Annotated in this window: 103 protein-coding genes and 2 tRNA genes (1 of these 105 running past the window's edge); 75 read left to right on the top strand and 30 right to left on the bottom strand. The window is 55.6% G+C overall.

From position 1 onward, the window contains the following. The 22 genes from infB to HMPREF2854_RS00425 all read left to right on the top strand — a co-directional run. Positions 1-498: the end of a translation initiation factor IF-2 gene (infB, locus tag HMPREF2854_RS00530; protein ID WP_186822462.1), read on the top strand. The gene continues 2340 nt to the left of window position 1, outside the view; 498 of the gene's 2838 nt are visible here — the last part of the coding sequence; its start codon lies off the left edge, out of view; its stop codon occupies positions 496-498. 94 nt (positions 499-592) lie between these two features. Then, entirely contained in the window at positions 593-1018 is a 426-nt protein-coding gene (rbfA, locus tag HMPREF2854_RS00525; protein ID WP_070617588.1) for a 30S ribosome-binding factor RbfA, read from the top strand. After that, positions 1015-1986, top strand: a complete 972-nt coding sequence (truB, locus tag HMPREF2854_RS00520; protein ID WP_083309294.1) for a tRNA pseudouridine(55) synthase TruB — start codon at positions 1015-1017, stop codon at positions 1984-1986. Before rbfA ends, truB begins: the two co-directional genes overlap by 4 nt. Before the next feature lie 20 nt (positions 1987-2006). After that, on the top strand, positions 2007-2222 hold the full coding sequence (locus tag HMPREF2854_RS08465) for a hypothetical protein (RefSeq protein WP_083309293.1): 216 nt from the start codon (positions 2007-2009) through the stop codon (positions 2220-2222). A 45-nt stretch (positions 2223-2267) separates the two neighbouring features. After that, positions 2268-3254 (top strand): bifunctional riboflavin kinase/FAD synthetase, encoded by a 987-nt coding sequence (locus HMPREF2854_RS00510; protein ID WP_070617778.1) that lies wholly within the window; start codon positions 2268-2270, stop codon positions 3252-3254. A gap of 162 nt (positions 3255-3416) precedes the next feature. After that, the gene (gene rpsO / locus HMPREF2854_RS00505; protein ID WP_070617583.1) at positions 3417-3686 is read left to right on the top strand and encodes a 30S ribosomal protein S15; all 270 of its coding nucleotides are present in this window, start codon (positions 3417-3419) and stop codon (positions 3684-3686) included. Positions 3687-3888: 202 nt separating this feature from the next. Beyond that, positions 3889-6204 (top strand): polyribonucleotide nucleotidyltransferase, encoded by a 2316-nt coding sequence (locus HMPREF2854_RS00500; protein WP_070617580.1) that lies wholly within the window; start codon positions 3889-3891, stop codon positions 6202-6204. Between the two features lie 107 nt (positions 6205-6311). Next, positions 6312-6950 carry a hypothetical protein gene (locus HMPREF2854_RS00495; RefSeq protein ID WP_070617577.1) on the top strand — a complete coding sequence of 213 codons (639 nt, stop codon included), beginning with the start codon at positions 6312-6314 and terminating at the stop codon, positions 6948-6950. Between the two features lie 24 nt (positions 6951-6974). After that, positions 6975-8315 (top strand): M16 family metallopeptidase, encoded by a 1341-nt coding sequence (locus HMPREF2854_RS00490; RefSeq protein ID WP_261666626.1) that lies wholly within the window; start codon positions 6975-6977, stop codon positions 8313-8315. Between the two features lie 46 nt (positions 8316-8361). Then, positions 8362-9105, top strand: a complete 744-nt coding sequence (gene dapB, locus HMPREF2854_RS00485; RefSeq protein ID WP_070617571.1) for a 4-hydroxy-tetrahydrodipicolinate reductase — start codon at positions 8362-8364, stop codon at positions 9103-9105. A gap of 14 nt (positions 9106-9119) precedes the next feature. Further along, positions 9120-9695, top strand: a complete 576-nt coding sequence (locus HMPREF2854_RS00480) for a GNAT family N-acetyltransferase (RefSeq protein WP_070617569.1) — start codon at positions 9120-9122, stop codon at positions 9693-9695. Positions 9696-9769: 74 nt separating this feature from the next. After that, positions 9770-10663, top strand: coding sequence for a 4-hydroxy-tetrahydrodipicolinate synthase (gene dapA / locus HMPREF2854_RS00475; protein WP_070617565.1), 894 nt, complete (start codon positions 9770-9772; stop codon positions 10661-10663). 40 nt (positions 10664-10703) lie between these two features. Further along, positions 10704-12395: a ribonuclease J gene (locus HMPREF2854_RS00470; RefSeq protein ID WP_070617562.1), complete on the top strand. Its 1692-nt coding sequence runs from the start codon at positions 10704-10706 to the stop codon at positions 12393-12395. An 8-nt stretch (positions 12396-12403) separates the two neighbouring features. Beyond that, complete coding sequence (locus HMPREF2854_RS00465; protein WP_070617559.1) at positions 12404-13351, top strand: PfkB family carbohydrate kinase; 948 nt, start codon at positions 12404-12406, stop codon at positions 13349-13351. A 33-nt stretch (positions 13352-13384) separates the two neighbouring features. After that, positions 13385-15811, top strand: coding sequence for an FtsK/SpoIIIE family DNA translocase (locus tag HMPREF2854_RS00460; RefSeq protein ID WP_070617556.1), 2427 nt, complete (start codon positions 13385-13387; stop codon positions 15809-15811). A gap of 8 nt (positions 15812-15819) precedes the next feature. After that, on the top strand, positions 15820-16437 hold the full coding sequence (gene pgsA, locus HMPREF2854_RS00455; RefSeq protein ID WP_083309292.1) for a CDP-diacylglycerol--glycerol-3-phosphate 3-phosphatidyltransferase: 618 nt from the start codon (positions 15820-15822) through the stop codon (positions 16435-16437). A 196-nt stretch (positions 16438-16633) separates the two neighbouring features. Then, a complete protein-coding gene (locus tag HMPREF2854_RS00450; RefSeq protein WP_034508007.1) occupies positions 16634-16966 on the top strand; it encodes a helix-turn-helix domain-containing protein in 333 nt (110 codons plus the stop codon). Between the two features lie 4 nt (positions 16967-16970). Next, a complete protein-coding gene (locus HMPREF2854_RS00445; RefSeq protein WP_034508004.1) occupies positions 16971-17192 on the top strand; it encodes a DUF3046 domain-containing protein in 222 nt (73 codons plus the stop codon). 32 nt (positions 17193-17224) lie between these two features. Continuing rightward, positions 17225-18247, top strand: coding sequence for a diacylglycerol/lipid kinase family protein (locus HMPREF2854_RS00440; RefSeq protein WP_070617553.1), 1023 nt, complete (start codon positions 17225-17227; stop codon positions 18245-18247). Between the two features lie 283 nt (positions 18248-18530). Further along, complete coding sequence (gene recA / locus HMPREF2854_RS00435) at positions 18531-19634, top strand: recombinase RecA (protein ID WP_070617550.1); 1104 nt, start codon at positions 18531-18533, stop codon at positions 19632-19634. After that, a complete protein-coding gene (locus tag HMPREF2854_RS00430) occupies positions 19634-20227 on the top strand; it encodes a regulatory protein RecX (RefSeq protein ID WP_070617546.1) in 594 nt (197 codons plus the stop codon). Before recA ends, HMPREF2854_RS00430 begins: the two co-directional genes overlap by 1 nt. Beyond that, on the top strand, positions 20214-20807 hold the full coding sequence (locus HMPREF2854_RS00425; protein WP_370870602.1) for a CinA family protein: 594 nt from the start codon (positions 20214-20216) through the stop codon (positions 20805-20807). Before HMPREF2854_RS00430 ends, HMPREF2854_RS00425 begins: the two co-directional genes overlap by 14 nt. Here HMPREF2854_RS00425 and HMPREF2854_RS00420 read toward each other — a convergent pair. Beyond that, the gene (locus HMPREF2854_RS00420) at positions 20804-22210 is read right to left on the bottom strand and encodes a carboxylesterase/lipase family protein (RefSeq protein WP_070617544.1); all 1407 of its coding nucleotides are present in this window, start codon (positions 22208-22210) and stop codon (positions 20804-20806) included. The genes HMPREF2854_RS00425 and HMPREF2854_RS00420 overlap by 4 nt on opposite strands. Before the next feature lie 122 nt (positions 22211-22332). Here HMPREF2854_RS00420 and miaB point away from each other — a divergent pair, with 122 nt between their 5' ends. Then, the gene (gene miaB, locus HMPREF2854_RS00415; protein ID WP_070617541.1) at positions 22333-23835 is read left to right on the top strand and encodes a tRNA (N6-isopentenyl adenosine(37)-C2)-methylthiotransferase MiaB; all 1503 of its coding nucleotides are present in this window, start codon (positions 22333-22335) and stop codon (positions 23833-23835) included. 9 nt (positions 23836-23844) lie between these two features. Next, complete coding sequence (miaA, locus tag HMPREF2854_RS00410) at positions 23845-24744, top strand: tRNA (adenosine(37)-N6)-dimethylallyltransferase MiaA (RefSeq protein WP_070617535.1); 900 nt, start codon at positions 23845-23847, stop codon at positions 24742-24744. Here miaA and HMPREF2854_RS00405 read toward each other — a convergent pair. Beyond that, a complete protein-coding gene (locus HMPREF2854_RS00405; RefSeq protein WP_070617532.1) occupies positions 24741-25349 on the bottom strand; it encodes a class I SAM-dependent methyltransferase in 609 nt (202 codons plus the stop codon). The genes miaA and HMPREF2854_RS00405 overlap by 4 nt on opposite strands. Positions 25350-25417: 68 nt before the next feature. Here HMPREF2854_RS00405 and hflX point away from each other — a divergent pair, with 68 nt between their 5' ends. From hflX to HMPREF2854_RS00390, 3 genes are all read left to right on the top strand, one after another. Continuing rightward, positions 25418-26971 (top strand): GTPase HflX, encoded by a 1554-nt coding sequence (hflX, locus tag HMPREF2854_RS00400; protein ID WP_070617529.1) that lies wholly within the window; start codon positions 25418-25420, stop codon positions 26969-26971. Continuing rightward, positions 26968-28860 (top strand): ATP-dependent DNA helicase, encoded by a 1893-nt coding sequence (locus HMPREF2854_RS00395; protein WP_070617526.1) that lies wholly within the window; start codon positions 26968-26970, stop codon positions 28858-28860. Before hflX ends, HMPREF2854_RS00395 begins: the two co-directional genes overlap by 4 nt. A 126-nt stretch (positions 28861-28986) precedes the next feature. After that, a complete protein-coding gene (locus tag HMPREF2854_RS00390) occupies positions 28987-29976 on the top strand; it encodes an L-lactate dehydrogenase (protein ID WP_070617523.1) in 990 nt (329 codons plus the stop codon). Positions 29977-30065: 89 nt separating this feature from the next. On the opposite strand, the gene lexA is transcribed toward HMPREF2854_RS00390, so the two are convergent. Next, the gene (gene lexA, locus HMPREF2854_RS00385; RefSeq protein ID WP_070617521.1) at positions 30066-30746 is read right to left on the bottom strand and encodes a transcriptional repressor LexA; all 681 of its coding nucleotides are present in this window, start codon (positions 30744-30746) and stop codon (positions 30066-30068) included. A 172-nt stretch (positions 30747-30918) separates the two neighbouring features. Here lexA and HMPREF2854_RS00380 point away from each other — a divergent pair, with 172 nt between their 5' ends. Further along, on the top strand, positions 30919-31383 hold the full coding sequence (locus HMPREF2854_RS00380) for a lytic transglycosylase (protein WP_158237779.1): 465 nt from the start codon (positions 30919-30921) through the stop codon (positions 31381-31383). A gap of 110 nt (positions 31384-31493) precedes the next feature. Continuing rightward, positions 31494-31943, top strand: coding sequence for a transcriptional regulator NrdR (gene nrdR, locus HMPREF2854_RS00375; protein ID WP_070617516.1), 450 nt, complete (start codon positions 31494-31496; stop codon positions 31941-31943). Between the two features lie 87 nt (positions 31944-32030). Here the strand turns inward: nrdR and HMPREF2854_RS00370 are convergent, their stop codons facing one another. The 3 genes from HMPREF2854_RS00370 to HMPREF2854_RS00360 form a co-directional block, all read right to left on the bottom strand. Next, positions 32031-33920 carry an AMP-binding protein gene (locus HMPREF2854_RS00370; protein WP_070617513.1) on the bottom strand — a complete coding sequence of 630 codons (1890 nt, stop codon included), beginning with the start codon at positions 33918-33920 and terminating at the stop codon, positions 32031-32033. A 125-nt stretch (positions 33921-34045) separates the two neighbouring features. Next, positions 34046-35284 carry a phosphoglycerate dehydrogenase gene (serA, locus tag HMPREF2854_RS00365; RefSeq protein ID WP_070617510.1) on the bottom strand — a complete coding sequence of 413 codons (1239 nt, stop codon included), beginning with the start codon at positions 35282-35284 and terminating at the stop codon, positions 34046-34048. 56 nt (positions 35285-35340) lie between these two features. Further along, positions 35341-37533 carry a HelD family protein gene (locus HMPREF2854_RS00360; protein ID WP_083309290.1) on the bottom strand — a complete coding sequence of 731 codons (2193 nt, stop codon included), beginning with the start codon at positions 37531-37533 and terminating at the stop codon, positions 35341-35343. Positions 37534-37771: 238 nt separating this feature from the next. On the opposite strand from HMPREF2854_RS00360, the gene HMPREF2854_RS00355 reads away from it, so the two are divergent. Then, positions 37772-38803, top strand: coding sequence for a PAC2 family protein (locus HMPREF2854_RS00355; protein WP_070617506.1), 1032 nt, complete (start codon positions 37772-37774; stop codon positions 38801-38803). 67 nt (positions 38804-38870) lie between these two features. On the opposite strand, the gene HMPREF2854_RS00350 is transcribed toward HMPREF2854_RS00355, so the two are convergent. After that, positions 38871-39719: a spermidine synthase gene (locus tag HMPREF2854_RS00350; RefSeq protein WP_083309289.1), complete on the bottom strand. Its 849-nt coding sequence runs from the start codon at positions 39717-39719 to the stop codon at positions 38871-38873. Positions 39720-39752: 33 nt separating this feature from the next. Between HMPREF2854_RS00350 and dinB the strand changes: the two genes are divergently transcribed. After that, positions 39753-41006: a DNA polymerase IV gene (gene dinB, locus HMPREF2854_RS00345; protein ID WP_070617503.1), complete on the top strand. Its 1254-nt coding sequence runs from the start codon at positions 39753-39755 to the stop codon at positions 41004-41006. 104 nt (positions 41007-41110) lie between these two features. Beyond that, entirely contained in the window at positions 41111-41494 is a 384-nt protein-coding gene (locus tag HMPREF2854_RS00340) for a DUF3040 domain-containing protein (RefSeq protein ID WP_070617500.1), read from the top strand. Positions 41495-41607: 113 nt separating this feature from the next. On the opposite strand, the gene glgC is transcribed toward HMPREF2854_RS00340, so the two are convergent. Further along, positions 41608-42846, bottom strand: coding sequence for a glucose-1-phosphate adenylyltransferase (gene glgC / locus HMPREF2854_RS00335; protein ID WP_070617497.1), 1239 nt, complete (start codon positions 42844-42846; stop codon positions 41608-41610). 108 nt (positions 42847-42954) lie between these two features. Between glgC and glgA the strand changes: the two genes are divergently transcribed. The 5 genes from glgA to HMPREF2854_RS00310 all read left to right on the top strand — a co-directional run bounded on the left by glgA (position 42955) and on the right by HMPREF2854_RS00310 (position 47145). Further along, a complete protein-coding gene (gene glgA, locus HMPREF2854_RS00330) occupies positions 42955-44181 on the top strand; it encodes a glycogen synthase (protein WP_070617763.1) in 1227 nt (408 codons plus the stop codon). A gap of 90 nt (positions 44182-44271) precedes the next feature. Further along, positions 44272-45072, top strand: coding sequence for an ABC transporter ATP-binding protein (locus HMPREF2854_RS00325; RefSeq protein WP_070617760.1), 801 nt, complete (start codon positions 44272-44274; stop codon positions 45070-45072). 17 nt (positions 45073-45089) lie between these two features. Then, on the top strand, positions 45090-45515 hold the full coding sequence (locus HMPREF2854_RS00320; RefSeq protein WP_070617494.1) for an NfeD family protein: 426 nt from the start codon (positions 45090-45092) through the stop codon (positions 45513-45515). Between the two features lie 17 nt (positions 45516-45532). Continuing rightward, on the top strand, positions 45533-46399 hold the full coding sequence (locus HMPREF2854_RS00315) for an SPFH domain-containing protein (protein ID WP_070617492.1): 867 nt from the start codon (positions 45533-45535) through the stop codon (positions 46397-46399). Between the two features lie 32 nt (positions 46400-46431). Further along, on the top strand, positions 46432-47145 hold the full coding sequence (locus HMPREF2854_RS00310; RefSeq protein WP_070617490.1) for a histidine phosphatase family protein: 714 nt from the start codon (positions 46432-46434) through the stop codon (positions 47143-47145). Positions 47146-47206: 61 nt separating this feature from the next. On the opposite strand, the gene HMPREF2854_RS00305 is transcribed toward HMPREF2854_RS00310, so the two are convergent. The 5 genes from HMPREF2854_RS00305 to HMPREF2854_RS00285 all read right to left on the bottom strand — a co-directional run bounded on the left by HMPREF2854_RS00305 (position 47207) and on the right by HMPREF2854_RS00285 (position 51958). Next, positions 47207-47980, bottom strand: a complete 774-nt coding sequence (locus HMPREF2854_RS00305; RefSeq protein ID WP_070617487.1) for an amino acid ABC transporter ATP-binding protein — start codon at positions 47978-47980, stop codon at positions 47207-47209. Next, positions 47977-48912, bottom strand: a complete 936-nt coding sequence (locus tag HMPREF2854_RS00300) for an amino acid ABC transporter permease (RefSeq protein WP_070617484.1) — start codon at positions 48910-48912, stop codon at positions 47977-47979. The genes HMPREF2854_RS00305 and HMPREF2854_RS00300 overlap by 4 nt, the downstream gene beginning before the upstream one ends. A gap of 3 nt (positions 48913-48915) precedes the next feature. After that, the gene (locus HMPREF2854_RS00295) at positions 48916-49839 is read right to left on the bottom strand and encodes an ABC transporter substrate-binding protein (RefSeq protein WP_370870600.1); all 924 of its coding nucleotides are present in this window, start codon (positions 49837-49839) and stop codon (positions 48916-48918) included. A 169-nt stretch (positions 49840-50008) separates the two neighbouring features. Beyond that, a complete protein-coding gene (locus HMPREF2854_RS00290) occupies positions 50009-50737 on the bottom strand; it encodes a DUF4191 domain-containing protein (protein WP_070617480.1) in 729 nt (242 codons plus the stop codon). A gap of 12 nt (positions 50738-50749) precedes the next feature. After that, positions 50750-51958: an MFS transporter gene (locus HMPREF2854_RS00285; RefSeq protein WP_070617477.1), complete on the bottom strand. Its 1209-nt coding sequence runs from the start codon at positions 51956-51958 to the stop codon at positions 50750-50752. A gap of 188 nt (positions 51959-52146) precedes the next feature. On the opposite strand from HMPREF2854_RS00285, the gene HMPREF2854_RS00280 reads away from it, so the two are divergent. Further along, complete coding sequence (locus tag HMPREF2854_RS00280; RefSeq protein ID WP_148130860.1) at positions 52147-53460, top strand: protein kinase family protein; 1314 nt, start codon at positions 52147-52149, stop codon at positions 53458-53460. A 112-nt stretch (positions 53461-53572) separates the two neighbouring features. Here the strand turns inward: HMPREF2854_RS00280 and sucB are convergent, their stop codons facing one another. The 3 genes from sucB to HMPREF2854_RS00265 all read right to left on the bottom strand — a co-directional run bounded on the left by sucB (position 53573) and on the right by HMPREF2854_RS00265 (position 58382). Beyond that, entirely contained in the window at positions 53573-55294 is a 1722-nt protein-coding gene (gene sucB / locus HMPREF2854_RS00275; protein WP_070617471.1) for a 2-oxoglutarate dehydrogenase, E2 component, dihydrolipoamide succinyltransferase, read from the bottom strand. 27 nt (positions 55295-55321) lie between these two features. Further along, a complete protein-coding gene (gene lpdA, locus HMPREF2854_RS00270) occupies positions 55322-56695 on the bottom strand; it encodes a dihydrolipoyl dehydrogenase (protein WP_186822461.1) in 1374 nt (457 codons plus the stop codon). A gap of 223 nt (positions 56696-56918) precedes the next feature. Continuing rightward, positions 56919-58382, bottom strand: coding sequence for a leucyl aminopeptidase (locus tag HMPREF2854_RS00265; RefSeq protein ID WP_070617468.1), 1464 nt, complete (start codon positions 58380-58382; stop codon positions 56919-56921). A gap of 79 nt (positions 58383-58461) precedes the next feature. On the opposite strand from HMPREF2854_RS00265, the gene HMPREF2854_RS00260 reads away from it, so the two are divergent. Further along, positions 58462-58938 carry a hypothetical protein gene (locus tag HMPREF2854_RS00260; protein WP_070617465.1) on the top strand — a complete coding sequence of 159 codons (477 nt, stop codon included), beginning with the start codon at positions 58462-58464 and terminating at the stop codon, positions 58936-58938. A gap of 54 nt (positions 58939-58992) precedes the next feature. Here the strand turns inward: HMPREF2854_RS00260 and HMPREF2854_RS00255 are convergent, their stop codons facing one another. Both HMPREF2854_RS00255 and HMPREF2854_RS00250 read right to left on the bottom strand, forming a co-directional pair. Continuing rightward, positions 58993-59451, bottom strand: a complete 459-nt coding sequence (locus tag HMPREF2854_RS00255; RefSeq protein WP_070617751.1) for a tRNA (cytidine(34)-2'-O)-methyltransferase — start codon at positions 59449-59451, stop codon at positions 58993-58995. A 47-nt stretch (positions 59452-59498) separates the two neighbouring features. After that, positions 59499-60029: a YbhB/YbcL family Raf kinase inhibitor-like protein gene (locus HMPREF2854_RS00250; RefSeq protein ID WP_034507865.1), complete on the bottom strand. Its 531-nt coding sequence runs from the start codon at positions 60027-60029 to the stop codon at positions 59499-59501. Positions 60030-60041: 12 nt separating this feature from the next. Here HMPREF2854_RS00250 and HMPREF2854_RS00245 point away from each other — a divergent pair, with 12 nt between their 5' ends. From HMPREF2854_RS00245 to HMPREF2854_RS00230, 4 genes are read left to right on the top strand one after another with little or no spacing between them, the layout of a single operon-like run. Continuing rightward, positions 60042-60734 carry a hypothetical protein gene (locus HMPREF2854_RS00245; protein WP_148130859.1) on the top strand — a complete coding sequence of 231 codons (693 nt, stop codon included), beginning with the start codon at positions 60042-60044 and terminating at the stop codon, positions 60732-60734. After that, positions 60731-62395, top strand: coding sequence for a Y-family DNA polymerase (locus tag HMPREF2854_RS00240; protein WP_070617458.1), 1665 nt, complete (start codon positions 60731-60733; stop codon positions 62393-62395). The genes HMPREF2854_RS00245 and HMPREF2854_RS00240 overlap by 4 nt, the downstream gene beginning before the upstream one ends. A 30-nt stretch (positions 62396-62425) precedes the next feature. Continuing rightward, a complete protein-coding gene (locus HMPREF2854_RS00235) occupies positions 62426-63058 on the top strand; it encodes a thymidine kinase (protein ID WP_070617749.1) in 633 nt (210 codons plus the stop codon). A 47-nt stretch (positions 63059-63105) separates the two neighbouring features. Then, on the top strand, positions 63106-66213 hold the full coding sequence (locus tag HMPREF2854_RS00230; RefSeq protein WP_070617455.1) for an error-prone DNA polymerase: 3108 nt from the start codon (positions 63106-63108) through the stop codon (positions 66211-66213). A gap of 21 nt (positions 66214-66234) precedes the next feature. Here HMPREF2854_RS00230 and HMPREF2854_RS00225 read toward each other — a convergent pair whose 3' ends face one another. Beyond that, positions 66235-67578: an AI-2E family transporter gene (locus HMPREF2854_RS00225; protein WP_070617452.1), complete on the bottom strand. Its 1344-nt coding sequence runs from the start codon at positions 67576-67578 to the stop codon at positions 66235-66237. 26 nt (positions 67579-67604) lie between these two features. After that, positions 67605-68264 carry an HAD hydrolase-like protein gene (locus HMPREF2854_RS00220; RefSeq protein ID WP_070617449.1) on the bottom strand — a complete coding sequence of 220 codons (660 nt, stop codon included), beginning with the start codon at positions 68262-68264 and terminating at the stop codon, positions 67605-67607. A 145-nt stretch (positions 68265-68409) separates the two neighbouring features. Between HMPREF2854_RS00220 and HMPREF2854_RS00215 the strand changes: the two genes are divergently transcribed. Both HMPREF2854_RS00215 and HMPREF2854_RS00210 read left to right on the top strand, forming a co-directional pair. Beyond that, positions 68410-68497 (top strand) — tRNA-Leu (locus tag HMPREF2854_RS00215). A gap of 289 nt (positions 68498-68786) precedes the next feature. Then, the gene (locus HMPREF2854_RS00210; protein ID WP_070617445.1) at positions 68787-71237 is read left to right on the top strand and encodes a coiled-coil domain-containing protein; all 2451 of its coding nucleotides are present in this window, start codon (positions 68787-68789) and stop codon (positions 71235-71237) included. Positions 71238-71396: 159 nt separating this feature from the next. On the opposite strand, the gene HMPREF2854_RS00205 is transcribed toward HMPREF2854_RS00210, so the two are convergent. After that, complete coding sequence (locus tag HMPREF2854_RS00205) at positions 71397-71579, bottom strand: hypothetical protein (RefSeq protein ID WP_070617443.1); 183 nt, start codon at positions 71577-71579, stop codon at positions 71397-71399. Between the two features lie 565 nt (positions 71580-72144). Between HMPREF2854_RS00205 and HMPREF2854_RS00200 the strand changes: the two genes are divergently transcribed. The 7 genes from HMPREF2854_RS00200 to HMPREF2854_RS00170 all read left to right on the top strand — a co-directional run bounded on the left by HMPREF2854_RS00200 (position 72145) and on the right by HMPREF2854_RS00170 (position 79324). After that, the gene (locus HMPREF2854_RS00200) at positions 72145-72933 is read left to right on the top strand and encodes a (Fe-S)-binding protein (RefSeq protein WP_070617440.1); all 789 of its coding nucleotides are present in this window, start codon (positions 72145-72147) and stop codon (positions 72931-72933) included. Next, positions 72934-74499, top strand: a complete 1566-nt coding sequence (locus HMPREF2854_RS00195; protein WP_070617437.1) for a LutB/LldF family L-lactate oxidation iron-sulfur protein — start codon at positions 72934-72936, stop codon at positions 74497-74499. After that, positions 74496-75122, top strand: a complete 627-nt coding sequence (locus HMPREF2854_RS00190) for a LutC/YkgG family protein (protein WP_070617434.1) — start codon at positions 74496-74498, stop codon at positions 75120-75122. Before HMPREF2854_RS00195 ends, HMPREF2854_RS00190 begins: the two co-directional genes overlap by 4 nt. Before the next feature lie 211 nt (positions 75123-75333). Further along, positions 75334-76026: a DsbA family oxidoreductase gene (locus HMPREF2854_RS00185; RefSeq protein ID WP_070617431.1), complete on the top strand. Its 693-nt coding sequence runs from the start codon at positions 75334-75336 to the stop codon at positions 76024-76026. 2 nt (positions 76027-76028) lie between these two features. Beyond that, a complete protein-coding gene (locus HMPREF2854_RS00180) occupies positions 76029-77093 on the top strand; it encodes a GNAT family N-acetyltransferase (RefSeq protein WP_070617428.1) in 1065 nt (354 codons plus the stop codon). Further along, on the top strand, positions 77090-79006 hold the full coding sequence (locus HMPREF2854_RS00175; protein ID WP_070617426.1) for a M3 family metallopeptidase: 1917 nt from the start codon (positions 77090-77092) through the stop codon (positions 79004-79006). The genes HMPREF2854_RS00180 and HMPREF2854_RS00175 overlap by 4 nt, the downstream gene beginning before the upstream one ends. 9 nt (positions 79007-79015) lie before the next feature. Next, positions 79016-79324, top strand: coding sequence for a hypothetical protein (locus HMPREF2854_RS00170; RefSeq protein WP_070617422.1), 309 nt, complete (start codon positions 79016-79018; stop codon positions 79322-79324). Here the strand turns inward: HMPREF2854_RS00170 and HMPREF2854_RS00165 are convergent. Next, entirely contained in the window at positions 79321-80292 is a 972-nt protein-coding gene (locus HMPREF2854_RS00165) for an aldo/keto reductase (RefSeq protein WP_070617420.1), read from the bottom strand. The genes HMPREF2854_RS00170 and HMPREF2854_RS00165 overlap by 4 nt on opposite strands. Before the next feature lie 45 nt (positions 80293-80337). Here HMPREF2854_RS00165 and HMPREF2854_RS00160 point away from each other — a divergent pair, with 45 nt between their 5' ends. After that, positions 80338-81192 carry an undecaprenyl-diphosphate phosphatase gene (locus HMPREF2854_RS00160; protein ID WP_070617416.1) on the top strand — a complete coding sequence of 285 codons (855 nt, stop codon included), beginning with the start codon at positions 80338-80340 and terminating at the stop codon, positions 81190-81192. 120 nt (positions 81193-81312) lie between these two features. Here HMPREF2854_RS00160 and HMPREF2854_RS00155 read toward each other — a convergent pair whose 3' ends face one another. Beyond that, positions 81313-82146, bottom strand: a complete 834-nt coding sequence (locus HMPREF2854_RS00155; protein ID WP_070617414.1) for a RecB family exonuclease — start codon at positions 82144-82146, stop codon at positions 81313-81315. Between the two features lie 155 nt (positions 82147-82301). Between HMPREF2854_RS00155 and HMPREF2854_RS00150 the strand changes: the two genes are divergently transcribed. The 12 genes from HMPREF2854_RS00150 (at position 82302) to HMPREF2854_RS00095 (ending at position 93922) form a co-directional block, all read left to right on the top strand. Then, complete coding sequence (locus HMPREF2854_RS00150; protein ID WP_070617412.1) at positions 82302-83306, top strand: tRNA (adenine-N1)-methyltransferase; 1005 nt, start codon at positions 82302-82304, stop codon at positions 83304-83306. After that, positions 83306-84853: a proteasome ATPase gene (arc, locus tag HMPREF2854_RS00145; RefSeq protein WP_070617405.1), complete on the top strand. Its 1548-nt coding sequence runs from the start codon at positions 83306-83308 to the stop codon at positions 84851-84853. Before HMPREF2854_RS00150 ends, arc begins: the two co-directional genes overlap by 1 nt. Next, positions 84846-86402, top strand: a complete 1557-nt coding sequence (dop, locus tag HMPREF2854_RS00140; protein WP_070617402.1) for a depupylase/deamidase Dop — start codon at positions 84846-84848, stop codon at positions 86400-86402. The genes arc and dop overlap by 8 nt, the downstream gene beginning before the upstream one ends. 2 nt (positions 86403-86404) lie before the next feature. Beyond that, complete coding sequence (locus tag HMPREF2854_RS00135) at positions 86405-86578, top strand: ubiquitin-like protein Pup (RefSeq protein ID WP_070617400.1); 174 nt, start codon at positions 86405-86407, stop codon at positions 86576-86578. Between the two features lie 21 nt (positions 86579-86599). Next, a complete protein-coding gene (locus tag HMPREF2854_RS00130; RefSeq protein ID WP_070617397.1) occupies positions 86600-87988 on the top strand; it encodes a proteasome accessory factor PafA2 family protein in 1389 nt (462 codons plus the stop codon). After that, positions 87985-88989: an FKBP-type peptidyl-prolyl cis-trans isomerase gene (locus HMPREF2854_RS00125; RefSeq protein WP_070617393.1), complete on the top strand. Its 1005-nt coding sequence runs from the start codon at positions 87985-87987 to the stop codon at positions 88987-88989. Before HMPREF2854_RS00130 ends, HMPREF2854_RS00125 begins: the two co-directional genes overlap by 4 nt. Further along, positions 88986-89765, top strand: a complete 780-nt coding sequence (gene hisF, locus HMPREF2854_RS00120; protein ID WP_070617390.1) for an imidazole glycerol phosphate synthase subunit HisF — start codon at positions 88986-88988, stop codon at positions 89763-89765. Before HMPREF2854_RS00125 ends, hisF begins: the two co-directional genes overlap by 4 nt. Positions 89766-89771: 6 nt before the next feature. Further along, positions 89772-90140 (top strand): phosphoribosyl-AMP cyclohydrolase, encoded by a 369-nt coding sequence (hisI, locus tag HMPREF2854_RS00115; protein WP_070617387.1) that lies wholly within the window; start codon positions 89772-89774, stop codon positions 90138-90140. Positions 90141-90273: 133 nt separating this feature from the next. Next, positions 90274-91140 carry an indole-3-glycerol phosphate synthase TrpC gene (trpC, locus tag HMPREF2854_RS00110; RefSeq protein WP_070617384.1) on the top strand — a complete coding sequence of 289 codons (867 nt, stop codon included), beginning with the start codon at positions 90274-90276 and terminating at the stop codon, positions 91138-91140. A gap of 46 nt (positions 91141-91186) precedes the next feature. After that, positions 91187-92044, top strand: a complete 858-nt coding sequence (gene lgt, locus HMPREF2854_RS00105) for a prolipoprotein diacylglyceryl transferase (protein WP_070617382.1) — start codon at positions 91187-91189, stop codon at positions 92042-92044. Between the two features lie 4 nt (positions 92045-92048). Then, entirely contained in the window at positions 92049-93488 is a 1440-nt protein-coding gene (gene pyk / locus HMPREF2854_RS00100; RefSeq protein ID WP_034507801.1) for a pyruvate kinase, read from the top strand. A 230-nt stretch (positions 93489-93718) separates the two neighbouring features. Further along, on the top strand, positions 93719-93922 hold the full coding sequence (locus tag HMPREF2854_RS00095; protein WP_034507798.1) for a hypothetical protein: 204 nt from the start codon (positions 93719-93721) through the stop codon (positions 93920-93922). Positions 93923-94054: 132 nt separating this feature from the next. Here HMPREF2854_RS00095 and HMPREF2854_RS00090 read toward each other — a convergent pair. Beyond that, positions 94055-94128 (bottom strand) — tRNA-Leu (locus HMPREF2854_RS00090). Positions 94129-94201: 73 nt separating this feature from the next. On the opposite strand from HMPREF2854_RS00090, the gene HMPREF2854_RS00085 reads away from it, so the two are divergent. Then, positions 94202-94792, top strand: coding sequence for an ANTAR domain-containing response regulator (locus HMPREF2854_RS00085; protein WP_070617380.1), 591 nt, complete (start codon positions 94202-94204; stop codon positions 94790-94792). Positions 94793-94795: 3 nt separating this feature from the next. Here HMPREF2854_RS00085 and HMPREF2854_RS00080 read toward each other — a convergent pair whose 3' ends face one another. Then, positions 94796-95188 carry a PaaI family thioesterase gene (locus HMPREF2854_RS00080; protein ID WP_083309286.1) on the bottom strand — a complete coding sequence of 131 codons (393 nt, stop codon included), beginning with the start codon at positions 95186-95188 and terminating at the stop codon, positions 94796-94798. A gap of 145 nt (positions 95189-95333) precedes the next feature. Here HMPREF2854_RS00080 and polA point away from each other — a divergent pair, with 145 nt between their 5' ends. The 6 genes from polA (at position 95334) to HMPREF2854_RS00045 (ending at position 106202) form a co-directional block, all read left to right on the top strand. Further along, on the top strand, positions 95334-97979 hold the full coding sequence (gene polA / locus HMPREF2854_RS00075) for a DNA polymerase I (protein ID WP_083309285.1): 2646 nt from the start codon (positions 95334-95336) through the stop codon (positions 97977-97979). 207 nt (positions 97980-98186) lie between these two features. Next, positions 98187-99632: a 30S ribosomal protein S1 gene (rpsA, locus tag HMPREF2854_RS00070; protein ID WP_070617374.1), complete on the top strand. Its 1446-nt coding sequence runs from the start codon at positions 98187-98189 to the stop codon at positions 99630-99632. Positions 99633-99778: 146 nt separating this feature from the next. After that, positions 99779-100477: a dephospho-CoA kinase gene (gene coaE / locus HMPREF2854_RS00065; protein WP_083309284.1), complete on the top strand. Its 699-nt coding sequence runs from the start codon at positions 99779-99781 to the stop codon at positions 100475-100477. A 10-nt stretch (positions 100478-100487) separates the two neighbouring features. After that, positions 100488-102572 carry an excinuclease ABC subunit UvrB gene (uvrB, locus tag HMPREF2854_RS00060; protein ID WP_070617371.1) on the top strand — a complete coding sequence of 695 codons (2085 nt, stop codon included), beginning with the start codon at positions 100488-100490 and terminating at the stop codon, positions 102570-102572. Positions 102573-102757: 185 nt separating this feature from the next. Further along, on the top strand, positions 102758-103747 hold the full coding sequence (locus HMPREF2854_RS00050) for a TerC/Alx family metal homeostasis membrane protein (protein WP_070617365.1): 990 nt from the start codon (positions 102758-102760) through the stop codon (positions 103745-103747). 58 nt (positions 103748-103805) lie between these two features. Next, positions 103806-106202 carry a cation-translocating P-type ATPase gene (locus tag HMPREF2854_RS00045; protein ID WP_070617362.1) on the top strand — a complete coding sequence of 799 codons (2397 nt, stop codon included), beginning with the start codon at positions 103806-103808 and terminating at the stop codon, positions 106200-106202. A 21-nt stretch (positions 106203-106223) separates the two neighbouring features. Here HMPREF2854_RS00045 and HMPREF2854_RS00040 read toward each other — a convergent pair whose 3' ends face one another. After that, a complete protein-coding gene (locus tag HMPREF2854_RS00040) occupies positions 106224-107222 on the bottom strand; it encodes a bile acid:sodium symporter family protein (RefSeq protein WP_070617349.1) in 999 nt (332 codons plus the stop codon). Between the two features lie 28 nt (positions 107223-107250). Between HMPREF2854_RS00040 and HMPREF2854_RS00035 the strand changes: the two genes are divergently transcribed. Then, a complete protein-coding gene (locus HMPREF2854_RS00035) occupies positions 107251-108036 on the top strand; it encodes an alpha/beta fold hydrolase (protein WP_070617346.1) in 786 nt (261 codons plus the stop codon). A 76-nt stretch (positions 108037-108112) separates the two neighbouring features. Here HMPREF2854_RS00035 and HMPREF2854_RS00030 read toward each other — a convergent pair whose 3' ends face one another. Further along, complete coding sequence (locus HMPREF2854_RS00030) at positions 108113-108442, bottom strand: YciI family protein (RefSeq protein ID WP_052038826.1); 330 nt, start codon at positions 108440-108442, stop codon at positions 108113-108115. Between the two features lie 169 nt (positions 108443-108611). Here HMPREF2854_RS00030 and uvrA point away from each other — a divergent pair, with 169 nt between their 5' ends. After that, positions 108612-111449: an excinuclease ABC subunit UvrA gene (gene uvrA, locus HMPREF2854_RS00025; protein ID WP_070617343.1), complete on the top strand. Its 2838-nt coding sequence runs from the start codon at positions 108612-108614 to the stop codon at positions 111447-111449. A gap of 75 nt (positions 111450-111524) precedes the next feature. Here the strand turns inward: uvrA and HMPREF2854_RS00020 are convergent, their stop codons facing one another. Next, positions 111525-112208, bottom strand: coding sequence for an SDR family oxidoreductase (locus tag HMPREF2854_RS00020; protein WP_070617341.1), 684 nt, complete (start codon positions 112206-112208; stop codon positions 111525-111527). Beyond that, on the bottom strand, positions 112174-114051 hold the full coding sequence (locus HMPREF2854_RS00015; RefSeq protein WP_261666624.1) for an AMP-dependent synthetase/ligase: 1878 nt from the start codon (positions 114049-114051) through the stop codon (positions 112174-112176). Before HMPREF2854_RS00015 ends, HMPREF2854_RS00020 begins: the two co-directional genes overlap by 35 nt. A 180-nt stretch (positions 114052-114231) precedes the next feature. Here HMPREF2854_RS00015 and HMPREF2854_RS00010 point away from each other — a divergent pair, with 180 nt between their 5' ends. Next, positions 114232-114762 (top strand): methylated-DNA--[protein]-cysteine S-methyltransferase, encoded by a 531-nt coding sequence (locus tag HMPREF2854_RS00010; RefSeq protein WP_222563154.1) that lies wholly within the window; start codon positions 114232-114234, stop codon positions 114760-114762. 190 nt (positions 114763-114952) lie between these two features. Here the strand turns inward: HMPREF2854_RS00010 and HMPREF2854_RS08700 are convergent. Further along, a partial coding sequence (locus HMPREF2854_RS08700) for a hypothetical protein (protein ID WP_395994404.1) occupies positions 114953-115343 on the bottom strand: 391 nt, incomplete at its 5' end.

Below are 115343 nucleotides of genomic sequence, written 5' to 3'. Positions count from 1 at the left end.
GGTGTTGGTGCGATTACGCAGAACGACGTTAACCTCGCGACGGTTGATGACGCTGTCATTATTGGCTTCAACGTTCGTCCGAATGAGCAGGTTGCAAGCCTGGCTGATGAAGAGGGCGTGGAGATCAAGTACTACACAGTCATCTACCAGGCGCTTGAAGAGATCGAGGCGGCGCTTAAGGGCATGCTGAAGCCGATTTACGAAGAGGTCCAGCTTGGTACTGCCGAGATCTTGCAGGTGTTCAAGTCCGGTAAGTTCGGCAATATTGCCGGCTCGATCGTTCGCAAGGGAATCATCAAGCGCAACACGAACGCACGGCTTGTCCGTGACGGTGTTGTGGTTGCAGAAGACCTCAAGATCGAATCGCTTCGCCGCGAGAAGGATGACGTCACCGAGGTTCGCGAGGGTTACGAGTGTGGTATCACGCTTGGCCACAAGGACATTCAGGTTGGCGACACCATCGAAACCTGGGAGATGCGCGAGAAACCACGCGACTAGCGCCATTTCCAAGTAGTGCCGGCTCCCGCCTAAAAGGTGGGAGCCGGTTTATTTTGCTAAATTTGAGGCCGGTTCTATTTTTGAGGAGGCCGCAGTGGCTGATATTAATCGCCAGCGTAAGGTGGAGGATCGGATTCAGCAGACGGTAGCTCGTTTGCTTGAACGCCGGATTAAGGATCCGCGTTTGGGTTTTGTGACGGTAACTGATGTTCGAGTGACGGGCGATTTGCAGCACGCCACGATTTTTTACACGGTGCTCGGTTCGGCGGACGAGGCGGCGAAGAGCGCAAAGGCACTGGAGTCCGCTAAGGGGCTGATCCGTTCGGAGGTTGGCAAGGCCCTCGGTATCCGCCTCACTCCAACTATTGATTTTCAGGCTGATAGTTTGCCGCAGGCCGCAGCCGATATTGAAGAGGCCCTACTTAGGGCGCGCAAGGCGGACGAAGAGCTTGCCCAAACCGCTAAGAACGCCAAATACGCTGGCGAAGAGGATCCGTACAAGAGCGCTGAGGAAGAGTGAAACCGCGGCTGGATATGCCTCGCGCCCAGGTAAGCGCGGCTGATGGGCTCCTCATCGTGGACAAGCCCCGGGGCGTAACAAGTCACGACGTGGTTGGGGCGGTGCGCCGCTTGGCAGCAACGCGCAAGGTCGGGCACGCTGGCACTCTTGATCCGATGGCCACGGGCGTCCTCGTACTTGGAATTGGGAAGGCAACCCGTTTACTGACGTTCATTACCGGGGCAGACAAGCAGTATCGCGCGCGCGTGTTGCTTGGCGCAGCAACTGATTCTGATGACGCTGACGGACAGATTATTTCTGCGCAGGGGGCTCGCGATCTGAGCGCCGAGAGGGTTGACGAGGCGCTTGCCTCCATGCGTGGCGAGGTCATGCAGGTGCCGGCTAAGGTATCGGCGATCAAGGTTGGCGGCAAGCGTGCTCACGCTCTGCATCGCGAGGGCAAAACTGTGAAACTACAGGCGCGCCCGGTTGTGATTTCGTGCCTGCAACGCACTTCGGATTTGATGCCAACCCGGCTTAGTGACGGCACACCCGCTTTGGAGTTCGATCTGGTGGTTGAATGTTCGAGCGGCACTTATGTGCGGGCGATTGCCCGGGACCTCGGAGAAATACTTGGAACCGGAGCGCATCTAACCGTGCTTAGACGCACCAGGGTGGGGAAGTGGACGCTCGATGATGCTGTCACGTTAGATCGGCTCGCCAGCTTTGTCTCCAACCAGTGCGAAGAGGACCCGCATCCGATTGACGTGCTTTCTTTGACAAAAGCAGCAAGTCAGCAGTTTGAGAGCATCGAACTTACCGAATCCGAGGCCGAGGCGATGCGCCACGGTAACGCGACAAAGGTCGAAGTGCGCACTCCGGACGGGCAGATAACTGCTTGCACGTGGAAGGGAGAAGTGCGGGCACTTTTGAAGAGAAGTGGAAAGAAGTATCAACCTGTGCTTGTATTTTCCACGGACCCACTGTGAAAACCGATGGAGGTAAACCCATGGATAATCCGATGAACGAGTTGGGGCTACGCGACATCTCTGCCGCGGGCCAAGAGAAGAAGACCTGCGGATGCGGTGGTAAGGGCCACGGTGGTGGTGGCTGCGGATGCGGTGGTAAAGGTCGCGGTCATGGGCATGGCCACGGTGGTGGACACGGTCATGGTGGCGGTGGTTGCGGATGCGGACGTCGCAAGCAACCAGAACAGGCAAAGTAGTCTAGTTTTCCTACCATTTTGGGGAGTTGGCTTTAACTCATGGTGATGAGTGTGTGGCGTGGTCTTGCACAAGTACCCGAAGGATTGCGCACGGTTGTAACGATCGGAAATTTTGATGGAGTTCATCGCGGCCATCAACAGCTGATTCGCATGTGTGCGGATCTGGCAGGCAAGAAGGACGCGCTCGCAGTGGCTATCACCTTCTTCCCACATCCGGTGCAGGTACACTGTCCGGGGCGTAATCTGAAGCTCATCACTACGCTGGTAGACCGCCTTGACGCGCTTGCCGGGTACGGTATTGATGCAACGCTGGTGCTCGACTACAACGAGGCTCTCTATTCACAAACCCCGCGTGAGTTCATCTCGAACATAAGCAAGGCTCTGGGTGTGCAGGGCATTGTGGTTGGCGAGGATATGAAGTTCGGTGCCGGTAATTCCGGCAGCATCTCAACCCTGCGAAGTCTGAGCGAAGAGTTTGGCTTCGACGTGATAGGGCTTCCCGACATCGTCGATGAGAACGGCACACGCTGGTCTTCATCCTGGGTGCGTGAGCTGTTGCAGGAGGGCGAGGTGGCCGAGGCCGCTCGGGTTCTCGGGCGTCCGCATAGAATTCGAGGCGTTGTGAAGCATGGGCATAAGCGAGGCCGCGAGCTGGGTTTTCCAACTGCAAATCTGGAGGAAGACTGCGATGGCGTGATCCCGGCAGATGGGGTGTATGCTGGCTGGCTTACTCGTCAGGTGGCGGATGCGCCCGCAGGCGTGTTCTTGCCGGCGGCTATCTCGGTGGGCACGAATCCCCAGTTTGATGGGGTTCATCGCACCGTTGAAGCGCATGTGCTAGGCCGTTCGGATTTGAACCTGTATGGCGAGAAGATCGCGGTTTCGTTTGTTAAGCGTTTGCGCGGCATGAAGAAGTTCGATTCGGTTGAAGAACTCCTTGAGCAAATGGATGAGGACATTCGCGAATCCGCATCCGTTTTGGGTGTAGCGGTTGCGGGCCGGGTGGATCCAAGCGCTGTTACGGCCGGTTAGGTGTCTAATATCACGGCGTAAAAGACACAGAACCTGAGGCCAACTCCAGATGTTGACCAGGCGCATGGTATCGTAAAGGTTGCCGTGAATCGGCCACGGACGCGTTATGCCCGGGTGAACAGGCCCCGGAGCGCCGTGCAACGAGATTATTAAGGAGAACCCATGGCCCTTTCTAAGGATGTCAAGGAACAGATCATCAAAGAGTACGCAACTCACGAGGGCGACACGGGTTCGCCCGAGGTTCAGATTGCGCTCTTGACGCAGCGTATTCGTGACCTCACTGAGCACTTTAAGACGCACAAGCACGATCACCACTCCCGCCGCGGACTTATGCTACTGGTTGGTAAGCGTCGTCGTCTGCTCAGCTACCTAGCCGATGTTGATATTGAGCGTTACCGCGCGCTGATTGCCCGTTTGGGTCTGCGTCGATAGCGTTTGGTGGCCCGACTCCCGCTGGGAGCCGGGCCATATTTTCCGTATCAGGATGTTTTGGCGCGCCTAGCGCCCTACAGTTTGAAGATGGTTGGACTGCCGCTTGGAGCGCGGTCCTCGGTAGTGGCTTCCGGAGATTGTTTTCCGTGGGTCTCAATCGAAGGCCGGTCCGGGGCAGTCTCTAATGAAAAGGAGATTTCCCATGATGGAGGGAGATGACATCACCGCAGTCGAAACCGTGATTGATAACGGTAAGTTCGGCAAGCGCGTGATTCGTTTTGAAACGGGTCGTTTGGCTCGCCAGGCCGCAGGCTCCGCGCTTGCGTACTTGGATGATGAGACCACGATTCTTTCGGCCACGACGGTTGGTAAGCACCCGCGTGACCAGTTTGATTTCTTTCCGTTGACGGTTGACGTGGAGGAGCGCCAGTACGCGGTTGGTCGTATCCCGGGTGGTTTCTTCCGCCGCGAGGGTCGCCCGGGCGAGGAGGCCATTTTGGCTTGTCGTCTGATTGACCGTCCGCTTCGCCCCGCGTTTGTGAAGGGCCTGCGTAACGAGGTTCAGGTTGTAGGTACCGTGCTGGCTGTGAACCCGCAGGATCCGTACGACGTCCTCGCGATCAACGCCGCTTCGCTGTCCACGCAGATTTCGGGTCTACCGTTTTCTGGCCCGATCGGTGGTACGCGCCTGGCTTTGATTGATGGCCAGTGGGTTGCGTTCCCGCGCTATTCCGAGATGGAACGTTCCACTTTCAACATTGTGGTTGCAGGCCGCGTTGTTGACGGCGATGTTGCGATCATGATGGTTGAGGCCGGTGGCGGCGACTCGATGATCGACCTCATCGAAAATGGTGGCACTACTCCGACGGAAGATGTTGTTGCTGACGGCCTTGAGGCCGCGAAGCCAGTCATCCGCCAGCTGTGTGAGGCCCAGCTTGAGATCGCGCAGAAGGTCGGTAAGGAAACCGTTGAGTTCCCGCTGTTCCTCGACTATCAGGATGAGCACTACGATGCTGTGAAGGCCGCTGTTGAGTCTGATCTGTCCGAGGCTCTCACGATTGCAGAAAAGCTTAAGCGCGAGGATCGCATCGACGAGATCCAGCAGAAGATGCTTGAGGACCTTGCAGAGAAGTTCGAAGAAGAGGAAGAGAAGGATCTAAAGGCTGCCTTCCGCGCGATTGAGAAGGAGCTCATGCGTGACCGCGTGCTCCGTCACGGTCAGCGTATTGATGGACGTACTCCAACGGAGATTCGTTCGCTCGCAGCCGAGGTGGAGGTGCTTCCGCGCGTTCACGGTTCGGCTCTGTTCCAGCGCGGTGAAACCCAGATTATGGGCGTTACCACGTTGAACATGCTCCGCATGGAGCAACAACTGGACAACCTGTCACCGCTACAGTCCAAGCGCTACATTCACCACTACAACTTCCCGCCGTACTCCACGGGTGAGACAGGCCGTGTGGGCTCACCGAAGCGCCGCGAGATCGGTCACGGTGCGCTTGCGGAGCGCGCCCTCGTTCCGGTTATTCCAAAGCGTGAAGATTTCCCGTACGCGATCCGTCAGGTGTCGGAGGCGCTCGGCTCGAACGGTTCGACCTCGATGGGTTCGGTTTGCGCGTCCACGCTGTCGCTCCTGCAGGCCGGCGTGCCGTTGCGTGCCCCGGTTGCGGGTATCGCAATGGGCCTCATTACCGGTGAGGTAGATGGTGAGCAGAAGGCCGTTACGCTAACCGACATCCTCGGTATTGAGGATGGCTTTGGCGACATGGACTTCAAGGTCACTGGTACTCGCGACTACATCACGGCTCTGCAGCTTGACACGAAGCTTGATGGCATAGATTCGCAGGTGCTCAAGGAAGCATTGGCGCAGGCTCGTGAGGCCCGCTTCGTGATTCTTGATCTCATCAACCAGGCTATTTCTGAGCCGGATGAGATGTCACCGTTCGCACCACGCATTATTTCGGTTCAGGTTCCGGTTGAGAAGATCGGCGAGGTCATTGGCCCGAAGGGCAAGATGATTAACCAGATTCAGGAAGACACCGGTGCGGACCTCACCATTGAGGACGACGGCACGGTTTACATTGGCGCCGAGACCGGCGAGGCTGCAAATGCGGCTCGTGACATGGTCAATGCCATTGCAAACCCGCAGCTTCCAGAAGTTGGCGAGCGTTACGTTGGCACGGTCGTTAAGACTACTTCGTTTGGTGCGTTCGTTTCGCTCACCCCGGGCAAGGACGGCCTGCTCCACATCAGCCAGGTTCGTCGCCTCGTAGGTGGCAAGCGCATTGACTCGGTTGATGACGTACTTTCGGTTGGCCAGCAGATTGAGGTTGAGATCGCTGAGGTTGATGATCGCGGCAAGCTTTCGCTACACGCGGTTATTGAAGGCGAAGCGGCCGAGGCTGCTAATGAGTCCGAGGAAGATGGCGAACAGCGCGAAGAGAAGCGCTCGGAGCGCCGCCGTTCGAACAACAACCGTCGTCGCCCACGCACGCGTACGCGTAAGGGCCAGGACGACTAATAGCGTCTAGCGAAGCGCGGGGAGTGCTGTTGCATTTCCCGCGCTTTGTTTATACCTCTTTTTATTCCCTATATGATTGGGTTTGTTGTCTTGATTGGGAGGGCGAAATGCGCCGCTATACAGATTTGTTCGTGATGCTTGCACTGCTGGTGCTCGATTTCTTGATTGCGGTGATCATGTGGAACACCGTGGATGATGCGTTGAATCCTAGTTCGACATCGCTGGCGTACATGATCATGAGCCTTACGCTGATTGCGATTCCAGGTATAGCAATGGCCGCTGGGCTAGCTCTTGGAAGGGCCACGTGGAATTTGGCGCCACGCTCGTTCTATCTGGTGGTGCTGGTGGGCGCGGGTCTTGCAGCAGGCCTAACCTGGGTCGCCTCGTTGGCACTGGCAGGCGCAGATGTGGTGGTTTCTCTTGGCAACGCAGTTTTTGCGATGGTAGTACTGGCGGTCGCATCTTTGGTTGGCTTGATTTTGGGGCTAACGGGGGCAGTTCCAACCGCGAAGGTGCTGGGCGCGTCGCTGAAAGAGTCCGCTAAGAGTAACGGGACTGCGAGCTCGGTTGCGAAAACGCCTGCAGCTTCCCCGAATCACGAGGTCGATGACCCGGCAGGTCCAAATGAGGGCGGCGCCGCGCAGCGCATGCAAACTCCGGGAACAGCTGCGAGCGCCTCGCCGCGCAAGGTGATTGGCGGGGATGACGAGGCCGTCGATCCAGGTGAGGACAATCCGGGCCTGTAGACGTTGAAGTAGTAGTTGTAATAGTTGGATAGGATTTCGCGGGTGCTTGAGGTTTCTGATCTTCCGCTGGTTTCTTCTGCTGATGAGCGCGCAGCGATCACGTTGCTTGATGATGAAACTTTGATTCAGCGAACTATATTGCCTGGCGGTGTTCGGGTTTTGTCGCAGCGCGTGCCGGCGCAGCGTTCCGTTTCGCTGTCGGCATGGTGTCCGGTGGGCTCTCGGGATGAAGAGCCTGCGCAGGCTGGTTCTACGCATTTCTTGGAGCACCTGCTATTCAAGGGTACCCCCACGCGCTCGGCGCAGGATATTGCGAACGCGTTTGATGAGGTAGGTGGAGAGTCCAACGCGGCGACAACGAAGGAATACACGTACTACTGGGCGCGGACACTGGCTGAGGATTTGCCGATGTCTGTGGCAGTGCTGATGGACATGATGTCCTCATCATTGCTGGACGAGGCCGAGTTTGAGCGCGAGCGGGGCGTGATTCTAGACGAACTCGCGATGGGTAACGATGACCCGGTCGAGATCGTGCATGAGAATTTTGCCAAGGCGATTTATGGAGATCACCCTCTGGGCCGTCCCATAGGTGGTTCGATTGAGACGGTTTCGGCTGCCCAGCGTGATGCCGTGGTGGGTTATTACCACCAGAAGTATAGGCCGTCCTCACTTGTGATCGTTGCAGCGGGAGCTGTGGACCACGCGGAGCTGTGCGAACTGGTTGGCGCGGCGCTAGCGGGGACGGGCTGGGATTTGGATCCGGCCGCGGTGCCGCTATCTACGCGCATTGGCAATCAGCCGACTCCGGTTTTTGATGTTCGTGAGGTCCAAAAAGAAAAGCCGGGGGAGCAGGCTCATATTCTTCTGGGAGGCCGCTCGATTACCGCTAATGACGATCGACGCCCGGCGATGGCTGTGCTATTGAGCATTTTGGGCGGATCGATGTCCAGCCGATTGTTCCAAGAGATCCGCGAGCGTCGCGGACTTGCTTACACCACGTATGCGTTTGACACGGCGTACGTCGATTACGGCCATTTTGGGATGTATGCGGGATGCGCGCCAAAAAATGTGGACTTAGTGGAACAGCTGATGCGTGATCAGCTGGTGGATCTTGCCACTGTCGGCCCAACTGATGCAGAGCTTGCCCGAGTGAAGGGCCAGTTGCGCGGGGCTATGGCACTTGGATTGGAAGACTCCGGTGCTCGCATGGCGCGTTTGGGGCGCGCAGAGGTGGTTCACGGCAGGTTCATTCCGCTGGAGCTTACTCTGTCGCGTATTAATGCGATTACGGGCGCTGATGTGGCTGATCTTGCTCAGTTCTTGCTTGATCAGCCCGCGTGCCGATCCGTTGTGATGCCCATTTAGTGACCTGTGGTCGAGGAAGTTTGGGGCGCAAAGATAGGGTGTTGTCATGGTTAAAGTTGCGGTAATTGGTGCAAAGGGCCGGATGGGCTCCACTGTGTGTGCGGCGGTTCAGGCTGCCTCCGATTTGGAAGTTGTTGCCCGGCTTGATGCGGGTGATGCGATAAATGAGCAGTCGTTGGCTGGTGCCAGTGTCGCCGTTGTGTTTACGGTTCCGAGCGTGAAGTTGCAAAACGTTCTTGACTTGTTGGCTGCGGGTGTCCACGCGGTGGTGGGCACGTCTGGTTGGGCCGATGACGAGCTGGACCAGGTGCGTGCGGCTCAGAAGAAGAAGAGTAGCGCAAACGTGTTTATTGCCCCGAACTTCGCATTGTCGGCGGTGCTGGCGATGGAGTTTGCCGCCAAGGCAGCGCCCCTGTTTGAGTCCATTGAGATTGTGGAGATGCACCACCCGAATAAGGTAGACGCTCCCTCTGGTACTGCGGTTGCAACCGCGCAGAAGATTTCGCAGGCGAGGAAGCAGGCGGGCTGTGAGCCAATGCCAGATGCAACGGAAGCTGACCCGCAGGGTGCGCGCGGCTCGCGATATGCAGGAGTGCCGGTGCACGCTTTGCGTTTGCGAGGAATGACCGCAACAGAAGAGGTCCTGCTGGGCAATCCCGGTGAGGTGCTTACGATCAGAACCGACTCGTTCGACCGTGAGTCGTTCATGCCGGGCGTGTTGTTGGCGGTGCGCAAGATTGCTGATACTCCGGGCGTAACGGTTGGCCTGGAACACTTGCTTGAACTGTAGATTGGGCACGAATTTTGGATAGGTTTCACCACAAGAGTGCGCTAAACGCGGATCGGTCGGTGCGTCCAAGCACGGTGGAAGACGCCCCTGCGATTGCACGCATCCAGGCTGAAGGGATGTTGGAGTCGCTGGCGCAAGGCATTGAGGGAAAGCTCGATCCTCGGGTTGCGGCCGCGCTGGACGAGGACGCCATGGCGGTCTCGTGGCAGGAGTCGATCGCGTCTCCTCCCGCGTCCGGATTTAGGATCCTCACAGCGCTGGATTCCCACCTCGTCGCTGGTTTTGCAGGGGCTGTACCTGCCGAGCCTGTGCCGGGTGTAGAGGGCTTGGATGAGCCGGGTACAGAGATCATAGCGCTGGAGGTGGATCCTGAGCATGGGGGAGAAGGCCATAGGTCGAGGCTCCTGGCGGCGCTTTCAGATTTGGCACAAGACGATGGTGCGAAGAATATCCGCGTGTGGATTGTGGCGGGAGATGGCCGGAAGATCCGATTCTTCCAGGAGGCCGGTTTTGGCCCGGCCGGAATTTTGCGCAAGCTGGAGGTTGGCCCACACCGCGTGGTTGAACACCTGTGGTGGGCAAAGTTTTAACCAAAAGATGTAATCTTTGGTTCAAGTAGCGGACACCTGCTGGCTTTCGAAACCACGATAGCTAGCATGGCATCATGAGCGAAGTTAAGCACCCGATTGGTCAGCAGTCCGTAGCGATGGTTACGCCGTTCCACGAGGACGGCTCTTTGGATATAGAATCCACGCAGCGCCTGGCAAAGCACCTGGTTGATTCGGGCACCGACTGTGTTCTCATTTCCGGTACTACCGGCGAGGCCCCCACAACCTATCAGCCGGAGAAAAATGAGCTGACTGACGCGGTTGTTGAGGCTGTGGGTGAGCGCGCATTTGTGCTTGCGGGTGCGGGCTCAAATGATACGGCTCACGCGGTGCGTATGGCGGTGAACGCACAGGAACACGGTGCGGATGGACTGTTGGTAGTTTCCCCGTACTACAACCGTCCGTCGCAGAGGGGTTTGCGCGCACACGTTGATGCAATCCTTAGCGAAACCACGCTGCCCGTGGTCCTCTATGACATTCCGGGACGCACAGGCCTCGCGTTTTCAGATGAAACGCTGGACTACTTTGCAGGCAATGAACGTATCGTCGCGGTGAAGGATGCCACCGGTAAGCCGGAGCAAGCGATTAGGCGGATGAACCGCACTGGGATCGCCTACTATTCGGGTGATGACGGCTTGAACTGCATGCTGATGGCACAGGGCGCTTCGGGCATTATTTCGGTGGTTGGCCACGTTGCAGGTGCTTTCTTTAGACAACAGATTGATGCAATTAACGAGGGCGATATTGATACGGCAAGGAATATTCAACGCTTGCTGACGCCGCTCATTGATTCGATCATGGGTGGAGGTCAGGGAGCCGTGATGGCGAAGGCCGCGGTGCACATGATGGGAATCATTGAAAGCGATCGCCTGCGTTTGCCGCTCGTCCCAGCCTCGGATGAAGAGCTGGACCGCATGCGTTGCGCTATGGAGGACCTGGAGCTTTTGTGAGTAGATAGCCGCCTCGGCTAACTCGTGGCACAATTGAAGCATGATGTCTTTATACGATGCTCTTCCGAAGCCACCGAATCTCGAACCTGATACTTTGCGCGTTGTTCCTTTGGGAGGGCTAAAGGACATCGGCCGTAACATGACGGTTTTTGAGCTGAACGGACAGCTTCTGATTGTTGATTGCGGCGTGCTGTTTCCCGAAGAGCTCCAGCCGGGCGTGGACTTAATTTTGCCGGACTTTAGCTACATTGAGGATCGCCTAGATGACGTTGTGGGGATGGTGCTAACTCACGGGCATGAGGACCATATTGGAGCGGTTCCGTACCTGCTGAAATTGCGTAGCGATATTCCGATTTATGGTTCTGAACTCACCCTTGCTTTTGTGCAGCCTAAGTTGGATGAGCATCGCATTGAGGGCTTTGATTTGAATGTGGTTGCTGAGGGCGATCGCGTGCAGCTCGGCGGATTCGATCTTGAGTTCGTGTCGGTTACGCACTCGATTCCAGACGCCCTCGCGGTGTTTATCCGTACGGCGGCTGGTACTGCGTTGATTACCGGCGATTTCAAGATGGATCAGCTACCTCTCGATGGTCGTTTGACGGATTTGCGTGCATTCGCCCGATTTGGCGAGGAAGGCGTGGACCTGTTCCTGGTTGATTCAACCAACGCGGAGGTTCCTGGTTTTGTAACTCCCGAGCGTGAGATTGGCCCGGTTTTAGAAGATGTATTTCTGCACGCCACGGGGCAGATCGTGGTGGCCTCGTTTGCGTCCCACGTGCACCGCGTACAGCAGGTGTTTGATGCTGCTGTGATGACGGGCCGCAAGGTCGCGCTGATTGGGCGCAGCATGGAACGCAACATGCGGATCGCCTCCGAACTTGGGTTCTTGGATATTCCTGATGATGTGATCGTCACCAGCAAGCAGATTGCGCAGCTTGAACCCGAACAGCGGGTGTACATGGCTACCGGTTCGCAGGGTGAGCCGATGGCAGCCCTGGGGCGGATTGCGCGTGGCACGCACCGGTTTGTTGAGGTAGGTCCTGGCGATACGGTGGTTTTCGCCTCCTCGCTTATTCCGGGCAATGAGAATTCCGTTTACCGCGTGATCAATGGGCTTACCAGGTTGGGAGCTAAGGTGGTACACCAGGCAAATGCGAAGGTGCACGTGTCGGGCCACGCTGCTGCAGGTGAGCTCCTGTACTGCTACAACATCATTCAACCGAAGAACGTTATGCCGATCCACGGCGAGGTTCGTCACCTCGTTGCCAATGGGGCACTAGCGGTGAAAACCGGTGTGCCGGCCGGCAACGTGATGCTGGCCGAGGATGGCGTGGTGGTTGACCTGAAAGATGAGGAAGCCAGCGTGGTTGGAGCTATCCCTTGCTCCTACATTTACGTGGATGGGCGTAGCGTGGGCGACCTGGATGAGTCCGAGCTACAAGATCGCCGCGTCCTCGGTTCTGAAGGTTTCATTTCAATCTACGCGGTTGTGGATCTGGAACACGAAATGATTTTGTCTGGCCCAACTATTAAGTCGGTGGGCATGGCCGAAGAAGATTCCGTGTTTGAGGAGATCGAACAGGACGTTAGGGGTGCGCTGGCTCGGGCGCTCGAAGATCCTGAGGCGGACACGTACTCGTGCCAGCAGGCAATGCGCCGCGTGATTGGCCGCTGGGTGGGTCGCAAGTTGCGTAGGCGTCCAATGATTGTCCCCGTCGTAGTAGAACAGTAGGAGGGGAGTTGGCGCGCTTTTTATCAACTGAGCCGGTGGTTTTGAACCTGCCGATTGCTATTGAGAAGCTCCCTGAACGCGGCTCCATGATCCCCGCGCGTTCCGTACTCTCCAGTCCAGGTGGAGGCTACCTGGGCATGGTTGCGGTGGCGAACATGGGAGTTACTACAGGCATGTTGTCTATGCTTGGCACAGGCCCGAACTCCTACATGATCCGTAAAGATCTTGAAGAAAATGGGGTTCAGATTCTGACCAGCGAGGTGATGGGCGACATTGGCGTGTCAATCCAGCTGGTTGAGGATGAGGGCGACAATACCGTTATAGTCTCCGCAGGCGTTGAATCTGACTTGCTGCTGGACCAGATTGAGCAGATCGAGCTGGAAGATGGGGACGTCCTTCTAGTGCACGGATCGGCGATCAGCAGTGGCGAGACCGGACGGCGTTTTGCAAACTGGGTGAACAGTATTGATCCGAAGGCAAAAGTGGTGCTGGCGCCCTCACCAATGATCGATACGATTGAGCCGCATTTGTGGCAGCCGTTGCTTCAGCGAGCTGACGTTTTGACTATGAACTTGCGCGAATCTGGCCTCCTGCCACTTATCTTGAAGCAAGTTGATCCTGCGCGCATGCTGGAAGACTACTTGAAGCCGGATTGTGTTCAAGTCACGCGAATGGGATCGCTCGGTTGTCAATATCGCGAGGGCGTGACTGGTCAGCTGAAACAGGTACCGGCATACGCAACGCAGGCGGTGGATACCTCTGGTGTTGGTAACGTGCACATCTCGGTGATGTGCGGCGGCCTGGCACGCGGCCAGGACGTGTATCACGCACTATCAATGGCTAACGCCGCTGGTGCCGTGATGGTTTCGCACGCTTACGCATTCCCTGTGCCAACAATGCGTGAGATTGCCGATGTTATGACGTTTGGTGGCGAAGACGGCGGCGAGTCGTTATAGCAAAAACCGTCGTTGCGATAGCGTGGAATTACTATGCCTAAGAGTCCAGCATCAAATCGCGGGGGTAGTTCCGCGCGCAAAACAAGTAAGGCTACGAAGTCAACGGCTTCGAGTCGTTCGCCTCTGATGGAAATGTTCGTTTCGATGGGGCGAGGTGTGGCGAACGCGTGGCGCGGCTTCTTGTCTATTGATGCACAGTTGCGCCGCGATGGTCTTGCGTTCGTGCTACTTGCTTTGGCTGCGGTTTTCGCCCTTCGCGAGTGGTTCCACATTTCCGGTAGTGCGGGCGCCTTCCTCCACCACGTGGCGGCGGGTGCCGTCGGTATTTTCTCGGTGGTAGTGCCGATTGCGCTCGTGTGGTGGGCTGTTGAGCTCTTCCGCGCCCGCACGCATAACCGCTTGCCGCACCGGTTTGCAGGAAGTTTAGGAATATCGATTGCTCTAACCGGCCTCGTGCATGTAACTAGTGGAAATCCGCGGATACAAGATTTTGGTTTGATTGAAGAGGCCGGCGGCGTGCTCGGCTGGTTCATGGGTTATCCGCTGGCAACACTGCTGTCTGCCTGGGGCGGGGCAATCATGTTGCTGTTGCTGTTTGCCTATTCGATCTTGGTTTATACGCAAACGCCGGTGAAGGAAGTTCCGCAGCGGATCCAGGCCCTCTTCGACCGGATTTCGCGCCGGAGCGAAGGTAACAAAAAGAACGGCCGAATCGACTCTTACGACGCGGATGAGCCGTTTGTTAGCCCCAACGTTTCTTCGCCGGACCTTGAAGCATTTGAGGAACCGCAAGAATCTGACTTCTACGAGGAGTCCCCGTCTTACGAGACGCAGCTCATCGAACCGCAGGCCTACGAGAGCGCAGATGAAACGACCCTCATGCCAGCTGGCTCCAGTGATCTTCCCACCACAACTGCGATGGAGCTGGAAGACGGTGCGGTTTATAACCTTCCCCCTGATGATCTATTGATTAAAGGCCCACCGCACAAGAAGCGTTCGGCTGCGAACGATTGGGTTGTGGGCGCTCTGCAAAGCACGCTGGACGAGTTTGGCGTGGACGCGAAGGTCACCGGTTTTTCGCGCGGTCCAACGGTTACTAGGTATGAGGTGACACTGGGCGCGGGCGTGAAGGTGGAGCGCATCACGCAGCTGGAGAAGAACATTCGCTACGCGGTTGCTTCCTCGGAAGTACGCATTCTGTCGCCTATCCCCGGTAAGTCAGCGATTGGCGTGGAGATTCCAAACACGGATCGCGAGACCGTGGCGCTTGGTGACGTTCTCCGGTCTGGCGCGGCCCGTAGTGATGATCATCCGCTGGTTGTTGGCGTTGGTAAAGACGTCGAGGGCGGATACGTGGTCACCAACATTGCCAAGACTCCGCACCTACTGGTGGCAGGTGCTACTGGTTCGGGTAAGTCTTCGTTTGTTAACTCCATGATCACGTCGATCATGATGCGTGCAACTCCTGCGCAGGTGCGCATGATTTTGGTTGATCCTAAGCGCGTGGAGCTCACTATTTACGAGGGTATTCCGCACCTCATAACTCCCGTGATCACCAACCCGAAGAAGGCTGCCGAAGCCCTCGAATGGGTGGTGAAAGAGATGGATCACCGCTACGACGATCTGGAAAAGTTCGGATTTAAGCACGTCGATGACTTCAACAAAGCAATATTGGCCGGTCAGGTGGAGCTTCCCCCAGGTTCAGAGCGCAAACTCGCGCCCTACCCGTACCTGCTTGTTGTAGTGGATGAGCTCGCCGACCTCATGATGGTCGCCCCGCGCGACGTTGAGGCCTCCATTCAACGAATAACACAGCTGGCACGCGCCGCGGGTATCCACCTTGTTCTGGCTACGCAAAGGCCGTCCGTGGATGTCGTTACTGGCCTTATCAAGTCGAACATTCCGTCACGCCTCGCGTTCGCCACGTCCTCAATGCAGGATTCGCGCGTTATTTTAGACCAGGGTGGCGCCGAGAAACTGATCGGCAAGGGTGACGCCCTCTATCTTCCGCAAGGGGCGGGCAAGCCAAAGCGCGTGCAGGGTGCGTGGGTGACTGAATCGGAGATTCGCGACGTTGTTGAACACGTCAAGGAGCAGATGAAGCCTGTCTACCGCGAGGACGTGATTGTTCCGGCGAAGAAACGCCAGATTGCGGACGACATTGGCGACGACCTCGAGGATTTGTTGCAGGCGGCAGAACTGGTGATCTCGACTCAGCTTGGTTCTACTTCGATGTTGCAACGCAAGTTGCGGATTGGCTTTGCACGCGCTGGCCGTCTGATGGATTTACTGGAGTCGCGCGAAATTGTGGGGCCTTCAGAGGGGTCAAAGGCGCGTGAGGTGCTGGTACCCCCAGAAGAGTTGCCTCGAGTGTTGGCCATGCTACGCGGCGAGGACGTTCCTACCGATACTATTGAAGAAGAATCAGAGGATGCCTGGGAATTGACAGGTAGAGCGTAGGAGTCACGATGGATAGGGCGCAGATGGATGACAACGTCTCGCGTGTACACGAGGGCGAGAACATTTGGAATCTGCCAAATGTTTTGACAATGGTTCGTCTCGTTTTGGTGCCGATTTTTATCATTCTGGTTCTGAACGGCTCGGTTGGCGCCATGTGGGCGGCCCTGGTGGTGTTCGTCGTTGCTGCATTTACCGACCTGTATGACGGCAAGATTGCGCGCGAGCGCGGCATCGTGACTGATTGGGGCAAGATTTGGGATCCGATTGCCGATAAAGCGCTTACACTCGGCGCTTTCGTGGTTTTGTCAATCGCTGGTCTTGTTCCTTGGTGGTTCACGGTTGTAGTGGCGGCGCGTGAGCTTGGGATTACATGGATGCGTTCCAGGTTGTTGAAGCGCGGCATAGTGGTTGCCGCGAATTCGGGCGGTAAGGCCAAGACCGTGTCGCAAATGTTCCTGATTGTGTTTCTTGTGTTCCCTTGGGATTCCGTATGGGGGGTTAGCAACGCCCTATTTGATGTGACGGGTCTTGCGGTGGTGCGCTGGGTTTTGATCGCTATTGCTCTGTTCCTAACCGTCTGGTCAGGCCTACAGTATGTGGTTGCTACGGCAAAGATGAAGAAGTAACTCGCGTTTCAAACTGCAAAGAGGTATACGCCACTTTTAGGTTCGGAATATATTTTCGCGCCATCTGGTTTACCTTGATATGACGGTAAATAGTCGCTTTTTGCATTCGATGCTTGGAGGTAGTGTGGGCAGTACCGCATCCACAATGAGGGATCCCTTACTGCGGGAGGGGGATGAAGCAAGGTACGGTACAGGTATGCAGAACAAAAGTGATACCAAGCCGCTCCTGAGGGAGCAGATTGGTGACGTTTTGCGCCAAATTCGCCGCACCCAAGGACGCACCCTTCGGGAGGTTTCCGCGGATGCGAAAGTCTCACTCGGATACCTGTCAGAGGTTGAGAGGGGCCAGAAGGAAGCCTCTTCGGAACTCCTGATTGCGATTTGCGGGGCTCTTGGCGTACCACTTGCACTGGTGTTGCGCGAGGTTGCCAGCCGTATTGCTGCCCTGGAGTTCGTAGACGTTCCAACGGCTACTCCGGCTGCGTTGGTGGATGGTAGCTTGAGTGACCGGATCACGTTGTTGAGTTGATTACATGACTGTCTCGGAGTTTTGGAAGAGCATCGAAGCCGTCTTTGGATCCTGCTACGGCAGGTCTATCGTTGGTGACCTTTTCCTGCCAAAACTGGGTGGTACTGCCGAGCAGGCGCTGATGAGCGGTTTGGATCCTGAAGTTATTTGGGATGAGTTGATCAGAGAAACTGACATGGGCGACGAAGCCCGCTGGGTACACAGGCGTGAGAAGGTCCTAAGGTAACTAGCCCGAGCTGTACTCGAAAGGGTCCATAGTTGCACGCTCCACAAAACAGGTCGTGGAACCGCATTGAGTTTATTTACAATCCGCAGGCCGGCAATCGGCTAATTCGGCGCAATGTTGGCGTTGTTGCTAGTAAGCTTGCTGAGATTTTCCCGTACTCACATGTTCGTATAAACCCAACTACTGGACCGGGAGATGCAACGGATCTTGCGCGCGCGGCAGCAAAAGAGAGCGGAAGTGACGTTCTCGTTGTGGTTGCGGGTGGCGATGGCTCCGTATCTGAGGCCGCTAATGGCCTGATCGGCTCCACGGCGTCCATGTTGGTCTTGCCTTTCGGATCCGGAAATGACCTCGCCCGCACGCTTTATGGCAGGCGGACGGTGACGCCAACTATGATCCTGGATGCGTTCAAACAAGAAGGTGCGTTTTCGGCTCCAATGGACGCCCTGCACGTTTCGGGAAGCGTGAGGGATAGCCGCGGGGCGCAGGTGCCTAAATTTTCTTACTTCAGCGTGAATGTGATTTCGATAGGGCTGGATTCTAAAGTTGCAATAACAGCGGATAAGATCCAGCGAAAGATCCCGAACACTTTGGGCATGAGTTACATGATCGGGGTTGTGAACGCGCTTTCTTCTGACCGTTCTTGGCGCATGCGGGCCACAATGGAACGGGATGGAAAGCTAGATACGGTAGAGCGTGATTACGTTCTGTGCGCTGTCGGCAATGCGCGGTATTACGGCGGCGGGTTCTTGCCGCACCCGGGTGCAAAGATAAATGACGGCCTTGCGAATATCCTGACTGCGCGTCCGTTAAAGGTTCTTGAGATAGCGAAGTTGCTGGGTAAGTTCCGGCGTGGAGAAACGATCCCCGCAGACATCGCCACGTACGAGCAGGCTTCGTCTGTCTCGATCGAGGCTGTGGATAGCGAACTGGTGCTAACGCTGGATGGGGAAGGCTACTTTGCGGACAGTGTTCGTGTAGACACTGTGCCAAATGTGCTGTCTGTCGCGCTGCCATGTAGCTGGGGACTCCCACCGGCTTTTCAAGCAAACTGAAGCAGTTTTGGCTGGAGGAATCCTGCAACGCAGCCACGCGTCGGGGTTATGAAATAGTGGGATAGATCCCAGCGCCATCTCGCGCGTCGAAGTGTCGAACACGTGTTCGGCGGTTAAGCTTGTGCACAGGTCATGTTCGCTTGGATGCATCCACATCCAGGTGCCTTTCAAAAAGGATGTCCGTGGTCGGCCATAGCATGATTTACGTACCCGGAGAGGGAATACGTTTTTTCGACCAGCCCGGTAAAACGCGCGGAGAGCGCAGGATCTTGAAGGAGCTTAAATGGCCGTTGCACCCGATCGAAATAAGGCATTGGAACTTGCCCTGAGCCAGATTGATAGGCAGTTTGGTAAGGGTTCAGTTATGCGACTGGGGGACGATAATCGTCCGGCAGTCAAAGTTATCCCTACGGGTTCGTTGGCGCTCGACGTGGCGCTTGGTGTTGGCGGTCTTCCGCGGGGCCGTGTAATCGAGATTTACGGTCCGGAATCGTCTGGTAAGACCACGGTGGCGCTACACGCGGTTGCTTCTGCGCAGAAGGCCGGTGGAAACGCCGCGTTTATTGACGCGGAGCATGCTCTGGATCCCGAATATGCCAAGAAGCTTGGAGTAGATACCGATGCGCTCCTAGTGTCGCAACCGGATACTGGCGAACAGGCGTTGGAAATCGCTGACATGCTGATCCGTTCGGGCGGTATTGACATCATCGTTATTGACTCTGTTGCCGCTTTGGTCCCGAAGGCAGAGATCGAGGGCGAGATGGGTGACTCGCACGTGGGCTTGCAGGCTCGCCTCATGTCGCAGGCGCTACGCAAGATTACGGGTGCGCTATCTGCCACGGGAACCACAGCTATCTTTATCAACCAGCTGCGCGAGAAGATTGGCGTATTCTTCGGGTCGCCAGAAACCACTACAGGTGGCAAGGCGCTTAAGTTCTATGCGTCGGTGCGGATCGATGTGCGTCGTATCGAGACACTCAAAGAGAAGGGCAACCCGGTTGGTAACCGTACGCGCGCAAAGATCGTGAAGAACAAGATGGCGCCGCCATTCAAGCAGGCGGAGTTCGACATCCTCTACGGCCTCGGTATTTCGCGTGAAGGTTCCATCATTGATATGGGTGTGGAGACCGGCATTGTTAAGAAGTCGGGCTCTTGGTTCACATACGGTTCGGATCAGCTTGGACAGGGTAAGGAGAACGTTCGTACGTTCTTGAAAGATAATCCGGAACTTGCTGACGAAATTGAGCATCGCATCCTTGTGGAGCTCGGTATCAGGCAAGAGGAAGTCCCCGCATCTTCAGATGCTCAGTCTGATGACGCGCAGGCTGATAAAGGTGGTAAGAAGGCCAGCGCAAAAATCGATCCAGCTGAAGACGCCGGATTCTAATGGTCTCTTTTTACGATCCGGATGAGGGTCGCAAGAAGAAGCATGTGGACCGGGAAGCGGCCCGGAAGCGTCGCGAGAAGCGACGTGAATGGGCCGCGAACCTGGAAGGCGAGCATGCTATTTCGGCGGCAAAAGAGGCCGCGCTAAAGCAATTGGATAGGCAGGATCGCTCTCGAGGAGAACTGGTCAGCAAACTTAAAGAACGCGGTTTTCCACTTGAAGCCATAGAAGTTGCTATAGACCGGCTGGAAGAGGCCGGTTTGGTGGATGACGAACGTTACGCGAGGATGCTGGTACGCACCCGGTTCAATGAGCGTGGCCTCGTTGGCAGAGCTCTTATTGAGCAGCTACGCAAGAAACAGATCCCGCCTGCGATTATCGATGCTGCGCTGGAAGAAGTTGAGCACGTTTCACTAGAAGAATCAGCACGTGAGATAGCTGCTCGTCGCGCCCGGGCGATGTTAGGTTTAGAAAAACAAAAACAGGTGCGTCGCCTCACTTCCATGTTGGCGCGTAAAGGCTACCCATTGAATGTGTGCTACTCCGTAGTGAATCAGGTTTTGCAGGAGCTGAATGCAGATGGCGATGAATAACGCAGAACTCCACAAGGGCGACGCAAGTACCCTTGCAGAGCCAGATCTACTAGATGTAAGTGCGATTAGTGGTACGGATGGCGTTCTCGCGGACCTATCAGGTGATCACCTAGACAGTATGGCGTTTGCCTCTCAGATAGTTGAAAAGCTCACCTCGAAAGGCCATTCGGTAGCTACTGCCGAGTCACTAACAGCGGGACTGGTTAGCGCGGCGATTGCAGATATACCAGGCGCGTCCAATTGTTTGAGTGGGGGCGTAACCACCTACCAGACGCATACTAAGGCAAGCGTTCTTGGTGTTGATGAGGGCCGGTTGCAGACTAGCGGCCCGGTAGATCCGGATGTTGCACTCCAAATGGCAGCTGGAGTAGCGCGCCTCTTCGGCTCCACCTACGGCGTAGCAACAACCGGTGTTGCCGGCCCCGGGCCTGCGGAAGGGCACCCGGCCGGAACCGTGTACGTCGCGGTGTGGTCACCCGCCCGGTCTAACGCAGTCTTGTATCACTTCGAGGGAGATCGAGCGAGCGTAAGAGCCCAGGCCGCAGAGGCCGCTCTAGCAGAGCTTTTGAAGCTCCTTTAGTCTGACGTTCCGGGTACGTCCTTTCCCTTAATGAAAGCAAGCCACTGACCGTGGAAATCATCGGCCAGGTTCTGCCGGGGAGTAGTTCCTACCAGCGGCGTAGCCATCGGCTCCTCTAACAGGTCGAACGCGAAGGCCATATCAATGCAGTGCCTAGACCACTGCTGCACCTGATCCACACTTGGATCGTCTAAGGCGGGGCACCAGTCAAAAAGGTATAGGGCGGTATGGGCCGCGCCGGTCTCCTTACGGCGTTGCAAAATGCTTTGCGCTGGCCAAACAAAAATTGCGTCGCTAACCAACTGGCCCATGATGAGCGACGTGGTGTTTGCCCGTGGGTGTTCCCGTAGGTAGTTACGAGCGTCTTCCAGTCCGCCTTCGACAAGCACATCAGTTGCGTTTAGAGGGTTAAGCTCGCTGGCCATGGGGGCCAAAATGTCAGTAAATTCCTCGCTTGTCACTGTGAGAAGTAGCGGCTTGTCTGCGCCCACTCCACGATCCACACCTTCGTCGATCGTGTACGGCAGTACAGTTTCTTCTTGCCAGGGTGTAAAAGGCAGGTCCGACATAGGCTTGCCGGCCAGACGGGCGGCAACAAACTGAGCCGCCCCTGGCCACTGTTCGTAGATTCGACGCTCAGCTTCTATCTCAGCTTCAACAAGTCGGTCCTTGGCGCTTGTAATCCCTGCGATAGTTGGCTCGACGCCCAGGTAGTCGGTAACAAGCTTGGTACGATCTTGCGCCATCGCTTCGCTCATCGGGGGAAGCACACCGGACTCGCTGATTGCACGGTCGAAAAATGCCTGTGATGACGGGGCCGTCAGATGGGCAAGAACAGATCCACCGCCCGCGCTTTGTCCCGCAATGGTTACCCGGCTGGGATCTCCACCAAACGCGGATATGTTCTCGCGGACCCATTTCAATGCAGCTTGTTGATCCAAGAAACCGCGGTTAGGGACAGCGTCTTTCAGCCAACCAAATCCTTCGAATCCGAGTCGATAAGAGATCGAGACTACAACTACTCCTCGCGCAGCAAACTTTCGTCCATCCGTTATCGGCGAAGCGGCAACGCCAGATTTGAACCCGCCCCCGTGAATCCACACCAGAACCGGGAGATTGCGCGCGTTTTTAGGAGTGAAAATGTTGAGGTTCAAAATCTCGTCGCCCGCGATAGATGGGTCAATCAAAATTGCGTCGGCGGAGTAGGGCCGCTTTTGCGGTGTAGGGGGAAGCGCGGTGCAGTCCCGTACGCCATCCCAGCCTGGGTGAGGCGCGGGAGCCTGAAGGTAGAGATCGCCAACAGGCGCTGCCGCATATGGAATGCCTAAAAACCGGTATACATTTTCATCAAGTGGATGCGGGCTACCAGCAACCTTGCCGTATACAGTTTGAACCGAGTGCATGTCTCTCCTTTATGATTCGAACCAATCCTATCGGTATTCTCGTGTATCTCTGGGCGACTTTGAGGCCAATCACGCAGGCCTCGGTTCGTTACTTTCATGCTGATTAACTACAATCTTGAACGATGAATACTACGCCACGCACTTATTTGATTCGTACACTCGGATGCCAGATGAATGTCCATGACTCAGAGCGTATGGCCGGCCTGCTTGAAACCGAAGGGTACGTTCCAGTTGAGACCGTTCCGCAGGCGGCGGCGCGCGCCACTGAAGCGGGTGATGGGGGAGCCGATGTTGTTGTGATTAACACCTGCTCAGTTCGTGAAAATGCGTCTAACCGGCTGTTTGGTAATCTCGGTCAGCTTGCGCAGGTTAAGCGCGAGCGCCCCGACATGCAGATTGCTGTGGGTGGATGTTTGGCGCAGCAAATGCGCGAAAAGGTAGTTGAGCGCGCTCCGTGGGTGGACGTGGTGTTTGGCACGCACAATATTGACGTGCTTCCTGCGTTGCTGCGCCGCGCTGAACATAACCGCAAGGCTGCGGTGGAGATTGAAGAATCGCTCAAGGTGTTTCCATCCACACTGCCCACTAAACGCGAATCGGTTTATTCAGCATGGGTTTCGATCTCGGTGGGTTGTAACAACACCTGTACTTTCTGCATCGTGCCGCATTTGCGCGGCAAGGAGCGTGACCGCAGGCCGGGGGAGATTTTGGCGGAGGTCGAGGCGGTAGTAGCCCAGGGCGCGGTTGAGGTAACGCTTTTGGGACAGAATGTGAACTCTTACGGCGTTAGCTTTGGTGAGCGCGGTGCGTTTGCTGATCTGTTGCGTGCAGTTGGGCGCGTTGAGGGATTGGAGCGCGTGCGCTTCACAAGCCCGCACCCTGCGGCATTCTCTGACGATGTGATTGCGGCTATGGCGGAAACTCCGACGGTTATGCCGAGCTTGCATATGCCGTTGCAGTCCGGATCAGACCGTGTGCTGCGAATGATGCGTCGCTCGTATCGACGCGCAAAGTTTGAGGGAATTTTGGAGCACGTGCGTGAGGCCATTCCTGACGCGGCGATCACTACGGACATCATCGTGGGTTTCCCCGGCGAGACGGAAGATGACTTCCAGCAGACTCTAGAGGTGGTTGAAAAGGCGCGGTTCAGCTCGGCCTTCACCTTCCTTTACTCGCCGCGCCCCGGCACTCCGGCAGCCGATATGGAGGATCAGGTGCCTCACGACGTGATGCAGGACCGTTACGAGCGCCTGGTGGCGCTACAGGAGCGAATCACAACCGAGGACTCGAAGAAGTTTGAGGGCCGCGAAGTTGAGGTATTGATCGTAGAGGATGGCGGCCGTAAGGATGGGGTGCGTAATCGCGTGTCGGGTCGCGCCCGCGATAACCGTCTTGTCCACCTATCGCTTCCAGATGGCATTAAGTACGGCAGGGAGCTACGTCCGGGAGATATGGTGCGCGCAGTGGTGACGCACGCGGCTCCACACCATTTGGTTGCAGATTCGGGCGTACAAGGTGGCATGTTTGAGATCATTCCAACTCGTGCGGGTCAAGTGTGGCATGAGCGGCAAGAGAACCCGGACATGGCTAATCGGGTAAGCCTGGGCATTCCTATGTTGCGATAGGGCGAGGCTGTGCTGATAGGAATTGTGGGCGCTACGGCGTCGGGCAAATCTGGTTTGGCGCTGGACCTTGCTCGCGAGCTGGGAAGAGCGGAGATCGTGTCAATGGATGCATTTTCGCTCTACAAAGGCATGGATATTGGCACCGCGAAGCCTTCAACTGTGGAGCGGGCCGAGATCCCGCATCACCAGATCGATGTGCTAGACATTCACCAGGAAGCCTCGGTGGCGCAATATCAGGTCTGCGCGCGTGAGGACGTGCACGCGATCGAACAGCGAGGTAATAGGGCAATCGCAGTGGGTGGTTCCGCGCTCTACATCCACGCCCTTTTTGACAAGATGAAATTTCCAGGAACGGACCCCGTGGTGCGCGCACGAGTGGAGGAGAGCCTGGAGGAGCACGGGCAGGCGGCGCTATACCGCAAGCTGCGCGAACTTGACCCGAAGGCAACCGAATCGATCCACCCGAACGATCAGCGCCGTACAGTGCGCGCGTTAGAGGTAATTGAACTGACCGGTAGGCCGTTCTCCGCAACCATGCCCAAGCGTGAGTTTGTGCGCCCTTCGATTTTGTTGGGAGTGCGTAGGAGTCTGGAGGAACTCGACGCGCGTATCGCCACAAGAACAGAAGAGATGCTCGAGGCTGGTTTCGTGAGCGAGGTCGAAGAACTAATGCGTCAAGGCCTTGCGAATACGCCAACCGCGGTGAAGGCAACCGGGTACCAGCCGATTATGCGCCACCTGGCCGGCGAGATAACGCTGGATGAGGCGCGCGAGGCAATTGAGCTCTCAACCCGCCAGTTGGTGCGAAAACAAATGAAATGGTTCCGCAGGGATGAGCGGATTCAATGGATCGAGGGTAGTTCTGGTGAGCTCCTTGAGCAGGTGCTGGATGTAGCGCAGGAGGGTTAGCGGCATACGCGAATGATGCGGTAGCCCTTTTTCGAGTGAGCCTTCTCGGCTTGCCAACCCTGCTCGCTAAGCCACTTGATAAGTGAGTCGGCGCCCAAGTTGCGTGCCACTACCAGCCAGGCCTCGCCCTCATCGGACAGCAGGCCAAGCCATTTGGTGAGCATTTCTTGAAGCGCGGGCTTGCCAATCCTGATGGGCGGGTTTGACCAGATGAGGTCAAACTTAATGCCGTCACTGGTTGCTTTCTCAAACGCTTTATCAGCGAGCTCGGTATGTATCTTGACGTGGTTGCGCCCCGCGTTCTTACGGGTGAGGTCAAGGGCCCGTTGGTTAATGTCTACGGCCCAGATGGTGGCCTTTGGACTAAGCTTTCCAAGCGTTACGCCAATGGGTCCCCACCCGCATCCAAGGTCAAGGAAAGTGCCGGTTTCGGGCGGCTCTGGAGCTTCGAGCAGTAGCGCTTTGGTGCCCAGGTCCAGCTTGTGTGAAGAGAACACCGCATCTGAGAGGACCATGTCAAGGTGTATGCCGCGCACGTCCAGGGTCAAGGGGCGCAACTCATCGACGGTTGCTTCGGGGCTGTTCGAAAAATAATGCTTAGTCACGCTTATAGCGTAAGGGACGGGGGTGCCTTGTGGAAACTGCGTAGCATATTGGCGGGCGTAATGGGAAAATGGCGGTGAGGCTAACGGGAGAACATGTGAAAGAACGCGATCAAGATCTGGATGTGCAGCGCGCCGAAGACATTGTGGCGAGGGTGCTGGCGCGCAGTAAGCGGCGTCCGGAGATACAACGGGTTGAGGGCACGAGTCTCGCGGAGCGGGCAACATCGCTGCAATCCACGCGGGGCCAGGCAGAAAGCAGTGCTGGCTCCTTAGAGCGTGAGGCGAGGGCAGGCACGCGTAGGGTGGCGTCTTTGTCCACGGAACTTGAGGACGTTTCTGAGGTTGAGTACCGCCAGTTGCGTCTGGAGCGTGTGGTACTAATAGGTATTTTTGATTTTGATGCGGGTGAGGCGGAAAACTCTTTGCATGAGCTTGCTGCACTTGCGCAAACAGCGGGATCGACGGTGCTTGATGGCGTGCTTCAGCGCAGGGCAACTCCGGATCCGGCAACCTATTTGGGCTCTGGTAAGGCTAAAGAGTTGGCTCGGATAGTGGAGTCGGTGGGTGCAGATACGGTGATTGTTGACGGCGAACTTGCCCCGTCTCAACGCCGCGCTCTGGAAGATGTGGTGAAGGTCAAGGTGGTTGACCGCACGGCGTTGATTCTCGATATCTTTGCCCAGCACGCCAAGTCCCGGGAGGGTAAGGCCCAGGTTGAGCTCGCTCAGCTGGAGTATTTGCTTCCGCGTTTGCGCGGTTGGGGCGAGTCGATGTCTCGCCAGGCTGGTGGACGCGTTGCCGGCGGTGAGGGAATTGGCTCGCGCGGTCCGGGTGAGACGAAGATCGAGCTCGATAGGCGTCGTATTCGCACGCGCATGGCAAAGCTGCGTCGCGAGATCAAAGAGATGAAGCCATCTCGTGAGACTCAGCGCCATTCGCGCCGCGCAGGCGGGGTTCCTTCGGTTGCGATCGTGGGCTACACGAATGCCGGCAAGTCGACGCTGCTAAATCGCATTACGGGCGCTGACGTGATGGTCCAAGATGCCCTGTTTGCCACTTTGGATCCAACCGTGCGGCAAGCGATCACCCCGGATAATCGCGTTTATACGCTAGTGGACACGGTTGGTTTTGTGCGTAATCTTCCCACCCAGTTGGTTGAGGCGTTTCGGTCAACGCTTGAGGAGGTCGCTGAGGCGGACGTGATATTGCACGTGGTGGATGCGGCGCACCCCGATCCGATTGGTCAGGTTCATACCGTTATGGAAGTCCTTAGCCAGATCGAGGGAGCTAGTGACATCCCGCAGGTTTTAGCCTTGAATAAGGCGGATCTTGCAAGCCCGGAACAGGTTGCAGTTTTGCGTTCAAAGTTTGCAAACTCCGTTGCAGTCTCCGCCAAAACTGGCGCTGGCATTACGGAGCTTGAACAACTCATTTCTGCCACCTTGCCGCGCCCAAGCAAATACGTGGACGTGGTTGTGCCATATGCCGATGGTGACCTCGTGAATCGTTTCCATGAGATGGGCGAGATCGAAAAAGAGGAGTATCTACCTGGCGGCACTCATCTGGTTGGACGCGTAGATGCGGATCTTGCGTATGAGCTTTCTCTTGTTGATGTGTCGTGAAACAAGATATTGAGCTCCTGTCTCGCGTCATCGAATCGTTTGGCGGCGACGTTCGCGAGGGGCAAAGAACCATGGTCGAAGCCGTCGCAGATGCCCTGCAAGATGATGCAACTTTGCTAATCCAGGCGGGCACGGGAACGGGTAAATCGTTGGGCTACCTGGTTCCCGCAATGCGGCGTGGGCGGGAGAATGATGAGCACATCCTGGTATCCACGGCAACTCTTGCGCTTCAACGCCAGATTCTTACAAAAGATGCTCCGCAGGTAAATGGTCAGTTGGACGGTGAGGTTCGCGTTGCGGTGCTGAAGGGGTGGCGCAACTACCTGTGCTTACAAAAGGCGCAGGGCGGTTACCCCGATGAAGGGTTGTTTGACGAGGCTGACGTGGCTTCTGATACCGGGGCCGAGGTGGTGCGGTTGCGCGCGTGGGCGGAAGAGACCGAAACGGGTGACCGTGACGACCTTGTTCCGGGCGTGTCTGATAGGGCGTGGCAGCAGGTTTCTGTGGATACCCTCGAATGCTTGGGACAAACCTGTCCGATGCGCGAGGAGTGCTTCGCGGCGCGTGCTCGCGCGCAGGCTGAAGAAGCGCACGTCGTGGTAACAAACCACTCGATGCTGGGCATTCACGCGGCCACGGAGAACCTGGTGTGCGGCGAGTTTGATGCGCTAATCATTGATGAGGCCCACGACCTCGCGCGCATTATTAGGGGGCAGGCAACTCTTTCATTGTCGGGCGCTATGGTGAATTATCGAGCTCGTAGAGCAGCGCGGTACGCCCAGATTGATACGGGACGGTTGGAAGAGGCCGCGCACAGTCTCGAGGCAGTACTGGATGGCCTTGACGAGGGGCTGATTCGTGCTCGTCCAGAGCAGTTGCTTGAGACTATGCGGGTGTTGGACTCGGGGATTCGCGGCGCACTGTCGGATTTAGAACAGTCAACGGTTACGGGAGCTGAACGCAAGCTGGCGCTGGCCGCACTGAATGACTTGTCGCAGTTTATGGACCGTTGGGACATGGATCCGCAGGCGGTTATTACATGGATTTCGAGAAATGATGACGCGCGCACGTTCTTGAACTGTGCGCCCTTGGACGTAGCCGGTCCAATCGCAAGTCGGTTGCTTAGTGAGAAACCCGCGATTCTCACTTCGGCTACGTTGGAGCTGGGAGGATCTTTCGACGGCATTGCGTATGAGACGGGCGCGGCATTTGCGGGCGGGGATCTGCGTAGCGAAAACGTTGGAAGTCCTTTCGATCCAGCGAACCAGGGAATCTTGTATGTTGCCGCGCACTTGCCACCGCCTTCGCGAGGTGGAGTGAATAGTGAGGTTTTGGACGAGCTGGTGGATCTGGTAAAGGCGTCCGGGGGAGGGGCGCTCGCCCTGTTCTCGTCGCGCGGGGCCGCGATTGAGGGTGCGCGCGTGCTACGCGAACAAATCGACCAGGAGGTGTTTTTGCAGGGTGAGGACCAGCTGGGCACTCTCTTGCAGAAGTTCTCGCACGATGTTGATTCTTGTTTGGTAGGCACGCTATCGCTGTGGCAGGGCATTGATGTTCGGGGACGTGCTTGCAGGCTCGTCACGATTGATCGGATTCCCTTCCCGGTTCCTTCAGATCCGGTTGTTCAGGCAAGAACTGCACATGTGGCGAAGGCGGGTCGAAATGCGTTTCGCGAGGTTTCGTTGAACCATGCGGCACTGTTGCTTAGCCAGGGCGCCGGCCGGCTGTTGCGTTCTGCTGATGATAGGGGAATGGTGGCAATCCTCGATTCGCGTATTGCAACGCGCTCGTATGGCAGCTATCTGATGCGATCCTTGCCGCAGATGTGGCCTACCCGCGATGGGGAGATAGCGCGAAAGAGTTTAGAGAATCTTCGAACATGCCAATAGGTTTTACGCCCAATAAAGGGTGAGAACTTGTGTGCCGTTAGGCTCACTCTTATTGGTTCTTCTATCAGGTTTGAATTAACTGTGTTTGAATATTGGCTAAGAAGAGCTTTAAAGGAAGGTACTACCTTGAACGCAGCGGTTGAATCCCTTTACCCCACTTCAGGTGGCGGGCGTCCTTCGAAGATCGCGATTATTGGTGCCGGCGCGGTGGGCACCGCGGTTGCGTACGCTTGTGCGATGCGTGGCGATGCGCGCGATATCGTCCTGTATGACATTGATAAGGCGAGGGCGGAAGCCGAGGCGCTGGACATTGCGCATGGTATTCAGTTCACGCCTGCCGGATCGGTTGAGGGCTCGAATGATATTGAGATCATTCACGGCTCTGACCTCGTCATCGTAACTGCCGGGGCAAAACAGAAGCCGGGCCAGACCAGGATTGATTTGGCTGAGTCCACGGTTAACCTCATGCACACAATCGTTCCGCAAATCCTTGAGGCCGCCCCGGATGCGTACCACATGTACATCACCAACCCGGTGGATATCGTGACTTACGCGGCTTTGAAGATTTCTGGTCTGCCGCGCAATCGTGTGTTCGGTTCGGGGACAGTGCTTGATACTTCCAGGCTTCGCTACTTGGTGTCTAGGCGCACGGGCGTGGCCATTAAGAATATCCACGCTTATGTTGCTGGTGAGCATGGCGATTCTGAGGTCGCTCTGTGGTCCTCTGCAGAGATCGGCAACGTACCTCTTCGTCATTGGGGGCCAACCGTGGACGGTAGCCTGTTTGATGCTGATCTGCGCGATGAGATCGCCCATGAGGTCGTTAACTCCGCGTACCGCATTATCGAGGGTAAGGGCGCAACGAACTACGCGATTGGTCTTGCTGCTTCGAATATTGCTACTGCGTTCTTGCGTGATGAGAACCGGGTTTTGACGATCTGTTCACTACTTGAGGATTGGCACGGTATCTCTGATGTTGTGATGGCCGCCCCAACGCTGGTTGATCGCAATGGTGCTGGCCGCGTGCTTGAGCCGCCGCTAACACTTCGGGAGCGTGACGGGCTGACGGCGTCTGCAGAGCAGCTTCGTTCGGTAGCCAAGAGCTTGGGACTCTAGCTTGATGTTGCGTTGCATGTGCGGCGATAACGAATGAAAGTGGGCGGATCTAAATGATCCGCCCACTTTTCGTAGTCCGTACTTGTTCGCTAGATGGCGCGAATGACTGTTACTACCTTGCCCAGGATTGTGGCACCGTTGCCCGGGATCGGATCAAAGTCTTTATTTCGAGGTAGCAGCCAAACATTAGATTTGTCGTGAGACAGCACTTTAACGGTGGCCTCACCGTCGATCATCGCCGCAACGATTTCGCCATCTTCCGCCGAAGGCTGCCTGCGCACCACCACGAAGTCGCCGTCACAAATAGCGGCCTCTACCATCGAGTCGCCGGATACCTCAAGGGCAAAAAGTTCACCGCGTCCGGTTAGTCGTTCCGGCAGAGTGAAGATGTCGTCCACGCTCTGTTCGGCGGTGATTGGGGCGCCTGCTGCGATGCGTCCAACCAGGGGAGCGGTTGTAGTGTCGCCATCGGTTGATTCGGAAATCGGGATGAACAAGGTGTCCGCATTCGTTGGCGTAGCATCGTCGTCTTCGTCGGTGATGATTTCGATCGCACGAGGCAGTCCGGGGGTGCGGCGAATGAATCCGAGCTTTTCAAGTGCGTCTAGCTGGTGCTTTGCAGATGAGGGGGCCGATAGGCCAACCAGTTCAGCAATTTCGCGTACCGAAGGCGGGTAGCCTCGCGTAGCTATGGACTCTTTTAGCACCTCAAGAACCTGACGCTGACGATCCGTAATAGCCCTTGATTTGCGGGTGTTCTCGCTAGTCATGGTTCTCCTGTTCAAAATAAATGTCCGTGCCGCCTGTTCGAATACTTGTAGACAGTTTAAACAAAAAATAACGATTTTGAAACATATGTTCGAGCGCGTCTCGACACCGCTCTTGTTTTGCGGTATCGTACAAGTGTTCGACGAACAGATGTTCGAATGGAAGGTTAGTGACATGAGCGCATTGCAGATCCAGCCCGAGCCGATTCTCGGTACTGAGGCCCCAAAGCGGCCTCACCTATACGTTGTGCCAGATCTTCCTCAAGAATCTGTCCAGTCTTTTGATAGTGGTGTTGAATCTTCCGCTAGGCCCGGGGCAATGCGATCCCCCAAGGCAAGCGCCACGGGTCTAGCGGACACTCGTTCGGTGGGTGTCATTAAGGCAGCAGCGTATTTTGCTGTAGCTACGTTGCTCGCAGGAATAGGTGCGGGTGTTGGGGTCCTGTTTCAACCGTCGGTTGATCCTGCAGACACTCGGGTCGCTGCGGTTCAGCAGGGTGATTCGCTTTGGTCTATTGCGGGCGGGCTGGGCATTTCCGATCGCTCAGTTGAAGATGTGGTCACCGACATTCGCATGTTGAACGGTCTTGAGACAAATGTGGTAGTTCCAGGGCAGATGCTAACCGTACCAACCAAATGATGGCGCGCGGGGTGGTGCGTCTCCAAAGATGAGCGGCTGAGCGTTTACACTTGCGTGTTATATGATCAGGGGCAAGTAGTTCTACTGGTCTAGCTGATAGGAACACGCCTATGCACTGCCCGCTGTGTCACCATGACGACACTCGAGTGGTTGATACTCGCGTCTCAGAGGACGGTGCTTCGATCCGTAGGCGCCGGGAATGCCAGCAGTGTAAACACAGATTCTCAACTCTTGAAACATCCAGCTTTCTGGTGGAAAAGCGGTCTGGCGTAGTTGAGCCTTTTTCTAGAGAGAAGGTTATCGTTGGGGTTCGTAAGGCTTGCCAGGGGCGCCCGGTAGATAGTGACGCACTTGCTCTTCTTGCGCAAAGGGTTGAGGAGCAGCTTCGCGAATCGGGTCGAGCCACGGTTAAAGCATCGGAGGTTGGCAAAGCAATCCTGCCGTTCTTACGGGAGCTCGATGTTGTTGCCTACCTGCGTTTCGCGTCGGTTTACTCGGGGTATCAGTCCCTAGATGACTTCCAGGAAGCTATTGATTCTCTTCGCGCTGAGGGTAAGTAGGGATTACGCCGTCATCTTAGGTAAACGGATCTGATACTTGCTGCTTCTTCATGTTGCTGGAGTCCTAGGCCGCCAGCAACAACTGTATTAGTCTCGCTTAGTTTCCTTGGTTTCGCCCTCTGTTTTTGCTTTAGGCTCATCGGTGGATGGAGAAGTCAGGTTCTCAACGCGTTCACGCAGGCGATCCGCGGCTTCTTTAGTTTGGGACTCCAAACGTTCTGAGAGGGCCTTCAGCTCCGTTGAGGCAACGGCGGCGCCCTCCCGTAGTTGTCCAACTAGATCCTGGCTGGGAAAGTCGAGTTTTTCGCCTGCTTCTTCAAGGTATTCGCGAACTTTGCGACGCATGACCTTGCCGATTTGCGAGCGGGGTAGCTCGCTCATTACTACGATGCGACGGGGGAGCGCGTAGTGCGCTAGTGATTTTTCTGCCCATTTGCGCACGTCGTCGAGCGTGACGGTGGCGCCGGCTTCAAGAATGAGCGCGGCAACTACTTCCTCGCCGCGTTGAGCTTCTGGCAATCCCACAACGGCAACGTCATCAACGCCTGGCATTCCCCGCACCGCATCTTCTACTTGGGATGGGAATACGTTGAAGCCGCCGGAAATAATGAGTTCTTTTTTGCGATCGGACATGACAATGAAGCCGTCTTCAACGCGGACCAGGTCCCCGGTGCGTAGCCAACCGTTATGGAAAGCAGTTTCGGTTTCTTCTGGGTTGTTCCAATAGCCTTTGAACACTTGCGGTCCGCGGATGAGCAGCTCGCCAATTTCGCCTTCAGCAACGTCGACGTCGAGATTGTCTTGGTCCGCGATTCGCACCTGCGTCGAGGGGAAAGGCAGGCCGAGCGTGCCGGGACGGCGCGCTGAAGAGAGTGGGGAGCCTACGGCTACGGGTGATGATTCGGTCATACCGTAGCCTTCAATCATGTAGCCACCGGTGGCCTGCTCCCACTGCGCTGCAAGTTCCTTCGATAAGGGCATGGCTCCAGAGAGCGTGAATTGGATGGAGGTTAGGTCAGCATTAGTTTGTTCTGCTTTGGCAAGAAGCCTTGAAAACATGGGTGCAACGCCAACGAAGAACGTACAAGGAAGGCGCTTTTGGGCGTCTAAAACCATATCCACGTCAAATTTGGGGAAGAGTGCAAGGGTCGCGCCGAGTAGTATTCCCGAGCACATCGCAATGGTGAATCCGTAGGCGTGGAATAGGGGGAGAATAACGTAGAAAACTTCGGAGCCGTCGTGCAGAGGGGTGACCCATGCTCGTGATTGCATCATGTTGGAAACGATCGAGCGCTCCGTGAGCATTGAGGCTTTCGGTACGCCCGTTGTGCCTCCGGTGTGCATGAGGACAGCGACGTCGTCGATCTGAGCTGCAGGAGCTGAACGGAGCGGAACGACATTGTTAACAGTAGCGTCGAAATCTTTGGTCCAGCTTGGGGTCTTAGCGCTCATTTGTGCTCTCTTACGCTTGGCGGCGGCGATCGGCATGTTGATTAGCATGCGCGGCCCAAAAGGTAGTGCTTTGGTTAGGTTGACGGTGAATACGTGGTGGGGAGCAACACTTTCTATGTCGATGGACTTGAGAGAGTTCTCCCAAATCACCAACACGTCGCATCCGGCGTCGCGAAGTTGGCGAGATAGCTCCGCTTTGGGGGCAAGTGGGTTGGTCTCCACAACGATCGCGCCAATGGTGAGGGCGCCAAATACTGCTATGACATGCTGCGGGCAGTTTGGAAGGGTGATGCCTACACGGTCGTTGCGCCTCACGCCGCTACGGGTGAATACCCGTGCGGCCTGGCGCACTTTACGAGCCAATTGAGCATAGGTCATTGTGGCACCGAGGAAGTCGAGGGCAATCCGGTTCGGGTATCGCTCGGCCGTGGCAAACAATACCTCGGGCAAAGTTTGGGTCGCTTCGGGTACGGTGTAGGCGACGCCTGCCGGGTACCGTTTACGTAGCTGTTCAGTCAGATTCATTATTGCTCAACTTCCTTGCCAGCACTGTCTCTACTTACGTTACCGTAACTTTGGGTTGAGCTTGAGATGAAACGAGCAAAAGAACAGCGGGGCGGGAGAATAATCCTGCCCCGCTGGTTTGTCTTCTATGCGTTTGCCGCAGGTGCTACATCTTGCGTTGGCCTCCGCAACACCCGCATGCGGATTGTGTCGTCCATTTCGTCGATAGATCGAACAGCTTCGATTGGAAGTTCGGAGGAAATGTCGGTAATCGCGTAGCCGATGCCAGCGTTGGTGCCGAGAATCTGACCGTTGATGTTCGCTCCGTGCTCGGCAAATGTTTGGTTCACCAGGGCAAGCACGCCCGGCGTGTTTCGGTGAATGAGTGCAACACGGTAGCGGGAGGACTGCGATGGAGACAGGACGAGGTTCGGCATGTTTACCGACATGTCGGTGGATGCAGACCTCACGTAGTCCACGATCTTGTTGGCAACAAAGCGGCCAATGTCTAGCTGTGCCTCTTCTGTAGATCCGCCCACGTGCGGCGTGAGGATAACGTTATCCATGCCTACAAGCGGGCTTGAGAACGGGTCACCGTTCTTTTTGGGCTCAGCCGGGAATACGTCCACTGCGGCTCCGGCAAGATGGCCGCTTTCCAGGGCCTCTACAAGGTCGTCAATATCGGATACGAAACCGCGCGACAGGTTGATGAACAGGGATCCTGGCTTCATCATGTCGAATTCGCGTTTGCCAAACATAGCGGTGTTTTGCGGCGAACCATCCACGTGCAGCGAGACGATATCGGCTTCGCGAAGCACCGCTTCCATAGTGGCCATAGGTTGGGCGTTGCCAAGGGCAAGCCTTTCTGCGATGTCGTAGAAAATGACTTTCATGCCCAGAGCCTCAGCAAGTACCGAAAGCTGCGTGCCGATGTTTCCGTAGCCAATAATGCCGAGCGTGCGGCCGCGAATCTCGTGGGATCCCGTGGCTGACTTATCCCAAACTCCCTTGTGAAGCAGAGAGTTGCGAACGGTTAGTCGGCGCGTGAGGGCAATGATTTCCGCGATGGCTAGTTCAACTACCGACCGCGTGTTTGAATAGGGCGCGTTGAAAATGGTGACGCCCTGTGCAGACGCTTGCTTGACATCTATTTGGTTAGTGCCGATGCAAAATGCGCCGATTGTGCACAGCTGCGGGTTTGCTTTCAGCACCTTTTCAGTGACGTTGGTTTTGGAACGGATGCCCAGGATTTCGAAGTCTTTGAGTGCGGATGCGAGTTCGTCCTCATCCATGGCTCCGGTGTGGAAAACAGCTTCAATGTCGTGGGCCGCAAGAATTTCTTTGGCCACCGCATGGGGGTTTTCAAGTAGAAGTGCGCGTCTCATGTTCCTATCTTGACACTTTAAGAAACCGGTTGACAGAAAGTGCCGAAAGATGGACGTTATACAAGTGCATTTGGAAGTGGCGAGGATGAGACTGCGTGCAACCGGTAGGTTGGGCGCGTGAGGGCCACATAGATGTCTCCGGGGGAATCAGCGATGATCTCGTTTGGTTCCCACAGGATCACGGTGTCGAACTCCAGGCCTTTGGACTCAACCGGGGTGATTAGGCAGATGCGCTCATCCAGGCTCGAGCCCCATCCACAGGCTTCGCGCAGATGGCGAATACTGGTAGGGGAGGCAATGACTGCAATCCGACCGTTTCCTGCGCCTACCCGTTTGCTAAGCATCGCGTCCTCGGCCTTGACAACGGCTTGGAGTTCTTGGACGCTACCTCCGGTCGTTGTTTTCGCGTACGCGTCAACCACGTCTCTTGCAGCCACGAGGGGATAGTGCGCAGGCGTGCCAAGCTCATCCATTAACGCATTGGCGCGGTCGAGGATTGCGGCCGGAGTGCGGTAAGACACCGTGAGGATCTCTTCGCCCTGGTATGCACGCATGGCGGGGCCAAGGACGTCGCTCCAAGACTTTGCGCGGCCTGCGGAGGATCGCTGGTCGAGGTCTCCGGTCACGGTAAAAGAACGTGAAGGACAGCGACGCAGGAGTGAGTTCCACGCTAGCGGGCTTAACTCTTGGGCTTCGTCTACGATCACGTGGCCATAGGCCCACGTGCGGTCACGTAGGGCGCGTTGGCTGAGCGTAAGGTCGGAGCCTTCGCCGGCTGCACGTTCGGCAAGCATGGAGGCAGACACCATCCCGTGGCCAAGTCCCATGGCGGCGATGGCTTCACCGGCCGCATCGATTTCTCGCTTGCGTGCCTGTTCGCGGGCGTTCGCACTCGCGGAGGCTGACGGCAGTGCTCCAAGCAATTCTTCTAGCTCGTCGAGGATGGGAATGTCGCTTTCGGTTAGCGCTGATCCTCGAAGGCGACGAATCGTGGCTCGCTCACTTTCGGTCAGCTCCGGTGCCATTTGTTCAAGGAATGTTTCGTTCGCGTACAGCTTTTCTAACACTTGAAGGGCGGAGACGGGGAGCCAGGCAAGGTTGATTGCGCGGCGCGCTTCCTTGGATCCGCGAATGTAGTCGTGATACCACGAGAGGTGCTCGCTCGCACCCACCTGCTCGTTCATCTGGCGGGCAAGATCATCCATCAGTTCGAGTGCAAAGCCCTCCCACGCCTCGTTGTGGGGTTTACCTGATCGGCGGGCAGATGCGCGGGCGGCTTTAACAGTTTCGGATCGCAGGGTCACGCGGTAGGAAGCAATGCTAAGCGGAGTGTCGTTAGGGACGCGCTCAAAGCTACGCACCGCGCGTTTTGCGATGTCCACCCACGCCATGCGTCCCTTGATCTCGCGCGCTTGAGCGGATTCGTGAGCTCGCGGGGAATAACCGGGCAGGAGACGTCCGATAGTGGTGGACACAACGCCATTTTCGCCAAGAGAGGGCAGTACCTGGTCTATGTAGCGCAAGAAAATGTTGGAGGGGCCTACGATGAGCACGCCGGAGCTTTCTAGACGGGCGCGCTCAGCGTAGAGCAGGTACGCTGCGCGGTGTAGCGCGACGGCGGTTTTGCCCGTGCCCGGGCCGCCTTGGATCACGAGCAGGCCGTCTGATCCTCGCCTAATGATGGCGTCTTGCTCGGCCTGAATGGTGGATACAATGTCGGACATTTGTCCATCTCGCGCTTCAGATAGCGCTTGCATGAGGGCGCCTTCGCCTTGAAAAACTAGCTTGCCATCGGGTTTGGAATCTGTGTTTAACAGTTCATCTTCAACGCCTATCACGGCGCGGCCACGGGTGCGGATGTGACGGCGCCGTACCACGTCCTGCGGGTTAGCGCCGGTGGCTTGATAGAAGGGACGCGAGGCTGGGGCACGCCAGTCGATAAGAATTTGGTCCCCGCCCTGGTCACGTAGCCCGATGCGTCCAATGTAGTGAGTGGAATCATCGGTGTTGTCGATGCGTCCAAAAACGAGTCCGTCTACGATGGATTCGAGGCGGCTGGCTTCGTCTCCCCAGTGCGCGGCAAATGCGTCGCGTTCGGTAAGGGCTTGTGGCGTGTTACGCCATTTTGAGGCTTCTGCAGTGCGCTGGTGTTCGCGGTAGCGTTTGCGCAGTTCGTCGAGAACTTCGTAGGCGGTGTCTACGAAGTCTTGTTCTTTGCGAAGTTCCTCGTTCAAGGCATCAGATTGCAACGCGATGTCCTTACCTGGTGCTGATTTGGGCGTTAGATAATTATCACTCAATTTGGAGCTATTTTCGACTTAATTCCCTCTGTTGAGGCGTGGGCTTCGTCATTTACGCGTTTAGCTAAACTTGTGTGTCAGTTATCGGGGAATATTCGCGGGCGAAACGCGTTAGTAGTTTGTGGAAACGATTTTTGGTGGCAGTTGCTAGGCTTAGGTCTAGGGTCGTCAAGAAGGAAGGAGGGCAATGTTGGGTAATAGGGATTTTGAGTTGCTGAATTTTGAGCCGGATGTGAATTTCCATGCTCCGATTTTGCTCAGCCACCTTGTTGGCTCAACGGATGCTGGGGATGCCGGCGGTCTGGTGGTTTCTCAGATGCTTGCGTCTTTGCCGGTTACGCGCGTTGCTACGTTTGATGCGGACAGCTTGCTGGATTACCGCTCTACCCGTCCGACGGTGACTATAGACAATTGGCATGTTAGCGCTGTCGACGTGCCCCAGATCGCCATTGACCTTGTGCAAGATGACAAGGGAACGCCCATTTTGCTGCTGCACGGGCCGGAGCCTGACACGAAGTGGCAGGCGTTTGCGGGTGAGGTCGCAGAGTTTGCGCGCGAGGCCGGGGTGGAGATTTTGGTTTCGCTAACGGGCATGCCGGCGGCGGTGCCACACACCCGCCCAACTATGGTGCACCTGCAGTCTACGGATGCTGATTTGGTTGGAGGGCAGCCAAAGCTTGCGGGCGGACCGATGCAGTTCCGGTCGTCGATAAACACGTTCTTGCAGCATTCTTTGTCTCAAGAGGGGATCGAGGGCGTGTCGTTCCTCGCAGCTGTGCCTTACTACATGGCGAACATGGAGTACCCGCAGGCTTCCCTGGCTTTGCTTGAACGCATGTCGTCAGTGTTTGGTCTCACGCTGCCTACCGGCAATATTGAAGCTAGTACCCAGGTCGTGAATGACCAGCTCGCTAATCTCGTAGTAGAAAGCGAGGAAGTAGTTGGCTTGGTAGGTCAGCTAGAGCAGCAATATGACGAGGAGATTGACGACTCGGTGAAGAAGATCGGCAGTCTCCCTACGCCGTCTGACTTTGTGTTTGGCTCTGGCGAGTCGGTCACGGATTCTGACCAGGTTGTAGATGCAGACGCATTAGCGGCCACTATCGAACAGTTTTTGGCGCGCACCGAGAACATTGATGCGCCCGTGCAGGTAGAGGAAGATACGTCGGCTCCAAAGCCGCGGCATCGCGCCCCGAAACCGTGGGAGAAAGAAGCGTAGTTTTCGCGGCCTGTAGCCTGCGTGCGAAACGCGATGTTTATTTTGATAGTTGCGGTAGGGCTGGGCCCTACCGCAACTTTAGTATTGGCGCGTTGCGGGCCCAGTGCGCGCTGTCTTTCTTGCTGAAGTAGCGCGGGGTGAGGGGGAGTCGGCGGATGAGGCGCTGTAGTTCGCTCCATTTCAAGGCGACGTCCTCGTCCGGATCCGCGGGTTTGTAGGCAACGATGACTACGTTTCCACGCCTGCCTCCGGTGAAGATGCGCCCTTCGGTGATGGTAGAGACGTGGCTGAAAACTGCGAGCGCTGCGGAAAGGTCGTTGCGCGCATCATCTCCACCGCCCCCGTGCACGCAGTTGACAAGAAGGAGACCGCCGGGCCGAAGTACCTCGTGGGCTTTTTGATAGAACTCTAGTGTGCGTAAAGGCGTGGGGGTATGCGCGCCGGTGAAAACGTCGCGCACGAGGACGTCGAAGCGTTCGGGGCGCATGGTTTGAAGTTCTTGGAAGGCTTCACCCTCGCGAATTTTGAGGTGCGGGGCGCGCGGAAGGTCAAAAAGTTCACGCATAGCGGTAGAGAGCTGCTCGTTTAGTTCCACCACGGTTTGTTTTGATCCGGGTCGCAGGTGATGCCATGCGAGTGGAAGGGCGCATGCGGCGCCTCCCAGATGGAGGGCTTCGAGAGGGCGGCCGGGCAAAAATGCGTCGATGGCCGCGGTCATTTGCTGCATGTATTCGAACTCAAGCAGTGTTGGATCGAGTAGGTTGATAGAAGAAGATTCGTAGGTGTCCAGGTAGACGGTTGCGAGTTGTTGGTCGACAACGATTTCAACTTCGGTTCCGCCAGCCTCGAAAGTTAGTCCATTCTTGAGAGTGAGCTTTTCGGCCTCATGGTTTTGGACGCCGCGTTTTTTCGCCATGCTGTAGACGTTACAACATTTTGAGGGAGGGCCATGTCGAAGGCGCCACGTTCCGCCGCTGCGAAGCGGGACTGGGGTAGTGATGATACTGGTTGCAATATTTTGCACGTTGACATGGATTCCTTTTTCGCACTGGTGGAGGTATTGGAAGATCCCGCCTTGCGGGGCAAGCCACTCATTGTCGGAGGTCGGGGTAATCGAGGCGTCGTTACCTCCGCAACGTATGATGTGCGAGCTCTTGGGGTGCATGCGGGAATGCCGATGGCGCAGGCGCGTCGCCGGGCGCCCGGGGCGGTTGTGGTGCCCGGCCGCAGGGAAGTGTATTCGCAGTATTCGGCTCGGGTTATGAAGATTTTGCGTTCCGTCACTCCGGCTGTGGAGCAGATTAGTATTGACGAGGCGTTTCTTGATGTCTCCGGGTCGGTTCGCCGGTTAGGAAGACCAACAATGATCGCGGAGCTGATTCGCGAGCGCGTTCGAGGCGAGATCGGTCTGGTAGCTTCCGTAGGTATTTCCAATATCAAGTCGGTTGCAAAAATTGCGTCGAGTCATGCTAAGCCCGATGGTGTTTTGCTCATTCCGCAAGATCGAACGGTTGACTTCTTGCACGAGCTACCAGTTGGCGCCCTGTGGGGTGTGGGAGGGCGAACTCAGCAGGTGCTTTCCCTAAACGGCATAGACACGGTGGCTGACCTTGCGAATTATTCCCTCACGCGTTTGGATAAGCTTCTCGGTGTAGCTTCATCGAGGCGGCTACATGACCTCGCGTGGGGGATCGACCCGCGCAAGGTGCACGTGCACCGCCCAGAAAAGTCGATAGGTACAGAAACCACCTTTGGGGAAGATATTTCAGATCCTGAGATCTTAGAGCAGATTCTCCTCGAACAATCTCACGACAATGCGAGGCGTTTGCGCGCAGCCAAAATGGTTGCGTGGACTGTGGCTATCAAGGTGCGCGCAGCTGACTTCCACACGGCCACGAGGTCACAAACTTTATCGAGTCCAACAGATGTAGGCATGGACATAGCGAAGGCAGCACGCAACCTATTTCGCGCCTACGGGCTGCCAAATGGAGGCGTGCGCCTGATCGGAGTGCGTACCGAAAACCTGCAGGAGAGGGCGCAGGGAGTCGCGGTCACACTAGACGATGATGGCAAGGCCAGAACAGCGGAGCGAACCATGGATGCGGTTAAGGAGAAGTTTGGAATCGATGCGTTGCGCCCCGCCACTTTGATTGAAAAACGACCTCGCGGAGATGATACTGGCGGCCCTAAAACCGAACCGTGAATAATCGTTGCCCGCAACTTCAGTTAGTAAATGCCGCGGTCACACTTTAGTATTGGACTAGACAATCAGAGCTGATCGTTTTAGCGATGACACGGAGGTGAAAAATGGCACTTTCAGACCAGGAACGTCAGATCCTCGAGCAAATGGAACGCGAGCTTCGCATCCAAGATCCAGATCTCGCATCGACCATGTCTTCGCAGTCAGCGCCTAAGGCTATTCGAGTACGTAAAACGTATTCTCCTCGCCGAGTTGCTACGGGCATAGTTTTAGCCATGGTTGGATTGATCCTTCCGTTGGTAGGCATCTCGGTTGGTCCCACGTGGCTAGCCGTTTTGCTTGGCGTAGTTGGCTTTGCCCTGATGCTTTTCGGCGTACTCATGATCGCCATTCCTACTGAAGCAGGTGGCGCATCACCGGGCGAAGCAGTGAAGTCAAAATCCAATTTTATGGATCGCCAGCAAGAAAAGTGGGATCAGCGCAAAAAGTAGCCGGTCCTATCTGATAGGACGATCCACATAGCAGCGGCTGGACCCTCATAGGCGGCCCGCATATCAAGACATAAAAGTGGTGGAGAGCATTTCGCTCTCCACCACTTTTACGCTCACGCCTTCTTCTTGATCACATAGCCCTTAGGCACCACGGTGATACCAGACTCTGTAACTGTTAGGCCGCGCTCGCGGTCATAGTCCAGATCGACGCCCACTTCGGCTCCATCTTCGACGATCACGTTCTTATCCAAGATCGCTTTCGAAACGATAGCGTTGCGGCCGATGCGACATCCATCCATCACCACGGAGTCCAGGATTCTGGCCCAAGAGTGTACGTATACGCCGGGGGAGAGAATTGAGTGAACAACCTCGCCGCCCGAGATGATTACGCCCGGCGAAATGAACGAGTCGAGGGCATGGCCGAGGCGGCTGGTCTCGGAGTACACAAACTTGGCCGGGGGAAGGTGGCCCTGGATTTGCGTCAGGGTTGGCCACTCGAGGTTGTAGAGGTTGAATATCGGGTGAACCGAAATCAGATCCATGTTCGCGTCATAGAACGCGTCGAGAGTACCAACGTCTCGCCAGTAGTCACAGTCACGTTCAGTGGATCCGGGAACCACATTGTCGATGAAGTCATAAACGCCGCAACCGCCGTTGTTCACGAACCAGGGGACGAGGTCACCGCCCATATCATGGTTGGAGTCGGGGTTCTGCGCATCCTCGCGCAAGGCTTTCACCAGCGCTTCGGTGGTGAACACGTAGTTGCCCATGGAGGCCAGGAAGCTGTTCGGGTCATCCGGTAGGCCCTCGGTGGTCTCAGGCTTTTCCAAGAACTCGGTTACGCGACCATTTTCGGATTTGATTACGCCGAAAGAGGGAGAGAGTTCGAGCGGCTGGCGAATACCTGCAACGGTGCACGGAAGGCCAGACGCAATATGGTGATCCACCATCTGGGAGAAGTCCATGCGGTAAATGTTGTCCGCACCAACGATCACCACATAGTCGGGGCGTTCGTCTTCGATGGTGTTGAGGGACTGGTAGATGGCGTCAGCCGATCCCTGGTACCAGTGCTCGCCACGTCGCTGTTGGGCGGGGACGGGTGCCACGTAGTTGCCAAGAAGAGTGGACATGCGCCACGTTTTGGTTATGTGACGGTCCAAGGAGTGAGACTTGTACTGAGTTAGAACCACGATCCGCAAGTAACCGGAGTTCACAATATTCGACAGTGCGAAGTCAATGAGGCGGAAATGTCCGCCAAAAGGTACGGCCGGCTTTGCGCGGTCGTCGGTGAGGGGGCGAAGTCTGCTGCCTGCGCCGCCAGCAAGAACAATTGCAAGTACGTGTTTAGCCATGTCTTAAGGGTATCCGTGACGAACCGCTCTCGTCAGCACATTCGCTTCGATATTGTGGGGATAGCGAATGTTGTTCACTCGTTTCGTTAAATCTAAGGGATGGTTAATATGCGCGTTGATTTGCTTACCCGCGAGTATCCGCCAAATATTTACGGTGGTGCTGGTGTGCACGTGAATGAGCTAGCTCGAGTGCTAAGGCCGATGGTGGATTTGCGTGTCCACACGTTTGACGGCCCGCGCACTCCCGGCGAGCCTGGTGGTGAGGATGGCGTTACCGGTTACAGCTACCTTCCTGAGTTAGAGGGCGCGAACAGCGCGCTTCGAACGTTTGGCGTAGACCTGCAAATGGCCAGCGGTGTGGAGGGTACTGATCTGGTGCATTCGCATACGTGGTATGCCAATCTTGGCGGTCACCTCGGCAAACTCTTGCACGAAGTCCCGCACGTGATCTCAGCGCACTCGCTTGAGCCGCTCCGTCCGTGGAAAGCAGAGCAACTTGGCGGTGGATACAACCTGTCGTCCTGGGCAGAAAAGACCGCGTATGAGGCTGCCGATGGCATCATTGCGGTTTCGAACGGTATGCGAGCAGATATTTTGAGGTCTTACCCGAACATTGATCCCGATCGCGTGCACGTAATTCACAACGGCATTGATTTGGGCGAGTGGGCAAAACCGAAGACGGAAGAAGAAAAGGAGGCGGCTCGCCAGACGCTTGAGCGCCTGGGCATTGATCCGTCAATTCCTACCGTGGTATTCGTGGGCCGTATTACGAGGCAGAAGGGTCTTCCGCACCTGCTTCGTGCACTACGCGACATTCCTAAGGATGCACAGATTGTGCTCTGCGCTGGAGCGCCTGACACTCCGGAAATCATGAATGAGGTCACCGGTTTGGTAGATGAACTACGGGCAGAACGCGATCGAGTATTCTTCATTACGGATATGCTCCCGCGTGCTGAACTCGTAGCGATTCTCGATGCCGCAACAGTTTTTGTGACTCCCTCGATTTATGAGCCGCTTGGCATTGTGAACCTGGAGGCCATGGCTGTGAACCTCCCCGTGGTGGGTACCGCTACCGGAGGCATTCCAGACGTGATTGTTGATGGTGAGACGGGATACCTCGTGCCAATAGAGCAAAAGCAGGACGGTACGGGAACCCCGCTCAATCCGAAGCAATTCCACGCTGATCTGGCTGAGCGGCTAACGAAGCTACTGGAAAACCCGGAGCTGGCCGCAAAAATGGGGCAGGCCGGTAGGCGCCGGGCAGAGGAACAGTTTGCTTGGACAACCATCGGTGAGCGCACCGTTGAGTTGTACAAGAAGATTTTGCAGGGCTAGCTTCTAAGCCCTTTTGCCCGGACCGAACGCTGTATCGGTCCGGGCAATCTCGTGCCGCGCGCAGAACCTTTGCAAGGTAAGATTTATTACATGGAACACGTTGTAGATTTGCATAATGTCGAAGTGCGTCGCGATAACAATCCGATTTTGAAGGATGTCACGTGGACGGTTAATGCCGGTGAGAACTGGGTGATTTTAGGCCCTAACGGCGCTGGCAAAACGACGCTTGTGAATCTACTTACCGGTCGGGTATTCCCTTCCATTTCGCCAGATTCTGAGTACACTGCGAAGGTGCTTGACTACCGGCTTGGCCGCGTGGATCTGAAGGATCTTCGTACGATCGTGGGGATGGCGAGCTCGGGGGAAGAACACCTTGTGGGTAGCAAGCTCGCAGTTATAGACCTGTTGCTTTCCGCGCTTTACGGCAAGATTTTCCGTGGTCGAGAAGAGTACGAGGAACAGGATCTGAGCCGCGCTTCGGATCTGCTTCACATCATGGGAGTGGGCTATCTGGCAGAGAGGCGCTTTAGCACTCTTTCCGAGGGGGAGCGCCAGCGGGTATTGATTTGCCGTGCGTTGATGGCGGATCCGGAGGTTCTTATTCTTGACGAGCCAACGGCGGGCTTAGATCTTGGCGCTCGTGAATTGCTGATGATGGCGTTGGAGGAGATCGGTAAAGATAAGAATGCTCCCGCCATGATCTTGGTAACCCATCACGTTGAAGAGATTCCGCGGTGCTTCACCCACGCAGCGCTAATGAACGCAGGTTCGATTGTTGCGGCTGGGCCGATTGAAGAGGTCCTTGTTGATGACGTTGTGTCCTCGGCGTTCGGATTGCCGCTAAAAGTCTCTTCTACTGATGGTCGGTGGAGTGCTAGGGCAGATTACTAGATAGCTAAGGATTGCATATGACCCTTGCTTGGTGGCTTGTTATCGCGCTTGGTCTTGGCGTGGTCGAAGTTCTAACCGTCGATTTTATTTTCATAAATCTTGCGTTTGCAGCTGTTGCTGCGGGCTTGATTTCCTACGCCGGTTTTGGTTTGGTGGGGCAGCTGGTCGCGTTTAGCGTGGTGGCCGTCCTGCTCCTACTGTTGGTGCGGCCGTGGGCCAAGTCGTTCATGGAGCGTCACACTCCAAATATTCAAACCAATGTTCGCGCTCTGGTGGGACAAACCGCTACAGTGCTGGAGCCTGTTGATCAGCACGATGGCAGGATCCGCCTGGACGGTGAAATCTGGTCGGCGCGCACGAATGTTGGGGAGATTCCCGTTGGTACGAGCGTCATCGTCACTGAGATCGATGGGGCTACTGCCGTTGTAGATTTGAAATCCTGATCTTTTAGGAGGCACCCATGCCTTATGTAGCTATAGTTTTGCTACTGCTGGTGGTCGTGATTGTCGTGCGGGCAATCCGCGTTGTCCCGCAGTCGCGCGCACTTGTAGTTGAGCGCCTCGGTCGTTTCCACACGGAAATGTACGCAGGTTTGCATCTCATTGTTCCGTTCATCGATCGTGTTGCCTCGCAGGTTGATTTGCGCGAGCAGGTAACCTCGTTTCCGCCGCAGCCGGTGATCACAGCGGATAACGTGGTTGTTTCGATTGACTCTGTTATCTATTACCAGGTGACCGATCCTCGTAGTGCAACGTATGAGATTGCGAACTATATTTCAGCAATCGAACAGCTCACGGTTACAACGCTTCGTAACGTGATTGGATCGCTGGACCTCGAACAGACGCTAACTTCCCGCGATGACATTAACTCGCGCTTGCGCGGTGTGTTGGATGAGGCCACCGGTAAGTGGGGTATTCGAGTCAATCGCGTTGAACTGAAAGCGATTGATCCGCCACCCTCGATTCAGCAGGCAATGGAGCAGCAGCTTCGTGCGGAGCGTGATAAGCGTGCCGCTATTTTGACTGCGGAGGGTGTACGCCAGTCGCAGATTTTGAAAGCCGAGGGTGAAAAGCAGTCTGAGATCCTTCGTGCGGAGGGTTTCGCGCAGGCTCGAGTGCTTGAAGCTGAGGGTGAGGCCCGCGCCATCCAGCAGGTGTTTGAAGCTATTCACCGCGGTGATGCTGATCCGAAGTTGCTCGCATACAAGTATTTGGAGATGCTTCCAGAGCTTTCGAAGGGCGAGGGCTCGAAGGTGTGGGTTGTGCCCACCGAGCTGACTGCAGCGCTCAGCGCAATCTCTACTGGTTTCACTGGTAAAGAAAGCTAGTTTTCAGAAGAAGGTTATCTCTAGGAGGATAATTGCGTCTCGTTTTGGTCCGTCATGGCCAGACTCCTTCCAATATTTCGCATGCTCTAGATACCGCGATGCCCGGTGCTGATCTCGATGAGGTGGGCGCGGCGCAAGCTGAGGAGCTGGCGGATAATTTTGAGCAACTCGTGGGGTCAAAACCGTCGGTGATTTACGTTTCGCCGCTGAACCGGACTTTGCAAACAGCAGCTCCGCTGGCAAAAAAGTACGGGCTGACACCGTTGGTACGTGAGGGTATCCGGGAGGTGATTGCTGGCGACATCGAGATGTCTACAAAGGGCGAAGATATTCGCACCTATTTGAGTGCGGTACTCGCGTGGATCGATGGAGACCTCGACTGGCAAATGCCAGGCGGCGAGGACGGCTGGCAGACGCGGGCGCGCTTCGGTTCGGTAATCACCGAGGCGCTGAGCTTGGCTCGTGAGGAGTTCGGGCCCGAGGCAACAGTGGTTTTAGTAGCTCACGGGGCTATTATTCGCGTGATCTCTGCAACGCTGTCGGGGGACTATAACCGCGAGCTGGTGGCCCGCTATCCTATGGAAAACGCTGCAACCACAGTGTTGGAATGGAAGGGCGCGGACCAAAACTGGATGCAAGATAGAGCCCCATGGCAGGCAGTGACCTGGTCGGATAGGCCGTTGGATTCCTATGAGTTGACCGGTGGCCCGGTGGTCCCAAAGGAATCAGGGTTGCGATCTAACTAAACAACAAAACCCGGTGGCGCGTAGAAAAGCCACCGGGTTTTGTTGTATCAGATCGAGGATCTTAGAGGACTTTGCCAAAGAACTCTTGCGCCCTGGGGTGCTGCGGGTTTTCGATGATGGTGCGAGCATCGCCTTCTTCGACGATCTTGCCGTCATCCATGAACACGAGGTAGTCCGCCACCTCTTTGGCGAAGCCAATTTCGTGGGTGACAACCACCATCGTCATGCCGTCTTTTGCGAGGTCTTTCATAACTTCCAAAACTTCGCCCACAAGTTCGGGGTCGAGGGCGGAAGTGGGCTCATCGAACAGCATGAGCTCAGGTTTCATTGCCAGAGCGCGAGCAATGGCTACGCGTTGTTGTTGTCCTCCGGAGAGCTCGGCAGGGTAGTGGTCCGTCCGGTCTGCCAGCCCAACGCGCGTAAGGAGCTCCAAAGCTTCAGCTTTTGCCTGCTCTTTTGGTACGCGCTGAACCTGCACGGGGCCTTCCATGACGTTTTCGAGGGCAGTCATGTGCGGGAACAGGTTGAAGCGTTGGAAAACCATGCCAATGCGTGAGCGTTGCGCGGTCACCTGCTTGTCGCGTAGCTCGTGGAGCTCGATTTTGCCGCGGCGCTCAACCTCGCGCATGCCCATGAGTTCGCCTTCGAGGTAGACGCGGCCAGCGGAGATCTTCTCCAGCCCATTGATGCAGCGAAGAAGAGTCGATTTACCGGACCCGGAGGGGCCGAGAAGCACACACACTTCGCCTTTGTCCACGGTCATGTCGACACCTTTGAGCACGTGGAGGTCGCCAAAAAACTTGTGTACGTCTTTGATCTCAATCATTGCTGTCATGGTGTCACGTCCATAAATGGGTTGTTCTGCGTGGTTTGTGCACTGCCAATGAGATCTTGCTTGGTTGGCTTCCTTTTTGCATTCTTGCCCGCTTGCTCGTCGAAGCCCCTACCGAAGTAGCGCTCCAGATACATCTGTCCGATCATGAGGACGGAGGTGATGAACAGGTACCAGATGGCGGCTGCTACGAGCAGTGGAACGGGGGCGAACAGCTGGATGCCCTTGTCACGCGCTGCCCAGGTAAGTTCGAGCGTGAACGGGATAGCCGCCACCAAAGAGGTGGTTTTCAGCATGGAGATCGTCTCATTGCCAATCGGCGGAATGATTACCCGCATGGTTTGGGGCAAAATGATGCGGCGCAGAATTTGGCCGCGTTTCATGCCGAGCGCGGTAGCTGCCTCCCATTGTCCTTTGTCCACAGCATTAAGACCGGAGCGGATGATTTCTGCCAGGTAAGCGCCCTCGTTTAGGGACAGGCCTACAATCGCCATCCAGAACGCGGTAAACACGGTTGCGGTTTCGAAAGAAACAAACTCCGGGCCAAAAGGAATACCAAGTGATAGGCGCGGGTAGAGCGTGGGAAGTAGCGACCAGAAGATCAGCTGCGTGTAGATCGGGGTGCCACGGAAGAACCAGATGTAGAACCACGCGACGTAACGCAGGATGGGGTTTGGTGATTGGCGCATGATTGCCATGGTGATCGCCAGAATGGTGCCAACCGTCATGGAAATAATGGTGAGGATTAGCGTGTAGAACACGCCCGTCATGATCGTGTTAGAAAAGAGCCATTGTCCAACAACGGGCCACTGGAAATTAGGGTTTGTAACCAGGGAGTTGATCGCCATTGCGGCGAGGATGGCTACTACTGCTGCGGACAGCCAGCGCCCCGGCCGGGGTACCGGCCGGGGGTGGATTAGGTTTACGTTATCCATGGATTACTTACCCGGGACCTCGGCCTTAGAAAGTGCCGCGTCGCCGGCTCCATAGAGGTTCAAGATGTCCTCGAGAATGCCGTTGTCCATGAGGTATTGCAGTGCCTTCTGTATGGCTTCGGTAAGAGCAGCATCCTCCTTGTTAATGACAATGCCTTGCGGTTCGGACTCGATTACTTCGCCCACCTGCTCAAGCTGGCCATTCGTCGATTCGATTGCCCAACCTGTGATTGTCGAGTCTGACAGCACCGCGTCGTATTGGCCGCCCACAAGCTTCGTCACGTTATCGGTGTTGAGGTCGTGAGGCATGATCTTGATAGCGGCTTCGCCCTTTGCCTCGCACTCGGCGGATAGGTCGGTTACGTAGGTTTGCTGGTAGGTACCGGTTTGAACGCCAATGGTCTTGCCACACGGGCTGCTTGGATCAAATCCAGACGGGTTACCGGCCTTTACAGCGTAGGAGGATCCCACTTCAACGTAGGAAACCATATTGACCTGTTCCATGCGCTCGGGCGTGATAGTGAAGGAAGAGGCGCCGATGTCAAACTTGGTGCCCAGCGCGGGGATGATCGTTGCAAACTCAGCGTGGGTAGTGGTTCCTTCTGATAGGCCCATTACTTTGGCTAGTGCCTTGACGAGTTCAATATCGTAACCGATGGGAGTTTGGCCGTCGGTGTCGCGGAATTCTGCGGGTGCGTAGTCGGTTGAAGCGCCGTTGCGGAGCTCGCCGCGAGCCTTGATTTCCTCGGGCACGAGAGCGGCAATGTCAGCCTGCGTTTCAATCGAGTCGATGTCGTAGAACTTGGCAACCGAATCGGAAGGTGCAGTCGCTTCTTCACTGGGCTGGTCTGGGTCAGAGCAGGCTGCAAGGGAAAGAGTAGCAAGTGTGGCTACCGCAACCATGCTGAGCATCTTTTGTGTCTTCACGGCAAAACTCCTAGATGTAAAACTTTCAACATGTATAAGTATTGCCATTAGTGAATGAATATGCAAGCTGGTGAATGTTTATTTGATGTGACTTGTAATACGCATCAGAAATGATATCTGCCGCCGAGAACCTCGGCGGCAGATAAAAAATATTCAGTTACCAAAAAGATTACTTCCCGCGCAGTGCGCGCCGAGACATTTTTACCTTCGTCGGATCTACGCCGTGAGGCATGCCGCCCTGTTTGGCAATAGAGGAGACGGCTTGAATGCGGTTAGCAACCTCGGGAACTTCCTTACGGTGTAGCGATTTGGGAAGCTTGCGCAGCTCAGCCTCAAGCTTCTCGAGCTTCACTTGGTTCTCGCCCTCGCCTACGTGAATGATATGTACCGGAACGTTGGTTACAACCCTTTGGGCCAGTTTGCGCTCGCGCTCAACAAGATCGCGAACACGTGCGTTTGGCCCCTCGGTAATGAGGACAACACCGGGCCGTCCAACCAGACGCCAAACGATATCTTGGTTTCGGTTGGCGGCGATGGGTTCTTGCGTAACTATCCAACCTCTGCGGATCTGCGAGAGCACCGCATAAACGGAACCAATCGTGCCGGAGACCTGCCGGTACATTGCCTTCTTCACGAGTGTCGCAAGGATAGCCATTGGCACGAATGCAACGAGCGTGGCGGCCAAGAAGATGAGAATATAAATATTCATCTTCGTCCAGATGCCCAAGACCACGAATAGGGCAATTACACCAATGGTTGCTCCGAGTATCAGCCAGCTTACCCACGGGAACGTGCGTTTGGTGATCTTGTAAGCGTCGTAGAGGTTGTGATACCACCGGCGCTTTTTCGGTTTACTCTCCGCAACAGGTGTGCGTGATTCGTTTTCTTTTTTAGCCATGATGGCCCCAGTTTACCCTCTTTTGGACAGCTGACGAATGTTCAGGATAAAGCCTACCAACGCAACCAAGATTCCCGCTCCAGCCGAGGCTAAGAATGTCGGTTTGTCATGGAAGTTTTGGGCAATAATGCCACCCAAGCTGGACCCGATGGAAACGCCAATTACTACTGATGATTGCATCGACGTCATCGCTATCGCTATGCCCCCTCGGGGAGCAAGTGATTCCGCCAAGGTGAATGCGGTAACCATCGCCGGGCCAATAAAGAAGCCTGCAAGGGTTAGTAGAAATGCAGTCGATAAAAGGTCGCCCGCCAGTGCCACCAGACTCATCGCTGCCGCAATGCCCAGGCCACCTATAAGCAGGCGAGTGGGCAGGTTTATACGTTCAGGGATGGCGACGGTCAAGATGGCCATGATGGCAGAGCCGACTCCCATTGCTGCGTATACGAGGCCAGCGATCCCTTGGTGTCCCAGCAGTTCGGCCCGAACCGTGGTTGCAGCTTGGGTGGTGCCAAACAGCATTCCAATACCGGTCATGGCAATGATGGCGGGAGTGACGGCAAGTATCACTCTGCCAACTCCAGGGCCCTGTTTGTCCGCGGCCTGCGCGGCCGGCTTTGTTTTTGGAGCAAGGAGCGCGAAGGCGATTCCTGCGGTTGCAACCAGCAGGAATGCGAGGAATAGCGGTGCGGACTCGAATGCGGCTGTGGCTGCAATACCAACGAGGGCGGGGCCAAGTACGAATACGAGCTCATCCGCCATGGATTCATACGATAAGGCCGCACCGAGTTCTCGTGGCGTGTTGGTCTGATGGATCCAGCGGGATCGGGTGAAAGATCCGATGGGAAGAGACGTGAATCCTACTGCCATGCAGGCAAGGAACAGGGGAAGCCCAGCGGTAGCGGTTTGTACCGCGAGAAATAGAAGTAGAAGCGCCAGCGCATTAATAGGAGTGAGTATCCGTAGCGGCAAAAACTGACCTTTACGGTCAGCCCATTTACCGATCAAAGGTCCCGCGATTGCGGTGGAGATTGCGGTGGATGCCGTGGCGGCGCCGCCTTGTGCAACGGATCCGGTGCTGGCCGTGACTGCGGTCATGACACCCAGGGGAAGCATTGCGTAAGGGGCTCTTGCTGCAAAAGCGATTACGAGTGTTTTCCAGCCCGTTAGCTGGGGGAGTACCCGGTAATGTCCGAGCGCTCTAAAAGGGGATGAATGCATTGTTCTAGATTTCGAAGTTGCTTACCCACCCGGGTTTTTACTCATCCAACCGGCCAAAGCGGCACTCACTAAAACAGTGGGGTCCCCATTGAGTAAAAAGCAGATGGGCGTCACGCTTTCGCGTGAGCTTTCCAAGCTTACCGCAAGTAATCCACAGGCGCGCCCCTGTGCGTGAGGGGATTGGCGTAATGTGGTTGAGTTATCTCATGAGCATCAAGGGCTATGAAATTATTCAGCCGTTCACCGTGTCGTCCTCGGGCACGATATGGCAGGCAACTACAAAAACCGGTGAAGCCTGCCTGATCCGTTTTGTTGCACGGGATGAGGCGGACTCTCTTGCTGACCGTCTGGAGACTCTCTCGCGCTTGGAAAGTCCATTTGTTGCGCGATTGATTGATGTTGTCCCCGACGGGGCGCGAGTTGGGCTTGTCACCTCGCTGGTCGAGGGCGTGCCACTCAACCAGTGGATACAACTGCCGGGAGCTAATACAAAGAATCGGGTGCGCACACTGCTGCGTAGCGTCGCTTCAGGATTGAAGGATTTGCACGAGGTGGGATTGGCTCACGGTGATGTTTCAAGTGCGAACGTGGTTGTGGGAACTGCAGGGGCTGTGCTGGTTGACCACCTGCTGGGTACCGGTTTCACGCCCGGGTTTGCTGCGCCGGAGAAGCTGGAGGGTCAGCAGGGTACAGACCCATTGGCAGCCGATGTCTGGGCGTGGGGAGCTCTAGCTCGCGAACTGGGATTTTCTGGAGCGGTTGCGGAGAGGGCGTTGGACGCAAATCCCGCTACTCGGCTCTCGATAGAACAGATTTTGGAATCGCCGGACCTTAAGGGACACGACGGAGGCGCTGTGCTTGCGGTGGAGTCCGATGCGTCCATGCTGGACGCGGGAGATCTGCTACGCCAAGAGACCTCTATGGCGCAAACGGTTCTAAATGAGCGTCCGGGAGGGCGGCATGCGCGGGCGCGAAGAAAGGGGCGGGCGCGAATCGCGGTTGCTTCAACGCTTGTGATTGTAGGTATGGCCACGCTTGGTTTTTGGTGGCTCCGGCCGGTGGCGCCAGTGCCCGTGGCTACATCGGTTGAGGAAGCGGAGACCTCCGTGGTCCATTGCCCTTCGTCTGGTGAGGCGCAGTCGGTCGTCTCGGATCTGACTACAAAACGAAATAGGGCGATAGTGACATCTGATAGAGCACTACTAGAGACCGTGGTCGATCCCGACAGCAAGGTTTTTGAAAAAGATGCTGAGCTGATTGAGAGCATCGAGCAGTCGGGAATAGAGATCCGAAACCTAGCAACTGCGGTAACAGATGTGAAGGTCGTGGAATGCTCCCCGTTAGAAGTGCTGGCAACCTTTACCCAAAACGAACATGAGCGGTGTCAGGAAGATATCTGCGAGGTGGTTGAGGCCCAGCCAGCTAGTCGGTTGAAGCTCACGTTCACCGGCCCGCCTTGGCGTGTAAGTGATGTTACCTCAATGGATCCTGAACAGCTCTAAGTGGTGAGGGGGAGGCTTCTCAAATGCGCTTTGGCGCAATCAACACAAACTAGTCCTGGCATAAAAATGGGGCAGCCCGATGATAATCGGACTGCCCCATAGCTAGTTGAGGTTAGAGACCAAGCTCGGCCTCAAACTCTGCTTCTTCGAGGCGGTTCTTGATCGCGGTGAGGAAGCGGCCTGCGTCAGCGCCGTCGATGAGGCGGTGATCGTAGGTGAGGGCAAGGTAGACCATGGAGCGAATTCCAATGGTTTCGTTGCCGTCCGCATCCTTGATGACCATCGGACGCTTGACGATGCGGCCAACGCCAAGAATGCCAACCTGCGGCGCGTTGAGTACCGGCGTGTCAAACAGCGCGCCGATCGCACCGGTGTTCGTAACGGTGAAGGTTGCGCCAGAGAGCTCTTCCGGCTTGATCTGGCCGTCACGCGAGCGAGCAGCGAGATCGTTGATCGCTCGGGCAATGCCCGAGAGCGTCAAGTCGCCAGCATCCTTGATAACTGGAACCATTAGGCCGCGTTCGGTGTCAACTGCCATTCCGATATGCTCGTAGTTGAAGTACTCAACTTCCTTGCCCTTAATCTCGGCGTTGACCTTCGGGTACATCTTGAGTGCTTCCGTGGTCGCCTTGATAAAGAACGGGAGGAACGACAGCGAGGTGCCTTCGCGAGCCTCAAACGATGCCTTCGCACGCTTGCGTAGCGCCGCGATGCGGGTCACGTCAACCTCTACGACGGTGGTTAGCTGAGCCGATCCTTGCAGTGAGCTCATCATACGATCGGCAATAACCTGACGCATGCGAGTCATCTTCTGCGTGGTGCCGCGTAGCGTGGTGTCTTCAACCACCTTGCTCTTCGAAGTAGCAGGTGCTGGCGTAGCGGCGGCGCCAGCGCGCTTGTCTGCCTCTTCCTTGGCAGCATAGACATCTTCCTTGCGGATACGGCCGCCAATGCCTTGACCGGTTACATCAGCTAGATCAACACCGAGGTCCTTTGCAAGCTTACGCACAATAGGGGTGACGTATTTGCCGGAGGCGGAAATGTCAGCGCGAGCAGGCTGGGCTGGTTCGGGCTTCTTCTCCTCGGCAGGTGCAGGCTGTGCTGCAGGAGCAGGGGCCGGAGCTGGAGCCGGAGGAGCAGGCGCAGGTTCTGGCTTGGGTTCTGGGGCCGGTGCCGGAGCAGGCTCAGCCTTCGGCTCGGGTTTACTTTCCGCATCTGCCGCGACAGGCGAGCCGGTGGAGATGACCGCAACAACGGTATCAACGTCCACCGTCTCGTCCTCGTCCACCTTGATTTCAGCGAGGAAACCAGAGACGGGGGAGGGAACCTCAGAATCGACTTTGTCGGTAGAAACTTCCAGTAGGGCCTCGTCGGCCTCAACCTTGTCGCCAACTGCCTTTAGCCACGCAGAAACGGTGCCTTCGGTTACCGATTCGCCAAGGGCCGGCATCTTAACTTCGATAAGTTCGCCATCTGGCGACGGGGCCGGGGACTCCTGCGCAGCTGGTGCGGCCGGTGCCGGCTCAGCTACCGGGGCCTCTTCAGCCGGTGCTTCTTCGGCCGGAGCCGGCTCTTGTGCGGGAGCCTCTGCTTCACCCTCGTCACCGATTAGGGCGATGACGGAGCCAACTTCAACAGTTTCGTCCTCTTCAACCAAAATCTTGACGATCTTGCCCGCGTAGGGGGAGGGAACTTCAGAGTCAACCTTGTCGGTAGAAACTTCGACGATGGGCTCGTCTACCTCGACGGTGTCACCCACCTGCTTAAGCCATTCGGTTACAGTGCCTTCGGTGACGGACTCACCGAGAGCTGGCATCTTAATCTCTTGTGCCACTTTACGTATCTCCTTAAGTAGTGGGTCTTAGGCTGAGTGCAACGGCTTGCCAGCGAGGGCCAGAGCCGCCTCTCCAATGGACTCGTTCTGAGTTGGGTGCGCATGGATAATGCTGGCCACGTCCTCAGCGTACGCTTCCCAGTTTACAATCAACTGGCCTTCGCCAATCTGCTCGCCCATGCGGGCGCCAATGGTGTGGAAGCCAACGATAGGACCGTCTTTGAGTGCAACGAGCTTTACCAGGCCAGCGGTATTCAGGATCTGGGACTTACCATTGCCGGCAAGGTTGAACTCTTGCGTGGCAATCTTGTCGCCGCCGTACTGCTCCTTAGCCTGTTTTTCGGTTAGGCCAACGGAGGCAATTTCAGGCTCGCAGAAAGTTACTCGAGGAATACCTGATTCGACGATTGGTTCGGGGTTCAAACCAGCGATCTCTTCGGCAACGAAGATGCCCTGTAGGAAGCCGCGGTGTGCCAGTTGCAGGCCGGGGACGATGTCACCAACCGCGTAGATCCCTTCAACGTTGGTGCGCAGACGCTCATCTGTGATCACGAAGCCGCGCTCCATGTTGACACCCTGCTCCTCGTAACCGAGGTTTGCAGTGGCCGGGCCGCGCCCGATGGCTACCAGCAGAATGTCGCCGTCGTAGGTGTTACCGTCATTCGTCTTTACGTGAACACCGGACTCATCTTGAGTGACGGATTCGAACATGGTCTTGGTCTTGAAGTCAATGCCACGCTTGCGGAACTGGCGCTCAAGGTTCTTCGAGATGGCCTCATCTTCAGCAGGAACGAGTCGGTCCAAGCCCTCAATGATGGTTACTTCAGCGCCGAAGGATGCCCATACGGACGCGAACTCAACGCCAATGACGCCGCCGCCAAGCACGATTGCCTTAGACGGAACCCAGGTCATCTGCAGGGCCTGCTCGGAAGTAATCACGTTACCTTCGATTTCGAGGCCGGGAATGGTCTTGGAGTAGGAGCCGGAGGCCAGGACAATGTTCTTGCCGCGGTATTCCTTGCCATCTACGGTAACGGTGTTCTTTCCCGTGAGCCTGCCCCAACCCTGCACGTAGTCGACCTTGCGCATCTTAATGAGGCCCTGCAGACCCTTGTGGAGCTGGTTAATGGTCTGGTCACGGTATTCTGCGACGCGGTTCATGTCGATTCCGTCGAAGTTAGAATTCACGCCAAAGTAGGCGGATTCCTTAACTGTGTCGGCAACTTCTGCTGCGTGCAGGTATGCCTTTGTCGGAATGCAACCGCGGTGCAGGCAGGTGCCGCCAAGCTTGTCGCCTTCGATTAGAGCTACTTTTAGCCCAAGCTGGCTAGCGCGCAAGGCGGCTGCGTAGCCGCCGGAGCCGGCGCCGAGGATGACCAAATCGTACATTTCTTCACTCACGTGATTCTCCCCTTATGCGAGTTTTGACCTAGAGTCATTACTTACCGCTCATTCTCGCACTGATCGTCTACGATTACCTCTTTTGTGATCACATTTTCGGCCCTTGTTTTGTGCCTTATGCAACAAGAACGGAGCGGGGTATAGACACGTAAAAACCTCGCCCAATCGCGATTAAAAAGAAGTTAATCTAGATTGGGCGAGGTGGAATTTTAGGGTCGTTACCTTAGGCGAGTGACTCAGCCCAGTTGACGAGAGTGAGCATGCTCATTCCAGTTGCGCCCTTGTTGTTGGCGCCCCACGGGCTGCCGTCGTTGTAGGACGGGCCAGCAATGTCGATGTGAGCCCATGGCTTGTCGGCTACGAACTCCTGCAGGAATATGCCCGCAACCATCATTCCGCCTGCTCTTGTCCCCGAGTTCGCAATGTCAGCTACGTCCGACTTCAATGAGTCGAGCAGATAAGACGGAAGTGGGGCGCTCCACATGGCTTCACCCACCTTGGCGGCGCTGGATACGATCGCCTCGCGCACGTTGGCGCTACCCATGACGCCGGCGGTGCGTTCACCCAGGCCTACGATTTGCGCTCCGGTTAGGGTAGCGACGTCAACGATTGCGTCGGTGTCCGTCTCTGCCGCGAGCGCGAGGGCATCGCCCATCACCAGACGGCCTTCGGCGTCAGTGTTGATCACCTCAACGGTCTTTCCGCCGCGCATAGTGATGACATCGGAAGGACGCTGGGCGCGACCACCGGGCATATTTTCTGCAAGGGCGAGGTAGGTGTCGATCTTAATGTTCAGACCCAAAACCGCGGCAGCAACGGTGGTTGCGAGTACTGTAGCCGCGCCAGTCATATCAGACTTCATGGCTTCCATGCCCTTGGCAGGTTTGATGGAAATACCGCCGGAATCGAACGTGATGCCTTTGCCAATCAAGGAGATCTTCTTGCTTGCGGCCTTCGGCGCGTAGCTGAGCTTGACCAGTCGGGAGCCGCGATCAGAGCCCAAGCCGACCGCGAGGATACCGCCGCAACCTTCTTCAGCAAGCTTATTTTCATCCCAAATCTCAACCTCGATGGGCAGGTCTGCAACGGCGTCTTGTGCGTAAGTAGCAAACTTTGCGGGGTAGAGATCGTTGGGGGCGCGATTGACTAGGTTCATGATCATCATCATGGAAGAAGCAAGAACTTTGATGCGCTTTGCTGCGGCGTGGGTGTCAAGACCTTTGGGCGCCAGGATTGTGAGTTGCTCGAGTCCGCTTACCTTGTCAGCCCCGTACTTTTGAATGGTGTAGCTGCCTAGTAGTGCGCCGATGCCCGCCTGGATGACATCGTCCTCATTTTCATATTTTCCGGCTAGAACCACGTTTTTTACGTTTTCGCCGCGGGTCCCAATGGCGGCGAGGTGGCGGTGAATGCCGGTGCCTTCAAGCTCTATGCCATTGGAGAAGTCGGAGTTGCGCCGTGAGTGAAGCTCGTCGGCTTTAGCACCTACAAGGGCGATCTTGCGCGCCTTGGTTCCACTGCCTGGAAGTATGGTCTTTGCTCCGGTAGAAGACTTTGCATCTACGGCCTTGGCCGCCTCGTTAAGGCCGGGAACCTCAACGTTGGCCCCATCTTCAAAGTAGTAAGCAACCAGGAGGTCAGTTTCAACGTCCGCCGCGTTGTCAAAAATGAAATCGATATTTGTCATGCCTCTATCGTATCCGCAAGGTAAATCGACGCAAGAACTCCGTTTTCGCTAAAATAGCCCCGAAAGATGAGGTGTATGGATGCGTAATAATGTGCGGGCGCCAGAAACGGGGCCGCGGCCAGCAACGGATAACCGAAGCACTTCCTACGGGGGTGGACGAGTTATTATGGCCGTATTTTGGGTGTTCGCGGCCTACTTTACCTACACGTCTTTCGTTGATTTCGTTACCTTTTCAAATCAGCCAATCGGCCCGCGCGTGCTATCTCTTATTGCTGCGCTCGGCTACGTGCTGATAGCTATTGCGATTACCCATAATGGCAGGCGAATGCGCATCATCGGTTGGACTGCTTTGTTAGTTGAGCTAGCCGGAGTTCTGTCCACTGGCATCATCAGCCTGGGCGTTGCTGACATCGGCGCTATTCGAAACATGTGGGCTAACTTTGGTGCCGGCTATTATTACGCGCCACTGATCCTTCCCGTGGTCGGACTCGTATGGATCTGGTTCACGAATCCGCGCAGGATTGTGGAGATCGCGGAGAGTTTTGACCGCAAGTAGGGAGCTCCTATCCGATAGGGACTGAAATTCTATCCACGTGCAGAGGTGCGGAGGTTACATTCCCCCTGGGAAGTCGAGCTGGCGCCAAGCTTCATAGAGTCCGATAGCAGCCGAGTTTGCAAGGTTTAGTGATCTGGTTCCCGGCGTCATTTGAATGCGCACGCGTTCAGTTACGCGCGGGTGATCCATGATCTCTTCTGGCAGGCCCGTTGGTTCGGGGCCAAACAGCAGGCCGTCCCCATCTCGGTATTGAACATCGTTGTAGTGGATGGTGGCATGCCCCGTGAAAGCGTAGATCGAGCCGGGCACGTGCTCCAAGGCTTCATCAATAGTTTCGTACACGCGAACATGAGCCAGATCATGATAGTCAAGTCCAGCGCGCTTAAGCTTCGTGTCGTCCATGTCGAACAGCGGATCAACTAGGTGAAGCGTGGATCCGGTACACGCAGACAGGCGTATTGCGGCGCCAGAGTTTCCCGGGATTCTGGGTTCAAAAAATATTACGTGGAGCACGCCCATCATTTTAGGTGCGTGCTCCACGATAGGAAAGCCGGGGAAACTTACTGCTTGAAAGTCAAAGTCAATGATGCTTTTGCAAGCGCGTGGAATAGGGCGTTAAACGACGCCGTGGTAATAGTGGCGTCGTCGTCCAGTCCTAGAGAGGGGGTATCGAGCGCATATACGGTGAATACGTATCGGTGCTCGCGGTCACCTTTGGGCGGGTTGGCTCCGTAATAGCTGGCTTGCCCCGCGTCGTTTAGCAGATGGAAAGCCGGCCCCTCTAGATGCAGATCGGATTCTCCCGCGCCCTCATTAAGCTCGGTGATCTCAGCGGGGATATCAACAATTCCCCAATGCCAATATCCGGCCGGAGTAGGCGCGTCGGGGTCAAAACAATAGAGGAAGAAAGACTGGGTTTGGGCAGGAAATCCGCTCCAGGAAAGATGGGGTGATACGGACCCTCCCGGGGCGGTTTGGGCCGCGGGCATAACCTGCATGTCGTTCGCAGCGTTGGACTTGAGCGTGAAAGTTGGAAGTTTTGGCAGGGCCTCGTCGGGATGGGGTGCTATTGGGCGTGAATCAAGGTCCATTTGGAGCTCCTATTGTTGTTGCCAAGGTCACTTTCAATTTATCCCTACGACTGTATTTGCGCGATAAATGCGGGTTGTTGTGTCAATTTTGAAGTTTGTCGAAACCGAAATGAATTATCTCCACTTTTCTTGTCCCACCCCTGCAATACACTATCGAACAGATGTTCGAAAACTCTTGGGGGAGGAAGCGGGCAAACGGTGGAGGCTCAAACACTTGAGCGGAAGCAGCGTTTAGAAAAAGCGCGATTGAGTCTTGTTAAGGCGGAAACTGCGGTGGGTGTTTCGCCTGCGCCTTTGCGTGCGGGCAACGTGTGGCATGTGCGTGGTGGAAATGAGGCCTTATTTGAAGCGATGCTAAGCCTTCGCAAGGGCGGTCAGTGGATAGGCATTGTCGGTATTAAAAACGTTGGTTGGTGCGCGGCTTTAGAGAAGGGAGTCCCGCTCGAAAAGGTTATTTTTGTTCCGCGGGTAAAAGAGAAGCCTCTTAAAGTGTTGGCGGCTTTGATCGATGGGGTTGATCTGGTGGTTGCAGGGCCGCTTCCGTTGTCAGCCCAAAATCAAAGAGCACTTGCTGGGCGTGCTAGGTCAAGAAGGTCGTCTGTTTTGACTACCGTGCCTTGGCTTTCGGTTTCTAAACCCTGGTACGTACAGTCGAGAAATGGCGAGTCTGGTGGCTCTCTCGGTTTGGTCAGGAGGGCAGTATGACTCGTTTAGCTGTGGTGTTTTTCCCAGATTGGGAAACGGGTGCGCTGGCAATCGATTGTCCTCCGGGGGCGCCGGCTGCTTTGGTGTCTGCCGCGGGGCGGGTAACTCACGTGACTCGCGAAGCTCGTGCGATGGGCGTAGCGGTGGGAATGCGAAGAGTCCTTGCAGAGCATTTGTGTGACGGGCTTTTAGTTATGCCAAGTGATCCGGGGCGTTCGCTAAGGGCATTCAACGTCGTGCTTGATGCTTTGGGAGAAGTGTCGGCAACCGTTTGCATGGTGAAGCCCGGAATAGCTTGGATTCCCGCTTCTGCGTCGCGCACTTTTGGTAGTGAGGAGGCGCTGTGTGAACGAGTGGTTGACGTGATCGCGGAGCAGACAGGAAGTGAATGCTATGTGGGGATTGGTGAAGGGCTGTTGCAGGCCTGGGTGGGGGCTCTGCACGGCGTTGTAGATCCTGGTGAATCTAGCGTGAGCGATTTGTCGCTAAGACACTTAAAGCCACTTATGTCCCAAAAGGAAAGCAGTCTGGATCAAGCGTTGGATTCTCTCGCTGCCCTGGGGGTTAGGACGGTTGGTGATTTGCGAGCCCTTGGCGCGGGACATGTTCTGGCTCGTTTTGGCGAGGTCGGACAGAGCTTGTACAGGTTGCTGTGGCAGACTGACGCGCTTCATAAAGCTGATCGTGCACCCGAAGAATTTGTCGAGCAAACTGTTGTGTTTCCGACCCCGGTGGCAGATTTGGGGGTGGCTTTGGGGTATTTGTTGGAGCAATCCGCAAGTCTGGTTGAAAAACTGGTAGCAAAGCAGGTAGCTACAAATGAGGTAGATATCACCGCAACTATTTTGGGGGCTACGGGAAGAGTTGAGAGAAGCAGACGTTGGGCAATAGTGGATTTCCCGGCGCCGCGCGATTTGGTTGATCGAACTCGTTGGCAAGTCCAATCTTGGATTGATGAGTTGGCTAGATCTGGAGCGTCCATGGAGGGCGAGTATTCGCAAGAACGATTTGGGGTTGAAAAAATTGTTCTGACCGCCCGAGATCTGGTTCCGATAGATCATCTTGCGAAGCAGTTGTGGTCAGACCGTAGTGAGGGCGATGTTCGCGCTGGTGCGGTGGCCTTCAGGCTTCAGGCGTTAGTTGGTTTGGATGGGGTGCTACAGCCGCGAGTGCGGCCAGGATTTGATCCTCTTAGCAGGGTGGCGCAAACCGAGTGGGGCGCCGCCCTGGAAACAGCTGCGTGGGAGCAGTGGAGTGTGCCTCAAAAATGGCAGAATCACGCTTCGTTCCAAGATGCGTGGGTCGGGGGTTTGAAAGAAGAGTCTCCCGCTACGGTGCTTGAAAAACCTCTGCCTGCGCGCCTGTTTGATGAAGGTGGAAGAGCGGTCAAGCTGCGGCCGGATGGAACGCTGAACGCCACGCCTCGAAGCATGGTTATTAATGCTGAGGAAGTAGCGGAATTAGATGTTGGGTTGCACGCGGCAGAGGAGGTCGTTCTCTCTGACGTGCGCGGCCCATGGCCCATCCTTGGTAGGTGGTGGGATGGGCAGGATGAGGTGTCTGCACCTAGGGCGTGGCTCGTGGCGGTGCCCCTAGGGGCGCCGCGTGTGCTTATTAAATGGGGATCGGGTGAGTGGATGCTCGCTGCATTGTGGTATTAGTTCAGTAGAGGAAAGAGGAAGGTGCGTGCTGTGGCTAAGCTTTATTTCAGGTATGGGGCGATGAACTCCGGAAAGTCAACCGCGTTGCTGCAGGCCGCCTATAACTATGAAGAGCGCGGACAAAGGGTAGTACTTGCTAAGCCGTCGGTTGACACCAAGGGGGATGCACAGATCGTTTCTCGGCTAGGTGTTATGCGCGAAGTAGACATGCTGGTTGGGAAAGATGAGAATCTGCGCCACGTTTTCTTGAATATAGCCTCAGGGGTTGATCCTAACGCTCTGATGCAGAATTTGGCAGCCAAGCCCGTGTCGGCATTACTTGTTGATGAAGCTCAGTTTTTCACACCAAAACAGGTTGACGATATGTTTCGCATCGCGGTGCTGGATAACGTTCCAGTTCTTGCGTACGGCATTCGAACTGACTTCCAAACCATAGCGTTCCCAGGGGCTCGGCGTTTGCTGGAGATCGCGCACTCGGTTGAAGAACTTAAAACTATTTGTCGCTGCGGTAAAAAAGCAGTATTTAACGGTCGCAAAGTGGATGATCAATTCGTTTTCGACGGAGACCAGGTAGCGATTGATGGGGTAGCGGTTACTTACGAGTCGTTGTGTGGAAACTGCTATTTGGAAGAGTCGAGGGGTCGCCTCTCTTCCGATCATTAGGTGAGGCAAGATGCGAGTGTCGAACATTTGTTCGATATGATTGGTGGGTGGCATCCTACGCAGAACTTCACGCGCATAGCGCATTTTCGTTCCTTCACGGGGCAAATCTGCCTGAAGTGATGGTTGAGCGTGCAGCGCAACTGGGTTTGGATGCCATTGGAATCCTTGATTATGACGGCATGTTTTCGGCAGTACAAACTAGTGTTGCCGCCAGAGAAAACAGGATCGCGAGCGTACAGGGAACAGAAATCAGGATTGCAGGCGGATATCATCTGCCAATCCTCGCTAATAATGTGCAGGGCTATCACGAGCTTTGTGATGCCATATCGGCATTCCAACTGTCTAAAACAGGGCGCACGGACACGGTCTTAACCCTTGATGAGCTCGCAGAGTTTTCTTCGGGAAACTGGACGATCCTTACAGGAACTGCGCGAGGCCCAATCCGTCAAGCTTTGAACAGCCGCGGTATAGATGAAGCGGCCATGCTGGCAGGTAGGTTTCGTGATTTGTTTGGGAATGTGGTCATAGAGTCAGCTCTTTCAACTCCGGATGAAGAAGAACGCGAAGCCCATTATCTGGCGCGTATTGCTGAGCGCATGGGACTGCGGTTGGTGGCAACAACAGGAGCTCGAGTCGCGGACGTTAGTTCTTTGAAACTTGCTCACGTGCTCCGCTCGATACGACTTGGAGCCACGTTAGAGCAGGCGCAGCCTTACCTAGAGGCTTTCCCTCCGGTTCTTCGTTCAGCTAGAGACATGCTGCGAATTCACAGGCACCATCCGCAGGCGGTAGAGAATGCGGCCGAGCTAGCGCAAGAGCTTGCTTTTGATCTGCGGCTAGTTGCTCCGCACCTGCCGCGCGCAAACGTTCGCGATGGGTTTGATGATGACAGCTGGTTGCGCCACTTAACGTATGAAGGTGCGAAAGAAAGATACGGCAGTAGGGCACGCAATCCGCAGGCGTGGCAGAAGATTGATTCCGAACTCTCTTTGATCACAAGGCTGGGGTTTTCAGGCTATTTCTTGATAGTTAAAGAGATCGTTGATTTTTGTAGAACTGAAAATATTTTGTGTCAAGGTCGCGGTTCGGCAGCTAATTCAGCTGTCTGTTTTGCGCTCGGCATTACGGCTGTGGATGCGGTTAAGCACAAGATGTTGTTCGAGCGATTCTTATCAGAGGGGCGTAGCGGACCTCCCGATATTGATATCGATATTGAGGCGGGTAGGCGCGAGGTGGTGATTCAACATATTTATGAGCGTTACGGGCGTCGGTATGCAGCTCAGGTGGCGAATGTGATCTCTTATAAGCCTCGCTCAGCGCTTCGAGATGCGGCAAAAGCGTTTGGGTATCCGGGTGAGGTGGCAGCTGTTTGGGTGAAGAATTTAGAGGGGGTTAAGCCGGATCCAAAGGTGGTAGGTATTGCGACGCAGATGTCAAAGCTGCCCCGTCATATGGGTATTCATCCTGGAGGGATGGTGCTTACTCGCGAGCCGGTTTCAAGAATCTGTCCCGTGGCCTGGGCCAGTAAAGAGGGGCGAACCGTGCTCCAGTGGGATAAGGATGACTGCGGGGAAGCTGGGCTCGTGAAGTTTGATCTGCTCGGTCTGGGGATGCTCACGGCGCTGAGGAAAATGTTTGATTCACTTCGCGATGCAGGACACGTGGGAACTGATGGGAAACCTTTCAACCTGTACAACCTGCCGAGCGAGGACCTGTTGGTGTATGACCTGCTGTGCAACGCGGATACGGTTGGAGTGTTCCAGGTTGAATCTCGCGCCCAAATGGGTACGCTCCCGCGAATGCAACCGCGCTGTTTTTACGACATTGTGATTGAGGTGTCCTTGGTTCGCCCGGGGCCAATCCAGGGTCAGGCAGTGAATCCGTATCTGCGGCGCAGGCGGGGCCTCGAACCGGTTACTTATTGGCACCCACTTCTTAGGCCGGTGCTGGAGAAGACGCTGGGGGTTCCAATTTTTCAAGAGCAACTCATGCAAATAGCGATAGACGCGGCTGGGTTCAAACCTTACGAGGCCGATCAATTGCGCAAAGCGATGGGGTCTAAGCGTAGCGCTGAGATGATGGCGCGCCTGCGGCCGGCCTTATACGAGGGGTTTGCGAAGAATGGGATTACGGGAGAAGTTGCAGATCAGATTTTTGACTCGTTCCAAGGTTTCGCAGAGTTTGGTTTCCCCGAATCTCACTCATTTTCGTTTGCTTATATCGTGTATGCGTCGGCGTGGATGAAGGTACATTTCCCAGAGGAGTTTTACGCTGCGATAATTTCGTCGCAACCAATGGGTTTTTATTCGACTTCTTCGCTGGTGGAAGACGCGCGCAGGCACGGCGTGTTGGTGGAGCGCGCAGATGTCAACTATTCGCTGCGGGATACCGGTGTAGAGAGATTCGAGGGCGCAAATTCGACCCGGAGGATCCCTCCGGTTACCCCGCAGGCGGGTAAACGCGTTCGTCTGGGTCTTGCAACTATTAGCGGCATGTCCGATGTGAGTATTGATCGGATTATTAGTACCCGCGAGCAGGGTGAGTTCGCGTCGGTGGAGGATTTGGCAAGGCGGGCTACGCTCAGTTCGAAGGAAGTGGAGAGGCTCGCAAAGGCTGGCGCGCTTGGGAGGATTGCGGATTCGCGCAGGCAGGCCATGTGGGTGGCTCCGTTTGTGGGGCAGGAAGCCTATCAACCTACATTGCCGTTGGAGTGGGGAAGCGTGCCAGATTTCAAACCACTGACATCGGCGGAGGCAGTGGTTGCGGACTATCAGGCTAGTGGCGTGAGCGTGGATTGCCATCCGATGGAGTTAGTCCGCCAGAATCTGGACTCAGCTGGCGTGTTGTCGTGCGAAGAAATCGCGGGCGTGGAGGCAGGGCGGCGCATTCGCATTGGGGGATTGGTGACGCATCGGCAGCGTCCCCACACGGCTAGGGGGACGATTTTTTTGTCGTTGGAGGACGAAACGGGTTATGTGAATGTGGTTTGCGCGCCGGGGCTTTGGAAGAGGTTCCGCAAAGTTGGTCTGACTGAGGCCGCGCTGGTGGTGCGTGGGGTTGTTGAGCGCGCGCCGGGTGGCGCGTCCGCTTTGGTGGCGGACAAGCTTGAGGCGCTACCTGTTCCGGTGGCGGGCAGGTCCCGCGATTTCAGGTAGCGCCGCGGGTGTTAAATCCGGTTAGCTTGCAGAGGGTCCTTCAACGATTTCTTTGGGGCTTGGAAGATCCCCTTCAAGGGGTGGGTCTTCTTCGTGGAGCTGTTGGTAGATAGCCCACGCCGAAGCGATTAGTGGAATGGAAAGTACAGCGCCGAATATGCCGGCGAGTAGGGTTCCCGCGGTGACGCCGATGCCCACAACCACTGGGTGGAGCGAAACCTGTGCGCCCATGATGAGTGGTTGGAGGACGTGGCCTTCAAACTGTCCGATGAGGGCGATTCCAATGCCAACGGCGATCATCATCCAAACACCCTTAGACGCAAGAGCCACGATCATGGCTATGCCCATGGCGGTGGGTGCGCCGATGAGGGGAATGAATGAGCCGATGAATACCAGTACTCCGAGCGGTGCGGAAAGTGGAATTCCGAGAACCGTTAGGTATACGAACGCGAATATGCCGTTGGTTAGTGCAACCATCATGATGCCGCGAGCGTATCCAGAGAACGTGTACCACCCGGCGGCTACGGCTTTGTGTGTGGATTCGCGGTGCCTTGCGGGTAGCCGGTTAAGGAACCAGATCCACATGCTTTTGCCGGAGTAGAGGAAGAAGATTGTAGCGAACAGCGCGAGCGCCATGATCGTGAATCCGATTGCTATGGACCCAAGGTTTGAAAGTGCTCCCTGGAGTATTTGGCCCGCGTTGGTTTCGATGTAGTTGCGTGCTTGTTCGATGGTCTGATTGACCCAGTTGTAGATCTCGTCGGAGGTGAGGTCTACGGCCCACGGCCCGGTTCTTACAAACTCGATGATCTGGTCGATACCATTGCCAAACTGTTTGCTAAGTGAGTTCCACTGTCCGGCAACGGATGTGATGACGTAGAAGATGAGGCCACCAAAAACTGCTGTGCTACCCAGTAGGGCCAGTATTTCGCCTAGCCATCTTGGCATGTAGCGCTCGAGCCAAGTGACGATGGGATTCAGGATCGAGGTGACTACGAGTGCAACGAAGATTGCAACTACGACGGCGGCAACTTCGGCTAGGCTCCACACGATGAGCGCTACGATGACGAGGATTCCGAGGATCATCCACGCGGAGGTGCCGGCCTTGCGTAGCCAGGTGGGAATATCGTCTGAGTTTCCACGAGCGTGGGCTTTGGAGAATCGTGGGGGAACGCCCCTCGAGGATCCACGCATTTGGTTTCTGCGGTGCTGTCGCGGCAGGGCCTCTTGGGAGAGGGGCCGCGATGTCTCCGCCGGTATTCCAACGTGTTTTGCAGTAGTGTTGCGCGACATGATTGAGCGAGCGGTTGCCCCTGCTCTGGATGCTAGTCGCCTGATTTTGCCGCTGTCTTCGTCTTTACTCACGGTTTCAGCCTAGTTCGTTTTGGTGATTATTTCTTTGCTCGCTCGATGATTGTTTCAACTAGCTCTGCCGGTGTGGCAACCGCTGCGGTCGCTGTTTCGAATTCGCGCTGGTCGGTCCCTCCCCATAGGACGCCAATTACGTCGAGATTGTTGGCGTGCGCACCCTCAACATCGTGGATTCGATCGCCAATCATGATGGCGCCTTCACGATTGTAGCCGTCGGCTTCTAGTAGGTTTAGCGCATCTGCGACGACTGCCGCTTTGGATTGGTGGGCGGAGTCGTTGGTAGAACCGACGACGTATTTGAAGTAGGGGTCGAGTCCGGCATGGGTAGCTATGGGTTTTGCCATGGTTTCGGTTTTTGAAGTTGCAATGGCCAGGGGGAAGCCAAGTTTGTGAAGCTCTTGAATGACTTCTAGAACGCCGGGAAAGAACGGGGCGTCGTACATGGTTTGACGATAGTAACGGCGGTAGGTGGCGATGGCGTCGTCAATATGGGCGGGGTCTACTTTCGCGAAGTCACGGAAGGAATGAAATAGGGGAGGTCCAACCCAGGCTCGTAGCTGCTCACTTGACTGTGGCGGCAGGCCGAGCTCGTCTAGTGTATCTACTACTGCTTGCATGATGATCGGGGCGGAGTCTACGATCGTTCCATCAAAGTCAAAAAGCACGATGTTAGTGTTCATGCTTTAACCCTATCTAAGCGCAGTGGTTTGTTTAGTACGCTAACGCGCGGCGTGAAAAGGCTTTATTTGGCGTGCAAGGAGGTGATTTGACACCGCATGTGGATCTCATGCTAGAGTTTTCCTCGTTGCTCTAAAGAGCCCCGATGCGCGGGTGGCGGAATTGGTAGACGCGCTAGCTTGAGGTGCTAGTTCCCACTTATTCGGGAGTGCGGGTTCAAGTCCCGCTTCGCGCACAGATAGTGAGGTAGCCGAAAGGTTGCCTCACTTTTGTATACGCTGGCGCGGTCGTTATCGCGTACAACCTGGAATTTCGGAAGCATTTGAGGCGATTCTAATGCGACGTATCTCAATTTGTGCCGGGACACATGTTGCTGTACCTACCTCTGCTAGCATGATGGAAAGTTCTTGAGATGCCTTGCGTGCAGGGTCTATGCAAGGACTATGTCCCTTAGCACAAGGTTGTGTGCATTACGTTGCCCTGCAACACGGTGTCGTTGCAAATGTTTCCGAAGGGGAATAACAGTGAAGATGACCAAGCGCCTTGCAGTTGCCATTACTTCCGGCATGCTGATCGGCGGTTTGACATTTGGTGGTATTGCTGTGGCTGCTCCAGCAGAGTCTGCGCCCGATACGGATGCGAAGACCGCTGAAATGGTTCAGCTGGAAAATGACTTAGCTCAGGCGCAGGAGGCGCTCAAGCAGGCAGAAGAAGAGCTTGCAGCGCAAGACGCGGAGGTTCCGGCTAAACTCGCGGCGGCGCAGGAGGATGTTGACGCCGCGCAGGCTGCCGTTCAAGCCGCTGAGGAAGCTTTGGCAAATACCAAGAGCACGCTTGACGAGGCTACTGAGAAGCAAGCAGCGGCTCAGAAAGATCTTGATAGCAAAACTGCTGCTGCGGAAAAGGCTACCTCTGAGCGTGACGCCGCGAAAAAGGCGTACGACGATGCCCTCGCCGAGCGGGCGAGCGACGAGCAAATTGCGGCGTTGAAATCAGATGTTGACGCCAAGCAGGAGGCTTTGGCTTCCGCAAAGAAGAACGCGGAGGATGCTAAGGCCAAGGCTGATAACGCTAAGAAGGACGCCGCAGCGGCTCAGGTAGCTGTTGACGATGCTCAGGCCAAGGCCGATGCCGCTAAGAAGGCTGCTGATGAAGCTGCCGCTAAGCAGCAGGAGGCAGAGAATCAGCGTGATGACGCGCAGCAGGCTGTGACTCAGGCCGAGGGTGCTCTCCAGGCAGCTAAGGGCAGGCTGGATGAGGCGTGCGGTCCTGTTGAGAACGATCCTGCAGTGAAGGTAGCGCAACAGAAACTCGACGAGGCGCATGACCGCGTGGCTGAGGTGGTGAAGACCGTTGACACCGCGCAGAAGAATGCCAAGCAGGCACTCAACGATGAGCAGCAGGGAACCGCGGGATTCTTCCGCTGGCTTGGAGCCGAAAAGAATGACCCGGATGCTACGCGCGCTTATGAACTTCTAACCAGGGGAATATACACGGACACAAGGGGGAATTCGCACGATGTAACGTCGGTGACTGACCAATACACTGACGAACACGGTGCTTTCTTTGCCAAGACCGATCTAAATGGTACGGGTGATGCGACAACCTTGAAGAATCTCAAGGCAACGCTTCCGCACATCGATCGAGGCAATGAGCTACGTCGTAACGACGACATCTTCACGGGTCGCACTGATTTGAAGATCAATTCGCTGCTGATGGCGGGATCACAGCTTCAGACCAATGCATCAAACTCTCTTATCGGTCACAGAGCAGAGGTTATCAAGGCTGAAAACCTCGCCTGGGGACATTCTGACCCTTATAACGGTTGGTATACCAAAGAAAAGAACCTTTACAAGCAGGAGCCGATCGGTCACAAGTCGGGCACGGGGCATTACAAAAATCTCATGAACGATACCTACGGCTTTACGGGTTTTGCTGTCGTTGACAAGCCAGGAACGCTACACGGTATCGCCCACGGCCAGGTTTTTGACTACAATTTCCACTTCTATACAGACCCCGAGGCTCCGTCTTACACCACTGCGGAGTACAGTGAGCTGATCAGCGAGTTTGAAAAGTATCTCGACAACAGTAAGAAAGAACTCCACGACGCGCAGAACGCGGAGAATGAGGCTGTTTCGAATGTTGAACAGGCGTATGAGGCCCTGCAGGATGCCAAGGCCGCGGCCAATGCGGCTTGCGTGAACGCTGCAGAACAGCGCGCTCAAGCCGAGGAGAACCTGGATGCTGCAAACAAGACACTCAACGAACTGACGGCGCAGGCAGAAGCGGCAAAGCAGGCCGCTAAGGATGCTTCGCAAAAGAGCGATGACGCGCAGAAGGCTCTGGAGGCTGCCCAGGCCGATAAGGCCGAAAAGGACGCTGCGGTGACTGCTGCGGAGGAAGAAGCTGAGAAGGCTAATAACGCTGTCGATGCTGCTCAGTCCGCTCTTGAAGAAGCTCAGGCCGCATTGGCTGCCGCAACCACTGAACTCAATGACTTGAGGGAGAAGGCTGAGGCTACGCAGAAGAAGGCGGATGAGGCTGCAGATGCTGTAGCTGACGCGAAGACGGCTTTGGCAGAAGCTGAAGGAGCTGCAGAGGCTGCAGCTCGGGCGGTTAAGGATGCTGAAGAAGCGCTGCAGGCCGCAACCGAAGCTTTGGAAGCGGCAGAGGCGGCTCGTGACGAGCTGGTGGCTCCAGCGCAGGCCTACGAGGACGCTTTAGCCAAGGTGAAGGAATCGAAGGAAGCTGTCCGCAAAGCTCAGGCCGCATTGGACGCTGCAACTGCTCCAAGCGAGCCGGGTGAATCCGGTTCGGTGCTAAAGCCGAAGAATCCGAAGGATTCGGCGAACAAGGCAAATGGTGGCAAGTCGCTAGCTAGCACTGGAACGGCTACCACTTCACTCGCGTTGACCGTCCTAGCTCTTGCAGCAGCGGGCACCGCGATGGTGAGGGTACGCCGCATGAAGGGCTGATCCTCTTCAACCTAGATTAAGGTCGGGCAATCATTCACTGCGAATTATTGCCCGACCTTTTCTGCTCCCTCCGTCAGTTCAAACCAATGGTGTTTGTGGCACAGTGTGCGGGCACGCTTCAAGATTGAAGTGTTGCTCAGGGAGCCTTGCATGAAGTCTTTACTTGAAAAGGCGGGAGAAGAAGCCGCGGCGTTCGGATTTTGCCGCGGCAATTTCTTCAGCGCTGTGTTTGCCGTTGCACCACTGGCCTGCGGGCACTGAAGCCTTGACCTGCGCAACGTGTTGTCCACAACCAGCCCACGTGGTTTTGTGGCAGACCTTGCATTCAACTGGACGGCACATGCTATCTCCTCTTGTTTTGTAGAAATGAACGAAAGTTATGCTCAAGAAGAACATACCCCGAGGGGTATTACCTGGCAAGTGGTTGCAGTCGTGCTATCCGAATGAATTGGTGTGTTCGCGCTCCTCGGCAACACCGGTAAAAGTAAGCGTGTGAGCGGGTCTGTTAAAGGTGTCGTTAGTACAAACCGGCATTTGAGAACGCCATCGGTTTGAAAATCGCCCCACGGCTGCCGCTGATAACTAATGCTGCTTTCATTGACTTATAGCGCATTGTCGCCGGTCCTACGAGGCGGTTTCTGAGAAAACTCCGATGTCAGATAAGTTGAGATGCAACTTTGATCAACAACGAGGTTTTGCTCCATGCTTATGCCACTGGCGGGAACTTTTATCCCGTCTATCACTGCGATCGCTGGGTCACTGACGATGACTGCCCTGGTCAGCCTCCTCCCACTTATCTTTTTCTTTGTTGCGCTAGGAGCTTTTTCGCTACCTACGACTCACTAACGTTCTCTCTTCCAATGGAATCCTCGGATTCCTTATCGCAAGTTAAAGAAAGGAATCCTTAATGAAAGTCGCGATCTTCGCAACCTGCATCAATGACGCGATGTTCCCGCAGGCCGCGCAGGCAACAGTTCATTTGCTCAGGCGTCTTGGGCATCAGGTGGTCTTCCCAAAGAACCAGGCGTGCTGTGGACAAATGCATATCAATACGGGCTACTACCCGGAGGCGTTGCCTCTTATTGAGAACCACGTTCGTACGTTCGCACCCGTTCTTGACGGGACGTGGGATGCGATAGTTGTTCCATCTTCGTCTTGCACTGGTTCCATTCGTCACCAACAGGCAATGGTGGCGCGCGAGCTGGGCCATGAAGGTTTGGCGCGCAAGGCTGAACAGATTGCTGAGCGCACGTATGACCTGACTGAGCTCCTCGTAGACGTGCTTGGCACCACTGATGTGGGCGCGTATTTCCCGCACCGCGTCACCTATCATTCGACGTGCCACTCGCTGCGGATTACCAAGGTGGGGGATCGCCCGCTCCAGCTGCTCAAGGCGGTTGAGGGCATCGAGTACATTCCACTACCAGAAGCCGATGTCTGCTGCGGCTTTGGCGGAACTTTCTCGGTCAAGAACCCGGAGGTTTCGTCCGCAATGCTTGCAGACAAGATGAGCAACATCAAATCCACCGGCGCAGAGATCCTTGTTGCTGGAGACTATTCGTGCCTGATGAATATCGCCGGCGGACTTTCTCGAACTCGTTCAGGTATTCGCGCCATGCATCTTGCGGAGGTTTTGGCCGGTAGTCAGGAAGATCCGTGGATTGCTCCCGCTACGAACACGAAGGTAGGTGCCTAGATGTTTGACAAGATTGAACAGCTTGGGTCGAAGTTGGGTCTGAACCCGGCTGAATGGTCTAAGAATGATGTTGTAGAGCAGGAGCTGGGTTGGGTACCGGGACACCCGCTACCGCAGGATCCGTTGCGCTGGGGAAAGAGCTTTACTGACGGCTCAAAAGAGACGCTACGCAATACGCAAATGCGTCGCAATCTTGGGTACGCAACTGGAAAGATCCGTACTAAGCGAAATGTGCGCGTTTCGGAGATGCCCGATTGGGAGGACTTGCGTGAGTCGGCCTCGAATATCAAGCGCAATGTGGCGGCAAACTGGACGGAGCTGCTCGAAGAGTTTGAAAAGAACGTAACGGCGCGCGGAGGTATCGTGCACTGGGCCCGTGACGCTGCTGAAGCGAATCGGATTGTGTACGAGATCGTCAAATCGAAGCAGGTTGACGAGGTTGTCAAGGTTAAGTCCATGGCAACGCAGGAGATCAACTTGAATGAGTACCTGGGCGAAAGAGGTATTCAGGCGTGGGAGACGGACCTGGCAGAAATGATCGTGCAGCTGTCTGAAGACATGCCGTCTCACGTTGTCGTGCCTGCTATTCACCGCAACCGTGCTGAAGTGAAAGCTATCTTCGAAAAGCGGATGGAGGACGTGCCAGACAACCTGACACATGAGCCGCGTGTGCTCGCAATGGCTGCTCGTGCGCATCTGCGCAAGAAGTTCCTTTCGGCCAAGGTCGCTATCTCCGGTGCGAATATTGGTGTTGCGGAGACCGGCACGGTTGCAATCTATGAATCCGAGGGCAACGGCCGCATGTGCCTCACCCTGCCGGAGACACTGGTGACAGTGATGGGCATTGAGAAGCTGGTTCCCTCGTACCAAGACATTGAGGTGATCTCCCAGCTGCTTCCACGCTCGGCTACCGGTGAGCGCATGAATCCGTATACCTCATTCTGGACCGGTGTAACCGAAGGCGATGGCCCGCAGGAATTCCACATTATCTTGATGGATAACGGCCGCACTAATGTGCTTCAAGACGAGGTTGGTCGTGAAGTCCTCAAATGCATTCGTTGCGCGGCGTGCATGAATATTTGCCCCGTGTACCGGGTCGCTGGTGGACATGCTTACAACTCGGTATATCCAGGTCCGATTGGTGCGATCTTGACGCCGCAGCTGCTCAATGCGAAGGATCGCAGGGATCCGGCTGCATCTTTGCCGTTTGCGTCGTCACTGTGCGGCGCATGCTTTGATGTGTGCCCTGTGAAGATCAACATTCCCGACATTTTGGTGCATTTGCGCCACAAGTACACCGAAGCTAATCGGGGCGGCATACCTGATAAGTGGGATGTGGCTATGAAGGTGAGCTCGAAGGTCATGTCTTCTGGTAAGGGCATGGAGATGGGTGGAAAGGCCGCTAACGCTGGTCGCGTTGTAGCCGGACCTGATCGCAAGATTGGCTTCCTGCCGTTCCCGGTGGTGAAGGATTGGACTCGTACCCGTGACGTGCCCGCACCACCAGCACAGTCATTTAGAGACTGGTGGGAAGCCGAAGGCAAGAATGAAGGAGAAGGCAAGTGAGCGCAAAAAGTGAAATTTTTAGGCGTATCCGCGCCGCAGGTAGCATTGATGCTGCGCAAATCCCGCGCGATTACCGTTTCGGTAGTGACGCCCCGCGGTCTGAGGTTGTTGATGAGATGGTTGATGCCCTAGTCGATTACACGGCGCAGGTTAAGCGTGTAAACGAAGATGGCATTGAGGACGCGATTGAGCAGTTCTTGGCTGATACGCACAGCGTTGTGGTTCCTGCCGGTCTACCTCAGGAATGGGTGGAAGCAGCTGGCCGAGATGGTCGTGAAGTGAAGGTGGATGATCCGGCCCTCACAAATGAGGAACTGGATAAGACCGATGCGGTTGTAACTGCCTCCCGAGTGGCGGTGGCTAACTCGGGAACCATTATTTTGGATGGCACCGCAGATCAGGGACGCCGCGCTATCACCCTCGTGCCGGATACGCACGTGATCGTGCTTCGCAGTGATGCGATTAAGGCCACGCTACCCGAGGCTGTGGCTGTGCTGGCCAAGAATCCAACGCGCCCTACCACGTGGATTGCTGGTCCCTCGGCGACTTCGGATATTGAGCTTGTGCGTGTCGATGGCGTGCACGGCCCCCGCAATCTTCGGATTGTGCTGGTAGAAGACTAGCCTTAAGCGCTAACGCTCCCCGAAAGTTAGGTTCGCGCAGGGCCCGGCCTTCGGGGAGCCCACTTGTATCTCGCGGGCACGGTCTGCCCGGGTATTATTGGTGGTGCTTGACAGGCGTTTTCTTTCTGTTGTCTCACGCGGTGCCCTTGCGGCATTGACCCGTGCAATAGGGCAGGAGGGTAGCCCTGAATCTATAGAAAGGGTTTTGTGTATGCACATCGACGTTTGGACAGATATTGCATGCCCCTGGTGTTATCTAGGGGTGCGGCATTTGCGGCAGGCTCTTTCGACCTTTGAGCGCAAGGAGGAAGTCTCTGTACGTCTGCATGCCTACCTCTTGCAGCCGGAGCTGAATCAGACGCTGGATGAGTCAGAAACCGATTATTTAGCGCGGACAAAAGGAATGTCCCGGGCGGAAGTGGATCAGGTGCTGTCTTCACTTACGGAACTTGCCCGCAAGGACGGTATTGATATTGATTGGGAGGGCGTGAAGGTCGCTCCCACAACGTCAGCGCATCGTTTGGTTGGTCTGGCCCGTGAGATTGACATGGAGCGCGACACGACGGTGGGTAGTGACACATTGGAGCTGAAGGTGCATGAGGCGCTGCAGCGTGCCCGCTTCCAGCTCGGCATGGACGTGTCTAATCCGGAGTCTTTAATCGCAATCGCTCGTGATTTCGATATTCCTGGAGACCGCGTGCTCGCCACGCTCGAATCGCAAGATAGCGCGGGAGAGGTATTTTCTGATTTCCAGATTGGTGTGCAGATGGGCATCGGCGCGGTGCCGGTATACATTTTCGATAAGGCGTTGATGATGGAGGGAGCCCAGCCGCGTATCGCCTTTGAGAACGCTTTGAAGGCCGCATGGAATCACTCGAACCCAGATATCCCGGTGGGAGAGTAGAGATGAACGTTTTAGAAGGTAAAAAGGTTGTGCTGCGCAGGCCCCAAGCTGCTGACGCGCAGCAGTTGGCAGAGGTTTTAGATGATCCTCTTATCGCAAAGTACACCACGGTTCCGCAACCATATTCGCTAGAGGATGCAAAGTGGTGGATTAATACTTCCAGGCAACTTGAGGAGCCTAATGCGACGTGGCTGGTGTGGGCCGATTCTGACCTGGTGGGTTGTGTTGGACTCGAAGATTACAATGAGGCGCAACGTTCGTTGAAGCTTGGCTACTGGGCCAGTGCGGCTGCACGCGGGAAGGGTTATATTTCCGAGGCAGCGCGGTTAGCAATCCAACACGTATTTGAAGGATCCCGCGTCGATAAGATCGTGTGGCATGCACACGTGGGTAATGACGCTTCATGGAGACTAGCGTGGAAGCTCGGTTTCATCTTTGAGGGTGTTGAGCGACGCGTAAGGGAACGAAATGGTCGTGTGGTCGATATGTGGGCGGCGAGCCTTCTGCGCGGCGAATCCATGGAGCCGGCTTGTGATCCCAACCTGCCGCACTACTTTGATCTTTCTGATCATTGCGATCTGCCTGTCGCCAAGCGCCCGTATGACCCGCGACGACCGCAGGCTCTGGTGCGTCAGTTCCATGAGGTCTACGGCTTACCCGTCAAGCTTGGCGAGAAGCCTACTGCTGACACGGAGCGCGTACATATGCGCATGAGCCTCGTGTCCGAAGAGTTCACGGAACTAACGACCGCCCTCTACGGAGGCGAGGCAGGCCAGATCATTGGACGAGCCGTAACCGCCGCGCGTGAGGCGGATGACGGCACTCGCGACACGATTGAGGTTGCGGATGCCTTGGCTGACCTCGTGTATGTTGCCTACGGTATGGCGTTGGAGTGCGGCATTGACCTTGATGAGGTGTTGCGTGAAGTTCAGGCCTCGAATATGTCCAAATTAGGCGCTGATGGTAAACCGATTTACCGTGAAGATGGAAAGGTCTTGAAGGGCCCCGGCTTCTTCAATCCGAATATTGCCCGCGTTCTCGGACTAGAAAGCGAAGATGATAAATGAGCAAAATCGAAAAGGTGCTTCCTGATTTCAGTAAATACAACGCCGCTGAGTGTGAACGTGTAGCGTTTGAAGCTATCGACACGTATCGCGCTACGATAACCGCGTTGGAGGAAGCGCCCGCTTCGATCGAAGACTTTCTAAACCCATTTGACGAGGCGGAATTTGAGTTCGACTGTGCTATTGGCCCTGTGTACACGCTTATCAGCGCGGTTGGAGGTCCCGACTTTGACGCTCTGGAAGAAAAGCTTGATGAGCCGCTAACCAAGCTCCAGACGTGGATGATGACCAATGAGGCGCTGTACGCGAAGTTCGTAGAGCTTTCGAAGCAGAACCTGGACGAAGAGTCGGCTTATATGGTCAGTGAGCAGATTAAGGAGTTCAGGCTTGGCGGTATTGACCTTGACGCGAATGGACGCAAGGCGCTTGAAGAAGCTGATCTGAAGATCTCACAGCTTGCAACAAGGTACGGCCAGATTGTCTCGAAGATGCTAGCAACGCCTGTGAATGTTGCCGGCCGAGAATATACGCTGAACAACTTCACGAACCAGCTTGCGCTTGCCCAGTTGGATGATCCGACTGCCCGCGCCCAGCTGTTGGCAAAGTCGATGGAGCGCGGCTTTGGCGGCGAGTTTGACACTCGGGGTATTGTGACTGAGATGGCGAGGCAGCGTAATGCGCGAGCTAAGCTTCTAGGTTTCAACAACCATGCCGAAGTTGTGCTGGAGACGGAAATGGCTCCCTCCACCAACGCGGTTTACCAGCTGCTCTCCGACGTATCAAAGGCGGCTGTCCAGGCCTCCAAGGGCGATGAAGAGGAGCTTACCCGCTGCGCGCAGGCCGACGGCTTGGAGCGTTTCACGGCTTCGGATTGGCTCTACTACCAGGAGAAGCAGAAGGCCGACGTTCTCGGTCTGTCCTCGCAGGCGTTAAAGCCTTATCTGGAGATGTGGAATGTGCTGGAAAACGGCGTGTTCTTCGCGGCCAATAAGATTTACGGTGTGAGTGCAAAGCGCCGCACTGACTTATCCGGTTGGGATCCGTCGATGCGTGTCTATGAGATTGAGGATGAAGCTGGCAAGTCGCTCGGTATATTCCTGATCGATCCGTTTACGCGTGCAGGTAAGAGCGGCGGAGCCTGGATGGACTCGCTGGTGCAGGGCTACTTAGCAACCGACTACGAGTCGATTATTATCAACTGCGCGAATTTTGAGCCGGTGGAGGATGGTCCGAAGTTCCTGGTGTGGGATGAGGTTGAGACCCTGTTCCACGAGTTCGGCCATGCCCTGCACGGTTTCTTGTCGAAGACTCGCTACGCTTCGACTGCGGGCACGGCTGTGCCGCGTGACTTTGTGGAGCTCCCCAGCCAGTTGAATGAGATGTGGGCTTACAACCCGACGGTTATCGAAAATTTCGCGCGTCACTTCGAGACCGGCGAGGTCATGCCAGAGCAGATGCGCGCCCAGCTTCGTGATTCAAAGACTTTCGGGCAGGCTCACGCAACCGTAGAGTTCTGCGCTTCAGCGCTACTGGATCAGGCCTGGTATTCCTCCGAAATTAGCGAAGATGAGGACGTTGCTCAGTTTGAGGCCGAGGCACTTGAAAAGGCTGGTGTTGCTTCTGATCTGATTCCGCCGCGCTATCGTTCTACCTATTTCCCGCACGCTTTCACGGTGGGATACGACGCTGGCTACTACTCGTACATGTGGGCGGAGGCCCTGGTTGCTGAGTGTGAGAACTGGTTCCGCACCGTGGCCGCCATCGACGGCGACGGAGGTTTGAACCGTCAAGCAGGTCGCCAGATTACGGACGCGATCTTGTCGCGTGGCTCCTCGCGTGATCCGCGCGAATCATTTTGGGAATTGATCGGTCACGAAGCTTCGGCTAAGGCTATTCTTTCTCGTCGAGGCCTGTAGAGTATAAGCATGGGTATGAATCCGACAGACGCACTGAATCGTCTTATCGCAGCGTTCGAAGCGCACGCTCAGGCTGCGCGTGCGGCCGACATGGCCGACTCGAGCATTGTTGAGGCCGCTGAGGCGCGCCTGCGCGATGCTTTCTTCACGTATGACGACGTGTTGTTCAACAACTACGGGGTCGATTTGCCGTTTGACATTGTCGATTCAGATTTTGATGACGACGATGACGATTTCGACGACTATTACGATGACGAAGACGATGCGTCTGATGAGGATGATCTAGATTTTGTTGATCTAGATGACGAGGACGATTAGATCCCTTCCGTTTCGGGGTAGCCGCGCCTGAGCGTGGATACTTCGTTAAGTGCATCAATTATTGGCTGGGGGAGTGCGAACTGCATTCCCTCAGCTATTTGTTTAGCTTGAAGTTCGCTACGCGGGCCTACTAGAGCTGTGGTGACACCTGGTTGGCTGGTGAGCCATGCGAGCGCCACGGTGGTTGCAGATACGTCGAGTCCGGAGGCTGCGGCCAGGACAGCTTCGGTTATCGCGCTGTATTCATTGCTGAGGTAGGGCTGCACGAATCCGGAGAGAATTGGCGAGGCCGCACGGGAATCTGGTGGAGTAGTGTGGCGGTATTTTCCGGTGAGGACGCCGCGCGCCAGCGCTGACCAAGCAACGAACCCGATGTTTTCCCTGCGCAGGCCGGGCAGGAGTTCTCGTTCTACTCCGCGTTGCAGCAGGGAGTATTCTGCGCTGACGGTAGCTAGTTTTGTGCCAAACTCCTTGGCAAGAAAGTGCGCTTTGGCCGTGTCCCACGTGCTGAAGTTGGATACTCCGATGTAGCGGATTGCTCCGGAGCGCAGCGCCATACTCAGCGCTTCGAGGCTTTCCTCGAATGGTGTCTCAGAGTCGGGCCGGGCAATGAGATAAACGTCGATATAGTCGGTTTTCAGTGCCTCAAGCGAGCGGTCGATAGAACTAAGAATTGCGCTCTTCGAGGCGGAGTAGCGAAAGCGAGTTTCGGAGGGGATGTAGCCGCCTTTGGTAACAATGACTACGTCGTCACGCGCGGTACCGGTGGCTTCAAGTACCGTTCCAACTGTGGATTCCGCGCCTCCTTCGCCATATGTGGGTGAGGTGTCGATTAGGTTTATGCCTGCTTCAACCGCGGTATTCCAGATGTTTTCAGCTTCAGTGACTGTGGTGTCGCGCCCCCAGGTGAGTGTACCGATTCCAACGGGGGATACTTTCAGGCCGGTGTTACCTAGTCGATGTCGCATGTCTCATACAGTAGCGCACGTTGTTATAAGATAGTGTTTGAAACTATGAACTGGCTTGAAGCAATAATTTTAGGACTGGTGCAGGGGCTTACGGAGTTCTTGCCGGTCTCTTCATCGGCACATTTGCGTATTGTGGGCGAGTTACTTGGCATGGATGATCCAGGAGCAGCCTTCACTGCAATCACACAGCTCGGCACGGAAACAGCCGTACTGATTTTCTTTTGGAAGGACATTGTCCGCATCATCAAGAAGTGGTTTGGCTCGATGCCCTGGGTTGGTGCGCAGCGCCGTATATCCGCGGGAGACTCGGATGTGCGTTTAGGCTGGATGATCATTGTCGGTTCAATCCCCATCGCGCTTCTTGGCCTGCTTTTGGAAGACTGGATTGATACATCATTTCGAAATCTGTGGATCACGGTGACGATGCTCGCTGTGTTTGCCGTGTTCCTTGGCGCGGCCGATAAGTGGATGCCACAACGAATGACGCTTGACAAGATGCGGTGGTCGGATGCGATTTTGTACGGTTTTGCGCAGGCACTGGCGCTGATACCGGGCGTATCGCGTTCGGGTGGAACAATCACGATGGGTCGTTTGTTGGGGTATACGCGCGAGGCAGCCGCTCGCTACTCGTTTCTGCTTGCAATGCCGGCGGTGTTCGCGTCCGGGTTGTACAAGGTTTACCGGGTAGCTGTTGGTGGCAATAGCGTGGATGTGGGGCAAACGGTTGTTGCTACGCTGATTGCGTTTGGTGTTGGTTACGCGGTTATCGTTTGGTTCTTGAAGCTCGTTTCAACTAAGTCTTACCAGCCGTTCGTCATTTACCGAATTGTGATTGCAATCGTGATTGGTGTTTTGCTTGCGGGAGGGATTTTGAGCCCGATGGGTACGGCCGTGATGTGACGGGTTAATTCCCAAAACCTTGACGCGCTGTTGGGTTCTAACGTTGTGGCCAGGTGAGGAATCACCTGGCCACAACCTATTAGGTCATGACATCTGAAGAGTTAATGCAGGCGGGTGCTTTTACCCCTTAATTTCAAGTAGTCTTTCCAGTCCTTCTTCCGATATCTCAGGTGGATTAGATGAATAGAGAGGACAGAGATTTTGCACGCCACACCAGTTACAAAGGACCTGTTTTTTGGGTGGAAATAGTTTTCGGTGAGCCGCGGTTTCGATGTCTTGCCAGATGCTAACGAGTTGGTGTTCAAACGCTTCTATTGATTCGGGCGTTGGATCTAGCGTGAGGGTGCGTCCGTCCCCAAGGAAAACGAGTTGAGTACGGGCGGGCAGACCTAGGTCTGTGTTGCGAAGAAGCAGCGAGTAGAACCGCATTTGGAAAAGCATGTCTTCTTCGAAGCGCTTTTGCGGCGATTTGCCGGTTTTGTAATCTACGACACGGATAGCTCCATTGGGCGCCTTATCGATGCGGTCAATAAAACCGTGAATGGCAATCTGTTCGGTAATTTCCACGCGAACAAACCTTTCGCGTGCATAAGGCTCCAGGCGCGTAGGATTTTCCATGGCGAAGTACTGACGCACGAGCGCGCGGACTTCCTCTTTCCACTTATCCAGTAGAACGTCGTCTTCGAACAAGGATAAGAACTGCTCGTCTTGAGCCATGGTTTTTTCATACAGCGGCCCAATCATTTCGCTTGCCGTTTCGGCGGTGCGTTGCTCCGCAGGAAGATCAAACAGGTCTTCAAGCACAGCATGCACAAGCGTCCCCCGAGTGGTGGCTGGTGAGGGTGGTTCTTTGAAACCGTCCACTTGCGTGAGCCTGAATTTCATGGGGCATTGCAACCATGTCTTGGTGGAGGTTGCAGATAGTGCTTTGCGGCGTTTGCTTGTCTCGCTCATGTGTATACCGTATCGCGATGGGAAGACAATGTTTGTGGTGTCGCCAGGGGGCGGAGCAAAAGGGAGTGAACTCGAAGATGACCGCTCGTGCCAACTAGACTGTGCATGTGACTTCTTCCCTTGAGTATCCGATTCCAAGCCAAGTGGCCCACCCGATGGGCATGGCGTCTCGCCGTGGTCCGCTACAGGCGGGCGAATTTGTTCAGATTACAGACCCAAAGGGCCGGTTGCATACGGTGATGCTGACCCCTGGTGGATATTTTCAGACCTCGCGAGGCTCATTGCACCACGACGACATCATTGGTCAACCGGAAGCTGTGACCATGTATGACGGGGAGCGTGAGTTTCAGGTCGTGCGCCCTCTTCTGGCCGACTACGTAATGTCAATGCCTCGCGGCGCCGCCATTGTGTACCCCAAAGACGCGGCGCAGATCGTAGCGTTTGGCGATATCTTCCCCGGTGCTCGCGTGCTGGAGGCGGGGGTTGGATCTGGTGCTCTTTCAATGTCGCTGCTTCAAGCTGTGGGATCTACAGGTTCGTTGCATTCGATTGAACGGCGGGAGGATTTCGCGAAGATAGCGCAGGGCAATGTGGATCTTTGGTTCGGCGGACGCCATCCTTCGTGGCAGGTTTCGGTTGGTGATTTCGCTGATGTTGCGATGAGTTTACCCGCGGAGTCAACAGATCGCGTGGTGCTTGACATGTTGGCCCCGTGGGAATGCATTGATGCGGTGGAACACGTTCTGGCTCCTGGTGGCGTATTGACGGTGTATGTGGCTACGGTGACGCAATTGTCTCGAATGCGCGAGGATTTAAATACTTTTGGAAGGTTTACCAGGCCGCAGGCGTGGGAGTCTGCAATCCGTGATTGGCATTTGGATGGGTTGGCGGTGCGGCCAGAACATCGCATGGTGGCACACACCGGGTTCTTGATGACCACCCGTAAGGTGGAGCGTGCTTCAGTTCCGCAGCGCCGCGCTGGACGCCCGGCTAAGGCTGCCGAGGGGCTGGCGGGCCAGTGGGACGAAGAGACTGCGTGGGAAGAAAACGGCGAGTTAAACCCCGTTGTTTCGCCAAAAAAGGTGCGTCGCTCTATTCGAGATGTGGCGGGGAAAACGAGGGTTTGGCTGGCTCACGATGAGGATGGAGAAAACGTTTAGTGTCGTATTCACCTGAGGATTTGAAGGTCGAAATCACCGAGCTGCGCAGCGCTAATGAACGACTCAAGGGCACTCTCATGGTTGCGCGCGAAGAGATTGCTTCGATGCGCGCCCAGATCGAAGCGGCTAGTAAACCACCTGCGCAGGTGGGCACAGTGTTGTCGATCGATTCTCAGGCGCGCGAGGCCGAAGTCTCCCTCGGCGGCAGAATAATGTGGTTGTCGGTTGCAAGTTCGGTGGATCTACTTGGTCTGCGGGTGGGGCAGAGCGTTCGGGTGAGTGAGAACATGATCGTGTCCGCGCCGCTGTCCACCGCTCGGGTAGGGCAGATGGCTTCGGTGGTACAGCTAGTGGGGGCGGATAGGGCGCTGGTCAGCGCCGATGCGGGCGTACTTCAGATGGTGTTGCTTGCCGGTTCTTTGCGACACGGGGGAATCCGGCCAGGTGATTCGTTACTCGTTGATACGAAGGCACACATGGCGTTGGAAAAGGTTGTGCGCTCCGATGTGGAGCAGTTGTTGCAACCCGAGATTCCGGGCGTTACCTACGACGATATCGGCGGCCTTGATGAACAGATCTTGAAGGTGCGTGACGCCGTCGAATTGCCGTTTAAGAATCCGGATTTGTATCGCGAATACGGTCTGCGCGCCCCCAAAGGTGTTCTTTTGTACGGGCCTCCCGGATGCGGTAAAACGCTGATTGCGAAGGCAGTGGCAAGCTCCTTGGCAGGGGCTACTGGCCAGCCGTACTTCCTCTCGATTAAGGGTCCCGAGGTCCTAAACAAGTACGTGGGTGAAACCGAACGCCATATTCGTGCGATTTTTGGTCGGGCCCGCCAGCTCGCTTCTGAGAATGTTCCGGTGGTGATTTTCTTTGACGAGATGGAGGCGCTGTTCCGCACGCGTGGCTCGGGAATATCATCCGATGTTGAGACGATGATTGTGCCGCAACTCTTGGCGGAGATGGATGGCTTGGAGGCACTCGATAACGTCATTGTTATTGGCGCGTCGAACCGTGAGGACATGATTGATCCCGCGGTGTTGCGTCCCGGTAGGTTGGATGTTCGCATCCGGATTGATCGTCCCAATCGCGCCGGAGCGCTCGATGTCTTTGCAAAGTATTTGGTTCCGGATCTGCCCTATTCAAAGTCCACGCTCAGCCGGTTCGGTTCGCGAGAAGAGGCAACTCAGCATTTGACGGAACAGCTGGTAGATGCGCTCTATGAGAATAGTGGACAGACGGCTCTGTTTAAGCTTTCCCTCGCTAATGGGGAGCCAAGGGTCGTATACGCTTCAGATCTGGTATCTGGCGCGATGATTGCATCTATAGTTGAGCGCGCAAAAAAGTTTGCCGTTAAGGACGCGATACACGGACGCCCGGGGCTCACGCCAGAGCACCTGCAGCGAGCATTCGCGGAAGAGCTGATGGAGACCACGGATTTGGCGGCAACTAACACGCCGCGAGAGTGGGCGAGAATTACAGGCTTGCGTGGTGATGACGTGGTTGCGGTGCGTTCGCTTCAAGCGAGGGAGGTAGCGAATGACTGACCGGGTTTTAGGTACAGAAACCGAGTTTGGGATAACGGATGCGAATGATCCGGGCGCTAATCCGGTGGTGCTTTCAGCTACTGCTGTTGAGGAATACGCCGCTTCGATATCTATTGGCGAGGTGGTGCGTTGGGATTATTCCGGTGAGGATCCGCTAAATGATGCGCGCGGATACCGATTGGAGAGGGCGGCGGCGCACCCTTCGATGCTTACGGACGATCCCTACCGGTTAGCGCCGCCGGCAGGCGTGAGCTTTGAGGATCGTCCGGGCGAGTATGAACGCTTTATGCAGCGTGCAACTTCCGTGGTGCTCTCAAACGGCGCGCGGTTTTATGTGGATCATGCGCACCCGGAGTATTCGAGTCCAGAAACTGCCTCTGCGTTGGATGCGGTGCTTTATGACAGGGCGGGTGACCTACTGGCAACTCGCGTGATGGAGGTGTGCGCGCAGGCGGGTACGGACCTGGTTTTGTATAAGAACAACACGGATGGCAAGGGCGCGGCATACGGCACTCATGAGAACTATCAGGTGAGCCGCGACGTTGATTTTGATGACATTACGCGCGCCATGATTCCTTTCTTGGTGACGCGCCCGGTGATTTGCGGAGCGGGACGCGTGGGCCTGGGCCAGCATTCACAAAAGCCTGGTTTCCAGATTTCTGCCCGTGCAGATTTTGTTGAGAATTCGGTTGGTCTTGAGACCACGTTCAACCGTCCGATTGTGAATACTCGCGATGAGCCGCACGCCGATCATCACCAGTTCCGTCGTTTCCACGTCATTAATGGAGACGCGAATCAGTTCGACGTTTCAACGTATTTGCGCCTGGGCACTACGTCGTTGGTTTTGCGCGCACTCGAGGGCGATCTTGACCTCACCATCGATTCGCTTGCACTGGATCAAGATGACGTGCAGACAGCGTGGGATGTTTCTCACGATGTTTCGATGACCCGGTTGATTCGTTTGAAGTCGGGCGAGGCGGTGACTGCGCCACAGTTGCAACGCAAGTATTTAGATTTCGTGCGCTCTCATCTTCAGCTAGATGAGGGAGACGAGGCCATTTGCAGGGAATGGGAACGCATTCTGGATGGCCTGGAAACGGATTTGGAAAGTGTAGCTACTGACGTTGAGTGGGTTGCGAAGTACCTCTTGTTTGAACGACAGATGGAACGCTTAGGCACCACGTGGGACGATCCGCGCCTTCGCGCGATGGATTTACAGTGGGCGGATTTGCGTCCGGGAAGGTCACTGGTGGCTGCTTTGGATCGGGCGGGCCGCGTACGACGGCTATTTTCCCCTCATGACGTGGCGCGTGCTTTGGTTGAGCCTCCGCGTAATACCCGCGCTTGGGTTCGCGGCAAAGCGATTAGTTTGATTCCAGAGGTTGTGAAGGCTTCGTGGACGTCGCTGGTGGTAGATCAGGCAGGCCAGGATCGTTTGGTACGGATCCCGTTGCCAGATCCAAATCAGGCTGGCGGTGAGGATTTTATCCGTGCGTTACATGAGGGCGCGCGGGCTTTTATTAGTTTATTTGATGGTGGGAAGGTGTAATCATGGCACAGAAGTTCGCGCCAGCGGGCGGCAATAATGAGGATGAGATTCAGGAGGCTGGTCAGGTGCAGGCTCAGGGCACTAGCATTGACGACCTTTTGGATGAGATCGATTCGGTTTTGGAAACGGATGCGCAGAAGTTCGTGCAGGGTTTTGTACAAAAAGGTGGCGAGTAGGCCGGGTCGGCTGGAGCTGTTTTGAATCGTAGAATTTTTGGGATCGAGACCGAGTACGGCATTACCTGCGCTCCAACGGGAAGCGGTGATGCTCCGCTGTCTGCCGAGGAGGCCGCGCATCTCCTGTTTGAACCGCTGATTAAGGCGGGGCGGTCAACAAATGTGTTTTGGCGCAATGGAGGCAGACTGTATTTGGATGTGGGCGCGCATCCGGAGTTCGCCACGGCGGAGTGCGACCGGGTTGAAGACCTACTTTTGCAGGTGCGCGCGGGTGAATCCCTGTTCGCCGAGTTTGCCGATGTAGCAAACGGGGTTCTTGAGCAGCGGGGGAGGGGTGGACGCATTCATTTGTTTTCTACGAATGAGGACGCCGCGGGCAACTCGTTTGGCTGCCATGAGAATTATCTGCTTCGCCGTAATCGCAACTTTAGGGATGTGGCCGATGCATTGGTGTCGTTTTTCGTGACGAGGCAGATTGTGACGGGTGCTGGTCACGTGCATCGCGATGGAGTGCCGCGGCTAGGGTATTCACCGCGTGCGCGGTTTATGGATGACCCGGTTTCTGCAGCTACTACTAATTCTCGCCCGATTATTAATACGCGAGACGAGCCACTTGCTAACCCCGGCGAATACCGCAGAATGCACGTGATCGTGGGTGATACGAATGTTGCGGAGTGTTCAACCGCGGTAAAAGTAGTGATGACCCACCTCATTTTGTCCGCGGTTGAGGCGGGCGTGCGTATCGCCGATTTAGCACTCAAAGATCCGATGAAGGTGATCAGCCAGATTGACTTCCAGCTGGGCTCGAATATCGAGGTGGAGCTGGTTGACGGAACAAGGATGAGTGTGGCCCAGCTTCAGCGGGAACTGAAGCGCAGGGCCCTTGCGGTGGTTGATACGGCGGATGCCTCCCCGCTTACTTTGCGAATGCTGGACCTGTGGGATCGCGCGCTCGATGCGGTGGAGTCCGGCGATCACAGCAGCGTAGCAACGGAACTGGATTGGGCCATAAAGGAGCGCCTATTCACACGGTTTATTGAGCGTTCCAACTGTGGCCTGGATGATCCACGAGTGGCGCGCCTAGAGCTTGCTTACCACGACATCACAGCGGATTTTCGCAGGCGGTTGGAGGAATCGGGCCAGATGGTTCGTCTTACCGATCCCAGCGAAGTGCGAAAAGCGATGTCGGTTCCTCCCGAAACTACACGCGCACATATTCGCGGCCAGGTGATTGCGGCCGCCGAGGACGCTAAACGACAGCTTGGGGCGGACTGGCTTCACTTGCGCTTGGATGACCACCGCGCACCTCACGTGGTTTTATCCGATCCGTTCGCGGTTGCCGATAGGGACGCGGATAGGATTTTGGAGTTGATCGCCGAGCAGGACACCGGGTTAGCGAGTTTCGCATGAGTAAAGACCAAGCTGAAAAAGCAGCACCTTCGAAGCATCTACCGTCCCGTATGCAGCAGCGCAATAAGCTACATCGGCGCATCTTGCGTTATTGGCGTGAGGCACTGGGCGTTCTTGTTCTGCTAGTGATCGCGTTAACCATTTTCATCGTGCAGCATTACCGGACCGATGAAGACGCTCAGCCCGCACAGACGTGGCGCGACAAGATTCAGGTGTCAGGAACGGTTGGGCGCATCCCAACACTTTCTATATCCGGTTCAGTATCGGTCTCTTCGGAAAAGGTAGAGCTGTTGGAACAGGGATCGGGACGGGAAATCACTGCTGATTCACCGCTTATCGTCGCGATCTGGTCATTCGATGGTGCAACGGGAAGAGCGGTGGATCAATCGAGCCACCCATCGGTCCAGGTTGGACTGGCTTCGCCAGATTCTTTCGACGAGGCACTCTTGGCTGGCGTTGTGGGCAAGCCGGAGGGCTCACGAGTACTTTTTGTCCGGCCCGTTTCACGCGGCGGTGAGCTGGGAACGGAAGTGAATGTGGTGGACGTGCTCCATTCGGCCGCGTCCGGTGAAGTGGTAGAGGAACAGGGCGGTCCTCTCAAGGTGACAATGACCGACACCGGTCCAAACATCTCACACGATCCGGGTGATCCGCCGGATGATTTGAAAGTCCAAATGCTGGTACGCGGCGACGGAATTCAGGTTAAAAATACGGACAGTGTTTTGGTTCAATTTGTGCGTGCTAACTGGACCGATTCCGTGGTGCAAGATTCAACCTGGTGGAAAGGCATCCCAAAAGCCATTAATTTAGCCGAAGCCATGCCCGGGGTGCGGGTTGCACTAACCGATCAGCGGGTGGGCTCGCGTCTTGCTCTGACCATTCCATCCGAGATGGCGTTGGGGGACGGTACTGTAACTATGGTGATCGACATTATCGCGGCGCAGCGTGAAGGCGGTACACTGACGCCGTCAACTACCGAATCAGAGGAGGTCACCTCATGAACGACTTCATTAAAGTTATTCCTTGTCTGGATGTTAAGAACGGGCGCGTGGTGAAGGGCGTTAACTTCGTTCATCTGAAGGACGCTGGTGACCCCGCGCAGCTTGCGTCGGCGTATGTTGATGCGGGCGCCGATGAGCTTACGTTCCTTGATATCTCGGCTACAACTGAGGGCCGTGACACGATGGTCGATTTAGTTGCCAAAGTTGCGGGTCTTGTTTCAATCCCATTCGCTGTGGGTGGGGGTATTCGCAATGTGGAGGACGCTCAGCGTCTGTTTGAAGCGGGAGTGGATAAGGTTTCGGTCAATTCTGCAGCGATTGATCGTCCGGATGTATTGGATGAACTGGCGCAGCGTTTTGGCACCGAGAAGGTCATTTTGGCTTTGGATGCGCGCCGCTGCGCGGACGGTGTTTCTACCCCGTCTGGCTATGAGGTAACTACACATGGTGGTTCAAAGTCCACCGGAATCGATGCTGTGGGTTGGGCGAAGGACGCCGCGGCTCGAGGTGTTGGTGAAATCCTTCTGACCTCAATGGACGCAGACGGTGTGCAGACCGGGTTTGATCTGGATTTGCTGCGCGCGATTCGTGAGGCCGTGGACGTGCCGATCACCGCTTCAGGTGGTGCCGGCGAAGTGGAGCACTTCGTGGAGGCCGCACGCGCGGGTGCTAACGCGGTTCTGGCAGCGTCGGTGTTCCACTTCGGCAAGGTCTCGATTGCGCAGGTAAAGAGCGCCTTGGCCGATGCCGGTTTCAAAGTTTCAGGAAAGTTCTAGGGACAAGTGAAGGCACCATCGCAATCGCAGCTCGATCCTGCTATCAAAGCAAGATTGAAACGAGACGAGAACGGTTTATTTGCCGCGGTTATTCAGCAGTTTGATACCCGGGAAGTCCTCATGGTCGGGTGGATGAACGACGAGGCTTTGCATCGTACAATGACGGAGGGGCGGGTTACGTTCTGGTCTCGCTCTAGGGGCGAGTACTGGCGCAAGGGAGACACCTCTGGGCATTTCCAGTTTGTAAAGCGGGTTAGTCTCGATTGCGATGGCGATGCCCTCCTGGTGGAGGTCGATCAAGTGGGCGCCGCGTGCCATACGGGTAAGCGATCATGCTTCCTTGAGGGAGGCACCTTACCGGCCATCCAGGGTTAGAACTCACGTTTAAGCAAGAGCGGGCAGGGCTTCGGTCCTGTCCGCTTTTGTAGTCAAGTCGGTGTCTGCTAGGTGAACGGATTTGGTGATCGGCGCCACGGTTTGCGACACTCTTGGTGGGAAGGAGGAGACCATGAGCGTCCTGAACTCTGTGCTTGCGGATGTGCGGGCAGAGCTTGCCCATCGCGAGCAGCGCGTCAGTTTGGATGAGATGAAGCGCCGCGCCTTGAAAGCCCCGTCGCCACGTGATGCTCTTGGTGCCCTCAAAGGTCCTGGCGCGGTAACGATTATGGCGGAGATCAAGCGTCGCAATTTACGCGATGGTTATATTGCTCCGATCCCGGATGCTGGTGCATTGGCGCGCCAGTACGTTGATGGGGGAGCAACCATGGTTGCTTGCGTCACAGAGAACCGTCATTTCGATGGTTCGTTGGCAGATTTGCAGGCTGTAAGGCGCGCTATTGACCTGCCAATACTGCGCAAAGATTACATTATTTCGCCGTATCAGATTCACGAATCTCGGGCCTACGGTGCCGACATGGTGCTCCTTTTCGCGGCTCTATTGGATCAGCCTCATTTGCGAGGATTCATAGAACGCATCGAGTCTTTGGGAATGTCTGCCCTGGTGGAAGTAGATTCGCGGGTTGAGGCGGTACGGGCCCTGGATGCGGGTGCGAAGGCGATTGGTGTCAATGCGCGCAATCTGCACAATCTGAAGATTGACCGCTCGAATTTTGATGAGATCGTTGATGTGATCCCCTCCGATGTGATCGCGGTTGCTCAGTCTGGCGTTCGTGATCCGCGGGATGTGTTCGTGTATGCGAGGGCAGGAGCAGATTCGGTCCTGGTTGGAAAGTCTTTAGTTTCAGCTAGTGACCCGCGCGCTTTGGTGGCCGAAATGGTTTCGGCAGCTCAACACCCGGCGCTACTTGCAGATCGCAAAAAGCGCATTCAGCAGGGAATTCACGAGCGTCAGGCCCTGCTTTACCAAGCGCACTGAGTTTCTCAACTACGTATCGCAGTAGGTTCTGGATAAACTTGTATCCATGAGTGTTATTTCCCTGCTCCCGGTTTCAATACCATCACCGCCTCAGGGCGTTTGGTATTTGGGGCCGGTTCCTCTTCGTGCGTATGGAATTATTATCGCCTGCGCAATGGTGGTAGCGGTTTTGCTAACCAAGAAGCGTTACGAGGAACGCGGTGGGAATCCAGAACTGGTTTACGACGTGGCCCTATGGGCAATCCCGTTTGGGATTGTGGGTGCTCGGCTGTACCACGTGATTACTTCGCCGTACAAGTATTTTGGTCCTAACGGACAGTGGCTTGAGATCTTCCGAATTTGGGAAGGCGGAATAGCGATCATGGGCGCCGTTATTGGCGGCGTGATCGGTTCTGCAATTGCTCTTCATCGCGCGGGCCAGCGTATGGGACCGTTTGCGGATGCGGTGGCGCCTACGTTACTTATTGCTCAGGCAATGGGGCGGTTCGGTAACTGGTTTAACCAGGAGCTATTCGGCAAAGCTACGACGCTGCCGTGGGGTTTGGAGATTGACGATCGGCATCTGCCCGCTGGGTATGCGTCTGGCACGTTGTTCCACCCGACTTTCTTGTACGAGGTTATCTGGAACCTCTCGATGGCCTTCGTCATTATTGCCCTTGATAAAAGGTTTAAGTTTAAGGGCGGTCAGCTGATCTTCCTGTATATGAGCCTGTACGCGATTGGCAGATTCTGGATTGAGAATCTTCGGATTGATCCCGCGAAGATTTTCTTAGGTATGCGTTTGAATGCCTGGTCGGCACTCGTAATCATTATTATTGGGATTGTTGGATTCTTAATAGCGGGTAAACGGGGAGCATCGACTCGCGTGGAAGCTCCCGAACGCACTGAGGAGAACGTAGAGTAGTTATATGCGTAGAGCTAAGATTGTTTGCACTATTGGCCCGGCAACAGAGAGTCCTGATCAGATTCAAGCCTTGGTAGATGCCGGCATGGATGTGGCTCGTATTAACAGGAGCCATGGCGATGTAGAGGGCCACGAAGCAGTTATTAAGCATGTGAGGAAGGCTGCGCGCGCTTCAGGCCGTGCGATCGCCGTGCTGGTTGACTTGCAGGGCCCGAAGATCCGTTTGGGACGTTTTGAGGATGGCCCGCACTACTTGAACGTGGGTGATACTTTCACCATCACCACCCGCGACGTGCCGGGAACCAAGGAATTGGTGTCAACCACGTTTGCAGGACTTCCAGGTGACTGCCGCCCCGGTGATCGTCTGTTGATTGACGACGGCAACGTGGCGGTTCGTGTTATTGAGGTAACTGATACTGACGTGAAGACTCGCGTTGAGGTTCCCGGTAATGTTTCGAACAACAAGGGCATTAACCTTCCGGGTGTGGCTGTTTCGGTGCCCGCACTGACGGAAAAGGATGAGGAAGATCTTCGCTGGGCGCTTAACATTGGTGCCGATTTTATTGCCCTGTCGTTTGTGCGTGACGCCAAGGACATTAACGATGTTCACGCGGTCATGGAAGAGGTTGGTATTTACCGCCCGGTAATTGCCAAGATTGAGAAGCCGCAGGCCGTTGAGCATCTGCTTGAGATCGTGGAAGCATTTGACGGCATCATGGTCGCCCGTGGCGACTTGGGCGTTGAGGTGCCGCTCGAGACGGTCCCGCTGGTACAAAAGCGTGCGATTGAGCTTGCTCGCCGCCGCGCGAAGCCGGCTATTGTTGCAACCCAGGTGATGGATTCAATGATTAAGAATCCGAGGCCAACGCGTGCTGAGGCATCTGACTGTGCTAACGCGATTTTGGACGGGGCTGACGCGGTAATGCTTTCTGGTGAGACGTCGATTGGCGCCTACCCGATTGAGGCCGTTCGCACAATGGACCGCATTATTGAAAACGTTGAGGAGAACGGCGGTGAGCGTATTGCTCCGATCGGCGCGTTTAACGTTGCGAACTCTTCGGTCTTGACCCAGGCAGCTGCGCAGATTGGTGAGCGTTTGGATGTTAAGTTCCTCGTGAACTTCACCCAGTCGGGTTCAACAGCGCGGCAGATGTCGCGTTTGCGTTCGCCGATCCCGATGCTGGCGTTCACCCCGCTTGAAACCACGCGTAACCAGTTGGCCCTGTCCTGGGGTATTCAAACTTATCGTGTACCGGAAGTGAAGCATACGGATGACATGGTGTGGCAGGTCGACCAGGTCCTGCGGCTTTCGCAGTTGGCTGACGTGGGCGACGTGCTGGTGATCGTGGCTGGTATGCCGCCGGGCACCCCGGGTTCTACTAACTCGCTTCGTATCCATACGATTGGCGATGACGTCGATTATTCGATTGGTGGCGGAATCTAGTCCAGTTCGCATTCGAATATTAATGCCGGGGTTGCTACTTGCAGCCCCGGCATTAATATGATTTACTATATTATTCGCCGTAATTGGTTAAGGCGTTGTAGCGCACTTGCTACAGGCCGGTTTCTCCGGTTTCCCAGACGCCTAGCGGATGAAGCATTTCAGTTTTGTGGGGCTGGATTACCTGCGCTGCCGTTGCGCATATCCGGCCGGATAGTAGGAAGGAGATAGCTATGCAGATGTTTAGCATTTACGACATGCACACAAGCCGTCAGGCCCGCAACCTTAGCGAGATGAACATTGCAGAGGCTGTGCGCCCATGGTTTAAGGATGTCGATTCGATGCAGGTAAGGCGCGCTATTGACGCGTTGGCCGTACCGGCAACGCGTAAGCAGGCAGCTGATTACCTTGGCATCAGTCTTGTCCAGGTTGCATGAGGGAAGACAGCGCCTATTAGAACATCTGGTTCTGTAGGTGTTTTCACGGGAGCTTGATAGATTATGAAGAGCTATCAAGCTCCCATTTTCTCTATATGACTGCGCATCTGATGAGGATCAGAAATTAAAAAGTACCCCGGGTGGGATTCGAACCCACAACATGCCGATTTTGAGTCGACCGCCTCTGCCAGTTGGGCCACCGGGGCATTGTTACCGTTTGAACGGAACCAAGGTCTAGAATAGCCATAGTTTTAAGTTGGACCAAAATTTAGGAATGTTATGAGTGACACTGAACGTAAAACGCGCAGGGTTGTTGTCGCTGAAGACGAAGCTCTAATCCGCTTGGATATTGTTGAAACCCTTAAAGGTGCTGGATACGACGTAGTTGCTGAGGTAGATAATGGCGAGGATGCAGTTGCGAAGGCGCTTGAACTAGAACCTGATCTTTGCGTGTTTGATGTGAAGATGCCGAAGATGGACGGCATTACCGCAGCGGAGCGCATTTTGAAGGAGCTCTCTTGCGCCGTGGTCATGCTGACCGCATTTTCGCAGGCTGAGCTTGTTGAGCGCGCACGTGATGCAGGAGCGATGGCATACGTTGTTAAACCGTTCTCGCCTACGGATCTACTTCCCGCTGTGGAGATCGCCGTTTCGAGGCAGGCTGAGATGCTCGCCATGGAAGATGAGATTGCCGATCTGACCGAGCGTTTCGAAACGCGTAAGGTTGTTGACCGCGCTAAGGGATTGCTCATGGAGCGCATGGGGATGACGGAGCCGGAGGCATTCCGCTGGATTCAAAAGACGTCTATGGATAGGCGCCTTTCTATGCGCGAAGTTGCTGACGCGGTTGTAGATCAGGTGGGAGAGTAGCCTTCACGGTTTCTTAATGATCTGGTTTGAGATCAGGGCGGTGGATATTAATCTGCCGCCCTCATCCGTTATATCCACCCGGTGTACGCAGCGAGTGCGCCCTAAATGGATCGCAGTGGCCACGGCGGTAACGTAGCCGGCTTTAGCGGGTCGAATATGTTGGATGGATAGTTCCACGCCAACGGCACTGAAATCATCGCCAATAGTGCGGGCATGTTCACGTGAAGCTAAGGAGCCTGCAGTTTCTGCTAAGGCAGCACTCGCGCCCCCGTGCAGTACACCCGCTGTTTGCCTGTTGCCATCTACCGGCATGCGAATCACGCAGTTTGTAGACGAGAGCTTGATAACTTCCATCTCGGTGCGAGCCATGAGGGTCTGCTTATCGAAGTGAGGCACCGTCGTTCCTTTCTTAAATAACTAGTTCTCACCTTACGTTCCTCCTGGCTTGCACGTGTACCGAGGGGTGTAATAGGCGTTCGGTTATGTCTTGCCAACAGCGTAGGTGCTGTGAATTGTGCCCCTCTGCTCTAGGCTTGAAGGCGTGAGTGAAAAACGACTTCTAGTACTAGATGGCCATTCGATGGCGTTTCGCGCGTTCTACGCGCTTCCCGTGGAATCTTTCATTACGAGCACGGGGCAGCACACTAACGCGGTCTACGGTTTCGTTTCGATGCTTGTGAAGATGCTTGCCGACTACGAACCAACGCACGTGTTGGCAGCTTTTGATGCCGCTGAGAAGTCTTTCCGCTCCGATGAATATCCCGAATATAAGGCGGGGCGTGCGAAGACGCCGGATGAGTTTAAGAGCCAGGTTCCGCTCATTCAAGAGGTGCTTAAGAAGCTAGACATCCCCGTGGTTGTGAAAGAGGGCGTAGAAGCCGATGACGTCCTCGCAACGGTTTCTTCAATGGCAGAAGAAGCGGGCATGGAGACGTATTTGGCATCTGGAGACCGCGATACCTTCCAGTTGGTCACCGATTCTACGTTCGTGATTTATCCGGGACGTTCAATGTCTGACTTGAGATTGATGGATCCGCAGGCGGTGACGGATCGGTACGGCGTAGTGCCGGCGCAGTATCCGGAGATTGCCGCGCTGGTGGGGGAGTCGGCTGACAACCTGTCGGGCGTTCCCGGTGTGGGTGATAAGACGGCAGCACAGTGGTTGAAGAAGTTCGGCGGCCTTGATCAGCTGATCAAGAATGCGGACAAGGTCGGCGGTAAGCGCGGCGAGGCGCTACGCGAGCACTTAGAAGATGTGCGTCGTAATCGCCGCCTAAATGCACTGCTTCGTGACGTCGATTTGGCAGTGGAGCTTTCGGATTTAGAACGTAAGCCGTTTGACCGCAATGGGGTTGAGGAGCTCTTCGATTCCCTTGAGTTCGCAACGCTTCGCTCCCGAGTTTTTGCTGTAGATGTAGCTGATCAGGACAAGGCTCCCACACCATCGGCAAGTGAGGCCGTGCAGGTTGAAACATCAACGTATCCGCAGGTTGGAATCGAAGCGTGGGCACAACCGGTAGAGGAGGGTGACCTCTTGGCGGTGCTGCCGGCGCTGGCTGGTAGCGATATCGAAGTGTTTGTGCTGTACACCCCTGGAAGGGCGTTGGTTGTAGATCCAGTTGATCTTGATGAGGCCGCTGCGAATGAACTCCAAGCTTTGTTTAGCAAGGCACGCGTGATTACTCACGAGGCAAAAAAGTGGCGTCACCTGTTTGGCCAGCGAGGTATTGACTTTGGAAATATTTGGTTTGAGGCTGAGCTAGCCGCCTATCTTTTGCGCCCCGACCAGCGAGGCTATGAGCTGCCGGCTCTAGCGCGACGATATTTGGACCGCACTGTTGCGGCCGAAGAGTCTGACGGGCAGTTGTCTTTGCTCACCGATCATTCGCAGAAAGTGATCCTTGCGCAAGCTCTGTACGATTTGGAACCGCCAATGAGGGCAGAGCTGAACAAGCAGGACGCGTGGGAGCTATTCCAGCAAATGGAGCTACCGGTGCAAAACGTGTTGTGGAAGATGGAACACGTGGGCATTGGTGTGGACATGGACACTTTGCGGGCGATGTCAGATGAGCTTGACAGCATGGTGGGCCGCGCCGCCGATGCCGCTTACGAGGTGATTGGACACGAGGTGAACCTGTCCAGTCCAAAGCAACTGCAAACGGTACTGTTTGACGAATTGGATATGCCCAAGACCAAGAAGACTAAAACGGGATACACCACAAACGCGGATGCTCTTGAAAAGCTGTTCTTGCAAACGGAGCATCCCTTCCTTGCACACCTGCTGGAGCACCGCGACAAGATTAAGCTGCGCCAAACGGTTGACGGCCTGATCGGTTCGGTGAGGTCCGATGGGCGCATTCACACCACATTCGAGCAGACGAAGGCCGCCACGGGCCGTCTGTCCTCAACCCAGCCGAACTTGCAAAACATTCCGGCCCGTACGGAAGAGGGACTGCGGATTCGCGAGGCATTTGTTCCGGCGGATGGTTTCGACGCCCTTCTCACTGCAGATTATTCACAGATCGAGATGCGCATCATGGCGCACATGTCTGAAGACGCGGCATTGATCGAGGCTTTCAACTCGGGTGAGGATCTGCACAAGACCATGGCCGCCATGGTGTTCCACGTGCCCGTTGATGAGGTCGATTCGAATCTGCGTAGCCGAATCAAGGCAACTTCCTACGGCTTAGCTTATGGCCTATCCTCCTATGGCCTGTCCCAGCAACTCGGCATCAGCGTTGCCGAGGCCGGAGAGCTACGCGATAAGTACTTCGAACGTTTTGGGGGAGTACAGGATTTCCTCGCAGGGTTGGTGGAGAACGCTCGCAAGGTGGGGTATACCACCACTCTGTTTGGGAGGCGTCGCTACCTACCGGACCTCACTTCGACTAACCGCCAGCGAAGAGAGATGGCCGAGCGCGCTGCGCTCAACGCGCCAATTCAAGGATCTGCAGCTGACATCATCAAGGTTGCGATGATTCATCTTGATAGTGCCCTAGCCGAATCGGGTTTGAGTTCACGCGTGCTACTACAGGTGCATGACGAACTTGTGCTTGAGATTAAGAACAGTGAGAAGGACGAGATTCAAAAGCTCGTGAAGCATGCGATGTCTAACGCGGTTGCCTTGGATGTGCCCCTGGACGTGTCTATGGGTATTGGCGATAACTGGCGCAGTGCCGGCCATTAGTCCCAAAAATGTGGCGCGAATGAGCGTTTGGCCCAAAATGCGACCAAACTCTCACGCCCAGAGTCTCGAATTTATTACGTGTGGGCCAGAGCTTCACTGATAGCATTGCCTTTGGTGCTCTTTGTGGTTACAGTTTGAAACTGTGCGCATAGGCGCCAAATTGTCCATATTCACTACTATTTATCCGTATTCGGGGATTTAAACTTTATGACCAACTCAACCCCGCAGCCCGAGCAGGTTGCAGTCAACGATATTGGATCCGAACAGGATCTACTCGCCGCTATCGACGAGACCATCAAGTACTTCAAGGAAGGCGACATTGTCGAAGGCTCTGTCGTCAAGGTTGACCGCGATGAAGTCCTGCTAGATATCGGTTACAAGACCGAGGGCGTTATTCTTTCGCGCGAATTGTCGATCAAGCACGACGTCGATCCTGACGACGTTGTAGAGGTTGGCGACAAGATTGAGGCTCTTGTTCTTCAGATGGAAGACAAGGAAGGCCGTTTGCTTCTGTCGAAGAAGCGTGCCCAGTACGAGCGTGCCTGGGGCACGATCGAGAAGGTCAAGGAAGAAGATGGCGTCGTAAACGGTACCGTCATCGAGGTCGTCAAGGGCGGCCTCATCCTCGACATCGGTTTGCGTGGCTTCCTACCGGCCTCCCTCGTGGAGATGCGTCGCGTTCGCGACCTGCAGCCGTACATTGGTCGCGAGCTTGAAGCTAAGATCATTGAGCTGGACAAGAACCGAAACAACGTTGTTCTTTCCCGCCGCGCTTGGCTAGAGCAGACCCAGTCTGAGGTTCGCACCAACTTCCTCAACACCCTCCAGAAGGGCCAGGTTCGTTCCGGCGTTGTTTCCTCGATCGTTAACTTCGGTGCGTTCGTTGATCTTGGCGGTGTAGACGGTCTCGTCCACGTTTCTGAGCTGTCTTGGAAGCACATTGATCACCCGTCCGAGGTTGTTGAAGTTGGCGACGAGGTCACCGTTGAGGTTCTCGACGTCGATATGAACCGCGAGCGTGTTTCGCTTTCGCTCAAGGCCACCCAGGAAGATCCGTGGCAGGCATTTGCCCGCATCCACGCTATCGGTCAGGTTGTGCCGGGCAAGGTCACCAAGCTCGTTCCGTTCGGCGCGTTTGTCCGCGTTGAGGATGGCATTGAGGGCCTCGTTCACATTTCTGAGCTTGCGCAGCGTCACATCGACGCTCCTGAGCAGGTCGCAAAGGTGGGCGATGAGGTCTTCGTTAAGATCATCGACATCGATCTTGAGCGCCGCCGCATCTCGCTGTCGCTGAAGCAGGCTAACGAAGGCGTGGACCCGAACTCTTCGGACTTCGATCCGTCGCTGTACGGTATGGCCGCTGAGTACGATGAGAACGGCAACTACAAGTACCCTGAGGGCTTCGATCCGGAGACCCAGGAGTGGATGGAAGGCTACGACGAGCAGCGCGTTGCTTGGGAGTCTCAGTACGCTGAGGCTCACGCTCGTTGGGAGTCCCACAAGGCTCAGGTTGCTCGTGCGATGGAAGAGGACGCCGAGGCTGCTCCGAAGATTGAGGAGCAGGCATCCTACTCGACCCCGGTTGAGTCGGAAGGCACCCTTGCTTCTGATGAGGCACTCGCAGCGCTTCGCGAGAAGCTAACGAACAACTAATAGTCTCGTTGCCGTTAGGCGCTTGAACTAGACGTTCAGGAGGTGGCCGAGTGGGAAACCACTCGGCCACCTCTTTGTTGCGAGTTATAGTCAAACTGTTCAATCCTGTTTTGGCATGTAAAGCTGCTTGGAACTGGGAGGTCTGTATGGCTTGGGAAGAGATCCAGCGCGGGGGAGCGCACGCTCTTATCAAAGTGCCAGTATTGAAGTCTGTCTCAGTTCCCAGCGCTCACCCACGTGTTGCCCGTCCGCTTTGGATCGGACTTACGGGTGGTATTGGGGCAGGTAAGTCTGCAGTCACGAACGTTTGGCGCGAAATGGGCGCAACGATTGCTGATGGCGACGTGATCGCTCGCGAGATCGCCGGGCCGGATACGGATGCTCTGGCGCACATCATTCAGCGTTTCGGATCCGAGGTTGCTCCGGGCGGCGTGTTAAACAGGGCAAGCCTAGCTAGCATTGTTTTTAACGATGAGAAGGCCCTTGCAGATCTGAATGAGATAACCCACCCACGCATCCGCACGCGCGCATTAGAGATCTTAGAGGCGGCGCCAAATGACGGCCTTGCGGTGTATGACGCGGCTGTTTTGATAGAGGCGAATATGACGCACATGGTTGATGCGGTTGCAGTCGTTGTGGCTGATGAGCAGCACCGTGTAGCTCGTTTGACGGGTATGCGAGGAATGGACGAGCAGGACGCCAGGCGGCGGATTGTGAACCAGATGAGCGATGCCCAGCGGTGCAAACATGCCAGCATCATCATAGAAAACGAGGGGTCATTGGCAGATCTCGATTTCGTGGCCCGCGAGCTCTACCAAATGCTTACTGCAGGCCGTGAAGCTTAGACTAGAAGACATGGAAAACCAGACTGTTGTTCGCCAAGAAGCGCCTTTCGAGGTTGTCTCTGAGTTCTCCCCGTCGGGTGACCAGCCGACGGCTATCAAGGAGCTGGCAGAACGGATCAACGCTGGTGAAAAAGACATCGTCTTGCTCGGCGCCACGGGTACCGGTAAGTCTGCTACAGCCGCGTGGCTGATTGAGCAGATTCAGCGCCCCACGCTGGTGATGGCACCAAATAAGACGCTCGCCGCGCAGCTCGCCGCAGAACTACGCAGTTTGCTACCCAACAATGCGGTTGAGTACTTCGTGTCCTACTACGACTACTACCAGCCGGAAGCGTACGTGCCCCAAACCGACACGTACATCGAAAAAGACTCATCGATTAATGATGAGGTCGAGCGGCTACGCCACTCAGCAACGAACTCTTTGCTTACTAGGCGCGACACGGTTGTCGTAGCATCGGTTTCATGCATATATGGCTTGGGTACGCCTGAAGAATATGTTGCGCGCATGGTAGAACTGCGCGTTGGCATGGAGGTCTCGCGAGATGACCTTTTGCGCGCATTTGTGAACATGCAGTATTCGCGCAATGACATGGCGTTTACGCGCGGCACTTTTCGCGTGCGGGGTGACACTATTGAGATCATTCCCGTTTATGAAGAGCTTGCGATTCGCATTGAGATGTTTGGGGACGAGATTGACGCCCTAGCGTACCTGCACCCGCTTACCGGTGATCTGATTCGCGAAACGGATCACGTGTACCTGTTCCCAGCCTCGCACTACGTTGCTGGTGAGGAACGCATGAAGCGCGCCCTTAAAACCATTGAAGAGGAACTTGATGAGCGCGTTCGGTGGTTTGAAGGACAGAACAAGCTTCTTGAGGCTCAAAGGTTGCGTATGCGCACAACGTACGACCTGGAAATGATGCGCGAGATTGGCACGTGCGCGGGCATTGAGAACTACTCGCGTCATATTGATGGGCGCGGGCCGGGCACGCCGCCGCATACGCTGCTGGATTATTTCCCGGATGATTTTGTGCTGATTATCGACGAGTCGCATGTGACTGTGCCGCAGATTGGTGCCATGTACGAGGGGGATATGTCCCGTAAGCGCACACTGGTTGACCACGGCTTCCGTCTGCCCTCGGCAATGGATAACCGACCGCTTAAGTGGGATGAGTTTCTCGAGCGGATCGGCCAAACGGTGTACATGTCTGCAACCCCTGGACCCTATGAGCTATCCCAAGCTTCGGGTGTGGTGGAGCAGATCATTCGCCCCACCGGCCTCGTGGATCCGAAAATCGTTATTAAACCAACGGAGGGGCAGATTGATGACCTGCTTGGTGAGGTCAATGCGCGCGTGGAGCGGGGCGAGCGCGTGCTTGTTACGACTTTGACCAAGCGTATGGCTGAAGACCTGACGGATTACATGTCGGTTCGCGGTGTACGCGTGGAATACCTACATTCGGATGTGGATACGCTTCGCCGTGTAGAGCTTTTGCGCGAACTACGCCAAGGCAAGTTTGACGTGCTGGTCGGTATTAACCTTTTGCGTGAGGGCTTGGATCTTCCCGAGGTTTCACTGGTTGCGATTTTGGATGCAGACAAGGAAGGCTTCTTGCGTTCTACCACCTCGCTTATTCAGACGATTGGGCGTGCTGCCCGAAACGTTGCCGGTGAGGTCCACATGTACGCCGACAACATTACAGATTCTATGAAACGCGCAATTGATGAGACGGAACGACGTCGCGAGAAGCAGATTGCTTACAACCAGGAACACGGCATTGATCCGCAGCCACTGCGCAAAAAGATCCAGGATGTCACCGATATGCTTGCGCGTGAGGACATTGATACCGAAGAACTATTGGAGGGCGGCTACCGTAAGGCGGTTGCGGATTCACGTCGAGCAGGTGAGGTGAATCTGTCGGCGAGAGCTCGTTTGGCAGCTGCCGCTGAGGACGATCTGGCCGGTCTGATTGATGAGCTGACTAAGCAGATGCACCTGGCTGCTGAGGAACTCCAGTTTGAAGTTGCTGCTCGACTGCGCGATGAGCTGAAGGACCTTAAGCAGGAGCTTCGCCATATGCGCGATGCAAACTAGCCGGTGAGAAGAACCACTGCAGGCATCTCGGCGCAGTGAGCGATTTTGGATAGAATGGCCTTGTCGAGGGGGAGTACTCCCAGAATCACAGCATCGTCAGCACGGTGAAAACCCGGTGTTGTGGCCACTAAGGTGGTGGAGAAGACCTTCGGATAAGCCCTGTTTGGACTACCGAAAGTTTTCAATTGCACGTTCATGCTCTTGGCTGGATCATGCTGGCCATTATTATCCTTGCCTTGATTATCATCGATATTGTCGGGCACGTCCGCACCCCGCATGAGCCCACACTTAAAGAAGCGGCGGTCTGGTCGGTTGCCTACGTCCTTCTTGGCGTAGTTTTTGGGTTTGTAGTCTGGTTCTTCTGGGATTTGCAGTATGCCGGCGAGTATTGGGCCGGTTACATCACTGAAAAGTCGCTGTCTTTGGACAATCTGTTCGTGTTTGTGCTGATCATTTCGGCATTCCGAGTGCCGCGCAAGTACCAACAGAAGGTTCTCCTTTACGGCATTGTGATGGCCCTGGTCTTGCGGCTGGTCTTCATTTTGATCGGTGCTGCGATTATCGAAAAGTTCGCGTGGGTCTTCTACATTTTCGGTATTTGGTTGTTGTACACGGCCTACTCGCAGGTGCGCGAAGGAATCCAGGGGGACGAGGAAGAGGACGAGTACAAGGAGCCTGGATTCGTGCGTTTGGTGCGCAAGGTGTTCCCAGTTACCGATGGGTTCCTTTCGGATAAGATGCTTCACCGCCACGCGGGACGCACTTATCTGACGCCGATGCTTCTGGTCATCATTGCTCTTGGGTCTACGGACATCATGTTTGCGTTCGACTCGATTCCCGCTATCTTTGGTCTTACTAAAGAGCCGTACTTAGTTTTCGCTGCGAACGCGTTCTCGCTACTCGGATTGCGCCAGCTGTACTTCTTGATCGATGGCCTGCTTGAGCGTCTGGTTTACTTGCACTTTGGTCTCGCTGCGATTTTGGGATTCATTGGCGTGAAGCTGGTTTTGCACGCTCTGCACGAGAACAATCTGCCGTTCATCAACTCGGGTATGCCGTTTAACGTTCCCGAAATCGGTATTCCTGCCTCGCTCGGATTTATTGGCGGCACCCTGCTCATAACGGTGGTGGCATCAATGTTGAAGACCCGTGCGGATAATCGTGCGGACTCTTAACTCGCACCCTAAAACTAATGTCGAGGCAATAATCAGGGTTCGCCATTAGGATTTAACCGTGAGTGAAACAGCCGCGACCAAAGACCGCTACCTGGGCCATGTGGGAGTCAGCACGCAAGATGTTGCCCGGGCTAAGCAACTAGGCAAAACCAACTGGGTTGAGAGCACTACTTCCCGGCCAATCAAGGTCATCATTAAGTCCAACCTTTTCACGCTGTTCAACGCGATTTTAACTACGGCCGTAGTGGTTGTATTGCTGGTTGGCAACTGGCGTGACGCGGTGTTTGGCATTGTGATGGTATCCAACGCGGTGATTGGTATTTACTCAGAGATCCGCGCAAAGTACGTGCTGGATAGTTTGGCAATATTGGAGTCCCCAAGGTCTTGGGTGATCCGCGAGGGTAGACAGGTCCAGGTTCCATCGGCAGAGCTGATTTTGGGTGACCTGGTGCTCCTGCGCTCCGGTGATCAGGTTCCAACTGACGGTACCGTTCTGGAAAGCTACGGCTTGCGTGTGGATGAGTCAATGCTGACGGGGGAGTCGGTGCCCGTACGTAAGCGTGATGGCGATTCAGTACTTTCAGGTACAGCTGTGGTTGCGGGCGAGGGTTTGTTTGAGACCTTGAAGGTAGGTGAGGATTCCTACGCGAATCGGCTCACTAAAGAGGCTAAGCAGTTCAAGAAGGTTAAGTCTGAGATCGGGCAGAGCATCAACACGATTTTGAAGTGGATTTCGTGGGTGATCCTTCCGGTTGTGCTACTGCTGGTGGCCTCGCAGTTGCGTTCCGACGAGGGTACTACCTGGCAACACGCGGTGGTGCTCGCCGTTGCGGGTGTGGTGGGCATGATCCCGCAAGGATTGGTACTGCTCACGTCTCTTAACTTTGCGCTTGCCGGGGCGGGTTTAGCCAAGCGTAACGTCCTGATTCAAGAACTTGGTGCGGTTGAGGTTTTAGCCCGCGTGGATCGGCTTTGCCTCGATAAGACAGGTACGATCACTACGGGAGAAATCGCGCCGCAGCAGGTGATTTGTCTGGATGAGTCGATAGAAGAGGACGCCCAAAGCGCTCTTGCGGCAATGGTTGCGGGCGGGGAGAACCAGACCGCGAAAGCCACTATGGCCGGCCTCAGCGGTGTTGAACCGGCGAAGCTAGTGCAGGATGTCCCGTTTGATTCGTCACGCAAATGGTCGGCGGCAGTCACCGACTCGGGTTCCTGGTATTTTGGTGCGCCCGATATTGTGGCAAGCCACGCGGTGAATGCGGCTCAGACTTTAGAGCAGGTTTCGACCTTCGCAAAGCAGGGTGCCCGCGTTGTTTGCCTAGCCCATTCCCCTTTGGATCATATTGATGAGGATAATCCCAGCCTGCCTAAGCAGTTGCAGGCTGTTTTGATCGTAGTTCTGGCAGAGCAGATTAGAGGGGATGCTGCGGAAACGATCTCTTATTTCTTACGCCAAGGTGTTCAGATCAAGGTGATTTCGGGTGACAACCCCAGCACGGTAGCTGCGATCGCTAACCGCGTGGGTGTAAGACGCGGCGAGCCGGTTAAGGTCTTGGACGCGCGCGATTTGCCGCAGGCCGAGGAGGACTTTGTCGAGGCAGTCAATGAGTTTGACGTGTTTGGACGCGTGACTCCAGAAACTAAACGCAAGATGGTAAAAGCATTGCAATCACGTGGACATACGGTTGCCATGACGGGTGACGGGGTGAACGATGTCCTCGCGTTAAAGGATGCGGACCTCGGCATTGCGATGGGTTCAGGAACGCCCGCAACGAGAGCAGTAGCAAAGCTTGTCCTCGTGGACGGTAAATTCTCGAAGTTGCCTCGCGTTGTCGCTGAAGGTCGCCGCATAATTGCGAACATGGAGCGTGTCTCTGCCCTGTTCCTCACCAAAACGGCGATGTCGGCCTTGCTTGCGGTACTGGTCGCGATTTTTGCGTGGCGGTACCCGTTCTTGCCTCGTCACTTGACGATCATTTCGAGTTTAACAATAGGCATTCCTGCGTTCTTCTTGTCATTAACGCCGAATTACCGCAGGTATCGGCCTGGCTTCCTCGAGCGCACACTTCATATCGCGATACCCTCGGGGATAGTTCTGGCAGTTACAGCGCTGGTAGCGCAGAGGTTCTACGCAGCACAGTCACTAGAGGTTGGGTCTACTGTGGCCACGTTGGCCGTGCTCATGGCAGCACTCTACTTGCTGTCTGTGATGTCCCGTCCCATCGTTGCGTACAGAGCGGTTATCCTGTTCGCAATGCTTAGCGCTGGTGTGGCAATAGTACTTATTGAACCTGTGCGTACGTTCTTTGCCCTCACATGGCCCACGCCAACCCAGTGGCTGGGTGTCCTGGTGTTAGCGGCGGTGTGCTCATTCCTGATTGAGTTGGTATTCCGGAACTACTCACGCAAGTTCGGTGATCTTACGCGCATTGTCGGCGACATATACGAGTAGTAAGCGAGCGGTATCCGCTAGTTACCAGGTGTTCTCGTCCGTCTGCTCGGTGCTTGCAGCCAGGCGCTTCGCGATGACTGCGGCGGCCATGAGCTGTAGCTGGTGGAAGACGATGACGGGAACGGTCACGGCCGCCACAATGTGGGGTGGGAAGATGATCGCAGCCATGGGCAGGCCGGTTGCCAGGGATTTTTTCGATCCGCACATGAGTAGGGCGATGTTATCGCCGCGGTTCATCTTGAGCAGGTGACCAGCCTTCCATGAGGCCGTCATCATGATTGCAAGCAAAATGCCAGATGCGATGACGAGGCCAATGGCATCGCTCCAGGTGAGCGTGCTCCACAGGCCCCGAGCTGTAGCGCCGGCAACGGAGGAAGCAACGACGATGAGGATGGTGCCACGGTCAACGGTTTTTGTCAGCCACTTGTTGGCTCGTACAACGCTGCCGAGTTTGGGTTGAAGTAGCTGCCCGATGATGAATGGGATGAGTAGTTTGACGAGGACATCTGCGATTGATCCCCAGCCCACCCCGGTGGATGCGCCCATGATGATCATGACGAGGATGGGAGTGAGTGCCATGCCGAGGATGTTTGAGATGGTGGCGGCACAGACGGCACCGGCTACGTTGCCTCCGGCGATGGAGGTAAACGAGATTGAGCTTTGCACCGTTGAAGGCAGGAGCGTTAGATACAGCAGGCCAAGGGCAAAGGTGGCGCCAAGCCAGGGCCGAAATAGGGGTTCGGTTAAAGCTCCTAGAATCGGGAAGACAAGGAAGGTGGAGGCAAGCACACTGGCTTGTAGTTTCAGGTTCTTTAGGCCTTCAATGATCTCACTGGTGCGAAGCCGCATGCCGTAGACGAGGAATAGGATCATGACGGCTACGGTGCCCATAATGGTGAGGACATCAATCCATTGCGCGGGAATCGGAACGAGGATGCCGATAACTAAGATGGCAAGGATACTGACGATAAACGGATCAAGGTAGCGCAGTAAGACCTTCACGCAATGATGGTACGCCATTGGAGCACATTCGCAGTATCGTGGGAATATGACGACACTTAGCTATGACGTTTCTGGACCGGCCGACGCGCCGGTCATTTTCCTCGGATCTTCACTGGGATCAGACCGCAATATGTGGAATGAGGTTGTGCCCGGACTCGGCGAGTACCGTGTGGTTCGCTTCGATTTCCCCGGCCATGGCCGCTCGCAAGTACCGCAGATTCAGGGGGAGTTAACTCCCGCAATACTGGGGGATTGGATCCTGGAGGTTGCAGACGAGCTCCACGTGGATCGCTTCCACATTGCGGGGCTTTCGCTAGGCGGAATGATGTCGCTTTGGATGGCGATTAATCATACCCGGCGGATCCAGAGCGTGGTCATGATGTGCTCTGGCCCGGTCCTGCTGCCTTCTAGCGCTTGGACAGAGCGTGCTGGCGTGGTTCGCGAGCAGGGGACGAAGGCTCTGGTGGAGGCCACGCTCCAACGCTGGTTCACATCCTCGTTCTACGAGGAGAATGGGCCGGGCGTGCAGCGAACCCGGAAGACCTTCTTGGATTGCGCCGATGAGGGGTACGCCCAGTGCTGTGAGGTAATTGCGAATATGGATAATCGCTCTGGCCTTGGTGGGTTGGAACAGCCGATTACGGTTGTGCGCGCAGAGTTTGACGCTACGTTGCCGGAGGATGCGGCGCTGGAGCTGGTTGCTTCACCTCGTGAGGGTGGCAACGAGCAGGTGAACTTGGCGTGCGTTGAGGGCGCGGCTCATCTGGCGGCTGTAGAACAGCCCGAGCAGGTATTGCAAGCCGTCCTCGCGCATTTGAATAAGTACGCCTAACGCGCGGCTACAAGGCCTTAGGATAATAAGAAGTGCGGGGTGTGGTGACAACCAACCCCGCACTTCGCGTTTGTCTCTACGGATTTGAGATGGGGAAGTCTGAGACGTTAGAGAAGCGTTCAGCCAGATCACCAATGGTTGGCTTCCACTCTCGAACGATGATGTTAGTTACGAGGCCGTGCTCAAAGAACGGGTCTTTTTCGAGAAGGTCGCGGGCCTCTTGGGCGGTTTCAGTACGCATGATTAGAAGTGCGCCTGCGTGGCTGGCCTCGCGTAGGTGGCCAGAGGTGAATAGCTTGCCCTGCCTGTGCAACTTGCGAAGGTATTCGCGGTGCGCAGCGCGCCAGTTGTCGATCAGAGCGAGGAGTTGCGGCTCATATTCATAAATTACGGCGTATGTGTGCATGGCTACATTATCTCTCGGTGTCGAGACTTTTTCAGCTGGACAAGCCGCAAATGTCACATTTTTGAATGATGGAAGCGGGAGCGCGCCCGCCGGAGGTGTAAGCAGCCGGTTAGTTTTGCTGTAATCGAACAAATGTGCGCTTTTAGTCTGGGGTATTTAGGGTAGAGGTGTGAATGATTCGCTAATTGTCCGCGGTGCGCGCCAGCATAATTTGAAAAGTGTTGACCTGGATCTGCCCAGGGGTTCGATGATCGTTTTTACGGGCTTGTCAGGTTCGGGTAAGTCATCGCTGGCTTTCGACACGATTTTCGCGGAGGGACAGCGCCGCTACGTGGAGTCGCTGTCTTCGTACGCGCGCCAGTTTCTGGGCCAGATGGATAAGCCGGACGTAGATTTCATTGAGGGCCTGTCTCCCGCGGTTTCCATTGACCAGAAGTCAACGTCGCGCAACCCGCGTTCAACGGTTGGTACGATCACGGAGATTCACGACTATTTGCGTCTGTTGTACGCCCGAGCGGGTGTGCAACATTGCCCACAGTGTATGGCTGAGATTACAGCCCAAACTCCGCAGCAGATCGTGGACTCGGTATTGGAGCTTCCCGAGCGCACGCGGTTTCTGGTCCTCGCTCCGCTGGTTAGAGGACGGAAGGGCGAATATCAGGATCTGTTTGATGAGATGCGCCAAAAAGGCTTTGCGCGAGTTCGCGTAGATGGTGAGCAGCTTCGCCTCGATCAAGATATCCAGCTGGATAAGAATCTAAAGCACACCATCGACGTTGTAGTGGACCGTCTGGTGATTAAAGATGGGCTCCGCCAGCGCCTCACGGATTCGGTTGAGACCGCCCTGGAGCTGGCAAACGGCATCGTGGTGATCGAGCGAATCGATTTGAACGATGACGACCCGCACCGCTCGCGCCGTTATTCAGAGGCCCGGGCGTGCCCGAATGGTCACCCGTTGATGCTCGAGGAGATTGAGCCACGCACCTTCTCATTTAACGCTCCTTACGGTGCGTGCCCGGAGTGCTCTGGTATTGGTTCGAAGCTGGAAGTGGATCCGGATCTGCTGGTGCCAGATGAGGACGTTTCGCTAAAAGATGGCGCGATTGCCGTCTGGACGGCTAACAACAAGTACCACGCGAACCTGCTGAAAGCATTGGCTAAGCAGCTCGATTTTTCGATGACTACGCCGTGGAAGGATTTGCCAAAGAAGATCCAAAAGGCGGTTCTGTACGGCAATGACTACGAGGTGCACGTTCGGTACAAGAACCGGTGGGGAAGACAACGTTCTTACACCACTGGGTTTGAAGGCGCAGTTAACTACATTGAGCGCAAGCGTTCAGAAACGGAGTCAGAGAACCAGCTGGAGCGCCTGGATTCATTTATGAGGGAGGTGCCCTGCCCGGTTTGTGAAGGGGCACGTCTTAAGCCTGAGGTTCTGGCCGTCACGATTGGTGATCTGTCGATCGCTGCGCTTTCAAATCTGTCGATCTTGGAAGCTCGCGACTTCTTGAAGAATGTACACCTACAGGGCAGGGCTAAGCAGATTGCAGCCCCGGTGCTGACCGAGATTTTGGTGCGCCTAAACTTCTTGGTGGATGTTGGGTTGAACTATTTGACGCTCTCACGCTCCGCGGGCACACTTTCGGGAGGTGAAGCGCAGCGCATCAGGCTGGCCACGCAGATCGGCTCGGGCCTGGTAGGCGTACTGTACGTGCTTGATGAGCCCTCCATTGGCTTGCACCAGCGCGACAATAGGCGCCTTATTGACACGTTGATTCGCCTGCGCGACCTCGGAAATACTCTGATTGTTGTCGAGCATGATGAAGAAACAATGGAGGCCGCTGATTGGATTGTTGATATCGGGCCAGGCGCCGGCGAGTACGGTGGCCAGATCGTTCACTCTGGCACTTTGAAGGAACTGAAGGCGAACAAGAAGTCAATTACGGGAGACTATCTCTCGGGGCGTAAGTCGATCGCTACGCCGAAAGAACGACGCGCTGTTGATCCGCAACGCATGTTGACGGTGCGAGGAGCGGTGGAGAACAACCTCCAAAACCTGACGGTTGATTTTCCTCTCGGGCTTTTTGTGGCGGTAACGGGTGTTTCGGGCTCGGGTAAGTCCACTTTGGTCAATACGATTTTGTACCGTTCCCTAGCCTCGAAACTGAACCGCGCGCAGATTGTGCCGGGCCGTCACCGCACTATTTCGGGTGTGGAGGAGCTCGACAAGGTCGTGCACGTAGATCAATCGCCAATTGGGCGAACGCCGCGTTCAAACCCGGCCACGTACACGGGTGTGTGGGATCACGTGCGGACGCTATTTGCTGAGACACAGGAGTCGAAGGTGCGCGGCTACAAGCCGGGCCGATTCTCATTTAACGTTAAGGGAGGGCGCTGTGAGTCCTGTAAGGGCGATGGCACCATCAAGATTGAGATGAACTTCCTTCCCGACGTGTACGTGCCCTGCGAAGTCTGTGGCGGTAAACGCTATAACCGCGAGACCTTGGAAATCGAGTACAAGGGCAAGACTGTTTCAGACATTTTGGACATGCCCATTTCAGAGGGTGCGAAGTTTTTTGAGCACATCCCGCGGATAGCGCGGCATTTGAACACGCTAGTTGAGGTAGGTCTGGGGTATGTGCGCCTGGGCCAGTCCGCAACCACACTCTCGGGTGGGGAAGCGCAGCGCGTTAAGTTGGCTGCGGAGCTGCAGAAGCGTTCGCGTGGCCGCACGGTGTACGTTTTGGATGAGCCCACCACGGGTCTTCACAGTGAGGACATCCGCAAGTTGCTCCTCGTATTGCAGGGCCTGGTTGATAAAGGCAATACGGTGATTGTCATTGAGCACAATCTGGACGTGATTAAGTCTGCTGATTGGGTTATCGATATGGGGCCTGAGGGAGGCTCTGGTGGCGGCAAGGTGATAGCGCAGGGAACCCCGGAGCAGGTCTCTGAGGTAAAGGGCTCTTTCACCGGCCAATATTTGGCGAAGATCCTCGCTAAATAGCGTTGTTCCTCTCCAAATATCGCGCCCTCTAATCTGATACCGCTTCGTCTAAGCGTGGCTTGCAATCCGCGACGTTTAGATTTGGTGAACCGGTCGCACAGAGATGACTTCAACTGTGGCGTCCTCAGTTGTTTCGAGGGCGAGTCGCACGGCTTTTGCAATCGACTCGGGGCGCACGTGATCGCTCGGATTGTAGTCACGGCCGGCCTGCTCTTGAATTTCCACCTGCATGTCGGTATCTACCCGGCCCGGATGCACAGAACTGACGCGAACCGCGGCCCGCTCTTCTTCGCGGAGCGCGTCCGTCATGGCTCGAAGCGCGAATTTGGACGCGGAGTACAGGCCACCACCCGCCTTTGAATTGAAGCCGGAGCCAGAGTTGATGGCAACCACCTGGCCGCGCGCATTGCGCAGTGCCGGTAGCAGGTACTTCACTAGACTCGCCTGGGCTATAACGTTCACGTTTAGGATCGTCTCCCAGTCTTCGCGCGTGGCTTCGGCAATAGTTTTACCCATGGAGATGCCGGCACTCAACACTAGTGCATCGAGCTTGTCGATCTTGGCGCATGCTTCGCGCACGGCCTCCTCGTCGGTAATGTCAACCGCCCAGGGTTGTGCGGATTCGAGGGCGGAAGCTACGCTCCCGGTTGCGTCCGAGCGTCCGCCCACAAGAACGTGCCAATCCTTGGAGAGGCCTTCGCAAATGGCGCGCCCAATCCCGCGGCTACCGCCGGTTACAAGTACGGTTTTTCTGCTCATATTTCAAGCCTAGGGGATCATCTGAGGCCCGGCTCGACTTGGCGTAGAGAGCTTCGATCTCATGGGCAAAATCTCGCGCGACCTCGGCTCGCTTCAGTTTCATAGAGGGCGTGAGGTAGCCATTGTCAACGGTGAACTCCGCGTTGATGATGCGGAACTTGCGGATCGATTCGGCTTTGGAAACCGACTTGTTAGCTCGAGCGATTGCTTTGTCTAGTGATGCGATGACGCGCGGATGCTGGGCCGCCTGCGTGACATCCATGTTTTCAAGACCGTGGTTGACCAGCCAGGTGGGAAGCATTTCGCGGTCAAGGGTGATAAGTGCACCAATGAAGGGCTTTTGATCGCCAACCACGATCACATGGGAGACGAGCGGGTGGGTAACCAATGATTCCTCGAGGCCCGCGGGCGCTACGTTCTTGCCGCCTGCAGTGACGATAATGTCTTTCTTCCGACCGGTAATGTAGAGGTTCCCACGCCTATCCATGTGGCCGATGTCGCCGGTGTGGAACCAGCCGTCCTCGTCGAATGCTTCGGCGCTGGCTTCTGGGTTGTTCATGTAACCGGGGGTGATGGAGACACCTTTGACGAGGATCTCGCCTTCGTCGTTGAGCGTGATGGTGTTGCCGGGCAGAACTTGGCCGACGGATCCCATGATCGGGTTGCGAGGGTCGGACAGGCTGATCGGGCCGGTGCTTTCGGATAGTCCCCAACCTTCGTAGACTGTAAGGCCCATGCCGCGGAAGAAGTGTCCGAGTGTGGGGGACAGGGGCGCTCCACCGGAGACAATGTACTTCATGTTGGGGCCGAGTAGGCGGCGAATTTTGCTGAGCACAATCCGGTCAGCCCACGTTCGTTTGCGACGTTGCGCAACGGTTGGGCCAAACGTGGTTTCCATTGCTTTGGAGTAGTCGATTGCAGCCTGGGCTGCCCAGCGGAACAGTTTGCGCTTGGTTCCCTTGCCGGCCTTAGCTTCGGCGGCGTTGTAGATCTTCTCAAGTACCCGCGGCACGAGAAGCAGCAGTGAAGGCTGGAAGCTTTCGATATCGGCAAGCAGGTTCTTAGTGTTGGGGGAGTGGCTGAACACGCCTCGCCCAGAAAGTACTGCAAGCTGAACAAAGCGAGCCAAAACATGGGCAAGGGGAAGGAATAGCAGGAAGCGCGTCTGAGTGGAGTAAAGAATGTTTGGAACCACTTGCGCGATGGCTTTGGTGGTGCCTACAAAGTTTCGATGGGTGAGGATTACGCCCTTGGGAACGCCCGTGGTGCCGGAGGTGTAGATGACCGTTGCAATGGAATCTACGTCAACTTCTGCCTGCACTGCGCGTAGCGTGTCCTCGCCAATGGAGGTGGCTGCCTCCAGGATGGTGCGGATAGCGCCGGATTCGAAGGTCATGATTCGTCCAACGGTTGGCGTGTTTGCGTGTTCGATTAGTTGGGCGCGCGCGTGGGTATCACAGATAGCGATGCGCACGTTAGAGTCTTTGCAGATCCATTCGATTTGGTTTACCGAGTCGGACTCGTAGATGGGCACCACGATCACGCCAATGGAGAGGGCCGCCAGGTCGATGAGAGTCCATTCCGGCCTCGTCGATGACATGATTGCTAGCGCATCGCCCTGTTTTAGCCCTAAGCCCAGCAGGCCGCGTGCGATGTCGTCAATTTCTGTGACGAAGCGTTTTGCCGATACCTCGTACCATCCGCCTACTTCGCGACGGCGTTCCATGACAACTTCGTTTGGTCGGCGGCTTGCGCGTTCACGCAGCGCGGTGAGGATCGTTTCGTTTTGGTCGATTGTGTATTCGGCCTTGTTGGTGTGGGTTTGCGTGATTAGGCGAGTCATCGGCGCTCCTTTGGAAACTTTTAGTTTCGTTAATGATTCCAATAGGTTTTGTAGGCGTCGAATACACAATTGTATGTTTAAGAAACCAGATGACGGCCGACGTGTTTGCTTGCGTCGATTATCCGTTTAATGCAGGCTGATAACTTTCATTTTGAGGCGGGAGGGGAACTGGAAGTGGTTTTGCGGCACACTTTGACGGTAACTCCCGTTGGTGAGCTGAGCCTGGTTGCGCAGGGTGATTTTTTGGTGGGTGTGTATTTTCCTGATCATCATCCGGCGCCCGGCGTACAGGATTTGGGTGTGTGGGTGTCACCGGCAGATAGTGTGCTGAGCGCGGCTGCGGATCAGATACACGAGTTTTTGGCAGGGGAGCGGCTGGAGTTCTCTGTCCCGCTCCGGTTACCGGATTCGGGTTTTTACACGGAGGTTTGGCGGTGCTTACAAAGGATCCCATACAGCGCTGTTTCAACTTATAAGGAAGTTGCGCAGGCCGTGGGGAGGCCGCGCTCGTATCGGGCGGTGGGCACGGCTGTGGGACATAATCCGTTGTCGATTGTTGTGCCGTGTCACCGAGTAATCGCATCGGATGGCACGCTGTCGGGTTACGCGGGTGGTGTGGAGCGTAAACGCATGCTTCTGCAGTTGGAGTACCGCGTGGCCCGCGCCCGAGGGCTGGACGCGCAAGAGCCGGACTTGTTCACACAAATGTGAATGCGATTCTGCTCGGATCTGACATGACTGACTACGAGGTTGAAGTTGCTTTTGAAGCGAATGCATAGGATACATAAGTTTTAGAAGTAGCCCACAAGGACAGGATTCTTATTCGTGTGCTTTGTAAAGTTAAGAGCCGCTCATTTGCAGGTGCATTTGAGCGGCTCTTAACTATTTGGTTGTGCGTGGTTTAGAAGCGGTTTTTCCTGCTCCGGATGGCCACTAGTAATCCACCAGTTGCTAGCAGGAACAGCGCGGCATACAGCGGATAAGCTGCGTTGAGCCCCGTTTTTGCTAGCCTTTGCTTTGCACCGGACTGTGTGGGTGTAGATCCGGTTGGCGTTGTCTGTTCCGTTTCTACTGAGGGTATCGTCTCGGATGACTCTGTTGTCTCAGATTCCGTCGGCTCAGTAGTTTCTGGCTCAGTCGGATCCGTTGGTTCCGGCTGCGGAGTAGGCTCCGTCTGATCACCGGTTGTTTCGATAGTGGTAGGAGTCGACTCCGTCTCATCACCGGTTGTTTCGGTAGTGGTAGGAACGGTCTTGTCCTTCCACACGGCCGTGATGGTCGTGTCCTCATTC

It is taken from the genome of Actinomyces sp. HMSC075B09 (assembly GCF_001812395.1).
Taxonomy (GTDB): domain Bacteria; phylum Actinomycetota; class Actinomycetes; order Actinomycetales; family Actinomycetaceae; genus Gleimia; species Gleimia europaea.
This window is presented reverse-complemented; position numbering and strand designations above follow the sequence as displayed.

Coding starts and splice junctions, on each gene's coding strand:
- glgC (WP_070617497.1), bottom strand. CDS start 42,846: ATGGCTAAACACGTACTTGCAATTGTTCTTGCTGGCGGCGCAGGCAGC.
- HMPREF2854_RS00340 (WP_070617500.1), top strand. CDS start 41,111: ATGGCACTTTCAGACCAGGAACGTCAGATCCTCGAGCAAATGGAACGC.
- HMPREF2854_RS00175 (WP_070617426.1), top strand. CDS start 77,090: ATGAGCAAAATCGAAAAGGTGCTTCCTGATTTCAGTAAATACAACGCC.
- HMPREF2854_RS00350 (WP_083309289.1), bottom strand. CDS start 39,719: ATGGCGAAAAAACGCGGCGTCCAAAACCATGAGGCCGAAAAGCTCACT.
- HMPREF2854_RS00020 (WP_070617341.1), bottom strand. CDS start 112,208: ATGAGCAGAAAAACCGTACTTGTAACCGGCGGTAGCCGCGGGATTGGG.
- hisF (WP_070617390.1), top strand. CDS start 88,986: ATGAACGACTTCATTAAAGTTATTCCTTGTCTGGATGTTAAGAACGGG.
- HMPREF2854_RS00195 (WP_070617437.1), top strand. CDS start 72,934: ATGTTTGACAAGATTGAACAGCTTGGGTCGAAGTTGGGTCTGAACCCG.
- HMPREF2854_RS00205 (WP_070617443.1), bottom strand. CDS start 71,579: ATGTGCCGTCCAGTTGAATGCAAGGTCTGCCACAAAACCACGTGGGCT.
- HMPREF2854_RS00325 (WP_070617760.1), top strand. CDS start 44,272: ATGGAACACGTTGTAGATTTGCATAATGTCGAAGTGCGTCGCGATAAC.
- HMPREF2854_RS00030 (WP_052038826.1), bottom strand. CDS start 108,442: ATGCACACATACGCCGTAATTTATGAATATGAGCCGCAACTCCTCGCT.
- trpC (WP_070617384.1), top strand. CDS start 90,274: ATGAGCGTCCTGAACTCTGTGCTTGCGGATGTGCGGGCAGAGCTTGCC.
- coaE (WP_083309284.1), top strand. CDS start 99,779: ATGGCTTGGGAAGAGATCCAGCGCGGGGGAGCGCACGCTCTTATCAAA.
- HMPREF2854_RS00165 (WP_070617420.1), bottom strand. CDS start 80,292: ATGCGACATCGACTAGGTAACACCGGCCTGAAAGTATCCCCCGTTGGA.
- HMPREF2854_RS00095 (WP_034507798.1), top strand. CDS start 93,719: ATGCAGATGTTTAGCATTTACGACATGCACACAAGCCGTCAGGCCCGC.
- HMPREF2854_RS00040 (WP_070617349.1), bottom strand. CDS start 107,222: ATGGCGTACCATCATTGCGTGAAGGTCTTACTGCGCTACCTTGATCCG.
- recA (WP_070617550.1), top strand. CDS start 18,531: ATGGCCGTTGCACCCGATCGAAATAAGGCATTGGAACTTGCCCTGAGC.
- HMPREF2854_RS00320 (WP_070617494.1), top strand. CDS start 45,090: ATGACCCTTGCTTGGTGGCTTGTTATCGCGCTTGGTCTTGGCGTGGTC.
- HMPREF2854_RS00170 (WP_070617422.1), top strand. CDS start 79,016: ATGGGTATGAATCCGACAGACGCACTGAATCGTCTTATCGCAGCGTTC.
- HMPREF2854_RS00285 (WP_070617477.1), bottom strand. CDS start 51,958: ATGCATTCATCCCCTTTTAGAGCGCTCGGACATTACCGGGTACTCCCC.
- HMPREF2854_RS08465 (WP_083309293.1), top strand. CDS start 2,007: ATGGATAATCCGATGAACGAGTTGGGGCTACGCGACATCTCTGCCGCG.
- HMPREF2854_RS00240 (WP_070617458.1), top strand. CDS start 60,731: ATGACTCGTTTAGCTGTGGTGTTTTTCCCAGATTGGGAAACGGGTGCG.
- HMPREF2854_RS00420 (WP_070617544.1), bottom strand. CDS start 22,210: ATGCACTCGGTTCAAACTGTATACGGCAAGGTTGCTGGTAGCCCGCAT.
- HMPREF2854_RS00510 (WP_070617778.1), top strand. CDS start 2,268: ATGAGTGTGTGGCGTGGTCTTGCACAAGTACCCGAAGGATTGCGCACG.
- rpsO (WP_070617583.1), top strand. CDS start 3,417: ATGGCCCTTTCTAAGGATGTCAAGGAACAGATCATCAAAGAGTACGCA.
- HMPREF2854_RS00495 (WP_070617577.1), top strand. CDS start 6,312: ATGCGCCGCTATACAGATTTGTTCGTGATGCTTGCACTGCTGGTGCTC.
- HMPREF2854_RS00185 (WP_070617431.1), top strand. CDS start 75,334: ATGCACATCGACGTTTGGACAGATATTGCATGCCCCTGGTGTTATCTA.
- pgsA (WP_083309292.1), top strand. CDS start 15,820: ATGGATAGGGCGCAGATGGATGACAACGTCTCGCGTGTACACGAGGGC.
- HMPREF2854_RS00015 (WP_261666624.1), bottom strand. CDS start 114,051: ATGACTCGCCTAATCACGCAAACCCACACCAACAAGGCCGAATACACA.
- HMPREF2854_RS00150 (WP_070617412.1), top strand. CDS start 82,302: ATGGGCATGGCGTCTCGCCGTGGTCCGCTACAGGCGGGCGAATTTGTT.
- HMPREF2854_RS00200 (WP_070617440.1), top strand. CDS start 72,145: ATGAAAGTCGCGATCTTCGCAACCTGCATCAATGACGCGATGTTCCCG.
- HMPREF2854_RS00380 (WP_158237779.1), top strand. CDS start 30,919: ATGAGCGCATTGCAGATCCAGCCCGAGCCGATTCTCGGTACTGAGGCC.
- HMPREF2854_RS00260 (WP_070617465.1), top strand. CDS start 58,462: ATGCGTAATAATGTGCGGGCGCCAGAAACGGGGCCGCGGCCAGCAACG.
- dapA (WP_070617565.1), top strand. CDS start 9,770: ATGAGCGAAGTTAAGCACCCGATTGGTCAGCAGTCCGTAGCGATGGTT.
- HMPREF2854_RS00035 (WP_070617346.1), top strand. CDS start 107,251: ATGACGACACTTAGCTATGACGTTTCTGGACCGGCCGACGCGCCGGTC.
- HMPREF2854_RS00265 (WP_070617468.1), bottom strand. CDS start 58,382: ATGACAAATATCGATTTCATTTTTGACAACGCGGCGGACGTTGAAACT.
- HMPREF2854_RS00425 (WP_370870602.1), top strand. CDS start 20,214: ATGGCGATGAATAACGCAGAACTCCACAAGGGCGACGCAAGTACCCTT.
- lexA (WP_070617521.1), bottom strand. CDS start 30,746: ATGACTAGCGAGAACACCCGCAAATCAAGGGCTATTACGGATCGTCAG.
- HMPREF2854_RS00470 (WP_070617562.1), top strand. CDS start 10,704: ATGATGTCTTTATACGATGCTCTTCCGAAGCCACCGAATCTCGAACCT.
- HMPREF2854_RS00135 (WP_070617400.1), top strand. CDS start 86,405: ATGGCACAGAAGTTCGCGCCAGCGGGCGGCAATAATGAGGATGAGATT.
- rpsA (WP_070617374.1), top strand. CDS start 98,187: ATGACCAACTCAACCCCGCAGCCCGAGCAGGTTGCAGTCAACGATATT.
- HMPREF2854_RS00305 (WP_070617487.1), bottom strand. CDS start 47,980: ATGACAGCAATGATTGAGATCAAAGACGTACACAAGTTTTTTGGCGAC.
- HMPREF2854_RS00180 (WP_070617428.1), top strand. CDS start 76,029: ATGAACGTTTTAGAAGGTAAAAAGGTTGTGCTGCGCAGGCCCCAAGCT.
- HMPREF2854_RS00290 (WP_070617480.1), bottom strand. CDS start 50,737: ATGGCTAAAAAAGAAAACGAATCACGCACACCTGTTGCGGAGAGTAAA.
- nrdR (WP_070617516.1), top strand. CDS start 31,494: ATGCACTGCCCGCTGTGTCACCATGACGACACTCGAGTGGTTGATACT.
- HMPREF2854_RS00355 (WP_070617506.1), top strand. CDS start 37,772: ATGTTGGGTAATAGGGATTTTGAGTTGCTGAATTTTGAGCCGGATGTG.
- HMPREF2854_RS00300 (WP_070617484.1), bottom strand. CDS start 48,912: ATGGATAACGTAAACCTAATCCACCCCCGGCCGGTACCCCGGCCGGGG.
- dinB (WP_070617503.1), top strand. CDS start 39,753: ATGTCGAAGGCGCCACGTTCCGCCGCTGCGAAGCGGGACTGGGGTAGT.
- HMPREF2854_RS00085 (WP_070617380.1), top strand. CDS start 94,202: ATGAGTGACACTGAACGTAAAACGCGCAGGGTTGTTGTCGCTGAAGAC.
- glgA (WP_070617763.1), top strand. CDS start 42,955: ATGCGCGTTGATTTGCTTACCCGCGAGTATCCGCCAAATATTTACGGT.
- HMPREF2854_RS00250 (WP_034507865.1), bottom strand. CDS start 60,029: ATGGACCTTGATTCACGCCCAATAGCACCCCATCCCGACGAGGCCCTG.
- HMPREF2854_RS00430 (WP_070617546.1), top strand. CDS start 19,634: ATGGTCTCTTTTTACGATCCGGATGAGGGTCGCAAGAAGAAGCATGTG.
- HMPREF2854_RS00315 (WP_070617492.1), top strand. CDS start 45,533: ATGCCTTATGTAGCTATAGTTTTGCTACTGCTGGTGGTCGTGATTGTC.
- HMPREF2854_RS00160 (WP_070617416.1), top strand. CDS start 80,338: ATGAACTGGCTTGAAGCAATAATTTTAGGACTGGTGCAGGGGCTTACG.
- HMPREF2854_RS00155 (WP_070617414.1), bottom strand. CDS start 82,146: ATGAGCGAGACAAGCAAACGCCGCAAAGCACTATCTGCAACCTCCACC.
- dop (WP_070617402.1), top strand. CDS start 84,846: ATGACTGACCGGGTTTTAGGTACAGAAACCGAGTTTGGGATAACGGAT.
- HMPREF2854_RS00445 (WP_034508004.1), top strand. CDS start 16,971: ATGACTGTCTCGGAGTTTTGGAAGAGCATCGAAGCCGTCTTTGGATCC.
- HMPREF2854_RS00370 (WP_070617513.1), bottom strand. CDS start 33,920: ATGAATCTGACTGAACAGCTACGTAAACGGTACCCGGCAGGCGTCGCC.
- lgt (WP_070617382.1), top strand. CDS start 91,187: ATGAGTGTTATTTCCCTGCTCCCGGTTTCAATACCATCACCGCCTCAG.
- HMPREF2854_RS00500 (WP_070617580.1), top strand. CDS start 3,889: ATGATGGAGGGAGATGACATCACCGCAGTCGAAACCGTGATTGATAAC.
- serA (WP_070617510.1), bottom strand. CDS start 35,284: ATGAGACGCGCACTTCTACTTGAAAACCCCCATGCGGTGGCCAAAGAA.
- pyk (WP_034507801.1), top strand. CDS start 92,049: ATGCGTAGAGCTAAGATTGTTTGCACTATTGGCCCGGCAACAGAGAGT.
- uvrB (WP_070617371.1), top strand. CDS start 100,488: ATGGAAAACCAGACTGTTGTTCGCCAAGAAGCGCCTTTCGAGGTTGTC.
- HMPREF2854_RS00125 (WP_070617393.1), top strand. CDS start 87,985: ATGAGTAAAGACCAAGCTGAAAAAGCAGCACCTTCGAAGCATCTACCG.
- HMPREF2854_RS00220 (WP_070617449.1), bottom strand. CDS start 68,264: ATGAACACTAACATCGTGCTTTTTGACTTTGATGGAACGATCGTAGAC.
- hflX (WP_070617529.1), top strand. CDS start 25,418: ATGGCGGTGAGGCTAACGGGAGAACATGTGAAAGAACGCGATCAAGAT.
- HMPREF2854_RS00460 (WP_070617556.1), top strand. CDS start 13,385: ATGCCTAAGAGTCCAGCATCAAATCGCGGGGGTAGTTCCGCGCGCAAA.
- HMPREF2854_RS00450 (WP_034508007.1), top strand. CDS start 16,634: ATGCAGAACAAAAGTGATACCAAGCCGCTCCTGAGGGAGCAGATTGGT.
- miaB (WP_070617541.1), top strand. CDS start 22,333: ATGAATACTACGCCACGCACTTATTTGATTCGTACACTCGGATGCCAG.
- dapB (WP_070617571.1), top strand. CDS start 8,362: ATGGTTAAAGTTGCGGTAATTGGTGCAAAGGGCCGGATGGGCTCCACT.
- HMPREF2854_RS00280 (WP_148130860.1), top strand. CDS start 52,147: ATGTGGTTGAGTTATCTCATGAGCATCAAGGGCTATGAAATTATTCAG.